At 68.3% G+C, this 111,378-nt stretch carries 104 protein-coding genes (1 of these 104 only partly in view); 47 read left to right on the forward strand and 57 right to left on the reverse strand.

Features of this window, described 5'->3' with window-relative positions; translation table 11 throughout:
• Positions 1 to 1,954: acetate--CoA ligase (acs, locus tag ACTJI6_RS05810; RefSeq protein ID WP_440798663.1), on the reverse strand; the 1,954-nt coding region annotated here is incomplete at its 3' end.
• Positions 1,955 to 2,241: 287 nt separating this feature from the next.
• On the opposite strand from acs, the gene ACTJI6_RS05815 reads away from it, so the two are divergent.
• From ACTJI6_RS05815 to ACTJI6_RS05830, 4 genes are all read left to right on the forward strand, one after another.
• Positions 2,242 to 3,285, forward strand: a complete 1,044-nt coding sequence (locus ACTJI6_RS05815; protein ID WP_440798665.1) for an AraC family transcriptional regulator — start codon at positions 2,242 to 2,244, stop codon at positions 3,283 to 3,285.
• A gap of 105 nt (positions 3,286 to 3,390) precedes the next feature.
• On the forward strand, positions 3,391 to 4,581 hold the full coding sequence (locus ACTJI6_RS05820; RefSeq protein ID WP_440798667.1) for a serine hydrolase domain-containing protein: 1,191 nt from the start codon (positions 3,391 to 3,393) through the stop codon (positions 4,579 to 4,581).
• A gap of 57 nt (positions 4,582 to 4,638) precedes the next feature.
• Positions 4,639 to 4,917 carry a hypothetical protein gene (locus ACTJI6_RS05825; RefSeq protein WP_440798669.1) on the forward strand — a complete coding sequence of 93 codons (279 nt, stop codon included), beginning with the start codon at positions 4,639 to 4,641 and terminating at the stop codon, positions 4,915 to 4,917.
• 15 nt (positions 4,918 to 4,932) lie between these two features.
• Positions 4,933 to 5,523 (forward strand): helix-turn-helix domain-containing protein, encoded by a 591-nt coding sequence (locus tag ACTJI6_RS05830; protein WP_440798671.1) that lies wholly within the window; start codon positions 4,933 to 4,935, stop codon positions 5,521 to 5,523.
• Positions 5,524 to 5,561: 38 nt separating this feature from the next.
• Here ACTJI6_RS05830 and ACTJI6_RS05835 read toward each other — a convergent pair whose 3' ends face one another.
• The 11 genes from ACTJI6_RS05835 to pxpA form a co-directional block, all read right to left on the reverse strand.
• Positions 5,562 to 7,211, reverse strand: coding sequence for a flavin-containing monooxygenase (locus tag ACTJI6_RS05835; RefSeq protein ID WP_440798673.1), 1,650 nt, complete (start codon positions 7,209 to 7,211; stop codon positions 5,562 to 5,564).
• Positions 7,212 to 7,412: 201 nt separating this feature from the next.
• Positions 7,413 to 8,762: an acetyl-CoA carboxylase biotin carboxylase subunit gene (locus ACTJI6_RS05840; RefSeq protein ID WP_440798675.1), complete on the reverse strand. Its 1,350-nt coding sequence runs from the start codon at positions 8,760 to 8,762 to the stop codon at positions 7,413 to 7,415.
• Between the two features lie 6 nt (positions 8,763 to 8,768).
• Positions 8,769 to 9,002, reverse strand: coding sequence for an acetyl-CoA carboxylase (locus ACTJI6_RS05845; protein ID WP_440798677.1), 234 nt, complete (start codon positions 9,000 to 9,002; stop codon positions 8,769 to 8,771).
• Positions 9,003 to 9,036: 34 nt separating this feature from the next.
• On the reverse strand, positions 9,037 to 10,011 hold the full coding sequence (locus ACTJI6_RS05850; protein ID WP_440798679.1) for a biotin-dependent carboxyltransferase family protein: 975 nt from the start codon (positions 10,009 to 10,011) through the stop codon (positions 9,037 to 9,039).
• A complete protein-coding gene (locus ACTJI6_RS05855) occupies positions 10,008 to 10,877 on the reverse strand; it encodes a 5-oxoprolinase subunit B family protein (protein WP_440798681.1) in 870 nt (289 codons plus the stop codon). The genes ACTJI6_RS05850 and ACTJI6_RS05855 overlap by 4 nt, the downstream gene beginning before the upstream one ends.
• Positions 10,874 to 12,268 carry an aspartate aminotransferase family protein gene (locus ACTJI6_RS05860; protein WP_440798683.1) on the reverse strand — a complete coding sequence of 465 codons (1,395 nt, stop codon included), beginning with the start codon at positions 12,266 to 12,268 and terminating at the stop codon, positions 10,874 to 10,876. Before ACTJI6_RS05860 ends, ACTJI6_RS05855 begins: the two co-directional genes overlap by 4 nt.
• 8 nt (positions 12,269 to 12,276) lie before the next feature.
• Positions 12,277 to 13,713 (reverse strand): NAD-dependent succinate-semialdehyde dehydrogenase, encoded by a 1,437-nt coding sequence (locus ACTJI6_RS05865; protein WP_440798685.1) that lies wholly within the window; start codon positions 13,711 to 13,713, stop codon positions 12,277 to 12,279.
• 61 nt (positions 13,714 to 13,774) lie between these two features.
• Positions 13,775 to 14,800: an ABC transporter permease gene (locus ACTJI6_RS05870; RefSeq protein WP_126155378.1), complete on the reverse strand. Its 1,026-nt coding sequence runs from the start codon at positions 14,798 to 14,800 to the stop codon at positions 13,775 to 13,777.
• Entirely contained in the window at positions 14,797 to 16,332 is a 1,536-nt protein-coding gene (locus ACTJI6_RS05875; RefSeq protein ID WP_440798686.1) for a sugar ABC transporter ATP-binding protein, read from the reverse strand. The genes ACTJI6_RS05870 and ACTJI6_RS05875 overlap by 4 nt, the downstream gene beginning before the upstream one ends.
• Positions 16,329 to 17,402, reverse strand: coding sequence for a TMAO reductase system periplasmic protein TorT (torT, locus tag ACTJI6_RS05880; protein ID WP_440798688.1), 1,074 nt, complete (start codon positions 17,400 to 17,402; stop codon positions 16,329 to 16,331). The genes ACTJI6_RS05875 and torT overlap by 4 nt, the downstream gene beginning before the upstream one ends.
• Before the next feature lie 78 nt (positions 17,403 to 17,480).
• Positions 17,481 to 18,200 (reverse strand): 5-oxoprolinase subunit PxpA, encoded by a 720-nt coding sequence (pxpA, locus tag ACTJI6_RS05885; RefSeq protein WP_126155381.1) that lies wholly within the window; start codon positions 18,198 to 18,200, stop codon positions 17,481 to 17,483.
• 121 nt (positions 18,201 to 18,321) lie between these two features.
• On the opposite strand from pxpA, the gene ACTJI6_RS05890 reads away from it, so the two are divergent.
• On the forward strand, positions 18,322 to 18,996 hold the full coding sequence (locus ACTJI6_RS05890; protein WP_440798690.1) for a GntR family transcriptional regulator: 675 nt from the start codon (positions 18,322 to 18,324) through the stop codon (positions 18,994 to 18,996).
• 158 nt (positions 18,997 to 19,154) lie between these two features.
• Positions 19,155 to 19,853, forward strand: a complete 699-nt coding sequence (locus ACTJI6_RS05895; RefSeq protein ID WP_028719806.1) for a VIT1/CCC1 transporter family protein — start codon at positions 19,155 to 19,157, stop codon at positions 19,851 to 19,853.
• A 15-nt stretch (positions 19,854 to 19,868) separates the two neighbouring features.
• On the opposite strand, the gene ACTJI6_RS05900 is transcribed toward ACTJI6_RS05895, so the two are convergent.
• From ACTJI6_RS05900 to ACTJI6_RS05915, 4 genes are all read right to left on the reverse strand, one after another.
• Positions 19,869 to 20,426 carry a cytochrome b/b6 domain-containing protein gene (locus tag ACTJI6_RS05900; protein ID WP_440798693.1) on the reverse strand — a complete coding sequence of 186 codons (558 nt, stop codon included), beginning with the start codon at positions 20,424 to 20,426 and terminating at the stop codon, positions 19,869 to 19,871.
• Positions 20,419 to 20,676: a PepSY domain-containing protein gene (locus ACTJI6_RS05905; protein WP_440798695.1), complete on the reverse strand. Its 258-nt coding sequence runs from the start codon at positions 20,674 to 20,676 to the stop codon at positions 20,419 to 20,421. The genes ACTJI6_RS05900 and ACTJI6_RS05905 overlap by 8 nt, the downstream gene beginning before the upstream one ends.
• A 69-nt stretch (positions 20,677 to 20,745) precedes the next feature.
• Positions 20,746 to 22,065, reverse strand: a complete 1,320-nt coding sequence (locus ACTJI6_RS05910) for a sensor histidine kinase (protein WP_440798697.1) — start codon at positions 22,063 to 22,065, stop codon at positions 20,746 to 20,748.
• Positions 22,065 to 22,724: a response regulator gene (locus ACTJI6_RS05915; RefSeq protein ID WP_440798698.1), complete on the reverse strand. Its 660-nt coding sequence runs from the start codon at positions 22,722 to 22,724 to the stop codon at positions 22,065 to 22,067. Before ACTJI6_RS05915 ends, ACTJI6_RS05910 begins: the two co-directional genes overlap by 1 nt.
• A 151-nt stretch (positions 22,725 to 22,875) precedes the next feature.
• Between ACTJI6_RS05915 and ACTJI6_RS05920 the strand changes: the two genes are divergently transcribed.
• Positions 22,876 to 23,499, forward strand: a complete 624-nt coding sequence (locus tag ACTJI6_RS05920) for a methyltransferase family protein (protein WP_423208039.1) — start codon at positions 22,876 to 22,878, stop codon at positions 23,497 to 23,499.
• Between the two features lie 10 nt (positions 23,500 to 23,509).
• Here the strand turns inward: ACTJI6_RS05920 and ACTJI6_RS05925 are convergent, their stop codons facing one another.
• From ACTJI6_RS05925 to ACTJI6_RS05940, 4 genes are all read right to left on the reverse strand, one after another.
• A complete protein-coding gene (locus tag ACTJI6_RS05925; protein ID WP_440798701.1) occupies positions 23,510 to 25,453 on the reverse strand; it encodes a heavy metal translocating P-type ATPase in 1,944 nt (647 codons plus the stop codon).
• A 118-nt stretch (positions 25,454 to 25,571) separates the two neighbouring features.
• Complete coding sequence (locus tag ACTJI6_RS05930; RefSeq protein WP_440798703.1) at positions 25,572 to 25,874, reverse strand: DUF6522 family protein; 303 nt, start codon at positions 25,872 to 25,874, stop codon at positions 25,572 to 25,574.
• A 16-nt stretch (positions 25,875 to 25,890) separates the two neighbouring features.
• Complete coding sequence (hmpA, locus tag ACTJI6_RS05935) at positions 25,891 to 27,081, reverse strand: NO-inducible flavohemoprotein (protein ID WP_440798705.1); 1,191 nt, start codon at positions 27,079 to 27,081, stop codon at positions 25,891 to 25,893.
• Positions 27,082 to 27,174: 93 nt separating this feature from the next.
• Positions 27,175 to 27,615 (reverse strand): Rrf2 family transcriptional regulator, encoded by a 441-nt coding sequence (locus ACTJI6_RS05940; protein ID WP_440798707.1) that lies wholly within the window; start codon positions 27,613 to 27,615, stop codon positions 27,175 to 27,177.
• Between the two features lie 381 nt (positions 27,616 to 27,996).
• Here ACTJI6_RS05940 and ACTJI6_RS05945 point away from each other — a divergent pair, with 381 nt between their 5' ends.
• From ACTJI6_RS05945 to ACTJI6_RS05965, 5 genes are all read left to right on the forward strand, one after another.
• Positions 27,997 to 28,617: an SRPBCC family protein gene (locus ACTJI6_RS05945; protein WP_440798709.1), complete on the forward strand. Its 621-nt coding sequence runs from the start codon at positions 27,997 to 27,999 to the stop codon at positions 28,615 to 28,617.
• Complete coding sequence (locus ACTJI6_RS05950; RefSeq protein WP_440798711.1) at positions 28,617 to 29,825, forward strand: zinc-dependent alcohol dehydrogenase; 1,209 nt, start codon at positions 28,617 to 28,619, stop codon at positions 29,823 to 29,825. Before ACTJI6_RS05945 ends, ACTJI6_RS05950 begins: the two co-directional genes overlap by 1 nt.
• Positions 29,818 to 30,015 (forward strand): hypothetical protein, encoded by a 198-nt coding sequence (locus ACTJI6_RS05955; RefSeq protein WP_440798713.1) that lies wholly within the window; start codon positions 29,818 to 29,820, stop codon positions 30,013 to 30,015. The genes ACTJI6_RS05950 and ACTJI6_RS05955 overlap by 8 nt, the downstream gene beginning before the upstream one ends.
• Before the next feature lie 101 nt (positions 30,016 to 30,116).
• A complete protein-coding gene (locus tag ACTJI6_RS05960; RefSeq protein ID WP_440798715.1) occupies positions 30,117 to 30,632 on the forward strand; it encodes a hypothetical protein in 516 nt (171 codons plus the stop codon).
• Between the two features lie 11 nt (positions 30,633 to 30,643).
• Positions 30,644 to 31,090, forward strand: a complete 447-nt coding sequence (locus ACTJI6_RS05965) for a DUF421 domain-containing protein (RefSeq protein ID WP_440798717.1) — start codon at positions 30,644 to 30,646, stop codon at positions 31,088 to 31,090.
• 9 nt (positions 31,091 to 31,099) lie between these two features.
• Here ACTJI6_RS05965 and ACTJI6_RS05970 read toward each other — a convergent pair whose 3' ends face one another.
• A complete protein-coding gene (locus tag ACTJI6_RS05970) occupies positions 31,100 to 31,279 on the reverse strand; it encodes a DUF3606 domain-containing protein (RefSeq protein ID WP_440798718.1) in 180 nt (59 codons plus the stop codon).
• Between the two features lie 178 nt (positions 31,280 to 31,457).
• Between ACTJI6_RS05970 and ACTJI6_RS05975 the strand changes: the two genes are divergently transcribed.
• Genes ACTJI6_RS05975 through ku (ACTJI6_RS05985) form a run of 3 tightly spaced genes read left to right on the forward strand, consistent with a single transcriptional unit; the run spans position 31,458 to position 33,750 of the window.
• Complete coding sequence (locus ACTJI6_RS05975) at positions 31,458 to 31,967, forward strand: ferritin-like domain-containing protein (RefSeq protein WP_440798720.1); 510 nt, start codon at positions 31,458 to 31,460, stop codon at positions 31,965 to 31,967.
• A gap of 3 nt (positions 31,968 to 31,970) precedes the next feature.
• On the forward strand, positions 31,971 to 32,894 hold the full coding sequence (locus ACTJI6_RS05980; protein ID WP_440798722.1) for an NAD(P)/FAD-dependent oxidoreductase: 924 nt from the start codon (positions 31,971 to 31,973) through the stop codon (positions 32,892 to 32,894).
• A gap of 55 nt (positions 32,895 to 32,949) precedes the next feature.
• Positions 32,950 to 33,750 (forward strand): non-homologous end joining protein Ku, encoded by an 801-nt coding sequence (gene ku, locus ACTJI6_RS05985; RefSeq protein WP_440798724.1) that lies wholly within the window; start codon positions 32,950 to 32,952, stop codon positions 33,748 to 33,750.
• Positions 33,751 to 33,788: 38 nt separating this feature from the next.
• On the opposite strand, the gene ligD is transcribed toward ku (ACTJI6_RS05985), so the two are convergent.
• From ligD to ACTJI6_RS06035, 10 genes are all read right to left on the reverse strand, one after another.
• On the reverse strand, positions 33,789 to 36,290 hold the full coding sequence (ligD, locus tag ACTJI6_RS05990; protein ID WP_440798726.1) for a DNA ligase D: 2,502 nt from the start codon (positions 36,288 to 36,290) through the stop codon (positions 33,789 to 33,791).
• A 3-nt stretch (positions 36,291 to 36,293) separates the two neighbouring features.
• Positions 36,294 to 37,166, reverse strand: coding sequence for a non-homologous end joining protein Ku (gene ku / locus ACTJI6_RS05995; protein WP_440798728.1), 873 nt, complete (start codon positions 37,164 to 37,166; stop codon positions 36,294 to 36,296).
• Positions 37,167 to 37,224: 58 nt separating this feature from the next.
• A complete protein-coding gene (locus tag ACTJI6_RS06000) occupies positions 37,225 to 39,507 on the reverse strand; it encodes a glycosyltransferase (protein WP_440798730.1) in 2,283 nt (760 codons plus the stop codon).
• Positions 39,504 to 40,598 carry a zinc-binding dehydrogenase gene (locus tag ACTJI6_RS06005; RefSeq protein WP_440798732.1) on the reverse strand — a complete coding sequence of 365 codons (1,095 nt, stop codon included), beginning with the start codon at positions 40,596 to 40,598 and terminating at the stop codon, positions 39,504 to 39,506. Before ACTJI6_RS06005 ends, ACTJI6_RS06000 begins: the two co-directional genes overlap by 4 nt.
• Positions 40,588 to 42,681 carry a glycosyltransferase gene (locus ACTJI6_RS06010; RefSeq protein ID WP_440798734.1) on the reverse strand — a complete coding sequence of 698 codons (2,094 nt, stop codon included), beginning with the start codon at positions 42,679 to 42,681 and terminating at the stop codon, positions 40,588 to 40,590. The genes ACTJI6_RS06005 and ACTJI6_RS06010 overlap by 11 nt, the downstream gene beginning before the upstream one ends.
• Positions 42,682 to 42,691: 10 nt before the next feature.
• Positions 42,692 to 45,028, reverse strand: coding sequence for a UDP-galactopyranose mutase (glf, locus tag ACTJI6_RS06015; RefSeq protein WP_440798736.1), 2,337 nt, complete (start codon positions 45,026 to 45,028; stop codon positions 42,692 to 42,694).
• Complete coding sequence (locus ACTJI6_RS06020) at positions 45,025 to 46,191, reverse strand: glycosyltransferase (RefSeq protein WP_440798738.1); 1,167 nt, start codon at positions 46,189 to 46,191, stop codon at positions 45,025 to 45,027. Before ACTJI6_RS06020 ends, glf begins: the two co-directional genes overlap by 4 nt.
• A 98-nt stretch (positions 46,192 to 46,289) precedes the next feature.
• Positions 46,290 to 47,471 carry an acetate/propionate family kinase gene (locus ACTJI6_RS06025; RefSeq protein ID WP_440798740.1) on the reverse strand — a complete coding sequence of 394 codons (1,182 nt, stop codon included), beginning with the start codon at positions 47,469 to 47,471 and terminating at the stop codon, positions 46,290 to 46,292.
• Positions 47,468 to 48,868, reverse strand: coding sequence for a bifunctional enoyl-CoA hydratase/phosphate acetyltransferase (locus tag ACTJI6_RS06030; RefSeq protein ID WP_440798742.1), 1,401 nt, complete (start codon positions 48,866 to 48,868; stop codon positions 47,468 to 47,470). The genes ACTJI6_RS06025 and ACTJI6_RS06030 overlap by 4 nt, the downstream gene beginning before the upstream one ends.
• Before the next feature lie 9 nt (positions 48,869 to 48,877).
• On the reverse strand, positions 48,878 to 50,629 hold the full coding sequence (locus tag ACTJI6_RS06035; RefSeq protein ID WP_440799140.1) for a PHA/PHB synthase family protein: 1,752 nt from the start codon (positions 50,627 to 50,629) through the stop codon (positions 48,878 to 48,880).
• A gap of 176 nt (positions 50,630 to 50,805) precedes the next feature.
• Here ACTJI6_RS06035 and ACTJI6_RS06040 point away from each other — a divergent pair, with 176 nt between their 5' ends.
• Together ACTJI6_RS06040 and ACTJI6_RS06045 are read left to right on the forward strand one after the other, a co-directional pair.
• Positions 50,806 to 51,123, forward strand: a complete 318-nt coding sequence (locus ACTJI6_RS06040) for a hypothetical protein (protein WP_440798744.1) — start codon at positions 50,806 to 50,808, stop codon at positions 51,121 to 51,123.
• Between the two features lie 82 nt (positions 51,124 to 51,205).
• A complete protein-coding gene (locus tag ACTJI6_RS06045) occupies positions 51,206 to 53,869 on the forward strand; it encodes a cation-transporting P-type ATPase (protein WP_440798746.1) in 2,664 nt (887 codons plus the stop codon).
• Positions 53,870 to 53,894: 25 nt separating this feature from the next.
• Here the strand turns inward: ACTJI6_RS06045 and ACTJI6_RS06050 are convergent, their stop codons facing one another.
• From ACTJI6_RS06050 to ACTJI6_RS06075, 6 genes are all read right to left on the reverse strand, one after another.
• Positions 53,895 to 56,153 (reverse strand): FdhF/YdeP family oxidoreductase, encoded by a 2,259-nt coding sequence (locus ACTJI6_RS06050; protein ID WP_440798748.1) that lies wholly within the window; start codon positions 56,151 to 56,153, stop codon positions 53,895 to 53,897.
• Positions 56,150 to 57,238 carry a catalase family protein gene (locus ACTJI6_RS06055; RefSeq protein WP_440798750.1) on the reverse strand — a complete coding sequence of 363 codons (1,089 nt, stop codon included), beginning with the start codon at positions 57,236 to 57,238 and terminating at the stop codon, positions 56,150 to 56,152. The genes ACTJI6_RS06050 and ACTJI6_RS06055 overlap by 4 nt, the downstream gene beginning before the upstream one ends.
• An 87-nt stretch (positions 57,239 to 57,325) precedes the next feature.
• The gene (locus ACTJI6_RS06060) at positions 57,326 to 59,527 is read right to left on the reverse strand and encodes a PAS-domain containing protein (RefSeq protein ID WP_440798752.1); all 2,202 of its coding nucleotides are present in this window, start codon (positions 59,525 to 59,527) and stop codon (positions 57,326 to 57,328) included.
• A complete protein-coding gene (locus ACTJI6_RS06065; RefSeq protein WP_440798754.1) occupies positions 59,527 to 60,714 on the reverse strand; it encodes an FIST N-terminal domain-containing protein in 1,188 nt (395 codons plus the stop codon). Before ACTJI6_RS06065 ends, ACTJI6_RS06060 begins: the two co-directional genes overlap by 1 nt.
• 38 nt (positions 60,715 to 60,752) lie before the next feature.
• A complete protein-coding gene (locus ACTJI6_RS06070; protein ID WP_126155412.1) occupies positions 60,753 to 61,427 on the reverse strand; it encodes a response regulator in 675 nt (224 codons plus the stop codon).
• Positions 61,428 to 61,451: 24 nt separating this feature from the next.
• Positions 61,452 to 62,033, reverse strand: a complete 582-nt coding sequence (locus tag ACTJI6_RS06075) for a rhodanese-like domain-containing protein (protein WP_440798756.1) — start codon at positions 62,031 to 62,033, stop codon at positions 61,452 to 61,454.
• 142 nt (positions 62,034 to 62,175) lie between these two features.
• Here ACTJI6_RS06075 and pedF point away from each other — a divergent pair, with 142 nt between their 5' ends.
• The 8 genes from pedF to ACTJI6_RS06115 all read left to right on the forward strand — a co-directional run bounded on the left by pedF (position 62,176) and on the right by ACTJI6_RS06115 (position 68,450).
• A complete protein-coding gene (gene pedF, locus ACTJI6_RS06080; RefSeq protein WP_126155414.1) occupies positions 62,176 to 62,847 on the forward strand; it encodes a cytochrome c-550 PedF in 672 nt (223 codons plus the stop codon).
• Between the two features lie 14 nt (positions 62,848 to 62,861).
• Positions 62,862 to 63,623, forward strand: a complete 762-nt coding sequence (locus ACTJI6_RS06085; protein WP_440798758.1) for a quinoprotein dehydrogenase-associated SoxYZ-like carrier — start codon at positions 62,862 to 62,864, stop codon at positions 63,621 to 63,623.
• On the forward strand, positions 63,620 to 64,567 hold the full coding sequence (locus ACTJI6_RS06090; protein ID WP_440798760.1) for a quinoprotein relay system zinc metallohydrolase 1: 948 nt from the start codon (positions 63,620 to 63,622) through the stop codon (positions 64,565 to 64,567). The genes ACTJI6_RS06085 and ACTJI6_RS06090 overlap by 4 nt, the downstream gene beginning before the upstream one ends.
• A 40-nt stretch (positions 64,568 to 64,607) precedes the next feature.
• Positions 64,608 to 66,476 (forward strand): PQQ-dependent methanol/ethanol family dehydrogenase, encoded by a 1,869-nt coding sequence (locus ACTJI6_RS06095; RefSeq protein WP_440798762.1) that lies wholly within the window; start codon positions 64,608 to 64,610, stop codon positions 66,474 to 66,476.
• A 50-nt stretch (positions 66,477 to 66,526) separates the two neighbouring features.
• Positions 66,527 to 67,159, forward strand: a complete 633-nt coding sequence (locus tag ACTJI6_RS06100) for a pentapeptide repeat-containing protein (protein ID WP_440798764.1) — start codon at positions 66,527 to 66,529, stop codon at positions 67,157 to 67,159.
• Complete coding sequence (locus ACTJI6_RS06105) at positions 67,141 to 67,536, forward strand: hypothetical protein (RefSeq protein WP_126155417.1); 396 nt, start codon at positions 67,141 to 67,143, stop codon at positions 67,534 to 67,536. The genes ACTJI6_RS06100 and ACTJI6_RS06105 overlap by 19 nt, the downstream gene beginning before the upstream one ends.
• Positions 67,537 to 67,694: 158 nt before the next feature.
• Positions 67,695 to 67,904 carry a DUF2945 domain-containing protein gene (locus tag ACTJI6_RS06110; RefSeq protein WP_440798767.1) on the forward strand — a complete coding sequence of 70 codons (210 nt, stop codon included), beginning with the start codon at positions 67,695 to 67,697 and terminating at the stop codon, positions 67,902 to 67,904.
• 3 nt (positions 67,905 to 67,907) lie between these two features.
• A complete protein-coding gene (locus tag ACTJI6_RS06115; protein ID WP_440798769.1) occupies positions 67,908 to 68,450 on the forward strand; it encodes a DUF488 domain-containing protein in 543 nt (180 codons plus the stop codon).
• Here the strand turns inward: ACTJI6_RS06115 and ACTJI6_RS06120 are convergent.
• Complete coding sequence (locus ACTJI6_RS06120) at positions 68,423 to 69,367, reverse strand: asparaginase domain-containing protein (RefSeq protein ID WP_440798771.1); 945 nt, start codon at positions 69,365 to 69,367, stop codon at positions 68,423 to 68,425. The two genes, ACTJI6_RS06115 and ACTJI6_RS06120, sit on opposite strands and share 28 nt — an antisense overlap.
• Positions 69,364 to 70,365 (reverse strand): bile acid:sodium symporter family protein, encoded by a 1,002-nt coding sequence (locus ACTJI6_RS06125; RefSeq protein ID WP_440798773.1) that lies wholly within the window; start codon positions 70,363 to 70,365, stop codon positions 69,364 to 69,366. Before ACTJI6_RS06125 ends, ACTJI6_RS06120 begins: the two co-directional genes overlap by 4 nt.
• Before the next feature lie 70 nt (positions 70,366 to 70,435).
• Here ACTJI6_RS06125 and ACTJI6_RS06130 point away from each other — a divergent pair, with 70 nt between their 5' ends.
• The 12 genes from ACTJI6_RS06130 to ACTJI6_RS06185 all read left to right on the forward strand — a co-directional run bounded on the left by ACTJI6_RS06130 (position 70,436) and on the right by ACTJI6_RS06185 (position 81,242).
• Positions 70,436 to 70,897 (forward strand): GntR family transcriptional regulator, encoded by a 462-nt coding sequence (locus ACTJI6_RS06130; RefSeq protein ID WP_440798775.1) that lies wholly within the window; start codon positions 70,436 to 70,438, stop codon positions 70,895 to 70,897.
• A 53-nt stretch (positions 70,898 to 70,950) separates the two neighbouring features.
• The gene (locus ACTJI6_RS06135; protein ID WP_440798777.1) at positions 70,951 to 71,784 is read left to right on the forward strand and encodes a PaaX family transcriptional regulator C-terminal domain-containing protein; all 834 of its coding nucleotides are present in this window, start codon (positions 70,951 to 70,953) and stop codon (positions 71,782 to 71,784) included.
• Between the two features lie 121 nt (positions 71,785 to 71,905).
• The gene (gene pcaF / locus ACTJI6_RS06140) at positions 71,906 to 73,111 is read left to right on the forward strand and encodes a 3-oxoadipyl-CoA thiolase (protein WP_440798779.1); all 1,206 of its coding nucleotides are present in this window, start codon (positions 71,906 to 71,908) and stop codon (positions 73,109 to 73,111) included.
• A gap of 14 nt (positions 73,112 to 73,125) precedes the next feature.
• Positions 73,126 to 74,124, forward strand: a complete 999-nt coding sequence (gene paaA, locus ACTJI6_RS06145; RefSeq protein ID WP_126154229.1) for a 1,2-phenylacetyl-CoA epoxidase subunit PaaA — start codon at positions 73,126 to 73,128, stop codon at positions 74,122 to 74,124.
• Between the two features lie 38 nt (positions 74,125 to 74,162).
• Complete coding sequence (gene paaB / locus ACTJI6_RS06150; protein ID WP_440798781.1) at positions 74,163 to 74,447, forward strand: 1,2-phenylacetyl-CoA epoxidase subunit PaaB; 285 nt, start codon at positions 74,163 to 74,165, stop codon at positions 74,445 to 74,447.
• Positions 74,447 to 75,298: a 1,2-phenylacetyl-CoA epoxidase subunit PaaC gene (gene paaC, locus ACTJI6_RS06155; RefSeq protein ID WP_440798783.1), complete on the forward strand. Its 852-nt coding sequence runs from the start codon at positions 74,447 to 74,449 to the stop codon at positions 75,296 to 75,298. Before paaB ends, paaC begins: the two co-directional genes overlap by 1 nt.
• Positions 75,299 to 75,302: 4 nt before the next feature.
• Positions 75,303 to 75,824, forward strand: a complete 522-nt coding sequence (gene paaD, locus ACTJI6_RS06160) for a 1,2-phenylacetyl-CoA epoxidase subunit PaaD (RefSeq protein WP_440798785.1) — start codon at positions 75,303 to 75,305, stop codon at positions 75,822 to 75,824.
• 24 nt (positions 75,825 to 75,848) lie between these two features.
• Positions 75,849 to 76,922: a 1,2-phenylacetyl-CoA epoxidase subunit PaaE gene (gene paaE, locus ACTJI6_RS06165; RefSeq protein WP_440798787.1), complete on the forward strand. Its 1,074-nt coding sequence runs from the start codon at positions 75,849 to 75,851 to the stop codon at positions 76,920 to 76,922.
• Positions 76,923 to 76,929: 7 nt separating this feature from the next.
• Entirely contained in the window at positions 76,930 to 77,682 is a 753-nt protein-coding gene (locus ACTJI6_RS06170; RefSeq protein WP_440798789.1) for a Phenylacetic acid catabolic protein, read from the forward strand.
• A 31-nt stretch (positions 77,683 to 77,713) separates the two neighbouring features.
• Entirely contained in the window at positions 77,714 to 79,774 is a 2,061-nt protein-coding gene (paaZ, locus tag ACTJI6_RS06175; protein ID WP_440798791.1) for a phenylacetic acid degradation bifunctional protein PaaZ, read from the forward strand.
• Positions 79,774 to 80,385, forward strand: a complete 612-nt coding sequence (locus ACTJI6_RS06180; protein WP_440798793.1) for an acyltransferase — start codon at positions 79,774 to 79,776, stop codon at positions 80,383 to 80,385. Before paaZ ends, ACTJI6_RS06180 begins: the two co-directional genes overlap by 1 nt.
• Before the next feature lie 119 nt (positions 80,386 to 80,504).
• Positions 80,505 to 81,242 carry a hypothetical protein gene (locus ACTJI6_RS06185; protein WP_440798795.1) on the forward strand — a complete coding sequence of 246 codons (738 nt, stop codon included), beginning with the start codon at positions 80,505 to 80,507 and terminating at the stop codon, positions 81,240 to 81,242.
• Positions 81,243 to 81,288: 46 nt separating this feature from the next.
• Here the strand turns inward: ACTJI6_RS06185 and ACTJI6_RS06190 are convergent, their stop codons facing one another.
• From ACTJI6_RS06190 to paaG, 4 genes are all read right to left on the reverse strand, one after another.
• Complete coding sequence (locus ACTJI6_RS06190; RefSeq protein WP_126154240.1) at positions 81,289 to 81,888, reverse strand: TetR/AcrR family transcriptional regulator; 600 nt, start codon at positions 81,886 to 81,888, stop codon at positions 81,289 to 81,291.
• 81 nt (positions 81,889 to 81,969) lie between these two features.
• The gene (gene paaK / locus ACTJI6_RS06195) at positions 81,970 to 83,280 is read right to left on the reverse strand and encodes a phenylacetate--CoA ligase PaaK (RefSeq protein ID WP_440798798.1); all 1,311 of its coding nucleotides are present in this window, start codon (positions 83,278 to 83,280) and stop codon (positions 81,970 to 81,972) included.
• 22 nt (positions 83,281 to 83,302) lie between these two features.
• Entirely contained in the window at positions 83,303 to 83,728 is a 426-nt protein-coding gene (gene paaI / locus ACTJI6_RS06200) for a hydroxyphenylacetyl-CoA thioesterase PaaI (protein ID WP_206436903.1), read from the reverse strand.
• Between the two features lie 14 nt (positions 83,729 to 83,742).
• Complete coding sequence (paaG, locus tag ACTJI6_RS06205; protein WP_126154243.1) at positions 83,743 to 84,537, reverse strand: 2-(1,2-epoxy-1,2-dihydrophenyl)acetyl-CoA isomerase PaaG; 795 nt, start codon at positions 84,535 to 84,537, stop codon at positions 83,743 to 83,745.
• Positions 84,538 to 84,651: 114 nt separating this feature from the next.
• Here paaG and paaN point away from each other — a divergent pair, with 114 nt between their 5' ends.
• From paaN to ACTJI6_RS06240, 7 genes are all read left to right on the forward strand, one after another.
• Entirely contained in the window at positions 84,652 to 86,280 is a 1,629-nt protein-coding gene (gene paaN, locus ACTJI6_RS06210) for a phenylacetic acid degradation protein PaaN (protein WP_126154244.1), read from the forward strand.
• 23 nt (positions 86,281 to 86,303) lie between these two features.
• A complete protein-coding gene (locus tag ACTJI6_RS06215; protein WP_440798801.1) occupies positions 86,304 to 87,446 on the forward strand; it encodes an ABC transporter substrate-binding protein in 1,143 nt (380 codons plus the stop codon).
• 69 nt (positions 87,447 to 87,515) lie between these two features.
• Positions 87,516 to 88,388, forward strand: coding sequence for a branched-chain amino acid ABC transporter permease (locus tag ACTJI6_RS06220; RefSeq protein ID WP_126154246.1), 873 nt, complete (start codon positions 87,516 to 87,518; stop codon positions 88,386 to 88,388).
• Position 88,389: 1 nt separating this feature from the next.
• A complete protein-coding gene (locus ACTJI6_RS06225; RefSeq protein WP_440798803.1) occupies positions 88,390 to 89,346 on the forward strand; it encodes a branched-chain amino acid ABC transporter permease in 957 nt (318 codons plus the stop codon).
• Positions 89,343 to 90,134 carry an ABC transporter ATP-binding protein gene (locus tag ACTJI6_RS06230; RefSeq protein WP_440798805.1) on the forward strand — a complete coding sequence of 264 codons (792 nt, stop codon included), beginning with the start codon at positions 89,343 to 89,345 and terminating at the stop codon, positions 90,132 to 90,134. The genes ACTJI6_RS06225 and ACTJI6_RS06230 overlap by 4 nt, the downstream gene beginning before the upstream one ends.
• Positions 90,121 to 90,822, forward strand: coding sequence for an ABC transporter ATP-binding protein (locus ACTJI6_RS06235; RefSeq protein WP_126154249.1), 702 nt, complete (start codon positions 90,121 to 90,123; stop codon positions 90,820 to 90,822). Before ACTJI6_RS06230 ends, ACTJI6_RS06235 begins: the two co-directional genes overlap by 14 nt.
• Before the next feature lies 1 nt (position 90,823).
• Positions 90,824 to 92,767 (forward strand): 3-hydroxyacyl-CoA dehydrogenase NAD-binding domain-containing protein, encoded by a 1,944-nt coding sequence (locus ACTJI6_RS06240; protein WP_440798807.1) that lies wholly within the window; start codon positions 90,824 to 90,826, stop codon positions 92,765 to 92,767.
• Positions 92,768 to 92,776: 9 nt separating this feature from the next.
• On the opposite strand, the gene ACTJI6_RS06245 is transcribed toward ACTJI6_RS06240, so the two are convergent.
• The 6 genes from ACTJI6_RS06245 to msuE are packed head-to-tail and all read right to left on the reverse strand — an operon-like array spanning position 92,777 to position 98,200.
• Positions 92,777 to 93,541, reverse strand: coding sequence for an ABC transporter ATP-binding protein (locus ACTJI6_RS06245; protein ID WP_440798809.1), 765 nt, complete (start codon positions 93,539 to 93,541; stop codon positions 92,777 to 92,779).
• Positions 93,538 to 94,506 (reverse strand): ABC transporter substrate-binding protein, encoded by a 969-nt coding sequence (locus tag ACTJI6_RS06250; protein WP_440798811.1) that lies wholly within the window; start codon positions 94,504 to 94,506, stop codon positions 93,538 to 93,540. Before ACTJI6_RS06250 ends, ACTJI6_RS06245 begins: the two co-directional genes overlap by 4 nt.
• Before the next feature lie 28 nt (positions 94,507 to 94,534).
• Complete coding sequence (locus ACTJI6_RS06255) at positions 94,535 to 95,353, reverse strand: ABC transporter permease (RefSeq protein ID WP_440798813.1); 819 nt, start codon at positions 95,351 to 95,353, stop codon at positions 94,535 to 94,537.
• Positions 95,354 to 95,357: 4 nt separating this feature from the next.
• Entirely contained in the window at positions 95,358 to 96,710 is a 1,353-nt protein-coding gene (locus ACTJI6_RS06260) for an LLM class flavin-dependent oxidoreductase (protein WP_440798815.1), read from the reverse strand.
• A gap of 11 nt (positions 96,711 to 96,721) precedes the next feature.
• Positions 96,722 to 97,627, reverse strand: a complete 906-nt coding sequence (locus tag ACTJI6_RS06265; protein ID WP_440798817.1) for a TauD/TfdA dioxygenase family protein — start codon at positions 97,625 to 97,627, stop codon at positions 96,722 to 96,724.
• A gap of 15 nt (positions 97,628 to 97,642) precedes the next feature.
• Positions 97,643 to 98,200 carry an FMN reductase gene (gene msuE / locus ACTJI6_RS06270; protein ID WP_440798819.1) on the reverse strand — a complete coding sequence of 186 codons (558 nt, stop codon included), beginning with the start codon at positions 98,198 to 98,200 and terminating at the stop codon, positions 97,643 to 97,645.
• 365 nt (positions 98,201 to 98,565) lie between these two features.
• On the opposite strand from msuE, the gene ACTJI6_RS06275 reads away from it, so the two are divergent.
• Positions 98,566 to 100,065 carry an FAD/NAD(P)-binding protein gene (locus tag ACTJI6_RS06275; protein ID WP_440798821.1) on the forward strand — a complete coding sequence of 500 codons (1,500 nt, stop codon included), beginning with the start codon at positions 98,566 to 98,568 and terminating at the stop codon, positions 100,063 to 100,065.
• Here ACTJI6_RS06275 and acnA read toward each other — a convergent pair.
• From acnA to ACTJI6_RS06300, 5 genes are read right to left on the reverse strand one after another with little or no spacing between them, the layout of a single operon-like run.
• Positions 100,060 to 102,633, reverse strand: coding sequence for an aconitate hydratase AcnA (gene acnA, locus ACTJI6_RS06280; RefSeq protein WP_440798823.1), 2,574 nt, complete (start codon positions 102,631 to 102,633; stop codon positions 100,060 to 100,062). The genes ACTJI6_RS06275 and acnA overlap by 6 nt on opposite strands.
• 51 nt (positions 102,634 to 102,684) lie before the next feature.
• Positions 102,685 to 103,557 (reverse strand): GntR family transcriptional regulator, encoded by an 873-nt coding sequence (locus tag ACTJI6_RS06285; RefSeq protein WP_440798824.1) that lies wholly within the window; start codon positions 103,555 to 103,557, stop codon positions 102,685 to 102,687.
• Positions 103,558 to 103,614: 57 nt separating this feature from the next.
• Entirely contained in the window at positions 103,615 to 105,114 is a 1,500-nt protein-coding gene (locus ACTJI6_RS06290) for a tripartite tricarboxylate transporter permease (RefSeq protein WP_440798826.1), read from the reverse strand.
• Between the two features lie 12 nt (positions 105,115 to 105,126).
• Complete coding sequence (locus tag ACTJI6_RS06295) at positions 105,127 to 105,597, reverse strand: tripartite tricarboxylate transporter TctB family protein (RefSeq protein ID WP_440798827.1); 471 nt, start codon at positions 105,595 to 105,597, stop codon at positions 105,127 to 105,129.
• Positions 105,598 to 105,652: 55 nt separating this feature from the next.
• Positions 105,653 to 106,621: a Bug family tripartite tricarboxylate transporter substrate binding protein gene (locus ACTJI6_RS06300; RefSeq protein ID WP_440798829.1), complete on the reverse strand. Its 969-nt coding sequence runs from the start codon at positions 106,619 to 106,621 to the stop codon at positions 105,653 to 105,655.
• A gap of 213 nt (positions 106,622 to 106,834) precedes the next feature.
• Between ACTJI6_RS06300 and ACTJI6_RS06305 the strand changes: the two genes are divergently transcribed.
• A complete protein-coding gene (locus tag ACTJI6_RS06305) occupies positions 106,835 to 107,935 on the forward strand; it encodes a transglutaminase-like domain-containing protein (protein WP_440798831.1) in 1,101 nt (366 codons plus the stop codon).
• Positions 107,936 to 107,976: 41 nt separating this feature from the next.
• Here ACTJI6_RS06305 and pcaF (ACTJI6_RS06310) read toward each other — a convergent pair whose 3' ends face one another.
• The 3 genes from pcaF (ACTJI6_RS06310) to ACTJI6_RS06320 are packed head-to-tail and all read right to left on the reverse strand — an operon-like array spanning position 107,977 to position 110,583.
• The gene (gene pcaF, locus ACTJI6_RS06310) at positions 107,977 to 109,179 is read right to left on the reverse strand and encodes a 3-oxoadipyl-CoA thiolase (RefSeq protein ID WP_440798833.1); all 1,203 of its coding nucleotides are present in this window, start codon (positions 109,177 to 109,179) and stop codon (positions 107,977 to 107,979) included.
• Position 109,180: 1 nt separating this feature from the next.
• A complete protein-coding gene (locus ACTJI6_RS06315) occupies positions 109,181 to 109,852 on the reverse strand; it encodes a 3-oxoacid CoA-transferase subunit B (protein ID WP_440798835.1) in 672 nt (223 codons plus the stop codon).
• On the reverse strand, positions 109,849 to 110,583 hold the full coding sequence (locus ACTJI6_RS06320; protein WP_440798837.1) for a 3-oxoacid CoA-transferase subunit A: 735 nt from the start codon (positions 110,581 to 110,583) through the stop codon (positions 109,849 to 109,851). The genes ACTJI6_RS06315 and ACTJI6_RS06320 overlap by 4 nt, the downstream gene beginning before the upstream one ends.
• Positions 110,584 to 110,688: 105 nt before the next feature.
• On the opposite strand from ACTJI6_RS06320, the gene ACTJI6_RS06325 reads away from it, so the two are divergent.
• Positions 110,689 to 111,378, forward strand: partial view of an IclR family transcriptional regulator domain-containing protein gene (locus tag ACTJI6_RS06325; protein ID WP_440798839.1) — the 5' portion only. It continues 66 nt past the right edge of the window; the window shows 690 of its 756 coding nt (coding positions 1-690); the start codon lies at positions 110,689 to 110,691; its stop codon lies off the right edge, out of view.

The raw sequence follows: 111,378 nt of genomic DNA on the forward strand, positions 1-111,378 counted from the left end.
ACCCTTTGTTCATTCTGTTTTTGATGAGGTCGTCGACGACCTCTGGTTCGGCGAGGGTGGAGATGTCGCCGAGGGTGGCGTAGTCGTTTTCGGCGATCTTGCGCAGGATCCGGCGCATGATCTTGCCCGAGCGGGTCTTGGGCATCCCAGGCGCCCATTGGATCAGGTCCGGCTTGGCGATCGGGCCGATCTCGGTGCGGACCCATTTCTCCAGCTCGGCCCGCAGCGCGTCCGAGGGCTCGACCCCGTTCATCAGCGTCACATAGGCATAGATGCCCTGCCCCTTCAGCGGATGCGGATAGCCCACCACGGCGGCCTCGGCGACCTTCTCGTGGGCGACCAGGGCCGATTCGACCTCGGCCGTGCCCATCCGGTGGCCCGACACGTTGATCACGTCGTCCACCCGGCCGGTGATCCAGTAATAGCCATCCTCGTCGCGCCGGCAGCCGTCGCCGGTGAAGTAGTAACCCGGATATTGCTGGAAATAGGCCTCTTCGAACCGCTGGTGGTCGCCCCACAGCGTGCGCATCTGGCCGGGCCAGCTGTCGGCGATGCACAAGACCCCCTCGGCCGGGTTGCCCTCTTGCACGGCGCCGGTCTGGGCGTCCAGCACCGCGGGCCTGATGCCGAAGAAGGGCAGCGTGGCGGAGCCGGGCTTGGTCGGGATGGCGCCGGGCAGCGGCGTGATCAGATGCCCGCCGGTCTCGGTCTGCCACCAGGTGTCGACGATCGGGCAGCGGCCCTTGCCGATGTTGTCGTTGTACCAGTGCCAGGCCTCGGGGTTGATCGGTTCGCCCACGGTGCCCAGGATGCGCAGGGACGACAGGTCGTGGCCCTGGATCGGATCGGTGCCCTTGGCCATCAGCGACCGGATCGCGGTCGGCGCGGTATAGAACTGCGTCACCCGGTGCTTGGCGCAGACCTCCCAGAAGCGGCCGGCGTCGGGATAGGTGGGCACCCCCTCGAACATCACCGTGGTGGCGCCGTTGGCCAGCGGGCCATAGACGATATAGCTGTGGCCCGTCACCCAGCCCACGTCGGCCGTGCACCAGAACACGTCGCCGTCCTTGTAGTCGAAGACGTATTGATGCGTCATCGCCGCATAGACCAGATAGCCGCCGGTCGTGTGCACCACCCCCTTGGGCTTGCCGGTCGACCCCGAGGTGTACAGGATGAACAGCGGATCCTCGGCCCCCATCGGCCGGGGCGGGCAGTCCGGGCTGGCCGCCTCCATCAGCGCCTTCACGTCCACGTCGCGGCCCTGGATCCAGGTGGTCTGGTCGCCGGTATGCTTGACGACCAGGCAGCGCACCCGGTCCGAGCAGTGCAGCAGCGCCGCGTCGGTGTTCGACTTCAGGTTGGTGCGCCGCCCGCCGCGCGGCGCGGTGTCGGCGGTGATGACCAGCTTGGCGCCGCAGTCGTTGATGCGGTTGGCCAGCGCATCCGGGGAAAAGCCCGCGAAGACGATCGAATGGATCGCCCCGATCCGCGCGCAGGCCAGCATCGCATAGGCGGCTTCCGGGATCATCGGCAGATAGATCACCACCCGGTCGCCGCGCATGATGCCCTGGGACAGCAGCACGTTGGCGAAGCGGTTCACCTTTTCCGACAACTGGGCATAGGTGATGTGCTGGGCGGGGGTGGCGGGATCGTCGGGCTCGAAGATGATCGCGGTCTGGTTCGCGCGGGCGGGCAGGTGGCGGTCGATGCAGTTGACCGAGGCGTTCAGCACCCCGTCCTCGAACCACCTGATCGAGACCCGGCCCAGCGTGAAGTCGGTGTTCTTGACGGTGCCGTAGGGCTGGATCCAGTCCAGCCGCAGCCCCTCGCGCCGCCAGAACGATTCGGGGTCCGCGATCGATTCGGCGTAAAGCCGCGCATAATCCCCAGCCCCCACATGCGCATCCCCGAAACCCGCCGGAACAGGATGCTTTTCAATCGCTTCAATCGTCATCAGCTTGCCTCCTCCTCGATGGCGCACCGGATCCCCTGCCGCGATGTGCCGCCTGACCCAGGCTGCAAAACGAATGAAAGGACGGTGTTAATCCATGAACTTAATATCAGTTAACTTGTTATTTTGGAAGAAAAATATTGTGAATTAATTAACGCAAGAAAAGCAGTTTCAGTAAACGATTTACCTTCTGCCCCCTGCCCTTCCCGCGCGCCGACAGCCCCTGGGGATGCGGGATGTGGGACCAAAGGACTGCTGCGTTCGGCCCCCGAAGCTGCCATCATCGGATCATGGCGCTGGGGGGGGAGGACGCCACGATACTTGACGGGGCATTGCTGACCGACATGCAGGGGCGGCCGATCCGGCAGACCGGCCCCACCTCGTCCCGCGACTGGGACGAGGTTCAGGCCTTCTGCCGCAAGGTCTACATGCCCTATCGCGTCCGTCCGGCGGCGCCCCGGCTGCTGCCCGCCGCGACCATGCGCATGGCCCAGGTCGGACGCGTCACGCTGACGCGGTTCGCCTATGGCGTGCCGATCCACCTGGACCGCTTCGACCCCGAGGCCGGGAATATCCTGGTGCTGAACACGCTGACGGGCGCGCTGCGGCACAAGCAGGACGCCGAGCGCACGGCGACCACCCGCGCGGGCGACAGCTTCGTGGTCGATTGTTCGCGCACCGATTACTGGCTGGACGGCGACGGCGACCACCTGCAACTGAACCTGACCATCCCCCATGACGCCATGGCCGAGATCGCGATGCGCTGGCTGGGCTTCGCGCCCGACGACCGGCTGTGGACGCGCAGGCTGGCCTTTGGCGGCAACGGTTCCCGTTGGCAGGCGCTGCTGGCCTATGTGGTGCAGTCGCTGGAGGCCAGCGGCCAGGTCCGGGGGGCGCCCCCAATGGCGCGGCACCTGGAGGAGCTGATCTGCATGGACCTGTTGCAGATCTGGGCCGAGGGCGCCGGGATCAGCCTGCGCGACGGCGCCCGCATGGCAGCCCCCCGCCATGTCCGCGCGGCCGAGGAGATCATGGCCAGCGAGGCGCGCGATCCGCCCAGCATGGCGCAGGTCGCCGACCGGGTCGGCGTCTCGGTCCGCACCCTGTCCGAGGGGTTTCGCCGCTTTCGCGGCATGACGCCGCGCGATTTCCTGCGCGCCCGGCGGCTTGAGGGGCTGCGCGCGGCCTTGCGGGCGGCGGGGCCGGGCGACAGCGTGACCTCGGTCGCCGCCGACTGGGGTTACGTCAACCTGGGCGCCCTGGCGCAGGTCTATCGCGCCCGCTTCGGCGAGACGCCGGGACAGACCCTGGCCGCCGCCCGCGCGCGGGGATGACGCACGTTCCCTGCCGAACGCGAACGCGCCCTGCCGATTCCGAATGGCGCGGGGGACGGACGCGGCGCATCATTTCCGCTGTCGTCTGACCAAGGGAGGAACGTCATGACCGACTTGAAAGCCACTCTGGACCGGGTTCTGGACGGGGTCGTCTCGGGCGATCCGCGCGTGCCGGGCGTGGTCGCCATGGTGACGGATCGCAGCCGCGACATCTATTCCGGCGCGGCGGGCGACCGCGTGCTGGGCAGCGCGCCGATGACCGAGGATACGGTCTTCGCCATCTTCTCGACCACCAAGGCCATCGCCGCGACGGCCGCGCTGCAATGCGTCGAGGAAGGACTGCTGGATCTGGACGCCCCGGCCCGCGACTATGCCCCGGCCATCGGCGCGTTGCAGGTGCTGGACGGCTTCGACGCGGCGGGCGACCCGATCCTGCGCGCGCCGAAATCCGACATCACAACGCGCCAGTTGCTGACCCATACCGCCGGATTCGGCTATGACTTCTTCAACGAGAATTACCGCCGCATGGCCCAGGACCACGGCCAGCTCAGCGTCGTCACCTGCTCGCGCGCCTCGATCCAGACGCCATTGCTGTTCGATCCCGGCACGAAATGGGAATATGGCAGCAATATCGACTGGGTGGGCCAGGTGGTCGAGGGCATCCGGGGCAAGCGCTTGGGCGAGGTTCTGCGCGAGCGCGTCTTCAACCCCTTGGGCATGGTCGATATCGGCTTCACCCGCACCCCGTCGATGCGCGAACGCACCGCCGCGATTCATGCCCGCGGGGCGGATGGCGGCCTGACCGACATGGGCTTCTTCCTGCCCGACGCCCCCGAGATCGACTGCGGTGGCCACGGGCTTTACGCCACCGTGCCGGAATACATGAAGTTCATCCGCATGTGGCTGAACGACGGCGCCGGGCCGCAGGGGCGGGTGCTGAGGCCCGAAACCGTCGCCATGGCGGTGACGAACAAGCTGGAGCCGCATCAGAAGATCGGAATGCTGCCCGGCGTCATTCCCGCCCTGTCCAATGATGCCGAGTTCTTTCCGGGGCTGAGGAAAGGCTGGTCCTACGGCTTCATGACGGTCGAGGAGGACGCCCCCACCGGCCGGCCCGCGGGCGCCCTCGGCTGGGCCGGGCTTGCGAACCTGTTCTACTGGATCGACCGCCGGAACGGCGTCGGCGGCTATTGGGCGACGCAGATTCTGCCCTTCGGCGATCCGGTGTCGTTCACGGGCTATCTGGACTTTGAAAGCGCCGTCTGCCGGGCCATGGCGGGGGCGGCGGCGGCCTGACGCGACACAGCGCGGGCAGGGATCCCCGTCCCCGCCCGCAGCCAACCGGAGGAGACCATGACCACGCTTTGTCCCCCTGAAGACCTGCCCGACTGGGTGCCCGGCCGCGTGCTGCTGGCCAGCGACGGCTTGGGCTGGCGGCATGTGGGCCTGCGGTCCTATCGCTATCGCGGCCAGGACGTGATCGTCCCCGCGATGCGGGATTTCATGCTGGTCAGCTATCAAAGCGGCACCACCCCGATGCGCCGCCGCTTCGACGGCCGCTGGACCCGAGAGCGGATGGCCCCCGGCGCGGCCTCGCTGCTGACGCGGGCGCAGAAGGCGCACTGGACCTAGGCCGAGCCGATCGACGTGACCCATGTCTATCTGTCCGCCGCGCTGATGGCCGAGGTCGCCAGCGAGGTGATGGACTGCCTTGTGACCGAGGTCTGCCTGGCCGACGTGCTACGCACCGACGATCCGGTCCTGACCGCCGCGATGGCCGCGATCAGCCACGAGGCCGCCCAGCAGGCCATGGGCGGTCCGCTTTACGTGGAAACGGTGGCGCGGGGGCTGATCATCCACCTGCTGCGCCGCTATGCCGCGATCATGCAGCGCGGGCCCGCCGCGTCCTCGGGCCTTGGTCCGGCGCAATGCCGGATCATCCGCGACCATATCGACGCCCACCTGGCCGAGCGGCTGGACCTGGCGGGCATGGCGGCGCAGCTGGGCATGACCCCCTGCCTGTTCGCGCGCCAGTTCCGCATCAGCTTCGGCAGCCCGGCCTATGCCTGGGTGACGGCACGGCGGCTGGAACGCGCCCGGCGGATGCTGGCGGAAACCGGCGCCTCGATCAAGCAGATCGCGGCGGAATGCGGCTTTGCCGACCAGGCGCATCTGACCCGGCTGTTCGCCCGCGAACTGGGCGTGACGCCCGCCGCCTATTGCCGCGCGCTGCACTGATCGCCGCAAGGGGCCGCAAGGAACGGCCCCTCTCGGGCTCATGCCATCTGGAAGCCCCGATAGCCGTCATTCGCGGCCTCGTCGCATTTCCGGCGATAGGTGCCGACGCCGCCGGTATAGGACAGCACCCGGCGCGGCTTGCCCGGCACGTTGGCGCCGACATACCAGCTGTTCGTGCGCGAGATCAGGTTCTGGTTCGCGACCTCGTCATGGTGGCGGACCCAGTCCTCCTCGCCCTGGGGCGTGGGTTCGATCACGGATTTTCCGGCCGCGCGCAGATCCCGGATGCAGCGGCTGATCCATTCGGTCTGCTGTTGCAGGCAGGTGGTCATGTTGCACAGGGCCGCCGACGGGGCCAGCGGCGCGCCGGTCATGAACAGGTTCGGAAAGCCCTCTTTCGCCAGGCCGTAGGTGGTGCGGATGTCGCGGCCCCATTCCTGGGCCAGGCTGCGCCCGTCGCGGCCGCGGATGTCGATGCGCGCCAAGGCCCCCGAACCCGCGTCGAAGCCGGTCGCCAGGATGATGATGTCCAGGTCGTGCACCGTGCCGTCGGCCAGCCGGATGCCTTCGGGGACGATCTCTTGAATGGGATTGTCGCGGACGCTGACCGCCGTGACGTTCGGGCGGTGATAGACCTCCAGGTAATTGGTCTCCAGCGGGACACGATGGGTGCCGAAGCCGTAGTCGCCGGACTTCGGCACCAGCAGGTCGATCAGCGCCGGATCCTTCAGCCGGTCGCGCATCTTGCCGCGCACGAATTCAGAGATCTCCTCGCTGACCGCCTCGTCGAAGAACATCTCGGCGAAAGAGGCCAGCCACAGCTTCAGCGACCCGTCGGCATGGGTTTCCTCCAGGATCGCCAGCCGCTGTTCGGGGTTCAGCGCCGCCCATTGGTGCTGGAAGTCGTATTCGAAGCCGGTGAAGGTCTGCGGCAGGTTCGACCTCAGTTCGTCGAAGCGCGCCTTGTAGGCCCTTTCGTCCTCGGGTCCGTATTTCGGGTTCTTCATCGGCAGCACATATTGCGGCGTGCGGATGAAGACCGTCAGTTCGCCCACCCTGTCGGCGATGGTCTGGATGACCTGGATCCCCGTCGCGCCGATGCCGACGACCCCGACCCGCTTGCCCTGCAAGTCCAGCGTCTCGCGCGGCCAGCGGGCGGTGTGGAAGATCGGGCCGCGAAAGCTGGCCTGGCCGGGAAAGCGGTTTTCCAGCGGGGCCGATAACATCCCGGTGCAGCCGATCACGAATTGCGCGTCGAACACGTCGCCCTCTTTCGTGCGCACCATCCACCGGCCGCGCCCCGCATCGTATTCGGCCGAGGCGACGGTGGTCGAGAACAGGATGTCCCGGCGCAGATCTAGCCGGTCGGCGATATAGTGCATCCAGCGCTCGATCTCGGGCTGGGCGGGAAAGCGTTCCGACCAGGTCCAGCCCTTGTACAGCGCCTCGTCGAACAGATACTGATAGATATAGCTTTCGCTGTCGAATTTCGCGCCGGGATAGCGGTTCCAGTACCAGGTTCCGCCGACATCGCCGGCGGTGTCCACCGCCGCGACCGTCAGCCCGTCGCGCCGCAGCTGGTAAAGCTCGTAAAGCCCGGCCACCCCGGCCCCGATGACCAGGGCATCCAGCACCACCGGCTGCCCGCTGCCCCGCTGGCGTTGCGCCCGAACGACTGCCGTTTCCATGGATATTCCTCCCTTGTGGACCTGTCACGGGATCCTCCTTCCCGTGGCGACGGGATCGACCCGAAGCAGGACAAGGGTAGCGGGGGGCGGCTTGGCCGGTCTTGAACGATCCCGACGGCAGGTTTGCACGATGCCGACGGGGTTGCTGGCTTCCTGCCGACCCCCACCCTGGATCCGGCGGGCAGAGGCTGATCGCCCCCCTTACGAGATGGGGTTCGCCTCAAGCCAGTCCTCAAGCCAGCGGGAATGGACATTGCCGCTGCGCACATCGGCGGCGCGCGCCAGCGCGACATGCAGGTCGCGGGTCGTGGCGATCCCGGTGATTTCCAGCCCGTCCAGGGCCTTGGCAAGGGCGCCCAGGGCGGTTTGCCGATCCGCGCCGGTCACGATCAGCTTGCCGATCAGCGAATCGTAAAAGGGCGCGACCGTACAGCCTTCGTAAAGCAGCGTATCGAACCGCACCCCGTCGGGCAGCTTTACCCCGGATACCTTGCCGGGCTGGGGCATGAACTTGCGCGCGGGGTTTTCCGCGTTCAGCCGCACTTCGATCGCGTGACCTCGGGTGCGAATCTCGTCTTGGGTCAGCCACAACGCCTCGCCCCCGGCGATGCGCAGCTGCGCCTGGACCAGATCGATGCCGGTGATTTCTTCGGTGACGGGATGCTCGACCTGGATGCGGGTGTTCATCTCGATGAAGAAGAACTCGCCCGTATCGTCTTCATACAGATATTCCAGCGTGCCCGCCCCACAATAGCCGACGCTTTCCGCCAGAGCGACCGCCGAGGCGCAAAGCCGGGCCCGCACCGCATCGGGCAGCATGACGGCGGGTGCTTCTTCCCAGACCTTCTGGCGCTTGCGTTGCAGCGAACATTCCCGCTCGAACAGATGCAGGCTGCGGGTGCCGTCGCCCAGGATCTGCACCTCGACATGGCGGGCGCGGGGCACATAGCGTTCCAGATAGACCGACCCGTCGCCGAATGCCGCCAGGGCCTCGGCCTGGGCGACGGGCATCTGCGCGGCCAGATCCTCGGCCGAACCGGCTACCCGGATGCCCCGCCCGCCGCCGCCGGCCGCCGCCTTGATCATCAGTGGATAGCCGATTCCGGCGGCGACCGTGATCGCAGAGGCCAGATCCGCGACCGGGCCGTCGGAGCCCGGCACGACAGGCACCCCGGCGGCGATGGCGGTCCGGCGGGCGGCGGCCTTGTCGCCCATGGCGCGGATCGTCTCGGCACGCGGCCCGACGAAGGTCACGCCCATCGTCTCCAGCGCCGTTACGAATTCCTCGTTCTCGGACAGGAACCCATAGCCGGGATGGACCGCATCGGCGCCGCTGGCGAGGATCGCGTCAAGCACGCGCGGGATGTTGAGATAGCTTTCGGACGACCGCGCGGGGCCGATCAGGATCGTCTGGTCCGCCAGCCGCGCGGCCAGGCTGTCCTGGTCGGCTTCAGAGACACCCAGGACGGTGGGAATGCCCAGGCCGCGCGCGGCGCGGATGATCCGCACGGCGATTTCGCCCCGGTTGGCAATGAACAGCTTGGTGATCATCGCGGGTCATTCCGCCTCGGCGACGGGCTGGTCGGCATCCACCGTATCGCCATCGCCAACCAGAAAGCGGGTGATCGTCAGCGGTTCCTCGGTCTCGACCGGGAAGAAGGACTTCATCGCCTCGATCAGGCCGACCGTGGCACCGGCGGCAAGCGGCTGTCCCTCTTCGGCAAATCTGGGTTCCTCGGGCGAAGGGCGGCGGTAGAAGACGCCGGGAAGGGGGGCAAGGATCTGTTTCATGGGTCAATCTTCCTGTTGGATGCGGTTCCGGGTCTCAGGCCCGGACAAGCGCGGCCGGGGTGCAAAGGGCAGTCAGGTCGGCGGCCATCTTCTGCGCGGCCGCGACGCTGACCTGGCGGAAACGCAGGATCTCTCCGGGTTTTGCCTGGGCAAGCTTCCAGAACGCGGCAGAAGGCACGGTATAGGGGTTGATGAAGCCGCCCATCGAGGGGCCGTCGTTCATCAGGATGATCGGAGTCTGGCCGGCGAGGTTGATCGCCCCCATCGGATAGCCGTGGTCGATGATGTTGGCGGGCAGCGAACCGTGTTCCGGCGCCTTGTCATAGGCCTTGGGCGCGAAGCTCCAGTCCGGGCCTTCCAGCCGATAGCCGGTGCGATCCGATTTGGGCGAGAGCTTCCAGTCCGATGACAGAAACCGATCGTGCCCCGCCTGATCGATCCAGTCGTCGTTGGGTCCGGCGCAGACCTCGATCTGCCAGATGCGGTCGGTGGCGAAAGCCGGGCGCGCGGCTTCCGGGACCGTCATTCCGGGCGTGCCCGGCGCATCGGCCACCGGCACGTCCTGCCCGGCCTTCAGCGCATGGCCGTCCAGCCCCCCCACGCCCGCCTTGTGGAAGGTCGCGCGCGAGCCCAGCTTTTCGGGATTGTCGATCCCGCCGGCGACGGCAAGATAGCCGCGGGCCCCGGTGCGGGCGGCGCCCATGACCAGCACCTGCCCCGCCCTGACTGAAAGCGATTGCCAAGGCGCGACAGGCGCGCCGTCCAGCGTGGCCTTCATGTCGGCCCCGGTCAGCGCGATCACCGTGTCGCGGTCGAAGCGCAGGGTCGGCCCCAGGAACTGCGCCTCGATCCCCGCCGCGCCGGGGGCATTGCCGACCAGCACGTTGGCCATCCGAAAGGACCAGCTGTCCATCGGCCCCGAGGGCGGAAAACCCTTGTTCCAATAGCCAAGGCGGCCCGGCCAGTCCTGGATCGAGGTTTCGATACCGGCTTTCAGGACATGGATCATTTCCGGTCTCCCCGCGCAACTTTCTCGACCCAGGCGTTATAGTCGGCGACGCCGAAAGTCTGGTATTCGACCGTGGTGGGCGCATAGCGCCCCTCGGCCACCCGCGCGTCGACCGCGTCGTATTCTTCGCGCGTCACGGGCACGAACCGGATCCGGTCGCCAGGGCGGAACAGGCACAGATCGCCCTCGAAGACCGGGTTTTCGCCGGTCTGGTCCCAGATCGGCACCGGGGTGCGCGCGAAGATCTGATAGCCGCCGGGCGTCGCCACCGGATAGATCGAATTCGCCGCCCCGCCCAAGCCGATCGCGCCCTGCGGCGTGTCGGTGCGCGGCGGGTTGTATTTCGGCGCCGTCAGGCGCGCGCGGGGATCCAGCGGCATCAGGAAGGGCAGGCCCGGCCAGAAGCCAAGCGCGGCCACCCAGTATTCCGACGAGGAATGCAGCCGCACCAGATGCGCGGTATCCTCAAGCCCGTTTTCCTGCACCAGCAGTTCGGGATCGGGCACCTTGTCGGCGATCCGCGCCCGGTAATCCGCCACGCACTCGGCAGTCCAAGGGTCGAGATACAGCGCAGGCAGATAAAACAGCCGGCTTTTCAGCGTGATCTCGTGCGACGGTCCGAGAGAGGCGACAAGCGCCCCGATCTCTCGGCTTGCATCGTCAAAGCCGATCTGGGCAGGTTCGTAATGAACCAGAAGCGAGGCGAAGCAGGGCGCGGTCTCGATCACGCCGCGGATCCCCGCCTCGGCGACCGCCCGCGCAAGTCCCTGGGCCATGAAGTTCAGATCCAGGTTCATCTCATCGCCGAATTCGATCAGCATATAGCGGTCGCCGGCGGGCAGGAATTTCGGGGCGGGATAGATCATGCGGCCTTTTCCTCCGCAAGGCCGCTGGCGGCCACCTCGACGGCGGTGCGCGCGACCACCCGTTCCATGATCGAAACGATCTCGGCCAGATCGGCCTCGGTGGCGATCAGGGGCGGGCACAGGGCCAGCGTATCGCCGATGGCCCGAAAGATCAGCCCTTCCTCGTGCGAGATGCGCGCCGCGATGGCGCCCACCTGGCCCGGCACGGCGAAGGGCCGCTTGCTGGCCTTGTCGGCGACCAGTTCGACCGCGCCCAGCAGACCCATTCCCCGCACCTCGCCCACCAGCGGCAGGTCGGCCAACCGGCGCAACCCAGCCTGGAAGCCGGGTTCAAGGCGCGCGGCGTTGCCGATCAGGTCGCGCTCTTGGATGATGGCCAGGTTCTCGGCCGCCACCGCCGTCGCGACCGGATGGCCCGACCCGGTGAAGCCATGGCCGAAGGTGCCGATCCTGTGGGTGTTGTCGGCCACGGCCTGATAGATCGCGTCCGTGAACATCACCGCGCCCAGCGGCATGTAGCTGGAGGTAATCTGCTTGGAAAGCGTCACGATATCGGGCGTGAAGCCCAGCCGCTGGCTGCCCAGGACTGTTCCAAGCCGCCCGAAGCCGGTGATCACCTCGTCCGACACCAGCAGGATGTCGTATTTCCGGCAGATCGCCTCGACCCCCGGCCAATAGCCCGCCGGAGGGACCATGACCCCGCCCGAAGACATCACGGGTTCGCCGATGAAGGCGGCGATGGTATCGGCGTCTTCGCGCAGGATGGTGTCCTCCAGTTCGGACAGCAGGCGGGCGCAGAACGCCTCTTCGGTCTCGCCCTCGTGCCCGAAGCGATAGAAATGCGGGCAGGTCAGGTGGATGACCGGCACCAGCGGCAGGTCGAAATCGCGATGGTTGTTGGGCAGGCCGGTCAGGCTGCCCGCGCCGATGGTAATGCCGTGATACCCCTTGTGCCGGGCCAGGAACTTCTTCTTCCGCGGCCGGCCGAGCGCGTTGTTCAGATACCAGACCAGCTTGATGACCGTGTCGTTCCCCTCGGATCCCGAATTGGTATAGAACACCCGGCTCAGGTGATCGGGGACCATGCCGACAAGCTTTTCCGACAGCCGGATCGACGGCTCATGCGCCTTGGACGCGAAGATGTGGTAATAGGGCAGCTTTTCCATCTGCCGCATCGCCGCCTCTCGCAGGCGGGGTTCGCTGAACCCTACCGCGACGGACCACAGGCCCGCCAGCCCCTCGATGTATTTCTTGCCGGTGGTGTCATAGACATGGATGCCCTCGCCCCGGTCGATGACCAGCGGACCGGCCTGTTCGAAGGCGCGGGCGTCGGTATAGGGATGCAGGGCGGTCGCCACGTCCGTATGGGCCAGCGAATTGGATAGTGTCATACTTGACCTCATGCGTTCAGGACCGGAGAGATCATGAGATATTTCATCTCCAGATACTCCTCGATGCCGTGATAGGATCCTTCGCGGCCAAGGCCGCTTTCCTTGATGCCGCCGAACGGCGCGACCTCGTTCGAGATCAGCCCCTCGTTCACCCCGACCATCCCGGTTTCCAGCGCCTCGGTGACGCGGAACATGCGGTCGATGTCGCGGGTGAAGATATAGGCGGCAAGTCCGTATTCGGTGGCGTTGGCGGCCCGGATCGCCTCGTCCTCGGTCGAGAATCGGAACAGTGGCGCCACCGGCCCGAAGGTCTCGTCGCGGGCCAGTTCCATCCCCGCATCGGCGCCCGACAGGATCGTGGGCGTGAAGTAGCGCCCGCCAAGGGCATGGCGGCTGCCCCCGGTCACCAGAACCGCGCCCTTGGCCAGGGCGTCCGCGATATGGCGTTCGACCTTGGCCACGGCGGCGTCGTTGATCAGCGGGCCGGTGGTCACGCCGGGTTCGGTGCCGGAGCCGACCTTCAGCGCCTCGACAGCCTCCTTCAGCGCCGCGGAGAAGGCATCATGGATGCCGTCCTGCACGAAGATCCGGTTGGCGCAGACGCAGGTCTGACCGGCATTGCGGAACTTGGAGTTCATGCAGGCCGCGACCGCCGTCTTCAGGTCGGCATCGTCGAAGACGATCAGCGGGGCGTTGCCGCCCAGTTCAAGCGAGACCTTCTTCACCGTCCGCGCCGCCTGTTCCAGCAGCAGCTTGCCGACGCGGGTCGAGCCGGTGAAGCTGATCTTGCGGACCGATTGCGCCTCCATCAGCGCCGCCCCGATCGGGACCGGCATCCCCGTCACGACATTCAGCACACCAGGGGGCAGGCCCGCCATGCGGCCCAGTTCGGCCAGCGCCAGGGCCGAGAACGGCGTGAATTCGGACGGCTTGAGGACGGCGGTGCAGCCTGCCGCCAGCGCGGCTGCGGCCTTGCGATGGAACAGCGCGGACGGGAAATTCCACGGGATGATCAGGCCGCAGACGCCTACCGGCTGTTTTTGCACGATGATGCGCTGCCCGGCCTTCGGGGCCGGGATGGTGTCGCCATAGGTGCGCCGGGCTTCCTCGGCGAACCATTCGACAAAGCTGGCGCCATAGGCGATCTCGCCGCGCGCCTCGGCAAGCGGCTTGCCCTGCTCGCGCGTCAGGATCAGGGCCAGTTCCTCTTGATGCGCCATGATCAGGGCGTGCCAGCGTTTCAGGATCGCCGCGCGCTGCCCGGCCGCCAGCGCGCGCCAGGACGGCAGCGCGGCCTCGGCTGCGGCGATGGCGCGCCGCGTCTCGGCCAGGCCCATGTCGGGCACCTGGCCGATGACCTCGCCCGTCGCGGGGTCGGTCACATCCAGGGTCGCGCCGTCGTCGGCACCGACCCATTCGCCGTTGATGAAGGCAAGCGGTCGCATCAGATCGGCCGCCTGCGCAGTCGGGAGCATATATGTCATTACTTTCGTTTCCGGTGAAAGGTCAGCGCACCGCGCGGGCGGCGCGATAGCGGTCCAGCACGACCGCGCCCACAAGGACCACGCCCAGCGCGATCATCTGATAGTTCGAGCCGATGCGCAGAAGATCCATCCCGTTGGCCAGGACGGTGATGAAGATCACGCCCAGGATGACGCCGGGCACACGCCCTTCGCCGCCCCGCAACGAGCAGCCGCCGATCACAGCCGCCGCGATCGAGTTCAGGGGAAACTCGCCGCCCAGAAGCGGTTCGCCCGACGATACCCGTGCCGTCAGCAGCCAGCCCGAAAAGGCGGTGATCGTGCCGCAGATCACATAGGCGGCCAGCAATTGCCGGTTGACCTGAACCCCGGCCACCACGGCCGATCTGAGATTCGACCCGATCGCATAGAGATAACGTCCCAACCGCATGTGATGCATGGCAAGCCAGACCAGCGCCACTACCGGCAGCGCCATGACCAGCGAGGTCGGCAGGCCCAGGATCCGGCCCGACCCGATCTGATAGACGAAGGTCCGCGGCAGTCCGGGGACTTGCAGCCCCTGCGAGATCACCAGCGTCACTCCCTTGAAGATCGAGGCGGTGGCCAGGGTGACGATGAAGGCGTTGACCTTGAGAACGGCGACCCCGATGCCGTTGATCAGCCCGCAGACAAGGCCCACCGCAAGCGCGGTCCCGAACCCCGCCGCGATCGCCAGCGCGTCGTTTTCGGGAAACAGCGCCATCACGGCGACCATCGCCTTGGCCGATACGACCGATGTCAGCGCGACGACCGCGCCCACGGACAGATCGAACCCGCCCGAAACCAGAACGATCATCTGCCCCAGGGCGATCAGCAGCAGGAACACCATCTGCTGGCTCATGTTGGTCAGGTTCATCGGGCTGAGAAAGCGGTCGTTGCCCAGTTGAAAGACGACAAGGCAGATCGCCAGGATGATCGGCAGGGCGCCGAACCGCATGACGCCGTCCACCAGCGACCCTGCGGCCCCGCGCGAATGGCCCGAATTCATGCGCGAGCTTTTGGCTTCGGTCATTGGGTATTTCCTTGATGGGTTTGGTCGCCGAAGGCATGGGCCACAACGGTTTTTTCGTTGAGCGATGCCTTGGGCAGATCGGCCACCAGGTGGCCCTCATGCATGACATAGGCCCGATGGGCCAGATGGACGAGTTCCTGCAAGTCCGAGGTGATCAGCAGCACCGCCGCGCCTTCGGTCACCAGGCGTTCAAGCTGACGATAGAAGTCCAGCCGGGCGCCGACATCGACCCCGGCTGTCGGCTCGTCGAAGATGAAGACCCTGCGCGCGCGCGACAGGGCGCGGCCCAGCACGACCTTCTGCTGGTTGCCGCCCGACAGCGACCCGACCGCAAGCCCCGGCACGGCCGGCGCGATGCCCAGCCTCTGCATCAACTGCGCCGTCAGATCGCGCAACCGTCCCGCCCGCACGATCCCGACGCGAGTATAGCCGGGATCGGCCAGCACCTCGATCTGCATGTTCTCGGCGATCGAACGGCCAAGCGCCAGCGCCTCGCCGCGCCGGTCCTGGGGCAGATAGACCAGGCCGCGCGACAGAAGCCCGGCGGGCGACGGATCCGCGATCTCTTGTCCGTCCAGGACGATCCGGCCCGATTCTGTCGGCAAAAGCCCGAAGACGGCGCGCGCCACCTCGGCCTTGCCGCATCCCACCAGCCCGCCAAGCCCCACGACCTCGCCCGCGCGGACGCGGATCGACACGCCCTTGACCGGGCCGGCGCGAAGATCCCGCGTTTCCAGCAGGACCGGCCCCGGACGGTGCGGGATCTGGGGATAGAAATGGTCCATCTCGCGCCCGACCATGTCTGCGATCATGCGTTCGTTGGTGACTTCGGACAGGCGGTAATGTCCGGTCTGGCGCCCGTCGCGCAGGATGGTCACGACATCGCCCAACCGGCGGATTTCCTCCATCCGGTGGCTGATATAGAGGATCGCCCAGCCCTCGGCGCGCAGACGGTCCACGATCCGGAACAGCCGTTCGGATTCGTCATGGCTCAGCGCGGCGGTGGGTTCGTCGAGGATCAGGACGCCCGGCACGCCGTCCAAGGCGCGGGCGATTTCCAGCAATTGCTGCTCGGCCCGCGACAAGGTCTCGACACGGGTTTCAGGGTCGAGATGCAGGCCCAGCCGGTCAAGCGCGGCGCGGGTGCGCTTTTGAAGCGCCCCATGGTCAAGCAGCCCGCCGCGCAGCGGCTCGCGCCCCAGCCCGAAATTCTCGGCCACGCTCAGCGCGGGCGCCAGGCTGAAATCCTGGAGCACCGCGTTGATCCCGGCGGCGCGCGCGTCCGAGGGCCTGAGATCGGGCGCGGGCCGGCCGCGCACGAAGCGGTCGCCCCCGTCCAGCCGGTTCACCCCGGTCAGCAGGCTGACCAAGGTGGATTTTCCGGCGCCGTTCTCGCCCAGCAGCATATGGACCTCGCCCCGCCGCAGATCGAGGCTGACATCCTTGAGCGCGGCGAAGCTGCCATAGAACTTGCAGGCGGCGGAAAGCGAAACGACCGCCTCGCTTTCCGCCTGTGGTGCCAAGGCGTTCATTGGCCTTCGGTCAGGCTGAACGTGACGGCAAAGTCCTTCGGCGCGAACATGTCGGTATATTCGAAGCTGTCGATCGTGTCCGAGGTGACCATCTGCGGTTTCGGCCCGGCCCGCTTGGCGGCAAGCGTCTGACCTTCCAGCAGGCGCAGGACCATGTCGACCGCAAGACGCCCCTGGAGGGTCGTGAAATCGGTGGGCGAGGCCTTGGTGTCGCCGGCCTTGATGTTCTCGTAGACGGGCGGAATGATGTCGAACGCCGCCACCTGCACCTTGCCCGCAAGACCCGCGTTGCGCACCGCGACCGCGCCCGCCTCGGCCGCGATGTCCACGCCGACGACCCAGTCGATGTCGTCATAGGTCAGCAGCGCGTTCGAGATGAAATCAAGTTGCACGTTCAGCCCGGTGTCGCCCCGCCGGGTGACAAGCACCTCGACGCTGGACCCGGCGATGGCGTCGTTGAATCCGCGCACCGCGTCGTCGGACCAGCCCGCACCCTGCGGTCCGGGGAAGAAGCCGACTTTCAGCGGCTGGCCGCCCGCCTGTTCAACAAGGTATTTTCCGGTGGTGAAGGCAAGATCGTAGAAGCTGACCAGTGCGTGCCCCGAGACCGAGGGTTCGTTGACGCCGTTCACGAAATCGATGACCGGGATCCCGGCATCGGTCGCCTTCTTGACCAATGCGCCGACGCCATCGGCCGAAATCGCGCCCAGGATGATGCCGTCGAAACCCTGGGCGATGCAGTTGTCCATCTGGCTGAGCTGGGTGGACAGGTTGTTGTAACCCCCGGCTTCGTAAAGCGTCATCGACGCGCCGGTGCGGGCGATCTCGTCGGCGATGCCGTAATTGGCGGCCACCCAATAGCTGTCTTTCAGATGGGGGAAGAGAACGCAGATGTTCCAGGGCTTCGTCAGCTCTTCCTTGGTGATGAGCGGCCAGTCGGCATCCTTCTTGGAGCCGTCCTCCTGGACCAGTTCGACCGGGAACGAACTGCGCTCGGCCAAGGCCAGGCCAGGCGCCGTCGCCAGCGAAAGCCCGGCCAACATCATGAGTTTGGGCGAAAATCTGAACATGGTTTTCCTCTGTTGGAAGCAGTTTCGGCAATCCGGGCGGTTTTTTGTTTTATCTGCCCGGAGGGGGATCGGCCGGGATCAACCGGCCGTATCAATGACCTGCCGCAGCCGTTCGGCCACCGCCCGCGCGTTGGGCGGATCGGAATGGATGCAGATGGTTCCGAATTCGACCCGCAGCGGCGTGCCGTCGGTCGCCTCGACCTCGCCGGTTTTCAGCGCGCGTTCCAGCCGCGCGGCCGCACGGTCCAGGTCGATCGCGGAATGCTTGCGCGGGATGATCAGCGCGCCTTCGGGCGAATAGGTCAGATCGGCGAAGAACTCGCCGATGAAGGGCACGCCGATCTCGGCGGCGGCGGCCTCGTGGCAGGTGCCCGCCATCCCGAAAAGCGGCACACCGAAGGGCGCGACCGCCTTGGCCATCGCCAGGGCGGTCGGCATGTGCCGGGCCGCCATTCCATAGACGATGCCATGCGGCTTGACATGCGAAAGCGCCACCCCTTCGGCCCGCAAGAAGCCGCAAAGCGCCCCGATCTGATAGGTGAAGGCCGCAGTCAGTTCCTCGGGTTGCAGGTGCATCTCGCGGCGGCCGAACCCCTCGCGGTCGGGCAGCGAGGGATGCGCGCCGATCTTCTTGCCCAATCCGACAGCCAGGCGGACGGTGCGCGCCATGGTCAAGGGGTCCGAGGCATGAAAGCCGCAGGCGATATTGGCGCAGTCCACGAAAGGCATGATCCCTTCGTCGTCGCCGAAGCTCCACGGCCCGTAGCTTTCCCCCATGTCGCAATTGAGTGTCGCCATTCCGATGTCCACTGTTATAACAAAATCAAGCTTGGCACAGTCTTTACTCAAGTCAATGATTCGTGTCTACTGTTATAACGATTTTCGTGACGGATGGCCGTCACGCTGAGAGGACCTGGAATTGCAGCAATCGCGCCCAGACGGGGAACCGTCCTATGATGTCGGTCCGATCAATCACCATGTGCTGCACGAACAAATCTATGACGCGCTGAAGCGGCACATGATGATGGGGCGCTTTACCCCCGGCCAGCGCCTGCCACTGCGCAAGCTGGCGCAATCGCTGGGGACCAGCCTGATGCCGGTCCGCGATGCGCTGCAAAGGCTGGAAAGCGTCGGCGTGGTGGTGTCGTCGCCGACACGCACGATGATCGTGCCCGAGCCAACCGCGAAGGAGCAGCGGGATCTGGTACATATCCGCTCGCTGCTGGAAGCGGATGCCGCGGCCAAGGCGGCGCTGAACCGCACCGAGGCCGAACTGGCGCAAATCGCCGGACATTGCGACAGCATCCGAAAATCGGCCGAGACCGACGATCTCGACCTGTTTCTGGAGGCGAACTATAATTTCCACATGGCTATCGCCGTGGCGAGCCGGATCTCGTTCATCACCACGATCCTGGAGCCGTTGTGGCTGAGAATGGGACCGCTGGTACGCAACTACATGCCCAACCACGACCACTTCCTGCGCGCAATCGCCAATCACGAGCGTATCCTGGAAGCGCTTGCGGCGAGAGACCCGGAAAAAGCCGGCAGCGGGATCATTCACGACGTGATCGAGAGCAATCGGTTCGACGCGTAAAGCATTTTCGAAGGCGCCCTTGAAAACAAGGGCCTGTGTCGGAAACTTCGGCGGCCGCGTGCCATCGGAACAGGGTTGATCCTGCGGGATGCTGCGCCGAGGGTAAGGATGGCGTAACCTGACGCTGCTTGAGGCAACTTGGTCGGGGGCAGAGGACAGTGATGCGGGCGATTCATGCGGAAAACCACCGGACCCATCGGATCGGCTGGCTGCGCGCCGCCGTGCTGGGCGCGAATGACGGGGTGGTCTCGACTGCGGCGCTGATTGTGGGCGTCGCCGGGGCGGGGTCGGATCGCGGGACGGTTCTGATCGCCGGGCTGGCGGGGCTGGTCGCGGGGGCAATGTCGATGGCGGCGGGCGAATATGTCTCGGTCAGTTCGCAGGCCGATGCCGAGGCCGCGGATCGCGCCCGCGAGCAGGAGGAGCTTGCGACGATGCCCGAGGCCGAGCTTGCCGAGTTGCGCGACATCTATGTCGAACGCGGCCTGGATGCCGAACTCGCCACCCGCGTGGCCGAACAGCTGATGGCAGGGGACGCGCTGAAGGCCCATCTGCGCGACGAACTGGGGATCACCGAAAGCCTGGCCGCGCGCCCCCTTCAGGCGGCGGCGGTTTCGGCGGCGACCTTTTCGGTCGGGGCCGCCCTGCCGCTGGGCGTCGCGGCGCTGGCGCCGTCGCATGTGGCGCTGTGGGTCTCGGTGGCGACGCTGGCCGTCCTGCTGGTGCTGGGCGGCCTTGGCAGCCATGCAGGCGGCGCGCCCATCCGGCAGGGCGCCATGCGCGTCGCTTTCTGGGGCGCGCTGGCGCTGATCGCGACGCTGGCCGTCGGCATGGTCTTCGGCGTGGCGGCAGGCTGATCCCCCGCCGGTCCTTCATTCGCCGCCTGGCCCGGCGCCCAGCGGCCGCTTGCGGCCCGTGATCATCGACCGGGTCAGGTTCTCGTGATGGCGCAGGCTTTCCAGGGCCACGCCGCCGACGTGGAAACCGACCAGGACCAGGATCAGCGTGGCCAAGCTTTCGTGGATATCCTCCATCGTCTCGGAGCCGAAAAAGGCGTCGGTCGTCTGCAACCAGCCGGTCAGGGCCGTCGCCGCGATCACCGCCAGCAGCGCCACGATCATCGCGCCGCCCGCCGGATTGTGGCCCAGATAGCGCCGCTCGCGCCCGTGGAGCAGATCGCCCAGATAGCGCAGCACCGCGCGCGGCCCGCGCACGAAATCGGCGAACCGCGCGTGGCGCGGCCCCACGATCCCCCACAGAAGGCGCAGCGCGACCAGCGCCATGACCGCATAGCCGATGCGTTCGTGCAGCCATTTCCATTCGTCGGCCGTGATCCAGGCCGCCGCGATCAGCGCGGCCTGGGACCAGTGATACAGGCGCACGAACGGGTCCCAGACCTTCACCGGAACCGCGTCCGGGGCGTCAGTCATCCGACCCGACCGCCTCGAACGTGGCGGGATCGAAGAAGATCTCGACCCGCTTGCCCGTGTCGTCCTTGCCATAGACCTCGTAGCAGCCGTCCTCGGTCTTGACGTTTGCGATCTGCCAGCCCTTGGCGGTCAGTTCGGCCTTCAACTCGTCCACGGAACGCCATTTTTCCTTGGGAACGTCGCAGCGGTCGGCGGCAAGGGCGGGCAGCGCGGCGCCGGCCATCACAAGGGCAACAAGAAGGGTGCGCACGGGAAACCTCCATCATCAGGGGTGCGATGGGGGCGGTGTGGCAGGCGATCCTTACGCCAGGCTTACTGGTCAGGGCAGATGCAGCCGCGCCTCGAACCCGTCAGCGCGGCCCGGCGCCGGAGAGTGCAGCTCCAGCCGCCCGCCCGCCTGCTGCGCGATCTGCCGGGCGATATGCAGGCCAAGGCCGAAGCCGCCGCTGCGGCGGCTGGCGAACCGATCGGTGATCCGCGCCAGATCCGCCGCCGCGACGGGCGTCCCGCCGTTGCGCACGACTAGCACCCCCGCATCGTCCAGGACGATATCCACCGGCGTTCCCTCGGGCGCGTGTTGCAGGGCGTTGTCGATCAGGTTGCCCACCACGATGGCCAGCGCATCCGCGTCCATCTGCGACGGAACCGGACCCTCCGGCAGCACCACCCGCAGCCGCGATCCGGCGCCATGCGCGTCGCGCAGGACATGCGGCAGCAGCCGCGCGACATCGACCGGCGCCGCCCCCCGGCCGATGCCGGATTCGGCCCGCGCCAGTTGCAGCAGCCGCGTGACCAGCCGCGACATCCGGTCCAGCGCCCGCGCGACGGCGGCCAGCCGGTCGCGCTGCACCTCGTCGGCGGTCTCGTGCTGCATCCGCTGCACCTGCGCCAGCGCGATGGCCACCGGCGTGCGCAATTCATGCGCGGCGTTCGAGGCGAAGGCGCGTTCCCCCTCCAGCGCCTGCGCCAGCCGCGCCATGAAGCCGTTCAGCGTGGCGATGACCGCCGAAAGCTCGGCCGGATGGGCCTCGGCATCCATCGGCGACAACATCTGGCTGTCGCGCCGTTCCACCTCGGCCCGCATACGGTCGAGCGGTCGCAAAGCCTGCGCGGTGATCCAGCGCACCAGCATATAGCCCAGGGGCAGGATCGCCAGCATCGGCAGCAGAAACGCCAGATAGCTGTCGCGCCATGCCTCGGCCCGTTCCGCCAGCGGATCGGCGAATTCCAGCGCGAATCCCGCCGCGTCATATCCGGTCGCATAGACCATATGCGTCGCCGTGCTGGTGTGGCGAAGCGGGGCGATCGGGTCGGGGAACATCGCCGCCACCGCCGCCGGGGCGCTGGCCACCACCCGCCCGCTGCGGTCGATCAGCCGCCACAACAGCGCCTCGTCCAGGTCGACCGCCTGCGCGGGATCGCCCCCGCCGTCCGGCGGCAGCAGCCCCGCCCGCCATGCGTGGCTGAGAACGGGCAGCAGCGTTTCGGCCGAAACCTTCAACTGCTGGTCGTAAAGCTCGTCCTGTTCATGGCGCAGCACCATCGCCATGGTCAGCAGCGCCACCACCCAGACCGCGCCCAGCCCCAGGCTGACCAGCAACGCCAGGCGGCGCGCCAGCGTGGGGCGGCGCGCGGCCATCACACGGACCCCATGCGATAGCCGAAGCCGCGCACCGTTTCGACCGCGCTGCGGCCCAGCTTGGCGCGCAGGCGGCTGACATGCGCCTCGATGGCATTGCTTTCGACCTCGGCGTCGAAGGCGTAAAGCGCCTCCTCAAGCTGGTCGCGGGTCACGATCATGCCGGGGCGGCGGCTGATGCGTTCGATCACCGCCCATTCCTTGCGCGTCAGGTGAACGGGGGCATCGTCCAGCAGCGCCGCCTGCCGTTCGGGCAGCAGAGCCAGCCGGCCAAAGCGCCGCTCGGGCTCGGCCCGGCCGTCGATGCGGCGGCGGATGGCGGCGATCCGGGCCAGCATCTCGTCCAGGTCATAGGGCTTGACCAGGTAATCGTCGGCGCCCGCGTCCAGCCCCTCGATCCGTTCGGTGATCCGGTCGCGCGCGGTGCCGATCAGCACCGGCACCCGGACCCCGCGCCGCCGCAGCCCCCGCAGGAAGGCGATGCCATCGCCGTCGGGCAGGTGCAGGTCCAGCAGCAGCAGATCGTAATCCACCCCCGCCAGCGCATCGGCGGCGGTGGCCAGATCACCCGCCAGATCGACGGCATGGCCCTGCGCCGCCAGATGATCGGCCAGCGCCGATGCCAGATCGCCTTCGTCCTCGACCACCAGCAGCCGCATGGCACGCCCTTTCCCGACCTGCCCGTCAGCCAACCGTAAGGTCCGCGCGCGACAGGGCAGCACCGAAACTAGCGGAACGGACCATGCGCGAACAGATCCCGGCACCCGTGCCCGCGCAGGCGCATCCCGGCCCGCAACCACAGGTTCTGACATGATGTCCAAACCGGCCCTTGCCGTTCGTCCCGCCAACCAGCGGCTGCGCATCGCCACCTTGCGCCTTTTCTTCGCCGCGGCCCTGATCCCGATCCTGTGGGGCGTTCCCGTCTGGCAGGCCGTTCCGGTCCGGGCGCTGATGCGCACGGCGGGCAGCCTGTGCATCGTCGCGGCCGTGCTGGGGCGGTTCTGGGCGATCCTCTATATCGGCGGGCGCAAGAATGCGCAGGTGATGCAGGACGGTCCCTATTCCATCTGCCGCCACCCGCTGTATTTCTTTTCCACCATCGGCGCCACGGGGTTCGGCCTGCTGCTGGGCAGCCTGCTGGGGGCCGCGCTGTTCGGGCTGGGCGCCTTTACGATCCTGTCCGCCACCGCCCGGCGCGAGGAGGACTATCTTCGTGCCACGTTCGGACCTGCCTATCGCGATTATGCCGGCCGCGTGCCGCGCATCCTGCCCCGGCCGTCGCTGTTCCGGGCGGGACCGGGGATGATGCTGAACCTGAACGCCCTGCGCACGAACCTGGCCGACGCCCTGGTCTTTGTCGCGGCCTTCCCCGTGGCCGAGGCGATCGGCGCCCTTCACGACGCGGGGCTGGCGCGCGGGTTCTGGATCTTCTGACACCTGCAACTCAGGCACGGGCGGGCTTCGGCTGCGCCGCCCCGGACTGCCGCGCCGACTGCCTTTGGCCCCGGTCGCTGCGGATCGGATCGGCCAGCAGGCGCAGCCCGTTCAGCACCACCAGCACCGTGCCCCCTTCGTGCCCGATCACGGCCAGCGGCAGGGGCAGGGAAAGGAACAGGCTGGAGGCGACCAGCAGCGCCATCATGCCCATGGCGAAGATCAGGTTCTGCCGGATCACCCGCCGCGTCCGGCGCGCCAGCCGGTGCGCCGCCGCCAGCCTGCCCATGTCGTCCGACAGCAGCGCCACATCCGCCGCTTGCAGCGCGACCTCGCTGCCCGCCGCGCCCATGGCGATGCCGACATCGGCCCGCGCCAGGGCGGCGGCGTCGTTCACCCCGTCGCCCACAAAGGCCACCTTGCCGCGCCCGGCCAGTTCGCCCACCAGCCGGACCTTGTCCTGGGGCAGCAGGTCGGCCATCACCTCGTCGGGCGCAAAGCCCAGTTCGGCCCCGATGCGAAGCCCGACGGCGCGCCGGTCGCCGGTCATGATCCTGATCGTGCCGACCCCCTCGCCGCGCAGCGCCGCCAGCCCCGCGGCCGAGCTTTCGCGCGGGCGGTCGGCCACGGTGACGGCGCCCAGCAGGCGGTCGCCCCGGCCAAGCCATGTGACCGTCTGCGCCGTGTCGCGCAGCGCGGCGAACTCCGGCCCGTCGACCTGGGCCCCCATCCGCGCCGCCAGCCGGCGGTTTCCGGCCCAGACTGTGACGCCCGCATCCGTGCCGGTGATCCCTTCGCTGGGGATCGCCTGCACGTCATGGACGGGCGCGGGGGCGATGCCGCGTTCGGCCGCGTGGCGGCGGATCGCCTCGGCGATGGGATGTTCGGACTGCGCCTCGATCCCGGACAGCAGAGCCAGGAACGCCGCCTCGTCCCCAAGGGCGATCAGCCCCGTCACCTCGGCCTTGCCGGTGGTCAGGGTGCCGGTCTTGTCGAAGGCGAAGCTGTGGACCTCGGCCAGCGTCTCCAGCGCGGCGCCGCCCTTGAACAGCACGCCGCCCCGCGCCGCCGCCGCCAGCGCCGACAGGATCGCGGCGGGGACCGAGATCACGATGGCGCAGGGGCTGGCCGCGACCAGCAGCGTGGCCGCGCGGTACAGCGCGTCGTCCCACGACCAGCCCAGGGCCAGCAGGACGCAAAGCGCCAGGCCCGATCCCGCCAGCACCGCCACGGTATAGCGCTGCCCGAACCATTCGCTGAAGCGTTCCGAAGGCGCGCGGGCGGCCTGCGCCTCGGTCACCAGCGCGATCATCCGCGCCACCGTGCTGTCGGCCACGGCCCGCGTGACCTGTACCCGAAGCACGGCGTTCAGGTTCACCGTCGCCTCGAACACCTTGGCGCCGGGGGCCTTGTGGACGGGCATGGATTCGCCGGTGATGGTCGCTTCGTCCAGCGCGCCGTCGCCGTCCAGGATCACCCCGTCCACCGGCACGCGGGCGCCGGGGCGCAACACCACCACATCGCCGGGCATCAGGTCGGCCACCGGCACCTCGCTGACCCTGCCGTCCGGCGCCTGCCGCAGCGCCGTATCGGGGCGCAGCGCCATCAACGCCTCGACCGCGCGGCGGGCGCGGCCCATGGCGCGATGCTCCAGCGTGGTCGAGATGCTGAACAGCGTCAGCAGCACCGCGCCTTCCAGCGGCGCGCCGACGCCCGCCGCCGCCAGGGCCGCGACCACCATCAGCAGGTCGATGTCCAGCACCCGGTCCCGCCACAGCACCGACAGCGCCCGCAGCCCCGTCGGCACCCCGCCCGCCAGATAGACCAGCAAAAGCCCCGCAGGCCCCCAGAGGCCGGGAACGACAAAGGCGCCGAAAGCGGCAAGCCCCATGCCGAATACGGTGGCAAGGGTCAACGCCATCATCAGGCGGTCGGAAGAAAGATCGAAGGTCATGTCCTGTCCTGGCTGTGCCGCAGGGTGCGGCAGTGGCTGGGCCGAAATCCAAGACTATCCTGACCCTTTCCTGACGGACAGGCCATCGCAGAGTGGTGCGCGGGGCTTGGGTCCGGGTTTACGCCGGCGACGGCCCCGCATCGCGGCCGGGCGCGCCCATCTGCGCGCGCGTCAGCGTCAGCACGGTGCCGTCACCCGCGCAGGTCAGCCGGACCCGCCAGTCGGATGTCTGGAAGGTCAGGCGCAGCTTGCCCGCGTCGTCGGCCTCGCCCCGTTCGATCATGGTCCTGATCCGCCCCGACCGCATCCGGTCCTGAAAGGTCGGGACATCAAGACCCAGCAGCGGCGCGATGGCGGCCGCGTCGACGACCGGCTGATCGCCGTCGAAGCCGACCTTCATGCGCGGGACGGATGCCGTCATGACCGCCGCCCCCCGCCTAGGCAGCCAGCTGTTCGTCGGAGGGGCCGAAGAACTCGTAATGGATGCGGTCCGCCGGGACGCCCGCCGCGCGCAGGCCGGTGACGAAATGACGCAGGAAGGGCCGGGGACCGCACAGATAGATGTCTGCCTCGGCCAGGGGGGTGTTCGCCCGCAGCCAGTTCAGGGTGATCCGGCCGGGATTGGCCCTGTCCTCGGCGCCGGTCTCGTAGAAGGTCTCGACCAGCACATTGCCGTGGCGCGCGGCGGCCTTGCGCACCTGCGCGTCCAGGGCGTGATGGGCGGGGCTGCTGGTCCCGTGGACGTAATAGACCGGCAGGTCGCGGTGGCGGTCGGCCACCACCTCCATCATGCTGACGAAGGGGGTCAGCCCGACCCCGCCCGACAGCAGCAGCAACGGCCGTTCGGGACTGTAGGCCAGGCTGAAATCGCCTGCGGGCGGCGTGGCCTCGATCACGGTGCCGACCTGGATCCGATCATGCAGAAAGCGCGAGGCCTCACCCTGGGGTTCGCGCTTGACGGTGATCCGATAGCCTTCCGCATTCGGCGCGTCCGAAATGGAATAGTTGCGCTTTACCCCCGCAAGCCCCGCCGCGTCGAAGCGCAGGGTCAGATACTGGCCGGGACGGTGCGGCACGACCGGGCCGCCATCCTGGGGGCGCAGCAGGAAGGATGCGATCCCCTCGGCCTCGACCTGCCGGTCGGCGATCACGAAGCGGCGCCAGTCGGTCCAGCCGCCGGGCTGCGCGATGATGCCGTCGCGGATCGCGGCCTCGCGGTCGATCAGCAGGTCGGCCAGGAACCAGAAGGCCTCGCCCCAGGCTTGCAGGATCTCGGGGGTCGCGGCTTCGCCCAGGACTTCGCCGATGGCGCCCAGCAGGGCCTCGGCGACAAAGGGGTAATGTTCGGGCAGGATGGCATAGCCGACATGCTTCTGGGCGATCCGTTCGACCGCCGCGCCCAGGGCGGGCAGGTTGTCGACATTGCGCGCATAGGCCAGCACCGCCTGAGCCAGCGCCAGCCGCTGGGTGCCGCTTTGCTGGTTGGCATGGTTGAACAGGGCGGCGATGTGGCCGTTGCGGAACAGGCGGCGATACATCACCTCGGTGATCGCGGGTCCATGCCGTTCCAGCGCGGGCACCGTCGCTTTCACAAGGGCAATGGTCTGGTCCGACAGGGCGCGGGGCATGGGAATCTCCTGAAGATGTATCCTGAGGAATGTATATCCCTGAAAAGATGTATTGAAAAAGCATGTTATCCAGCCTGCGGGAATATGTCGCGGTCAGGCCAAGCCTACCGCGTCCGGAAGATCCTGGAACAGGCCGCGAAAAACCTCGGGCCGGGCGACGACATCGCTGAGCCGATAGCGGTCCAGCACCGCCAGGAAGGCCAGGCTCGCCTCGGCCAGGACCGGGGGCAGGCCGCAGGCCACGGCGATCCGGCAGGTGCTGCAATCGACCAGATCGCCCAGATCCTCGGTATGGCGCACCACGTCGCCGATCACGATGGCCGAGGCCGGGCGGGCCAGCCGCAGCCCGCCACCGCGCCCGCGCACGGTTTCCACGAAACCGGCATGGCCCAGATCCTGGACGATCTTCATCAGGTGGTTGTGCGAGATCGCATAGGCCTGCGCGATCTGCCGGATCGAGGCCAACCCCTGATCCCGGCTTGCCAGATAGATCAGCACGCGCAGGGCATAGTCGGTATAGCGGGACAGTTTCATGCCGGCCAGAATAGAAGCAGCCGCCCGGCATGTATACGGCGCAATGCGGCCGGGCGCCGAGGCGCGCAGGAATCAGTCCCGGCCGGTCCCGTGCAGCCGGTTGATGACCTAGGATATGGCATCGTCCCGGTCGCGGTTTGACCACCGATTAACCTTTGTTCCGACGCCCGAGGGGAACGTAACGCCCCCGGTGGGGTTTCCCTGTCGCATCCCTGGTCCCGGAAACGGTCGTGTTCCTGCGTGTGGACATGCCGCACCCTGCCGGGCGGCGGGATCCATGACCTGACCGGCGTCTCTGCGGCCCATGGGTGCCCCGACACGCCGCGCCCACCATCCCTGCGGCCGCCGGAACAGGCGCCCGCATATTGCAGGAGGCCCCGAATGCCCCGTCGCTCTTCCGACCTGCCCGTTGCGGCCACCGTCCTTGCGCTGTCGATCGGTGCGGGACTGGCTGTCGGCGCCGCGATGAAATCCGCGCCCCGGCGCCCGCCCGACAGCGCCCCTGGCCGCACCGCGCGGCGGTCCCATTTCGGCGGCTATCAGGTCGCCGGGCGCACCGTCACGATCAACGCGCCGCGCAGCCGCATCTTCCAGATGTGGCGCGACCCGAACCGCCTGACCGACTTCATGGAGGGGCTGGCGGCGGTCCAGGTCAGCGGCGACAGCGTGACCTGGGTCATCCAGTCCCCCGACGGCCGCTTCCCGGTCGAGACCCGCCTGGTCGAGGAACGTCCCGACGAGTCTCTGGCCTGGCGATCCGCAGAGGGCGCCGACATCCAGATCGAGGCCAAGGTGCAGTTGCGCGTCGCCCCCGCCGGGCGCGGGACCGAGGTCGAGGCGCATGTCGCCTGGCGCCCGCAGGGCGGCATCGTCGGGCATTGGGCGGCGATGCTGCGCGGCACCGATCCGGCGATTCGCGGCAAGCAGGATCTGAAAAGGCTGAAGATGCTTCTGGAAACCGGCGAGATCGCCACCTCGGCCAATCGCAAGGGGGACGACTGATGCGCGCACTGACCTGGCACGGCAAGCATGACGTTCGCGTCGACACGGTTCCCGACCCGCAGATCGTCAATCCCCGCGATGCGATCATCGAGGTGACGGCCACGGCGATCTGCGGATCGGACCTGCATCTCTACGATGCGGTGATCCCCGGCCTGCAACCCGGCGACATCCTGGGGCACGAATTCATGGGCCGGGTCGTGGAAACCGGCCCGAAATCCACGCTGAAGAAGGGCGACCGGGTGGTGGTGCCCTTCACCATCTCCTGCGGGGCCTGCTTCTTCTGCGGGCAGGGCCAGTTTTCCGCCTGCGACAACTCGAACCCGGTCGAAAAGCAAGAGGCGTCGGAACTGCTGTACGGCCATGCCGTCAGCGGGCTGTTCGGCTATTCCCACATGACCGGCGGCTATCCGGGCGGTCAGGCCGAATATGTCCGGGTGCCGTTTTCCGATGTCGGTCCCATCGTGATCCCGGACGGCATCCCCGACGAACAGGTGCTGTTTCTGTCCGACATCATGCCCACCGGCTGGATGGCGGCCGAGAACTGCGACATCCAGCCCGGCGATACCGTGGCCGTCTGGGGCTGCGGGCCGGTCGGGCTGTTCGCGATCCAGTCGGCGCTGCTGATGGGCGCGCATCAGGTGATCGCCATCGACCATTATCCCGGACGGCTGGATCTGGCGCGCGGCCTGGGCGCGAAGGTCATCGACTATACCCAGACCCACGTGCTCGAGGCGCTGATGGAGATGACCGGCGGCATCGGCCCGGACGCGGTGATCGACGCGGTGGGAATGGAAAGCCACGGCTTCGCCCCCGACAGGATCATGGACGCCGTGAAGCAGAAGATCGGCGTCGGCGCCGACAACATCCACGCGCTGCGGATGGCGCTGATGGCGGTCAGAAAGGGCGGGCGCGTCTCGATCCCCGGCGTCTATGGCGGCATGGCCGACAAGTTCCCGATGGGCGCGCTGATGGAAAAGGGCCTGCAAGTCCGCACTGGCCAGACCCATGTGCAGAAATACACCCGCGAGTTGCTGCACCGCATCCTGGAAGGCGAAATCGACACCACCTTCCTGATCTCTCACCGGCTGTCGCTGGAGGATGCGCCGACGGGATACCGGAATTTCCACGGCAAGCAGAACGAATGGACCAAGGTGGTGATGACGCCGGGCGCCGCGTCCAGCCCCGCGCAAGGAGGGGACCATGGCTGAGAAAGACGGCGACAAGACGACCGAGGCCGGACCCGTGGACAGATCCGCCGGGGCCGCGGGCGAGCCGGCCGATACCGATTACTATCGCGCCACCGAACCCGTCCGCAGCAGGCTGGCCTGGCAGGTGCTGATCTGGCCGTTGGCCCTGGTGCTGCTGATCATCCTGGGTGCGGTCTGGGCCTTGTCGTGACGGACAGGGCGCCCCGGCGCGCCCGTTCCTGACCACGCGGGAACCGGAACCCCCTCTGCCGCCTTTTGCTTTCATAAGCAAGCGGTTGGAGGGGCCTTGCCATGGATCAGGACACAGGGTTGGCGATACCTTCGGTGCGCCCGGACGGATTGCAGCTTGACGAACATCGCGCCCGTCAGCGGCGTTACTGGCGGATGCAGCGCATTGCCTGGTGGGGGTTCGGCGCCGTCATGCTGGTGGCGGTCCTGGGGCTGACCGGCAGCGGCGGGGTGTTCCACAAGCAGACCATCGCCTTTGCGGATGCCACGGTCGAAATCCCCCGCGTGTCGCGATGGGAGGGATCGGACGACCTGTCCATCACCTTCCACGGACCGGGCGACAGCCACGAGGTCATCATCACCCAGCCCTTCTTCGACCGCTTCGCCATCGAGCGTATCCAGCCCGAGCCGGACCAGAACCCCTTGCTGCCCGGCGCGCAGGCGATGCGCTTTGCCGCCACGGATGCCCCGCCCCATCAGGTCAAGGTCGATGTCCGCGCGATGCATTTCGGCTGGACCCGCTTCGACATCGCCGTCGGCGGGGAAACGCGCCCGGTCTCTCTTCTTGTCCTGCCGTAACGGAGCACATCATGGATTCGGTCATTCGCGGCGTCTCCATCTATATCGTCCTGCTGATCGCGACCCGGCTGTCGGGCCGCCGCACCATGGCGCAGATGACGCCCTTCGATTTCGTTCTGCTTCTGATCATCGCCGAGACGACGCAACAGGCGCTGCTGGGCGACGATTTCTCGATCAGCAACGCGGTGGTGCTGATCCTGACGCTGTTCGCAACGGACGTGGTGCTGGCCTGGCTGAAGGGGCGGTCTCCGCGCGTGGAATCCCTGCTGGACGGCAGCCCCACGGTGCTGATCAGCCAAGGCGAGATCGACCGGGAAGCGATGCGCCGCGCCCGCGTCAGCATCGAGGACGTGCTGGAATCGGCCCGTGAACAGCACGGGCTGAAGTCGCTGGCCGATATCGACGCCGCCGTGCTGGAGGTCAGCGGCGGCATCAGCATCATTCCCAGGGATCCGTGATGCCGGACCCTAATCCTTCAGCTTGCGTTCGACTTGGGCGCGGCTGTTGCCTTCGGACTTGACCGCCTCGCGCACCTTGTCCTTGGACACGTCCATCTTGTCGGCTTCATAGCGGACCTCGTGGTCCTGCCCGCCCGCGACCTTGCGGCGATCCTGGGCGCGACCCTGATCCTTGCGTTCGGTGGCCATCGCTTCCTCCTACCCTGCTTTGTGTAACAGGGCCAACGCCGGGACCGGCGTTCCGTTTCAGCCGCCTTGGGGGAATTAGCCTTTATTCATGCCCTGTCCTGGAACGGATGCGGCGGGGACGGGTTCTTCTGGCTTACGGGGCTGCCCAGCCAGCCGCATTCACGAAGGAACCAAGACCATGACAGACGCTGCCCATGAAGTATTCATCGACGGCCTGCGCAACGCGCATGCCATGGAAAAACAGGCCCTTTCGATCATGCAGCCGCAACTGAACCGGCTGGAACATTATCCGCAGGTTTCCGCGCTGCTGGAACGTCATATCCGCGAAACCGAGGGGCAGATCCAGCGCTTGGACCAGATCTTCGAAAACCTGGACGAATCCTCGTCAGGGTTGAAGGACACGATGCTGTCGCTGGGCGGGTCGATGGCGGCCCTGACCCACAGCATGGCCAGCGACGAGATCCTGAAGAACTCACTGGCGAATTTCGCCTTCGAGAACTTCGAGATTGCGGCCTATACCGCGCTGATCACCGCCGCCGAACAGGCGAACCTGTCCCACGCCGTTCCCCTGTTGAAACAGAACCTGGACGAGGAAGTGGCGATGGCCTCGCAGATCCACGACGGGCTGCCCGAGGTGGTGCGCCAGTATATCGTCCTGTCGGCCAGCGATCAGCGCGCCGATATCTGAGCCATGTCGGCGGATGCCTTTGACTGTGCCATCGTCGGCGGAGGCCCGGCGGGGCTGACGGCGGCGATCTATCTGGCCCGGTTCCGCCGCCGGGCCATCCTGATCGACGAGGGGGACAGCCGCGCATCGCTGATCCCCCGGTCGCACAACCATCCGGGCTTTCCCGACGGCATCCACGGCGACGACCTGCTGGCCCGGATGCGCGAACAGTTGAACAATTTCACTGCGGCCACCCTGGCGGCAAGGGTTACGGGGATCGCCCGCAGCGGCAACGGGTTCCGCATCGCGGCGGGCCGGGACATAGCCGCCTCGCACCTGATCCTGGCGACCGGCATCCGGGACCGGCTGCCGCCCATCGCGCAGGCCCGCGATCATGTCCGCGACGGGCTGATCCGGCAATGCCCGGTCTGCGACGCCTATGAACTGACCGGCCAGCCGGTCGCCGTGATCGGCACCGCGCATTGCGCGGCGGGCGAGGCGCTGTTTCTGCGCCAATACACCGCCGACATCAGCCTGCTGACCTTGGGCGCGGATCTGGATCTGTCCGGCAGGATCATGGGCAAGCTGGCCGATGCCGGGGTGCGGATCGTCCGCGATCCGGTCGAGGATTGGGATTTCGGCCGCGACGGCGTGGGTGTCCGCTTCCGGGGCGCGGCGCCGCGCCGGTTCGCCGCGCTGTATTCGGGCCTGGGAAACGATCCACGCAACGATCTGGCCGCCGCCCTGGGCGTGGATCTGGCCGAGGACGGCCGCATCCTGACCGACATGAACCAGGAAACCTCGGTGCCCGCCGTCTTCGCGGCGGGGGATGTCGTGACCGGGCTGAACCAGATCGCGGTGGCGATGGCGCAGGGGGAAATCGCCGCCACCCGCATCCACAGCCTGTTGCGGCTGGCGGAAAACCGTTGCGTTCCCGACAGCCTCTGACGCGGGAACAAAGCCCCGCCCCTGCCGTTTGGTCCCGTGGCAAGGAGTTTCCATCATGGCACCGCGCACCTTCTGGAAGGGCTATCTGAAGCTGTCGCTGGTCACGTGCCCCGTGACCCTGCTGCCCGCCACGACCGAGGGCGAGAAGGTCCGCTTCCACACCCTGAACGCCGATACCGGCAACCGCGTCGTCAGCCAGTATCGGGATTCCGTCACCGAAAAGCCGGTCCGCGAACAGGACGAGGTCAAGGGCTATCAGCGGGGCGAGGACGATTACGTCATGCTGGAGGATGCCGAGATCGACGCGGTGGCCCTGGACAGCACCCGCACCATCGACATCGACATGTTCGTGCCCGACCATTCGATCGGCTGGGTCTGGTACGACCGCCCGCATTTCCTGCTGCCGGGCGACGAGGTGGGGCAAGAGGCCTTCGCGGTGATCCGCGACGCGATGCAGGCGACCGGCACGGTGGGCATCTCTCGGGTGGTGATGTATCGGCGCGAACGCGCGGTGATGCTGAAGCCGCGCGGCAGGGGGATCGTTCTGTGGACCCTGCGTTATGGCGATGAGGTGCGCGACGAGGGCGAGTATTTCGACGGCCTGCCCGGCGGCAAGCCAGAAGCCAAGCTGCTGACCTTGGTGCGCAAGCTGATCGACGAACGCACGACCTCTTGGGATCCCGGGATGGTGAACGACCCGGTGCAGGACCGTCTTCTGGACATCATCGCCGCCAAGAAAAAGGGCCGCAAGCGCGCGTCAAAGCCCAAGGCCGCCAAGCCCGAGGTGCAGGACAATGTCATCGACATCATGGCCGCCCTGAAGAAAAGCATCCAGGCCGAAGGGCGCGGGCGCTGAGGAAGCCGGGCCGCGACAAAGCCAGCAAAGAAGAACAGTCACCGCTTGCGGCCCTTGGCGGCGGGCTTTGCCTGCAAGGGTGTGGCGGCGGGGCGGAAATCCTCCCACGGGTCGCGGGTCAGGGCATCCAGCCGGGCCGGGGTGTTGATCACGGTGAAATAGTCCGGCGCGATCTGGTCCAGTTCCTCCCACGCGACGGGCATGGACACGGCGGCACCGGGGCGGGCGCGGGTGGAATAGGCCGCCACAGCCGTCATGCCGCGCTGATTGCGCAGATAGTCGATCAGGATCCGTCCCTTGCGCTTGGCCTTGGCGATGGTCGAGACATAGGCGCCGGGCGCATCCGCCGCCATCGCGTCGGCCAGCCCCTTGGCGAAGGTCTTGACGGCGGGCCAGTCGGCCTTGGGCACCAGGGGCGCGACCACATGCAGACCCTTGCCGCCCGATGTCTTGACGAAGGCCGCCAGCCCCGCGTCGGTCAGGCGCTGCCGCACCTCTTGCGCGCCGGCGATCACGGCGTCCCAGGCCACGCCTTCGCCCGGATCCAGGTCCATGGTGATCGTGTCGGGACGGTCCCAGTCGGCGACGGTGCTGCCCCAAGGGTGGATTTCCAGCACCGCCGACTGGACAAGGGCCATCAGCCCGTCCAGGTCGTTGATGGCCACCATCGGTTCTTCCCCCTTGGCCTTGGGGTCCTTGACCAGGGCGATATGCTTGCTGATCCCCTTCCAGGCATGTTTCTGAAAGAACTTCTGCCCGTCGATGCCGCTGGGGCAGCGCAGCAGGGCCAGCGGCCGCCCGACGATGAAGGGCGCGATCCGGGGCCAGACCTGGGCATAGTAGTCGGCCAGCCCTTCCTTGGTGATGCCGTCGTCCGGCCAATAGATCCGGTCGGGATGGGTCAGCGTCACCCGGCGCCTGGGTGCCTGGGGCGCGGGCTTGGCGGGGCCGTCTTCGCGCACGACCTCGGCGGCGGGCTTGTCCTCGCGCAGCCCCCGGAACGAGGCATGGCGCAGCATTCCGTCGGCGGTCCAGGCGCGGAATTCGACCTCGGCCACCAGTTCGGGGCGCACGAAGCGGACCCCCCGCGCGGCATCCGCCGCCAGCTTGTCCGCGAAGGGGCTGTCGTCGATGCGCATCCCGTCCAGCCGGTCGCGCAGATCCCGCGCCACGGCGGCGGAAAATCCGGTGCCGACCCTGCCCACATAGTCCAGCCTGCCGTCGTCGAAAACGCCCAGGGCCAGCGATCCGACCAGCTTGTCCGAGGTCGTGGACGGCACATAGCCCGCCACCACGAATTCCTGCCGCGCCGAACATTTCGACTTGATCCAGGTCTTGCCGCGCCCCGACCGATAGGGGGCGTCGGCTTCCTTGGAAATGATCCCCTCCAAGCTGAGACGGCAGGCATGGCGCAGAACCATGGCCCCGGCCTCGCCGAAATGGCCGCTGTATCGCACCCGGCCCGGCCGAGACCCGACAAGATCCTCCAACGCCTGCTTGCGGGCAAGCAACGGGGCCGCGCGCAAGTCCTGGCCGTTCAGATACAGCAGGTCGAAGGCATAGAAGACGAACCGATCGTTGCGCCCTTCCGACAGATCCGCCTGCAAGGCCGAAAAATCCGAGGCCCCTGCCCCCGCCTCGACCACCAGTTCACCGTCGATGATGAAGGTTTCGGCGGGCAAGGCGCGCAGGGCATCCGTGACCTCGGCCCCGAAGCGATCGGTCCAGTCCAGCCCGCTGCGCGTCAGCAGGCGCACCTGCTGGCCTTCCAGCCGCGCTTGCAGGCGATAGCCGTCGAATTTCACCTCGTGCAGCCATTTCGCCCCGGTGGGCGGCGCGGGCCGCAGGGCGGCAAGCGCGGGTTCGACGAAATCGGGCATCGGCGCCTTTTTCGCGCGGGGGATGGCGGCGTCCTTGCGGACGCGGGACGCCGCCTTGGGCCTGGCAGGCTTCGGCGTTTCGTCGGCGCCTGCCGCGACCTCTTCGACCGTGCGGCCGGTCTTCAGCGATTCCGGGCGTTCAGTCAGGATGTCGGGCGCGTCGGCGGGTCGGGCGGCGTCGTCGTCGGCTTTGATCAGCAGCCAGTTCTCGCGCGTCTCGCCGCGCTTGCCGCGCATTCGGACCAGATGCCAGCGGCCCGACAGCTTCTGGCCCCGCAACTCGAACTCCAGCTTGCCCTTGGCGTAATCGCCGTCCACGGGAACCCATGTGCCGCGATCCCAGACGATCACCGCGCCCGCGCCGTAATTGCCCTTGGGGATGGTGCCTTCGAAGGTGCCGTAATCCAGCGGATGATCCTCGACATGCACGGCCAGGCGTTTTTCGCCCGCGACCAGGCTTGGCCCCTTGGTCACGGCCCAGCTTTTCAGCACCCCGTCCAATTCAAGCCGCAGATCGTAATGAAGCCGGGTCGCGGCGTGCTTCTGGATCACGAAGGAATGGCCCGCCTTCTTCGCCTTGCGCCCGCGCGGCTCGGCCGTCTTGGTGAAGTCGCGCTTGTCGTTATAGGTCGCCAGCCCGGCCCCCGATGTGCCCGCCATCGCCTAGCCCGCCTTCTTGCTGCCCGAGCCGCGCGCCGGGGTCTTGCGGCCGCCCCCGCGCGGCTTGGCCGAGGCCGAGGACCGGCGCGCGGGCTTTCGCGTGGCCATGCCCGCGCTTTCGCGCAGCGCGGCCATCAGATCGCCCGCGGCCTCGGGCTTGGCTTCGCGGCGGGGCTGGATCGTCCTGCCTTCCATCTTGGCCTTGACCAGATCGGCCAGGGCGGCTTCGTAGCGGTCGTCGAAATCCTTGGGGTCGAAGGTGCCGCGCTTGGTCTTGATGATGTGCTGGGCCAGATCCAGCATCTCGCCCTTGATGCGCAGGTCGGGAATATCCGCGAAAACCTCATCGGGGTCGCGGACCTCATAGTCGAAGTTCAGCGTGGTGGCGATCAGCCCGGCGTCATGGGCGCGGATCAGCACCGTGCGGACGCGGCGGAACAGCACCGTCTGGGCCAGGGCCGCGACCTTCTTGCCGCGCATCCCCTCGCGGATCAGGGCGAAGGCTTCGGCCGCGCCCTTGCCGGAAGGCAGCAGGTAATAGGGCTTGTCGAAATACAGGTCGTCGATGTCGTCGCAGCCGATGAAGGCGCTGACGGACAGGGTCTTGTCGCTGTCGGGAACCGCCGCCGCGACCTCATCGGGATCCAGCACGACGTAATCGCCCGATGCGATTTCGTATCCTTTCACCTGATCGTCGCGGTCCACCGGCTTGCCGGTGTCGCCGTCCACGAAGACGCGGCGCAGCCGGTGGCCGGTCTTGCGGTTCAGCGTGTGGAACGCGATCCGGTCCGATGTGGAGGCCGCCGTGTAAAGCGCCACCTGGCAGCCGACCTCTCCGACCTTGAGGAAGCCCTTCCAGTTCGCCCTGGCCGCCATGGTCCGTCCCCGCTCTGATGATCAGAAGGGGAAACGGCCACCCTTGCGCCGGGGTTCCCTAGCCCAGCCCGACATGGCGCAGGGCAAGTTCCAGCGCCAGGCCCGGTTCGACCCTGCGCGGGCCGCGTCGGGGATCGTGGCCCAGAAGGCCGTTCGGGCACAGCCGGTCGTCGTCCCAGCCGGGATGGTCGGCGATGGGATAGAGGCAAATCCCCTCGACCCGCGCGCCGCGCCTGCGCGCCCGCGCCACCTGATCGCGGACATAGGCGAACCAGGAGGGACGACGCGCGCCCTCGGTTCCGGTTTCCGCGATCATCAGGGGCCGGTCATAGCGGGCCGCGACCTCGACCAGCAGGTCGGACAGCGGGCGATACCAGGGATGGTCCATGTCGATGGGCGGGCCTCCGTGGATCCACTGGTTGTTCCAGTAGTAATTGACGCCGACGATATCCAGGAAGGACGGATCGCCGCCAAGCTGCGGCCACATCCGGCCCGAGATCAGCTCGAACGCCTGGAACTGCGCGTCGTGATAGCCCTGCGCCTCCCACAGGGGGCGGCCGTTATGGGGATCGTGATGGATCGCCAGCAGGGGTTCGGCATGGACGAAGCGGGCGCGCGGATCGACGGCGCGCAACTCCGCCATGGCGGCGATCGAGGCGCGGGCAAGCTGGCATTTCAGCTCGTATCCCCGGCCTGCGGCAAAGGGGTTCAGGTATTGCGCGTCGCCCCCCGCCCAGGCAAAGAAGCTGATCTCGTTCACCGGGCACCAGAAGGGCACGGCATCGGTCAGGTCGCGGTGATGGATGGCCACCGCGCGGGCAAAGCGCGCGAAGCGGTCCACGAAGGCGGGGGTCCAGATGTCCAGGTCGTCGGGCCAGCCGTAATGCAGCAGATCCCAGACGACCTGCGTGCCGGTGTCGCGGGCGGCCTGCATCATCGGGGTCAGGCTAGCGAAATCGTAGCGGCCGGGCGCGGTCTCGATCAGGTGCCAGCGGGCGCCGTCGCGGCAGGCGCGGATGCCCAGGCTCGCCAATTGCCGGTAATCCTGCGCGGCATGGCTGTCATGCCCGACCGAGGCGATCACGTCCAGCCGCCGCCCCGACCGCAGCCGGTGGGTCGATGCCTCCCACCCGCCCAGGACGAAGCTGTCAAAGGTTTCGGGCGGCGGCGCGGCGGGGCGTTCGGCCAGCACCGCGTCGAAAAGCGCGCGCCATTGCGGCACCACCACGGCGGCGGAATAGGTGGCGTGGACATGCGCCCGCAGCGCCGCCCCCAGCCGCCCGCGCAGGGGCGCGTCGTCCAGCAGGCGCAGCATGGCATCGGCCACGGCGGCGGGATCCTCATGCGGGACGAACAGCCCGCTGGACCCGTCAGCGATCTGCTGCAAGGCGCCGTTGTCCGGGGTGGCGATGACCGGCAGGCCCGCCGCGCCGGCCTCGGCGATGACATGAGGCATACCTTCGCCGCGCGACAGCCAGCAGAAGATGTCCATGGCCGCCAGCAGGTCCGGCACGTCCTTGCGGTTGCCGGTGAAGACGATGCGCTGGCCCAGCGGTTCGGCCATGCGGCGCAGGTCGTCGGCATAGTCGGGCATAAAGGCGTCGGGCCCGCCCACCACGACGAAACGCGCCCGAGGCGCCAGCGAGGCCACGCGCAGGGCGGCCGCGATGAAATCCTCGACATGCTTCTTGCGGTCCAGGCGGCCGACCCAGCCGATCAGGATCTCGTCCGGCGCCACGCCAAGCGCCGCGCGCATCGGGGCGCGGACATCGGTGCGGAACTCGTCCAAATCCACCATCGAGGGGATTTCCAGCGCATCCCCCGTCCGATCGGGCATCTTCGATGCCGCCGCCGCGCGGATGCTGTCGCAGACGCCGACATAGCGGGCGGTGAAATGCTTCGGCCCGGCCAGGGCCTCGGAGACCAGCCCGCCATGTTCGATCAGCGGCGGGCGCAGCGCCATGCGTTCCAGTGCCGGATAGATGTCGGCGACGTTCTGGCAGGACACCACCACATCCGCCCCCGCCAGCCTGCGGCGCAGATAGTCCACGGTCTCCTCGAACCCCAGGCCATAGGGGGTGGTATCGACCTGCACGCCCAGTTCGGCAAGCTGGTCATGGGTCTGGTGCGGCATCCCCTCTTTCCGGAAGCAGGGAATGACGGTGATGCGATATCGGTCGCGCGGCAGGTTGCGGGCCAGCAGGCGGATCTCGGTTTCTTCGCCGCCGACGACCAGCCAGGCCATCACGAAGGTGATGCGGATCAGGTCGTGGCCGTCATGCGGCTGCGGAAAGACCTCGGGCGGGATGACGCCCCAGGCGAGGGTGTCGTCCGCGCTCATGTCTGGAACACGACTTGCAGGAAATCGGGACGCTCGGTGACCAGGCGGCGCAGGAAATCCGGGGCCTGGTCATAGGGCACCACATGGGTGATCATGTGCTGCCGGATCAGATCGCCCTCGGCCCCCAGCAGGCGCAGGGTTTCCTGCGCCAGCCGCCGCTGGTCCCAGGCATGGGCCACCGGGCGCGGCATCCGGTTGATCTGCGCGCAGCGGATCGACAACCCGTTGTGGTGGAACTCCTCTCCCAGACGCGCGCCGTCCAGGCCGCCCTGATAGAAGGCCAGGTCGATCACCGTGCCCTGCGGGCGAAGGGCTTGCAGGCAGCGGTGCAGGCTGTCGGACCGGGCGCGGGTCTGGAAGACGTATTCCGCGCCCCGACCGCCGACCTTGTGGTGCCAGGTCTTCGCGTGGCGCACCGCGTCGTCCTCGGCCAGGGCGGTGAAGCCCATGCGGCGGGCGATGTCCTGCCGGAAGGGCGAGGGGTCCACGACGACGATTTCCGAAGCCCCCGCCTGCCGGGCGAACAGCGCGCAGAACAGCCCCACGGTGCCGCCGCCCCAGACCAGCACCGGACGGCCCTGCACCCCCGCGCCCAGAAACGGGACCGCCGCGCCGAACTGGTCGGCATCGGCGTGCAGCAGGCCGTTGGCCGCGATCGGTCCCATCTGCGCCACGAAAATGCCCAGGATCGGATCCATGCCGTCGGGCAGCGTCAGCAGCAGATCATGGGCCGGATCGGCCGTGTGGCCGGTCTTGTGGCCGAAGGTGGTGGCGACCACGTCGCCGGGCGCGAATCCCGGCGCGCGGGCGTCGGTGACGCGGGCGGCTTCCATGTAACCCAGGAAATTGACGGGGAAATGCGCGGACGGCTCTCCGGGGATGAACAGCCCCCGACCGTCGTCCCAGCGGCTGTGCAGATAGGGGTTGGTGCCCTTCAGGAAGGTCAGCTCGGTCCCCGCCGACAGGCCGGTATACAGCAGCTCCAGTCGCACCTGCCCGTCGCCCGCCGGCCCTTCGTCATAGCCGAAGAAATAAGGCTCATGAGGACGTTCGATGCCCAGGGACCGGATATGGCGATGCTCATGCGGCATGGTCGGGGCTTTGCGCAGAGGTTTGACGAAAGATCGGCTGCGGGTCAGCCCGCAGCCCCTCCATCTTCACAAGGGCGCCGTCGCGGGCGGATTGCGCGACCGCAAGCGCCACGCGGTGGGTGATCAAGGCTTCGCCGTAAGGGCAGCGGATGCGGTTCTCGCGGCCCTGCACGGCCTCGATGAAATCGCGGTCCTCGCGCCAGACGGGATCGCCCTGGGCATGGCGCAGGGGGCGGCCCTGGCCCACATCGACCATCAGGTCGTGGTCGCTGATTTCCAGGGCCATGCCGTCGGCGAAGACATGCAGGCCGACGCGGTGGTTCCAGCGCAGCAGGCAGGTGGCCGACAGGTTGGCGATAGCCCCGCTGGCGAAACGCAGCGTGGCGGCGGTGGCGGTGGGCACGGTCAGCCCGGCGAAATCGTCGCGGTCGCGGCGGGCGGACATGGCGAAGACCTCGGTCACGTCGCCCGCCAGAAAGCGCGCGGCGTCGATCACATGGGTGGCCTGTTCGACCACCTGCCCGCCGCTTTTGTCGTCATGCCACCACCATTGCGGAGGCGGCGTCTGGTCCAGCCAGAAGCCCTGGATCAGATGCGGCGCGTTCCGGGCCAGGTGGCCGCGCGCCTCGTCCATGGTGTCCAGATAGCGCCAGTGGTATCCGACGGCGGTGATCAGGCCCGCGGCCTCGACCTGGGCGGCGATGTCCTGGGCCAGCGCCACGTCCAGAGAGATCGGCTTTTCCACGAAGAACGGCAGGCCCTTGTCGATGCAGGCCCGTTCCGGCGCGCCATGGGCGAAGGGCGGCACGCAGATGAACACGGCGTCCAGATCCTCGGCCGCCAGCATCGCGTCGTGATCGGCATAGGCCACCGCGCCGGTATCGCGCGCCGCCTGGGCCGCGCGGTCCCGGTCGGGGTCGCACAGGGCGACGATATGCACGTCCTCCATGGTTCGCAGGACGCCGAAATGGCGATGGGCAATGCCGCCCGCGCCGATGAAGCCCAGTCTTGTCTTGGTCATTCCGTCCTCGTTTCGCTGCCGCAGCACGCGGCGGTAAACCTGCATCGTATCGGCCGCCATGCGGGCGGCGGTGAAATGCCGGGTCCAGCGGTCGCGCCCGCCCCGCGCCACCGCCTCGCGGCCCGGCCGGTCGGTCAGCGCCTGCGCCACCGCATCGGCCAGCGGCCGCGACCGGCGCGGCGGAACCAGCCAGGGATGATCTGGACCCAGGGCCTCGGCCGATCCGGGGACATCGGTGGCGACCACCGGCAGGCCGATGGACATGGCCTCCAGCAGGACCAGCGGCAGCCCCTCGAAGCCCGAGGGCAGGACCAGCAGATCGGACGCCGCCATCAGCGCGGCCACGTCGTCGCGCCGTCCCAGGATAGCCAGACTGTCGCCCAGGCCCAGGCGCGCGGCCCAGCGGGTCAGGCAGGGATCGCCCGGTTCGGGACCGGCCAGATCCAACCGCGCGGGAATGCCCCGCCGATGCAGCCGGGCCAGGGCGATCAGCAGGGTGCGGTGCAGCTTTTGCGGGGCGAAGCGGCCCACGCATAACAGCCGCATCCCGTCGCCGCCCTGGTAAGGGACGGGGGGCGGGGCGGTTCCGTTCGGCACGGCATGGACCGGCAGGTCGGCCCGCGCCATCCCGTCAAGCGCCGCCCGCCAGCCCCGGCCCGCCGCCTGGGACACGGCGATGACCGCATCCAGGTCGCGGCTGGCCTGGGCATAGGCGTCGATCTGGCCGCCATCGGTCAGAAGCCAGGGCAGATGTTCGGTGCGGATCACCGCCCTGCCCGCCTGAGCGGCGGCGGCGACAAGGTCGTGGCCTTCCCAGCCGATGCCCGCATGGATATGCACGATCCGGGCCGGTGATGCCGCGATCATCGGCCCGGCATCCCGCGGATCGAAGACCTGCGCCGGAACGCCGCGATCCGCCGCCCGCGCTGCAAGGGCGCGGCCCGCCGGATGGTCGGGAAACCCCAGGAAGGCCATGCCGGGCGGCAGGTTCGCGGCCAGGGTCAGCATGTGTTCGCCAAGGCCCGAAGGTTCAGGACTGTCGGTCAGCAGCAGGCAGCGCATCAGGCGGCGGTCATGCCAGGGGCGCCATCGCGGCAGTCCCGGCCTGCCGTGTGGTCAGCCGCCGGTGGATCGCCAAAGCCTGCCCGACCACCTGGTCCATGTTGTAATAGCGATAGCTGCCCAGCCGCCCTGCGAAGATCACGTTCGGCTCGGCCGCCGCCAGGGCGTCATAGCGGCGGAACAGTTCGTGGTTCTCGGGCCGGGGGATGGGATAATAGGGATCGCCCTCGGCCGACGGGTATTCGTAGCTGATCGAGGTCTTGGCGTGGCGTTGGCCGGTCAGGTGCTTGTATTCGGTGATCCGGGTATAAGGCACGTCCTCGGACGGGAAGTTCACGACGCCGACCGGCTGGAACCGGGCCTGGTCCAGCGTCTCATGCACGAATTGCAGGCTGCGATAGGGCAGCGTGCCGAAGCGGTGCCCGAAATAGGCGTCGATCGGCCCGGTATAGACGGTCAGCGCGCCGCGGTCGGACGGTTCCAGGTCGTGAAAATCGGTGCCTAGGGCCAGATCGATTCCCGGATGGTCCAGCATCCGTTCGAACATCCGGGTATAGCCTTCCCTGGGCATGGCCTGGTGCTTGTCGGTGAAATAGCGGTCGTCGGTATTGGTCCGCGTCGGCACCCGCGCCGTCACCGACTTGTCCAGTTGCGACGGATCAAGCCCCCATTGCTTGCGCGTATAGCCTTGGAAAAAGGTTTCATACAAATCCGTGCCGATGGCGTTCACCACCACGTCGCGCGAGGTGCGGATCTTGTCCATCGGCTGCGCCTGCCGGGCCAGGAAAGCCTGCGCCTCGGCCTCGGACCGCATGTCCAGGTCATAAAGCGCGTTCAGCGTGTCGCGGTTGATCGGCATCGGCACCGACTTGTCGCCCACCCGCGCCAGCACGCGGTGTTCATAGGGGCGCCATTCGGTGAACCGGCCCAGCCAGTCGAACACGTCGTCGCTGTTGGTATGGAAGATATGCGGGCCATAGCGGTGGATCAGGATCCCGGCCGCGTCCAGGCAGTCGAAGGCATTGCCCGCCACATGATCGCGCCGGTCGGCCAGCAGCACGCGCTTGCCCGACACTTCGGCGAATTGCCGCGCCAGGACCGATCCGGCGAAACCCGCGCCGCAGATGGTCACGTCGTATTTGCGGACGCCGCGCCGGATCCGGGGGGCGGACAGGCTGATGACGACCTGCGGGCCATGCCGCCTGCGCGCGGCCGCCGCGTCCAGAAGCGTCCGCATCTGCCGGAAGGTATTGTCCCAGCTGAGATCGGCCAGCAGCCGGTCGGCCTGGTCGCGCCATCCGGGGCGGCCCTTGGCGGCCAGGGCTTCCTCGCAGGCGCGCACGAAGCCCTCGGCATCCGCCGCGATACGGACTGACGCCAGATCGCCGTAATGGCGCACCACGTCCCGCACCGGGGTCGACACGACCTGCACGCCCCCCGCCAGATATTCCGGCGTCTTGGTGGGGGAAATGAAGCGCGTCGCCTGGTTCATGGCAAAGGGCATCAGCGCCACGTCCCAGCCCGACAGATAGGCGGGCAACTGGTCGTAACCGCGCTGCCCCAGCCAGTGGAGGTTGGGCGCGCGGGGCAGATCCTCGGGTCCGATCTTGGCCAGGGGTCCGATCATCACCACCGACCAGTCGGGATGGGCCGCAGCCAGGGCCGCGACCAGCGACAGATCCAGCCGTTCGTCGATCACCCCGTAATAGCCCAGTCGCGGGCCGGGCAGCCCCGCCTGATCCGCAGGTTCCTGCCCGGCGCTGCGCGCGCGGGCGAAATGGGTGGTGTCCACCGACGACGGAAAGGGATGGATGTTGGCATGCCGCCCGGCCTTGGCCTCATAGATGGAATGGCCGCCCGTGAAGACCACATCCGCCGCCGCCATCAGCGCGGTCTCGTTCGCGGCCAGGTCCGGCGGCGCGAAGCGGAAGGCGGACAGTTCGTCCATGCAGTCATAGACCACCACCGCCGCCTCGACATGGGCGGCGATGGGCCACATCATCGGCGTATAGAACCACAGCACCGGGCGGTGGATCCCGGCCACGCCCATCATCTGGTCCAGCAGCTGCGTCAGCGCGCGGGCCTGATCCTCGGGCGCCCAGGCGGCGGGGACGCGGGGGCGGATCGCCTGGACGGCGGTGCCGGGAAAGGCGTGGAATTCCAGATAGGGCAAGTGATGATCGGTGGGGATCGCCTCTTCCCAGAAGAACAACCGGTGGCTTTCGGCAAAGCGCGACATCAGGTGCTGCGGACGCTGGCAGACGAAATCCCAGCGAAGATGCGAAAAGCAGATCAGCACGGGCCGGGCCGCAAGCGCGAAGGGCGTCAGGGGGTTCGCGTCGTTCATGGCACCGTCCTTGCGTTGCGGATTTCGGTCAGTTTTTCGGAAAGCACCGCCATGCTGGGCTGCCATCCCCATCGGGACAGCGCCACATCGCGGGGGTCGTAACGGGCATGGTCGCGCAGCAGCCTGTCCAGGGCCTCGGCGAAATCGGCGCCCTCATGGGCGGCGATGCCGGTTTCCGGCGTAACGAATTGCAACCCGCAGGACAGCCGCGCATTGGCCAGCACCGGCAGGCCCGCCAGCTGGTATTCGGTCAGGATCGCGGGCGCGCCGTCGTCCACGCCGCAGACGACGCCGACGCGGGCGCGGTTGATCTGGCGGTTCACCTCGGCATGGGGCACGCCGGGGGGACCGACGATCTCCAGATCCAGCCCCTCGCGCGCGGCGCGGTCGCGGAATTCGCCGGTCTGGTGGCCATAGCCCACCACCAGCAGCCCCCGCGTGCCGGGGCGGCGCGCCATGGCGTCGAACAGGATGTCGTGACGCTTGTAGGGCTGGGCGCAGGCCACATAGACCACGTCCCGGTCCTTGTCGGCGCCGGTGGGAAAGAAGGTCTGCCCGGATGCGAAGGCCGGGCCAATGGGCAGGACCAGCGTGCGCGCGCCGGGAATGCGCGCCTGTATGTCGCGCGACTGCCAGTCGGCGCCGGTCAGGAACAGGTCGAAGCGCGCCGCCAGATCGTCGGAAATGCGCAGCGCCGGCGCATCGATCGAGTTATAGATCTTCAGCGACCCCGCGCAGGCCTCCAGCAGGGCCGCATCCACCCCCAGACCCCAGACGCACAGGACATCCGGGGCACCGACCGTGCGGATGAAATCCACCGCATCGGCCGAGGCATGGGGGGCGGGACCGTCGGCGCGAAAGACCCGGCGGGTCAGGGCCGGATTGGCGGGATCGGGCGTGCCATCCGGCAGCCCCCTGTCGCGGTCTGATTCCCCGTCCCGGCCCGCAAAGGACCAGATCTCGGCGTGATCGACCAGACCGCTGGCCACCGCCGAAAGGGGCAGCCGCTCCAGATAACCGCCGCTGACCTCGATTGCTTCCGGGCGAGACCGTCCAGCCGGAGAGCGCGCGGCGGACCAGAAACCGGGATGGGCCGGAACTGCGGGAATGCTGGGCGGAACCTGCGAGCAGTAATCGGAAATCGCAGCGATCCAGCCCGGCATGTTCCACCCCAAAGAAGCTTGGGGTAACAACCCGGCCCGGGGAAGGTTTCATTGATCTTTATTAGCGAACCCCGCGCCCCGGAAGGGGCCGTCGATCCCTAGGACGCGCCCCGCCGGGCCAGCAGGTCCAAGGCCTCCTCGGCGATGACCTGTTCCTCGTCTGGGGGGATGACCAGGGCGGCGATGCGGCTGGCGACGGTGCTGATCCGGCGGGCATTCGCCGCGTTGGCGGCGGGGTCCAGATCCAGGCCGAGCCAGGCCAGCCGTTCGCAGACCGCCGCGCGGATCCGGGGCTGATGCTCGCCGATGCCGGCGGTGAAGACCAGGGCGTCGATGCCGCCCATCGTCGCGGCCAGGCGCGCGGCCTCTCCGGCGATGCGCAGGCAGAACAGGGCGATGGCCTCGGCGGCTTCGGGGCGGTCGCTGTCCAGCAGCTCGCGGCTGTCGGCATCGATGCCCGAGACGCCCAGCAACCCGCTTTCGTGATAGAGGGTGCGCTCGACCCGCTCCAGGCTCCAGCCCATCGGTCCCAGCAGGTGCAGCACAACGCCCGGATCCAGGGCGCCGCAGCGGGTCGCCATGGGGATCCCGTCCAGCGTCGAAAATCCCATCGAACTGTCGCGGCTGACGCCCCCCTGCATCGCGCAGAGGCTGGCGCCGCTGCCCAGATGCGCCGCCACCACGCGGGCGTCGGGCGGCAGGTCGTGCAGCGCCCCGGCGATGTGGCGATAGGACAGGCCGTGGAAGCCATAGCGGCGGATGCCCGCGTCGTGCAGCGCGCGCGGGATCGCAAGGCGGCGGGCCAGCGGATCCTGGCTGGCATGGAAGGCCGTGTCGAAGGACGCGGTCTGCAACAGCCCCGGAAACAGCGTCCGCGCCGCCGCGATCAGGCGCAGGCTTTGCGGCTGGTGCAGGGGGGCCAGCCGCGACAGTTGGCCGATCCGCGCCAGGCTGGCTTCGTCGATGCGCGCGGGTCCGGTGAACAGGTCGCCGCCATGGACCACCCGGTGGCCGATCGCCGCAAGGTCCGACAGGTCGACATGCCCGCCCAGCCAGCCAAGCGCCGCGTCCAGGACCGCCGTCATGTCCCCGGCACCGGCATCGGGCAGGCGCTGCGCCAGGTGCCGCCCGTCCAGGGTCAGCCGCACCTCGAACGGGTCGTCGCGAAAGTCGATCACGGCGCGGGCCAGCGGCCGGGGCCGGTCGTCGGCGACGGCGTAGAAGCCCAGCTTCACCGTCGAGGATCCGGCGTTGAAGGTCAGGATCGACGCGCCGCTCATCCCCGGACCTCGGGGGCGGCGCGGCGCGCGACGATCAGCCGGGCCAGGGCGGCCGAAGCGATGCGGGCCGACAGCGGATCGGCGCGGCTGGTCAGCACGATCGGCACCCGCGCGCCCAGCACCAGCCCTGCGGCGGTGGCACCCGCGAAATAGATCAGCTGCTTGGCCAGCATGTTCCCGGCCTCCAGATCCGGGACCAGCAGGATGTCGGCCTGCCCGGCGACCGAGGATGCGATGCCCTTGGTCCGCGCGGCCTCGGGGCTGATGGCGTTGTCGAAGGCCAGCGGGCCGTCGACCAGCCCGCCGGTGATCTGGCCGCGCGCGGCCATCACCGTCAGGGCGGCGGCGTCCAGCGTCGCGGGCATGGCCGGGTTCACGGTCTCTGCCGCCGCCAGCACCGCGACGCGAGGCTGGTCGGCGCCCAGCAGCCGCATCAGGTCGATGGCGTTCTGGGCGATGTCGCGTTTGTGGTCCAGCGTCGGCGCGATGTTGATCGCCGCATCGGTGACGATCACCGGCTTGCCATAGGCGGGCACGTCCATGACATAGGCATGGCTGATCCGCCGCCCGGTGCGCAGCCCGGATTCGCGCGCCACCACCGCGCCCAGAAGCTCGTCCGAATGCAGGCTGCCCTTGACCAGAACCTCGACCCGGCGGGCCACGGCCAGTTCCACCGCGCGGGCTGCGGCGGCGTGGCTGTGTTCCGTCGGCTCGATGGCCATGCCGTCCAGGGACACCCCCGCATCGGCGGCGGCGGCGCGGATCTTTTCCTCGGGTCCGATCAGCAGCGGCTCCAGAAGACCCTCGTCGCGGACCTCGGCGGCGCCCAGGATGGCGGCGCGGGAACAGGGATGGACAATGGCCGCGCGGATCGGCGGCAGGGCGCGCGCCTCGTCGATGAAGGGGGCATAGCGGCTGGCCGGCAGCAGCACCGCCCGGCGGGCGGGCGCGGCGGGCAGGGTCATGTCGGTCGCCGGGGCGATCACGGTCGCGCTGCCCTCCAGCACCCGCTGGCCGCGTTGGTTGACGCACAGCGTGTCAAGCCGCACGATCCGGTCGGGATCGCGCTTTTCCGCGACGCGGACGGTGGCGGTGATGGTGTCGCCCGGCAGGACCGAGGCCAGGAAGCGGGCGGATTGTTCCAGGTGGATCGTGCCCGGTCCGGGCAGGCGCGTGCCCAGCAGGGCCGAGACCATCGCCGCAGTCCACATGCCATGCGCCGCGCTGTGGCCGCAGGGACCGCCCGCCGCGAAGACCGGATCCAGGTTGGCGGGGTTCACGTCGCCCGACACGGCCGCGAACAGCGAGATGTCGTTGACCCCCACGGTGCGGGTGATGGACGCCTGGTCGCCGATCTTCAGCGCGGCGAAGGTGTGGTTCTTCAGGGCCTCGGACAATGCGCGCTCCTATCGCTGGAAGACATGGGTGCCGGGGGCGTCGCCCAGCGGCGGATAGCCCGCCTTGGGGGCGCCCATCGCGGGCGGCGCGGCGGGATCGCCCGACCGCGCGGCCAGCCAGCCCGCCCAGGCGGGCCACCAGGATCCCGCGTCGGGTTCATGGGCGGCAAGCCAGTCGGCCGCCGATACCAGGGCGCCGTCCTGCGGGCGGGTGCCGATGCGGTAATGGCGGCGCGGATGGCCGGGTTCGCTGACGATCCCGGCATTGTGCCCGCCCGAGGTCAGGGCGAAGGTGATCTCGGTATCGGTGAACTGGTGGATCTTGTAGACGGATTTCCAGGGCGCCACATGGTCGCGTTCGGTGCCCACCGCGAAGATCGGGATACGGATGTTCTGCAGGGCGGCGGGGCGGCCCTCGACCATGAAGCGCCCGGCGGCCAGTTCGTTGTCCAGATACAGCCGTTGCAGGTATTCGGAATGCATCCGCCAGGGCATCCGGGTGCTGTCGGCGTTCCAGGCCATCAGGTCGGTCATCGGGCTGCGCTGGCCCATCAGGTAATCGTGGACCAGCCGCGACCAGACCAGGTCGTTCGACCGCAGCAACTGGAACGCCCCCGCCATCTGGTCGTCGGACAGATAGCCCCGGTTCCACATCATGCTGTCCAGGAAATGCATCTGGCTGGCGTCGATGAACAGCGCCAGTTCCCCCGGCTCGGTGAAATCCACCTGCGCCGCCAGCAGCGTCAGCGAGGCCAGCCGGTCCCCGGCCCGCGCGCCCATCGCCGCCGCCGCGATCGCCAGCAGCGTGCCGCCCAGGCAATAGCCCGCCGCATGGACCCGCGTTCCCGGCACGATGGCTTGCACCGCATCCAGCGCCGCCGTCACGCCTTGGCGGCGGTAATCCTCCATCGTCAGGTCGCGGTCCGTGGCGTCGGGATTGCGCCACGAGATGGCGAAGACCGTGAAGCCCTGTCCGACCAGCCAGCGGATCAGCGAGTTTTCGGGCGACAGATCGAGGATATAGTATTTCATGATCCAGGCGGGCACGATCAGCACCAGCTCGGGTCGGACCTGCCCGGTCGACGGCGCGTACTGGATCAGTTCGATCAGGTGGTTGCGGAAGACCACCTTGCCGGGCGTGACGGCGACGGTTTCGCCGGGGCGGAAGGCCTCGGCCCCGGCGGGCGGCTGGCGGTTCAGCAGCCGCACCGCGTCCTCGAGCCAGTTCTGCCAGCCCCGCCACAGGTTCGTCCCGCCGGTTTCCCAGGTCCGGGCCAGAACCTCGGGATTGGTCAGCGGGTTGTTCGAGGGCGAGAACATGTCCAGCCACTGTTTCGCGGCGAAGGACACCACATCCTCGTGATGCTTCATCACGCCCGGCACCTCGTGCGTGGCGTTGTGCAGCCATTGCTGGCCCAGCAGGAATCCCTGCGCCAGGGCCGAGAACGGCATCCGCCCCCAGCCCTCGTGGCGGAAGCGGTTGTCGCCGGGCAGCGGCTGGATCGCGGGCGGCGCCTTGGGGTCGATGGCCGAGGACATCAGCCAGGTCATCAGCCGCCCGGTCTTGCGCGCGCCCTTCCACAGCAGTTCGGCCCGCTTGCCGGGGGCCTGCGCCAGGTGAAAGCCCCAGTCGAAGCCCGCAAGCGCCAGCGATCCGGGCGAGACGCCGCCGGTCAGTTGTCCGCCAAGCGCCTCTCGCATCCGGTCCATGGCCTGGAAGGCGGCAAGGCCCAGGGTGGCATCCTGATCGGCGGCCGGCATCTGCGCGGGGCGCGCGGGGGGGATTGTCTGGTCGGTCATCGCGGTCCTTGGGTGGTTGCGGGTCGCGGAATGGTTTATCCTCTAGCGTAAGGACTGCCAGCCGGTATTGACATGGGTCAAGGTTCCCGGCCGGGCGTGTCCCTATGGTTCAGGCGCTTTCAGACAGGATCATGGATATGAAACACGACAAGACCGCGACGCCGAAGACGGCCGCTTTGCCGGATGTCCCCTGGATGACCAACCTGCCCCAGGTGCTGGCCTGGCCCTTGCGGGTCCAGGACATGCTGTGGCGCGAGACGCTGCTGTCCATCGCCCGGATGGCGGAATTGCGCGCCGATTGCCTGCGGAACCTGGCCCGCGCAGGCACGCCGATGGACGCCGCCGCGATCCAGGGCGAATACGCGCGCAAGTTGCTGGACTTGGCGCAGCAGGACGGCGACCGCCTTGCCCGCGCGGTCAGGGACGCGGCCCCGGCCGCCCGCGAAGCCGCCTGATCCGCGATTCGATGACCTTCCCGGCGCGCCATCGGCGCGCATCGCCGGTCTGAACCCCCTTTTCCAGAACGACGGTGACCCGATGACCGACCCGCGCGCGCCCGAAAACGCCCATGCCCGCCCCGCGGCCGAGATCCTGGCGGCGCTCGACGCCTCGCCCTCGGGCCTGACCGGGGCCGAGGCCGCCGCCCGTCTGGCACGGCACGGCCCGAACAGCCTGCCGGGCGCGCGGCCGCGTCCGGCCATCCTGCGGTTCCTGGCCCAGTTCAACAACGCGCTGATCTATTTCATGCTGGCGGGCGCGGCCGCCGCGCTTGCCCTGTCCCATTACGTCGATGCGGGCGTGATCCTGGCGGTGGTGATCGTCAACGCGGTCGTGGGATTCTTGCAGGAGGGCAAGGCGGAAAGCGCGCTGAACGCCATTCGCGGCATGATCGCCCCGCGCGCCAGCGTGCTGCGCGACGGCCGCCGCGTCAGCGTGGCCGTGGCCGATCTGGTGCCGGGCGACCTGGTGCTGATCGAGGCGGGGGACCGGGTGCCCGCCGACCTGCGCCTGATCGCCGCCCGCAGCCTGCTGATCGACGAGGCGGTGCTGACCGGGGAATCCGTCGCCACGTCGAAATCCACCGATCCGGTGGCCCAAGGCGCGCCGCTGGGCGACCGCCGGTCGATGGCCTTTTCCGGCACCCTGGTCGCCGCCGGACAGGGCAGCGGCGTCGTGACCGCCACCGGCCGGGCCACGGAAATCGGCCATATCAGCGCCCTGCTGGGCCAGGTCGAGACGCTGACCACGCCGCTGCTGCGCCAGATCAACGCCTTCGCGCGGCGCTTCACCATCCTCGCCTTCGTCGGCGCGGCGGCGGTCTTTGCCTTCGCCGTGGCCCTGCGCGGCTATGCCTGGGACGACGCGCTGATGGCGGTGGTGGCCCTGGCCGTGGGCCTGGTCCCCGAGGGGCTGCCCGCCGTCATCACCATCACCCTGGCCATCGGCGTGCAGCGCATGGCCGCCCGCCGCGCCGTGATCCGCCGCCTGCCCGCGGTCGAGACGCTGGGCGCGACCTCGATCATCTGCTCGGACAAGACCGGCACCCTGACCCGCAACGAGATGACCGTGCGCCGGGTGGTCACCGCCGATGGCGTCACGCTGGTCGAGGGCGCGGGCTATGACCCGACCGGCCATGGCTTCGCCCCGGATCCGCTGGCGCGCGATCTGCTGCGGGCGGGGCTTCTGTGCAACGACGCCGAACTGCATCCCGGCGGCTGGACGGTCGAGGGCGACCCGATGGAGGGCGCGCTGATCGCCGCCGCGATCAAGGCCGGGCTGGACCCCGCCGCCGAACGCGCGGGCGGGCGGCTGGACGCCATCCCCTTCGATGCCGAACACCGTTTCATGGCGACCCTGCACGACACGGGCGGCGGCCGCATCCTGCTGGTCAAGGGCGCGCCCGAACGGATCCTGGCGATGTGCGCCGACCAAGCCGCCCCCGCAGGCCCGCAGCCGCTGGACGCCGCCCTGTGGACCGACCGCATCGCCCAGACCGCGCGCGAGGGCGAGCGTGTGCTGGGCTATGCCATGAAGCCGATGCCCGCCGGCACCGCCCGGATCGGATTTCCAGACGTGCAGGACGGGCTGACCTTCCTGGGCATCACCGGCTTCATCGACCCGCCGCGCCCCGAAGCCATCGAGGCCATCGCCGAATGCCGCCGCGCCGGGATCGAGGTGCGGATGATCACCGGCGACCACGCGGAAACCGCAGCCGCCATCGCCCGCCAGCTGGGCTTGGCAAGCGACCCGCAGGTGCTGACCGGCCAGGATCTGGACCGGATCCCTGACGCCGACTTCGCCGCGGCCGTGGCCCGGACCCAGGTCTTTGCCCGCACCAGCCCCGAACACAAGCTGCGCATCGTCCGCGCCCTGCAATCGCGCGGCAATGTCGTCGCCATGACCGGCGACGGGGTGAACGACGCGCCGTCCCTGAAACAGGCCGATGTCGGCATCGCCATGGGCATCAAGGGCACAGAAGCCGCCAAGGAAGCGGCCGAGATCGTTCTGATGGACGACAATTTCGCCTCGATCGTCGCCGCCGTGCGCGAGGGCCGGACCGTCCACGACAATATCCGCAAGGTGATCGCCTGGACCCTGCCCACCAATGGCGGCGAGGCGCTGACGGTCATCACCGCGATCCTGCTGAACTTCGCGCTGCCCATGACGCCCGTGCAGATCCTGTGGGTCAACCTGATCCTAGCCGCGACGCTGGGCCTGGTCTTGGCCTTCGAGCCGACCGAGCCGGGCGTCATGGCCCGCCCGCCGCGCAAGGCCCAAGCCGGGCTGCTGACGCCCTTCATGGTCTGGCGCATCGGCTTCGTGTCGGTGATGTTCATGGCCATCTCGCTGGCGGTGTTCTTCTGGGCCCTGAGCCAGGGCCGCGACATCAAAACCGCGCGAACAATGGTCGTCAACACGCTGGTGGTGCTTGAGATATTCTATCTGTTCAACGTCCGTTACCTGCACATGACCTCGTTCACGCTGACAGGGGTCAAGGGCACCGGCCCGGTGCTGGCGACCATCGCCGTGGTGGCCGCCGGGCAACTGGCCTTCACCTACCTGCCGGTCATGCACCGCATTTTCGAGTCGCGCCCGCTGGGGCTGGCGGACGGCATCGCCATCATCGCCATCGGCGCGCTGTCGCTGGTCGTGCTGGAGATCGAAAAGCACCTGCTGCGCGACAGGTTCGGCGGCGAATGACCCGTCCCGGACAGTCCAGAACGCCCTATGCCTCGATCCGCACCGGGACGCCCTTGTAGGCCGGGGTCTTGGACGCCTGGTCATGCAGGGACAGGGGCACCAGGGGATTGGCCTCGGGGTAATAGGCGGCGATGCAGCCGCGCGGCAGGTCATAGGGTGTGACGCTCAGCCCCTCGACCCGGCGGGTGATCTGGTCGTCGACGGCCGTCACCAGGGCCACCCGCTGACCTTCGGCCAGACCGGCGCGCTCCATGTCGGCGCGCGACACCAGGACGATCATCCGGTCGCCTTTCAGCCCCCGCAGCCGGTCGGAAAAGCCATAGATCGTGGTGTTGAACTGGTCGTTCGACCGCAGCGTGATCAGCGTGAAGGCGCCCTCGGCCGGATCGCCGCCAAGCGCGGACAGATCGGCCGGAAGGGTGAATTCCGCCTTGCCGCTGTCGGTTTCCCAATCGCGTTCGCGGGCCGAATTGCCGCGATAGAAGCCGCCGGGTTCGTTCATCCGCGCGTTGAAGTCGGCGAACTGATCGGGATAGGTCTCCTCGATCAGGTCGCGGATGCGGGCATAGTCGGCCACCCAGTCGTCCCATGCGACGCGCGGATTGGGCGGCAGCGTCGCCTTGGCGATGCCCGCGACGATGGCGGTTTCCGACAGCAGATGCCGCGAGGCCGGGGGTCGCCTGCCGATGGAACCGTGGATGTGGCTGAGGCTGTCCTCCATCGTCACGGTCTGCGGGCCGGATTTCTGCCGGTCGCGTTCCGCCCGGACCAGGCAGGGCAGCAGCCAGGCCCCCGGTCCCGCCAGCACATGCGTCCGGTTCAGCCGGGTGGCGATCTGCACGTTCAGGTCCAGCGTGGCCCAGGCAGGCTCGGTGCGGGTCAGGTCGGGGCTTGCCCGGCCGAAATTTCCTCCCAGGCTGACAAAGCCCCGGACGGTGCCGTCGATCAGGCCCTGGGCCACCTCGACCGTGGTCATGCCGGTGTCGCGGGGCGGGTCGAAGTCGAACATCCGCGCCAGCCTGTCCAGCGGCACCAGTTCCGGCTTTTCCGAGATGCCGACCGTCCGCTGGCCCTGGACGTTGGAATGGCCGCGCACCGGACAGATGCCCGCGCCCTGGCGGCCGATATGGCCGCCCATCAGCAGCAGGTTGACCAGCATCCCGACGCTGTCGCCGCCATGGACATGCTGGGTCAGGCCCATGCCATAGATGCCGATCACCCGCTTGGAGCGCGCGAACAGTTCCGCCACCTCGACCAGATCGGTCCGAGACAGGCCCGAGGTCGCCTGGATCCGGTCCCAGGACAGGCCGCGGATCCAGGCCTCGAACGGATCGAAATCGTGGCAATGCCGGGCGATGAAGTCGCGGTCCAGGGCGCCGATGTCGAACAGGTGCTTGCAGATGCCGGCGATGGCCGCGATGTCGCCGCCGGGGCGCAGTTGCAGATACAGATCTGACACCGGCGTGGCACGCCCGGTCAGCATCTGTGCCGGATCCTGGGGGTTCATGAATTCGACCAGCCCGCGTTCGCGCACCGGGTTGAAGGTGACGATCTTGCAACCCCGCCGGATGGCCTGCTGGATCGGGTGCAGAAAGCGCGGGCTGTTCGATCCAGTGTTCTGGCCGAAGAACAGCATCAGGTCGCAATGGTCGAAATCGTCCAGCACGCAGGTTCCGACCGGCGCGCCGATGGCGCGCTTCAACGCGACGCTCGTCGTCTCGTGGCACATGTTGGAACTGTCGGGCAGGTTGTTGTGCCCATAGAGCCGCCCGAACAGCGCATAGAGATAGGACGCTTCCAGGCTGGCCTTGCCCGAGGCATAGAAGACCGTCGATTTCGGATCCAGCCCCTGCAACGCCTGGCCGATGGCCGCGAAGGCCTGGTCCCAGGTGGTGCGGACGTAACGGTCGCTGGCGGGGTCGTAGCGCATCGGATGGGTCAGGCGGCCAGCGGCCTCCAGGTCGTGGTCGGACCAGCCCCGCAGCTCGGTCAGGGTATGGCGGGCGAAGAAATCCGGCCCGCAGCGTTTCGGCGTCAGATCCCAGATGGTCGCCTTGGCGCCGTTCTCGCAGAACTCGGCCAGATGCGGGGACGGCGGCTTGGCCCATGCGCAGGACGAACACATGTATCCGCCCGGCTTGTTCTGGCGGCGCAGCGTGTCCAGGACGCCCAGCCGGATGCGGTTCTGGCTGGCATGGCCCAGCACGCTGCGCAGCGACCCCCAGCCCCCGGTCGGATGGTCATAGAAGACGGTCGTCGGATCCTGGTCGCGTTCCTCGGTCATGGCGCGGTCTTTCCTGCGGGGGCGGGTTCGTGGATCGGGCAGCCGTTGAAATCGGCGCGGAAGGCCGAGGACATGCGATAGGGTTCGCGCCGCGCCCGGTTGATCGCGCCCAGCGGGCGATGCGCCTGGATGCCGGTCCAGACGGAAAACCGCATGTGTTCGTCGACCAGATCGGCGGCGTCTTGGGACCAGCCGGTCTGGGCCAGGGCGTGCAGCCGGGCCGCCGTGACAAAGGGCGACAGCGTTTCGTCCCACAGGACCGAGGGATCCTCGACCGGCATCCTGTCCAGGTCGCGGCACAGTTGCACCCGCAGGTTCCAGAGCGCATCGCCTGTCTGCATGTCCGCAGCGACCGTCTCGCGGATGGCGTCGGGGCGGCCCTTGGTGTCGATGATCTGGCCGGTATGGCGGGTCAGGCTGTCGGAGGCCGGTTCCAGCGACAGCTTGGCGATATGGTCGCCGAACCGGAAGGCGGTCTGGGTGAAGTAGGTTTCCCCCAGCGGATGCACGTTCGGCGCCCCGCCCAAGGCCTGCAAGGTAGCGCTTTCGCCGCCCACCGCCTCCAGCGCCTTTTCCGCACCCCGCAACACCGCCGACAGCCCGCGCTTGGCCCATTCCGCGCGATCGGTCGTCCGGGCCAGCAGCTTGAGGTTCTTGAGGAAAGTCGCCGGATCGGGGGCCGAAAAGGCCGGGCCGTTGACGAAGATGAAATCCTGATTCCGGCCTTCGGCGCCGTCCAGGCGTTCCCCCTGGACACCGATGACCTTCAGCGCCAGCCCCCGTGGGACCGAGACGGAATCGGGCAGCAGATCGCTGGGATTGGTGGAAATGCGGATGATCGCCTGATGCCGCCCCGGCCGGGCAAAGATCCCCTGGGCCAGTTCCGGCGGCAGGCCCGGCAGGATCTCCAGCTCGGCCCGGATGATGCCGTGGCTTTTGGCGTGGACGGCGCGGACCGCATGGCCGTAATCCCCTGAGGTGACTTCCAGGATGTCGCGCAGGGTGTCGGACAAATCGCCGATCACCTGCGCCTCGTCTGGGGCGACGGTTTCGACATCGGCGGAATAGCGGACGGCTGGCTGCATGATCGACCCTCTGCGGCTGGCGTGGCACAGGGACAACGGCAGGGCGGGCCAAGCGTTCCGGGCGCCGCGGCCGGGCGGGATCACAAGTCAGGCAATGGCCGGGTTCACGTTGGACAGGAAATGATACAGCGCCTCGGTATCCAGGGGCTTGGGCATCGGGAACAGCCCCATCCGCGCGCAGCGTTCGCGCAAGGCGGGCGAGCGGTCGGCCGAGATGATTCGCGCGGGCCGCCAGCCGAACCGCTTGCGCAGCATCGCCGCCAGATCCAGCCCGTCCACGTCGTCGTTCAACTGATAGTCGATCAACATCGCGTCGGGCACGAAGTCCATCTCGTCGATCAGGGCGATGGCGTCGTCGGGGCCTTCGGCATCCAGCACGGTGATCCCCCAGCCTTCCAGCAGCGCGACCATCGCGCGGCGCAGCTCATGGTCGTTGTCGACCAGCAGGACCAGCAGCCCCGCCCCGGCCAGGGACGGCAGGTGGCGCGGATCGCCGTCGTCCTGGCGCGGCCCCGGATCGGTGGCGGCCAGCGGCACCGTCACGCGAAAGACGCTGCCCCGCCCCGGACGCGACACCAGATCCAGCCCGTGCCCCAGCCGGGCGCAGGCGCGTTCGACGATGGCCAGGCCCAGCCCCATCCCCTCGCTGGCCGAGGCGCGGCGGTGCAGACGGCGGAATTCCTGGAAGATCACCGCGCGGTCCTCGTCGCGGATGCCCGGCCCGCTGTCGCGGATTTCGATGCTGACCCGGTCGGCCCGGCGGCGGGCGCCCACGAAGACCCCGCCCCGGTCGGTATAGCGGATCGCGTTCGAGATCAGGTTCTGCACGATCCGTTGCAGATACAGCCCGTCGCTGATGACATGCGCGCCGGTCGGCCGCACCCGGAAGCGCAGCCCCTTGGCCGCCGCCACCGGCGCAAAGCTGGACGCCAGCGAGGCAAGGATGTCGTTCAGCGCCAGATCGCCCTGCTGGATCTGCTCCTCCTCGGTGTCCAGGCGGGAGATGTCCAGCAGCGCCTCGATGATGCGCTCGACATTGGTCAGCGCCTCGCCCGCCTTCTGGACATTGGCGTTGGTCCCGGCGGCATCGGCGGCCGACAGATACAGCTTGGCCGCCGACAGGGGTTGCAGCAGGTCGTGGCTGGCCGCCGCCACGAAGCGCGATTTCGACGCGTTCGACCGTTCCGCCCGCGCCAGAGCGTCGCGCAGTTCATCGGTGCGTGCGGCGACGCGGGCCTCCAGCTCCTCGTTCGCGCGGGCCAGGCGGCGCAGGGCGTCGCGTTCGGCGGTCACGTCGGTCAGCGACACGACGAAGCCGTCGTCCGGCAGGCGTTGGGCAAAGCCGTCCAGCGTCAGCGTGCCACCCTGCTGGACCAGTTCGAAGAACAGCGCCTCGGGCGCCGCGCGGTCCTGCATCCAGCCCGCGATCCGCGCGGCGGATTCGCCGTCCGCCAGCCGGAAGGATTGCAGCAGCAGGTCGGTGACGCGCTGGAACCGCGTGCCCAGCGTGAAGGTCTGCGGCGGCAGCGCGGTCAGGATGCGGAACCGCCGGTTCCAGCCCGCCAGCAGCCCCTGCGCGTCGAAGATCGCCACCCCCTGGGCCAGATGATCCAGCGTGGCGCGGATGATGCGGCCCTGGTTGTCCAGCAGCCGCTCGCGCTGTTCGCGTTCGGCGCGCATCAGGTCGGACACGTCGGTCTGGACGATGGCGGTGCCGGAATTGGCGGTGCGGTGTTCCGAGACCTGCATCCAGCGGTCGTCGGTCAGCGCCAGGTTGAAGATCACATGATCGCGCCGGTGCCGCCGCATCCGTGTCGCGGCCCAGTCCTCGGGCGTGTGGCCCGAGGGCAGGCGCAGCATGGGCGACCGGCTGACGACGCGGATATAGTCGGCAAAGCGCATCCCCGGATGCAGCGCGGCGCGCACATCGGGCATCTGCCAGCAGAACCGGCCGTTGAACAGCAGCAGCACGTCGTCGACGCCGAACAGGGCAAAGCCTTCCTGGACGGCCTCGATGGCGCTGGCCAGATCGCGGCGCGCGGATTCGATCTGGGCATTCGCGGCCGACAGCTTGGCGTTGGATTCGTTCAGCAGCCGCAGCGCGCGTTCCAGTTCGCCGGTCCGGCGGCGGACCTGATCCTCCAGCACCACGGCGCGTTCGAACTGCGAATAGGCGGCGCCGTCCCGGTCGGTCTGGGTTTCCACCCGCCGCATCAGCACCGCGCTGATCTTTTTCAGCCGGGCGATCTGGACATCCAGCGGCTCGGCCGGATCGACAAGGTTGTCCATCAGCGGTCCCCTTCGGGCGCATAGATGGCGACGCCGGTCATGGTCAGGTTCACATGCATCGCCCCGAACTGTTCGCCATAGGTCGAAAAGCCGGTGACGTTGTGGCGCGCCAGAACCTGCGACACCTCGCGGGTCTGCTGTTTCTGCTGCGCCTCGATCCGGCGCAGGATGCAGTCGCAGGCCAGGATGCTGTCCACCGGCCCGGCGTCGGCCAGCCGCGCCAGGTTCGATTCCAGCGACCGGGCGATGTCGCGGGGCGTGGCCAGCGTCAGCACCACGCCTTCGTCTATGGCGGAAAAGAACACCAGGTCGGTGCCGTTCTCGACCCGCTGGATGGACCGGACGTGATAGCGCCCGCCGACCCGCACGACCAGCGGATGGGCGGCGAAGGTGAAGGGATCCAGCTGCCCGGCGGGCTTGCCCAGCAGGCGCGCGTATTCGACGGCGGCGGGGGCGGCGTTGATCTCGCACACGCGGCGCTGCGCGGGATCGGCGCCGGTCACGACCATCTGGCCCGCCCCCGCGTCCAGGTGATCGAAGCTGAAGACCCGGATCGGGCAGCGGGTGCGCAGGAAGGTCAGCAGCGCCGCATTGGTGCGGACCCGCGCGCCCTGGGCCAGGTAGCTTTGCCCGAAGCGCGTCCCGTCCCCCGCCGATCCGCCGAACAGGGGCACCGGGCCAAGCCCATGTCCCACCACCGCCATCAGCGCGTCCTCGCGCAGCGTGCTGCCGTCGACCATCAGATAGGCGAATTCGTGCACAAATCCCGGATGGCTTGCGCCCAGCCGCTGGCGGGCGCGGATCATCGCGTCGATCAGGGCGGCAGGCTCGATCCGGTCCAGATCCGGGACGGCGATGGTCTCGGCCGCGAAGTCGCCGGCGGGAAAGCCCACCGCGATGATCCGGTCCTCGACATAGCCGCCGGCGATCTCTCCCGCCGTGGTGCAGCCCAGGACGGGCGTGGCGCCGAAGGCCCGGGCGGCGGCGGCCATGGTCGCCGCGAAATCCGCCGTGGGCGACACGAACAGCAGCGCCAGCGCCAGATCCGGTCCCAGGTCGGACGCCAGGCGCGCCGCCGCGCCGGGATCAGCCGCAGGAGCCTGCGCCCGGCGCAGGATGGCCCCCGCGCGTCCCGTCCTGTCCGCTGCCGCCCGCGCCGGGTCGGCGGCCGGATCCCCTCCATCCATGTCTTTGCCCGTCCGCCCCTATCCAGGCGGAAAGGATGTCACCGCGCGGCAAGGCTGTCAAACCGTGCCGCCTGCGCGGCCAGCACCGCCTGGGTGCGGGTCTGCACGCCCAGCTTGCGCATGATGACGGTGACATGCGCCTTGACCGTCGATTCCGCGATGTCCAGGTCATGGGCGATCTGCTTGTTCAGCTTGCCTTCGGAAATCAGCGACAGGATCCGCGACTGCTGGGCGGTCAGGCTGTCCAGCCGGTCGCGGGTCAGGGCCAGCGGCCGGGCGGCGGCGGGATCGGCGGGGGCAAAGCCCTCGGGCAGATAGATCCCGCCCTGGGCGATGCGGGACAGCGCGTCCTGGAACACCTGCCGCTGGCTGTGCTTGGGCACATAGCCCGAGGCGCCGAATTCGATCGCCGCATTGACGATGGCCGGGCTGGTCAGCGACGACACGATCAGCAGCGCCGCATCGGGCGCGGCCTTGCGCACCTTCAGCAGCCCGTCCAGCCCATCGGCGTCGGGCAGGTTCAGATCCAGGAACACCGCGTCGGGCTGCGGCCCCGCCGCCAGCTGGCGCAGGCAATCGGCGATGGAACTGGTGGTGCGCACGCTGCTGATGCCGCCGACGATCTGAAGCGTGATCGACAGGGCGTCGCAGAACAGCGGGTGATCCTCGACGATCAGGACCGAGGCGATGGGGCGGGGCGGGATCTGGGTCATGGCGGGTGCCCTTGGCGGTTTCGGTCAGTCTAGGACAGCGGGGGCCGCCCCGTCCACGGCGCAAAGGCTGGCGCCCAGCGGCAGCGGTTCGACACGCCGCAAGGGGCGGCCGTCCCCGGCCCAGTCGTCGACGCCGCCGGGATACCAGCCGATCTCCTCATGCCCCAAGGCGGCGATGTGCTGGACGGCATTCCAGCTCATCCAGCAGTCGGTCTTGCAGAACAGCACGATGGGCCGCGTCTTGGGACAACCGGCCAGCGAGGCTTGCAGACCGGCGGCGATGCGCGGGTCGGGTCGTCCCCGGCCGATCTCGGGCAGCCACTGCGCGCCGGGGATCGTGTCATGGGGTTCGGCGACGATCCACGCGCCGTCCGGGGCGATGGCATGGCCCGGCGCCGCCATCGCGTCGATCAGCAGCGCGCCCGCCTCTGCCATCGCCGCCACCGTCCCGGTATCCACCACCCGCCCCCCCGGCACCTGGTCGGGGACCGGGGCGCGATAGGCGCCGATCCGCAGCCCGGTGGCCGGGTCGAAGACCTGTTCGGCCCCGGCGGCAAGCGGCATCAGCGCGATCAGCGCGGCCGGGATCAGGCGCGGCATGTTCATCGCTCCAGCTTTCCACAGCCCCCGCCCGGCCACCAATTCGACCTTCGGCCTAAGACCCCCCGCGTCGGGCCGACCATTGGAGAATTGCCGGAATCCGCCCGCGCTTCGATCCTGTGCCGAACGCGACGAATGGGGAGAACTGATGCGCAACGCGACGATCCTGGCCGGGTTCGGCCTTGTCCTGGGCACGGTGGCGGCGCTTGGCCACGGCGATACCGCCCCGCAGGCGGTGGACACCGCGGGCCTGCCCGAGCTGCCCGCCGAGATGGCGGCCGAGAACCCCTGGCGCGAGGCCGCGCCCGAGGTGCTGTTCAAGGCGGTCGAGGTCGGCGCCAAGGGCTATAACAGCAACTGCGCGCGCTGCCACGGGCTGGAGGCGATCTCGGGCGGGCTGGCGCCGGATCTGCGCTATCTGGAGGCCAACGAGTTCGGCGACGAGTGGTTCCTGGACCGCATCCTGCACGGCTATGAACAGAACGGCGCGGTGAAGATGCCGCCCTTCGAAGGCATCCTGAACCAGCAGGCGATCTGGGCGATCCGCACCTATATCGAAACGCGGGCTGACGATGTCGAGATCGCCGAGCAGCAGGGCAAGCTGACCGAGTTGCGCGACAGGCTGGCCGCCGTGGCCGAGGATCATTCGGCCGCCACCGCGCTTGCGACCGAACTGGCGGCGGCGGGCGAGGGCTTCGAGCCGCTGTCGGGCGCGCCCCGCGCGATCACGCCCTTCGACGAGGCCGCCTGGCAGCTGTCGTCCCAGCCGCCGCATGTGAAGGCGGCCATCGAAACCCTGACCGCCGCCGTGCGGAACTGACGGGACGCGGGGCCGTGCCGGCGATCCTCTGCGACAGGCTGCCGGGGGGCGGCGCCGGGCTTGCCGCCTTCGGCGGCGGGCTGACCCGGCCCGAGACGCTGGACAGCGGCATGTGGGACATGCACCGCGCCGACCTGCTGGGCGCGCCGGACACCTGGCGCAGCGATCCCGGCCTGCGCCTGCTGGCCCCGCGTAACGCCGAGGATGCGCGACACGTCCCGATCCTGGCCGATGCGACCGGGCTGGGCGCGGTGGAACGAATGGTCGTGACCATCGACTATAGCCCCTTCCCGCTGGCCCTGGTCTTTCACCCCGGCCGCGCCCTGCCCCTGCTGGGATTCGGCGTGAAATACGAGATCGCGGGACCGATCCGCGCCTCGGCCCTGGCGGGCGGGGACTGGATCATGGGCGGGGCCTTCATCGACGCGATGGGCGGCGGCTGTTCGGCCCCCGCCGTCACCCATGCCCGCCCCGACTGGCAGGACGGTTTCGGAGAGATGCGCGCCCGGCTGTGGCCCGACACGGGCCGGCTGCGCGTCGGCATCCGCCATCCGATGGATACGGGCCTGGCCGACGGCGTGCCCGCCCATCACCTGACCGAACTGACCCTGACCGACATGCGCGGCGACCGGATCGCCCGGCTGGAGATCCACGAGCCGCTGGAAGAAAACCCGGTCCTGACCTTCCTGCTGCCCGCCGATCTGGCGCAAGGCCCCATCGGAATCGCCGCGCGCGACACCAGCGGCTTCCGCTTTTCCGGCGAGGTCGCGGCATGAGGATCGGACGCCGCCAGGCCCTTCTGGGCGCCGCCGCCGCCACGCTGCTGCCGATCCCGGCCCGCGCCGCGCCGGACTATCTGCTGGCGCCCCGGCAGGTGGCGGACGGGCTGTGGCTGTTCGAAGGCGCGCAGGACAGCATCACCCGCGGCAATGGCGGGGCGATCGGCAATGTCGCCATGCTGGAGACGCCGGAAGGCGCCGTGGTCGTCGATACCGGCGGCACCGCCCGGCACGGCGCGGCGCTGCGGGCCTTTGCCGACCAGCGGCTGGGCGGCGTGGCGGCGGTGCTGAACACGCATCACCACCCCGACCACTGGTTCGGCAACCAGGCCTTTGCAGACCGCCCCATCCATGCCCTGCCCGGCACCATCGCCGCGCAGGCCGCCGGGGCGCAGGCCCTGGCGGACGGGCTGTACCGGATCCTCGGCGCCTGGATGCAGGGCACCGCTCCGTTGCCCGCCCAGGTCGCGGCGGGCGACGGCGCGCTGACCCTGGGCGGGCGCGGGCTGAGCCTGATGGCGATGGCGGGCCACAGCCAGGCCGACCTGGCGCTGATTGACCAGACGACCGGCACGCTGATCGCGGGCGACCTGCTGTTCCTGGACCGCGCGCCCAGCTTTCCCGATGCCGATATCGCCACCTGGCGCGGGTCGCTGGGGCGGCTGTCGGCGCTGCAAGTCACCGGCACCATCCCCGGCCACGGCCCTTTCCACCGCGACAGCAGCGCGGCGGCGCAGACCCTGGCCTATCTGGATGCCTTCGCCGCCCGCATGCACGCCGCCGCAGCCCTTGGCCTGTCCCCCGCCGAGGCCCTGGCCACCGGTCCCATGCCCGCCTTCGCGGCCCTGGCCGCCAATCCCGCCGAATACCGCCGCGCCGCCGTCCAGCAGTGGCGCCAGCACGAGATCAACGCCCTGCCCGTCATCGGCGGCAGCGTCTGACAGACGACCCAAGACCAAGATTGCCATCAAGGAGGAGAGAATGCGCAAATCTTTCATCATCCCGTCGGTCAGCGCCCTGGCGCTGCTGGTGGCGGGCGGCCTGGGCGCCGCCATGGCCAAGGATGTCACCTGGGAAGACATCCTGAACGACCACGAGACGACCGGGGACGTGCTGATGTACGGCATGGGCAACAACGCCCAGCGGTATTCGACCCTGACCCAGATCAACGCCGAGACCGTCAGGCACCTGCGTCCCGCCTGGGCGTTCTCGTTCGGGGACGAAAAGCAGCGCGGCCAGGAAACCCAGGCCATCGTCCATGACGGCACCATCTACATCACCGGCAGCTACAGCCGGATGTGGGCGCTCGACGCCAAGACCGGCGAGCGGAAATGGAAGTTCGAGGCCCGCCTGCCCGACGACATCCGCCCCTGCTGCGACGTGATCAACCGCGGCGCCGCGATCTATGGCGACAAGGTGTTCTTCGGCGCCCTGGACGCCAGCATCTATGCGCTGAACAAGGACACCGGCAAGGTCGAGTGGCGCGAGAAATTCGCCGATCACAAGGTTGGCTACACGCTGACGGGCGCGCCCACCATCATCAAGGACGCCGAGACCGGCAAGGTGATGCTGATCCACGGCAGCTCGGGCGACGAATTCGGCGTCATCGGCAGGCTTTACGCCCGCGACCCCGACACCGGCGAGGAATTGTGGATGCGGCCCTTCGTCGAAGGCCACAAGGGCACGCTGGCGGGCGCGGAAAGCACGCCGACCGGCGATCCCTCGGCGGCCAGCTGGCCGGTCAATCCCGACGGCTCGAAGGTCGAGGCTTGGCACCACGGCGGCGGCGCGCCCTGGCAGTCGGCGGCCTTCGATGTCGAGACGAACACCATCGTGGTGGGCACCGGCAACCCGGCGCCCTGGAACACCTGGGCACGGTCGCAGGACGGCAACTTCAAGGATTACGACAGCCTCTATACCTCGGGGCAGGCCTATGTGAATCCGTCCAACGGCGAGGTCGTGGGCTTCTATCAGCATACGCCGAACGACGCCTGGGACTTTTCCGGCAACAACGAGATCATCCTGTTCGACTATACCGACAAGGACGGCAACACGCATCGCGCCGGCGCCCATGCCGACCGCAACGGCTTCTTCTATGTCACCGATACCGACAAGCTGGCGGAACGCGGCACCGACATCAACAAGCCCACCGCGCTGCTGAACGCCTTCCCCTTTGTCGATGAAATCACCTGGGCCAAGGGCATCGACCTGGAAACCGGCCGCCCGATCGAGGTCGAGGGCCAGCGTCCGCCCCTGCCCGAGGAGGGCGAGACGAAGGGCGCCACGATCCAGGTCACGCCGCCGTTCCTGGGCGGCAAGAACTGGAACCCGATGGCCTATTCTCGCGACACCGGCCTGTTCTATGTCCCCGCCAACAACTGGACCGAGGATTACTGGACGGAAAACGTGACCTATCAGGCGGGCGCCGCCTATCTGGGCCAGGGCTTCCGCATCAAGCGGCTGTATGACGACCATATCGGCACGCTGCGCGCCTTCAACCCGGCCACCGGCGAGAAGGTCTGGGAACACAAAGAGGAATTCCCGCTGTGGGCAGGCACCCTGGCAACGGCCGGGAACCTGGTCTTCACCGGCACCTCGGACGGCTATGTCAAGGCCTTCAACGCCCAGACCGGCGAAGAGCTGTGGAAGTTCCAGACCGGGTCGGGGATCGTCAGCAGCCCGATCACCTGGGAACAGGAGGGCAAGCAATACCTGGGCATCGCTTCGGGCTATGGCGGCGCGGTGCCGCTGTGGGGCGGCGACATGGCGCAGCTGACCACCCAAGTCAGCCAGGGCGGATCCTTCTGGGTCTTCGAGATCCCGAACGAACTGCTGGCCTCGGCCGAATAACCAAGCGGCGGGGGCATCGCGCCCCCGCCCGTCTTCACGGGGAAAGACCCATGCATCGCCATTCCATCGCCCTGGCCCTGCTGCTGGCCGCGCCATCCGCCCCTGCGGCGCTGGCCGATCCCATGCAGGTCGCGCCGGACACCAGCTACCCGATCATCGTGGACAGCGACGACCGCCCCGACGGCCCGCAGACCATCAACGGCTGCGAGTTGAAGCCCGGCGCCTTGTGCCCCGGCGCGGATCTGAGCCATCAGGATCTGTCGGGCCTGAACCTCAACGGCGCCGACCTGACCGGCGCGCGGCTGGTGCGGGCGAACCTGCACGGCACGCTGCTGAAGGGCGCGACCCTGACCGGGGCGGACCTGCGCGGCGCCGATCTGTCGGAAAGCTATCTGCAAGGCGCGACGGTGCGTCAGGCCGACCTGACCGGGGCGGACATGGACTATTCGCGGATGGCGGGGATCGACCTCAGCGGATCGAACCTGACCGCCGTGTCGATGGAGGCCGTCTGGGCCAGCAAGGCCCGGCTGGTCGGCACCACGCTGGTTGCCGCGAACCTGTCCGAGGCAAAGTTCTATCATGCCGACCTGGCCAATGCGACGCTAAGCGACAACACCAACCGCTTCACCATCTGGGAAGGCGTCCACATGGAGAACTGCACGGGATGTCCGGTCGACTGGTGATCTGGCTGGCGATCCTGGCAGCCGGAGGGGCAGCGGCTGCCGCCCAGGCTGATCTTGCCGCCTGCCGCGCCCTTCCCGACGATGCGGCGCGGCTGGCTTGTTACGACGCCCTGCCCCTGCCTGGCGCCACGGCCTTCCAGGGCAAGGGCAGCGGCATGGCCGGGCCGTTCACCGTCACAGGGCCGCGGACGCTGGGTTTCGCCAGCGACGACGCGATCCTGGTCGCCTATCTGCTGGACGACGCCACGGGCGCCGTCGTCCAGAACCTGCATCACGGCGGCGCCGGGATGGGCCATTTCCTGATCGAGACGCCCGGCACCTATCGCGTTCAGGTCAACGCCTCGGGCGGCTGGCGGATCGAGCTGTCGGCGCCCTGAGATTACCTTCCCCAGGGAAGGCGGCAGGCGCGGGTGCCGGTTCGCGGTGCAGTTCGCCGTCCGCGGGGCGGCATCGGGGGAAACCCGCGCCGGGATCCGGCCGTTGACCCAAGCGGGCGGGGCATCTCGGGCCCGCAGGAAGCCGCAAGGGAAAAGCCATGCCAGACAGGTTCAAGGTCGGCGATCACGTCCGCTGGAATTCCGAGGCGGGCCATGTCACCGGCCGCATCACCAGGATCCATACACGCGATTTCGACTACAAGGGGCATCGCCGACGCGCGTCCGAGGACGATCCGCAATACGAGATCCAGAGCGACAGGACCGACCACATCGCCGCGCACAAGGGCAGCGCCCTGCAGCGGATCTGACGCGTGCAGCCCGTCTTCACCATCGGCCATTCCGACCGCGACCCGTCCGAGGTGATCGCGATGCTGCGCGACGCTGGCGTGTCGCGGCTGGCCGATGTGCGCGCCTTTCCCATGTCGCGCAGCAATCCGGGCTTCAACGAGGCGGCCCTGGCCCCCCTGCTGGCGGCGCATGGCATCGAATACCGCCATCTGGCCGCGCTTGGCGGGCGGCGGCGGCGGGTCAAGTCGATCCCGCCGCAGGTCAATGCGCTGTGGCGCAACGCCAGCTTTCACAACTATGCCGACCATGCGCTGACCCCGGCCTTCCGCAACGGGCTGGACGCTCTGCTGGACTGGAGCGCCCGGCGGCGCTGCGCCATCATGTGTTCCGAGGCCGTCTGGTGGCGCTGCCACCGCCGCATCGTCGCCGACTGGCTGATCGCCGCCGGGCGCGAGGTCTGGCACATCATGGCCCAGGGGCGGCTGACCGCCGCCACCCCGACCCCCGGCGCGGCAATCGGCCCGGACGGCAGCGTGACCTATCCGGCGCCGCCCGCCGCCGCCTGACCCAGCAGCGCCGCCGCCCGGTCCACCTGCCCCGCAGCGATCAGCGCGGCCAGCAACACCCGCGCCTGGCCGGGCCGCAGCACCGGAGACAGCACCGCCCCCGCGCGCACCAGGTCGTGCCCGCCCCCGCCGCCGCCATAGCTGGCGGCCAGCCGCCCCATCGGCACCCGGCTGGACAGGACCACCGGAACCCCGGCCGCCGCGCAGCGCGCCACGGCATCGGTCACCGCCGCCGTGGCGTTCCCCGATCCGAGCGCGGCCAGCACGATCCCCTGCGCGCCCGCCGCAAGGCTGGCGTCGATATGGGCCGCATCGCATCCCGGATGGATGGCCACCAGATCGACGCGGATTCCGCCGACGGGTGCGGTCAGCGCCGCATCGGGCGCCGCCGCATCGGCCGCCAGGCGAAAGGCGTCGGCGCTGTCGGTGGCGAATTTCACCAGCCCCCAGGCGGGAAGCACCCGCCCGCCGAAGGCCAGCCTTACGCCCCCGCCGTCCAGCACCGCGCGGATCGCCGCCGCCATGTTCGCGGGACCGTCGGCCTGGGGATGATCGTCGGTGAATTGCGCGCCGGTCAGCACCACGGGCGCGCCGGGATGCTGCAAGGCCAGCAGCAGCGCCGTTTCCTCCATCGCGTCGGTGCCGTGCAGAACGACGACGCCCGCCGCCCCGCCGCCCGGTTCGGTGCCCAGTTCGGCGCCCACGGCATCGCTGATCCGCTGCATGTCGGCCAGCGTCAGGGCCGAGGAATCCTTGGCGAACAGATCGACGGGCCGCAGCCTGACCGGCGGCAGATCGCCCAGCCGGTCCAGCAGCGCCTGCCCGTCCAGGCTGGGCGTGCTGGACCCGTCCGGGTTCTTGCGGCTGGCGATGGTGCCGCCGGTGGCGATGACGGCGACAAGGGGCGCGGGGATCATTCGGCGGCCCTCGGTTCCAGCCGCGCCGCCACACGCTGAGAGATCACGGCGCAGACGCCCAGTTGCAGCAGGTGGAACAGCATAAGCGGCAGGATGATCAGAGAGATGTTCTGCCCCGCGAACAGGATCCCCGCCATCGGCAGCCCGGTCGCCAGGCTTTTCGTCGATCCGCAATACAGCACCGCCATCAGGTCGGCATGATCCAGCCCCGCCGCGCGCGCCATCAGCATCGCGGCCCCCATCACCGCCGCCAGCAGCAGGGCGCACAGCCCCAGCAGGATCGCCAGCGATGGGGCCGACATCACCTGCCAGATGCCAGCCACCACCCCTGCCGAAAAGGCCGCATAGACGATCAGCAGGATCGACCCGCGATCCACGATGGTCGTGGCCGTCCGGTGCCGGGCCAGCCATCCCGCCAGCAGCGGGCGGCACAGCTGGCCCAGGGCGAAGGGCAGCAGGATCTGCTGGACGATCTTCCAGATCGCGGACGGCTCGATCCCGTAGCCCGATCCCTGCGGGATCAGCAGCGCGAACAGCAGGGGCGACAGCACCACCCCGATCAGGTTCGACAGCGAGGCCGCGCAGACCGCCCCCGCGACATTGCCGCCCGACACCGCCGTAAAGGCGATCGAGCTTTGCACCGTGGACGGCATGCAGCCGATATACAGGATCCCCGCGCCGATGGCCGTGGGCAGCCAGATCAGCGACAGGGGCTTCAGCGCCAGGGCCAGGATCGGGAACAGCACGAAGGTCAGCGCCAGCACCGACAGTTGCAGCCTCCAGTTCGCCAGCCCCGCCAGGATGGTCGCCGTGGTCAGCTTGGCACCGTACAGGAAGAACAGCAGCGAAATCACCCAATAGGTGACATGCGACAAGAGGACCGCCGCGGCTCCGCGCGCGGGCAGAACGGTCGCCAGCACCACGGTCAGCACCAGCAGCAGCATGTATCGGTCGAAGCCGAAACGGGCCAGCACGGCCTCGGTCCTGCGCAGGGACATGGGAATTCCTAAACCTGTCTGTTTCCCGCGCTTGTATAAGTCCGGCCGATGCAATCCAACAGGGTCCATCATGTCGCCCGACCCTTCCAGAAGCACAGATCCGACCACCCTGCTGGACCAGTTCGAGGCTTTGGGGGAAATCTCGGCGCTGTGCGCCACGCTCGCCGCGCGCCGGGCGCCCCTGGCCGAGATGCAGGCGTTGGAGGATCTGGTCAACCGGATCGAGGAGGCCGATCCTCACGCCTTCCGCCAGGCCAGCCTGGATCTGCACGACCGGATCTGCCGGCTGACGAAGAATGCCGAACTGGGCGGACTGGCCGCCGGCCTGCGGACGCGGCTGGCGCCGCTATGGCCCGTCTGGCCGGTCGGTGACGACCGTCGGCAGCGGGCGATGCACGAATACCGCGCCCTGGCCGAAGCGATCAGCGACCGCGACGAAGACCAGGCCGCCATCGTCATGCGCGGCCATCTGCGCGCCTTGTCGCGCGAGGTTCTGTTCACCGCGGGGCTGTGCCCGACCGACCTGGTTTGACATCGCGCGGCCCTGCCCCTAGGCCCAGGGCGCAACCACGACCGGATCCGCCGATGAGCCAGACCGACCTGATCCAGCGTTTGACGGCCGAACTGCCGGTCACCGCCGGTTCCTTCATCGTCACCGTCTATGGCGACGTGGTGGTGCCGCGCGGCGAAGTCCTGTGGATCGGCAGCCTGATCGAGATCTGCGCCCGCATCGGCATCAGCGAAAACCTGGTGCGCACGGCCGTGTCCCGCCTGGTCGCCGCCGGGCGTCTGCAAGGGGAACGGGTCGGGCGGCGCAGCTTCTATCGCCTGGCCCCCGCCGCGCGGGCGGAATTCGCGGATGCCGCGCGGCTGCTTTACGCGCAGCCCCGGCCCTCGGGCGACTGGCTGGTGATGCTGGCCCCCGACATGGCCGAGGATCTGGCCCGCCGCCACCGCATGGCCCGGATCGGCGGCGATCTGTGGATCTGCCCGGCGCGGGGCGCCCTGCCGGACACCGGCGGGCTGGTGCTACGCGCGTCCCCCGTCGCGGGGCTGGACCGCCTGCCGCAGCTTGCCGGATACTGGGATCTGGCGGCGCTTGCCGACGGCTATCGCACCGTCCTGGACCGTTTTGCCCCGCTGGCCGACGGTTCCGCCCTGTCGCCCGAAGATGCGCTGATCGCGCGGCTGCTGCTGGTGCATCTTTATCGCGGCGTCCTGCTGCGCGATCCCGGCCTGCCCCCCGAAGCCCTGCCCGCCGACTGGCCGGGAACCGGGGCGCAGGCCCTGTTCCGCCGCCTTTACGCCGCCCTGACCCCGCGTGCCGAGGCGCATATCGCCCGCTCGATGGAGGGCGAGGACGGCACCCTGCCGGAAACCACCCCCCGGACCCAGGCGCGGCTGGCGGCGCTGGCTTGAAACATTACAGACAAGACCACATTTTTCTTTGCAGTGTAATGTATCGCCTGCTATAAGCTGACCAATCGGTCGACGAATTGGGAGAATCGTCGGCCTCAGCTTGAAATCTCTGGGGGTCTGCATGTCCGAAGCCTTCATCTGCGATGCCATCCGCACGCCGGTCGGCCGCTATGGCGGGGCGCTTGCCACGGTGCGCGCCGACGATCTGGCGGCGCTGCCGCTGAAGGCGCTGATGGATCGCAATCCGGGCGTGGACTGGTCCGCCGTCGACGACGTGATCCTGGGCTGCGCCAACCAGGCGGGCGAGGATAACCGCAACGTCGCCCGCATGGCGGTGCTGCTGTCCGGGATGCCGATCAATGTGCCGGGCACCACGGTCAATCGCCTGTGCGGTTCGGGGATGGACGCGGTGGGCATGGCCGCGCGCGCCATCAAGGCGGGCGATTGCGACTTCATGATCGCGGGCGGCGTCGAATCGATGACCCGCGCGCCCTTCGTCATGCCCAAGGCGGAAACGGCGTTTTCGCGGTCGAACGCGGTCTATGACACGACCATCGGCTGGCGCTTTCCGAACCCGGCGCTGAAAAAGGCCTTCGGCACTCATTCGATGCCGGAAACCGCCGACAACGTGGCCGCCGATTACGGCATCAGCCGCGCCGACCAGGACGCCTTCGCGGCGCTGTCGCAGGCCCGCTGGCAGGCCGCGCATCAGGCGGGCCTGTTCCGCGACGAGATCGCCCCGGTGACGATCCCGCAGAAGAAGGGCGATCCGATCGTCTTCGACACAGACGAACATCCCCGCCCCGGCACCACGGCCGAGACGCTGGCCAAGCTGCGCGGCGTCAACGGCCCGGATCTGACGGTGACGGCGGGCAACGCCTCGGGCGTCAACGACGGGGCGGCGGCGCTGGCGATCCTGTCGGAACGCGCGGCCGCCGCGCAGGGGCTGGCGCCGCGCGCCCGCATCGTCGCCATGGCGGCGGCGGGGGTCGAGCCGCGCGTCATGGGCATCGGCCCGGTGCCCGCCGCACGCAAGGTTCTGGCCCGCGCGAACCTGTCGCTGGACCAGATGGATGTGATAGAATTGAACGAAGCCTTTGCCGCACAGGGGCTGGCCGTGCTTCGCGACCTGGGTCTTGCCGATGACGATCCGCGCGTGAACCCGAATGGCGGCGCCATCGCCATCGGCCATCCCCTGGGCATGTCCGGCGCCCGGCTGGTCACCACCGCGATGTATCAGCTGCACCGGACTGGCGGACGCCATGCCCTGTGCACCATGTGCATCGGCGTGGGCCAAGGCATCGCCATCATCATCGAACGCGTCTGAGAGGAGAGACTGCCATGTATGCACAGCTGGTCAAATCCGAAGGGTCCAAGACCCGCGAAGAAATGACGCCCGAGGAGATCGCCTTCCAGGACCGGATCGACCGGAACGAGAAGATCGAGCCGAAGGAATGGATGCCCGAAGGCTATCGCAAGACGCTGATCCGCCAGATCGGCCAGCACGCCCATTCCGAAATCGTCGGCCAATTGCCCGAGGGCAACTGGATCACCCGCGCCCCCACGCTGGAACGCAAGGCGATCCTGCTGGCCAAGGTCCAGGACGAGGCGGGGCACGGGCTGTATCTGTATTGCGCCGCCGAAACCCTGGGCGTTTCCCGCGACGAACTGCTGGAGGCGCTGCATTCCGGCAAGATGAAATATTCGTCGATCTTCAACTATCCCACGCTGACCTGGGCCGACATGGGCGCGGTCGGCTGGCTGGTCGACGGCGCGGCGATCATGAACCAGGTGCCGCTGCAACGGACCAGCTATGGCCCCTATTCCCGCGCGATGATCCGCATCTGCAAGGAGGAGTCGTTCCACCAGCGGCAGGGTTACGACATCATGATGAAGATGTGCGCGGGCACCCCGGAACAGAAGGCGATGGCCCAGGATGCGCTGAACCGCTTCTGGTATCCGGCGCTGATGATGTTCGGGCCGTCCGACAAGGATTCGGTCCATTCCGCGCAGTCGATGGCGTGGAAGATCAAGATGAACACGAACGACGAACTGCGCCAGAAATTCGTCGACCAGACCGTGCCGCAGGCCGAATACCTGGGCCTGACCGTCCCCGACCCCGACCTGAAATGGAACGAGGAGAAGGGCGGCTATGACTTCAGCGAACCCGACTGGTCGGAATTCTTCGCCGTGATCGCCGGCAACGGTCCCTGCAACGCCGAACGGCTTGGCGCCCGCGTCAAGGCGTGGGAGGACGGCGCCTGGTTCCGCGACGGGCTGATGGCCCACGCGGCCAAGGCCAGTGAACGCGCCCGCGCCGCCCGCCACGCCGCCGAATAAGCCGCCAGCCACAACCCGCATCATTGGGAGAAGCCATCATGTCCAACGAATGGCCGCTTTGGGAAATCTTCATCCGGGGCCAGCACGGCCTCAATCACCGCCATGTCGGCAGCCTGCACGCCCCCGATGCCGAAATGGCGATCCGCAACGCCCGCGACGTGTACACCCGCCGCAACGAGGGCGTGTCGATCTGGGTGGTGCGGTCGAACGACATCACCGCATCCTCGCCTTCGGAAAAGGGGCCGCTCTACGATCCGTCGAACAGCAAGGTCTATCGCCATCCAACCTTCTACGACATCCCCGATGAAGTGGGGCATATGTGATGCCCTCGCTTCCCGACATGACCACTCCGAACCTGGATGCGCTGGCCGGTCAGGCGCTGGCCCAAGGCGGCCATGCCCAGGCGCCCGCGCCGGATGCGGGGCAGCCCCAGTTCGTGGAATTCCTGCAACGGATGGGCGACAACTGCCTGATCCTGGGTCATCGCGTGTCGGAATGGTGCGGCCATTCCCCGGCGTTGGAAGAGGACATCGCGCTTGCCAACCAGGCGCTGGACCTGATCGGCCAGTGCCAATTGTGGCTGGGCTTGGCGGGCGAAGTGGAAGGCCGCGGCCGCGACGCCGACGCGCTGGCCTATCTGCGCGACGCGGGCGCCTTCCGCAACCTGCTGCTGGTGGAGCTTCCGAACGGCGATTTCGGCGTCACGCTGATGCGCCAGTTCCTGTTCGACGCCTTCCATATCGAGATGCTGCGGGCGCTGAAAACCTCGGCCGATCCCCGCGTGGCCGAGATCGCCGCCAAGGCCGAGAAAGAGGTCGCCTATCATCTGGAACGGTCCGCCGATCTGGTGATCCGGCTGGGCGACGGCACCGACGAAAGCCACCGCCGGATGCAGGCCGCGCTGGCGAAGCTGTGGCCCTATACCGGAGAGATGTTCCTGGACGATGCCGTGGATCAGGCGATGGCCGACGCCGGGGTGGCGCCGCTGCCCTCGGCGCTGAAAGCCGCCTGGGACCGCACCGTCGCGTCGGTGCTGGACGAGGGGACGCTGGCCCTGCCCGCCGATGGCTGGCACCACAAGGGCGGCAAGAACGGCATCCACACGGAACATCTGGGATATATCCTGGCCCAGATGCAGTTCCTGCAACGCGCCTATCCCGGCGCGAAATGGTGACGCCATGTCCGCCACGACGCTGCCCGATACCGGCCAGATCTGGGACTGGTTGTCGCAGGTGCCGGACCCGGAAATCCCGGTCATCAGTCTGACGGACCTGGGCATCATCCGCGATGTGGCCTGGCAAGGCGACACGCTGGTGGTGACGGTGACGCCCACCTATTCCGGCTGCCCCGCGACCGGCGTCATCAACCTGGACATCGAATCCGTGCTGCGCGCCCACGGCATTCAGAAGCTGGAACTGAAACGCCAGTTGTCCCCCGCCTGGACGACCGACTGGATCACGCCCGAAGGCCGCGAGAAGCTGCGCGCCTATGGCATCGCCCCGCCCGTCGACGGCACGGCGGCGGATGGCGTTCTGGCGGGTCGGGTGTCGCGGCTGATGGGCAGCAACCTGACCATCCAATGTCCGCGCTGCGGATCGACCCATACGCAAAAGGTCAGCCAGTTCGGATCCACCCCGTGCAAGGCCAGCTGGCGCTGCACCGACTGCCTGGAACCCTTCGACTATTTCAAGTGCATCTGACCGCACCCAAGGAAAGACACCCCGATGGCACGCTTTCTGCCCCTGAAAGTCACCGATGTGCGCCGCGAGACCCGCGATGCGGTCGTCGTGACCCTGGCCCCCCGCGACGAGGATCGCGCCCTGTTCGATTTCACCCAAGGCCAGTACCTGACCTTCCGCCGCGCCTTCGACGGCGAGGAATTGCGCCGGTCCTATTCGATCTGCGCGGGCGTCGATGACGGCTGCCTGCAAGTCGGCATCAAGCGCGTCGATGGCGGGGCCTTTTCCACCTGGGCCAACGAGAACCTGGCGCCCGGCGACGAGATCGAGGCGATGCCGCCGATGGGCAAGTTTTCCATGCCCCTGGACCCGGATGCCGCGCGCCATTACGTGGGCTTCGCCGCCGGATCGGGGATTACGCCGGTCCTGTCCATCGTCAAGACCGTGCTGCGGCGGGAACCGAAATCGCGCTTTACGCTGGTCTATGCCAACCGGCAGATCAGCAGCATCATGTTCCGTGAGGAGCTGGAGGATCTGAAGAACCTCCATCTCGGCCGCTTCTCGGTCCTGCATGTGCTGGAGTCCGAGGCGCAGGAGATCGACCTGTTCACCGGCCGCATCGACGCGGACAAGATGACGGCGCTGTTCGACCGCTGGATCGATCCGAAATCGGTCGATGCCGCCTTCATCTGCGGGCCGGAACCGATGATGCTGACCGTGGCGCAGTCGCTGCGCGACCACGGCCTGCGCGACGACCAGATCCGGTTCGAACTGTTCGCCAGCAGCCAGCCGGGCCGCGCCAAGGCCCGCCCCGTGTCGAAAGCGACCGAGGGGGGCGAGGGCACCCAGGCCACGGTGACGCTGGACGGCGCCACCCGCAGCTTCGCCATGCCGCGCGAGGGCCAGACGATCCTGGACGCCGCCATCGCCAACAACCTGGACGCGCCCTATTCCTGCAAGGCGGGCGTCTGTTCCACCTGCCGCTGCAAGGTGCTGGAAGGCGAGGTCGAGATGGCCGTGAACCACGCGCTGGAAGACTACGAGGTCCGCGCGGGTTACGTCCTGTCCTGCCAGTCCTATCCGCTGACCGACCGCGTGGTCGTCACCTATGACGAATGAGGCCCCCATGCCTGACACCATGAACATCGAGGACTATCTGGCCCAGGGCGGCGTCCTGACCGCGCCCGGCAACGTGCCCGCCCGCTATCGCGGCGAGCTGATGCGGCTGATGTCGTCCTTCGTGGACAGCGAACTGGCGGCCTCGGCCGGGTTTGCGTCGTCCATCAACTTCGCGCCGGGCATCCGGGAACGCATCGCCGCCAGCCGGATCACGCTGGAAAAGGCCGATCACGCGGAACGGGTGCTGGCCGTGATGGGCGATTTCGGCACCGATACGGGTCGTTACCAGACCCAGCATGACTGGGCCGCCCGCGTGGATCGCGACAGCGACCTGGGCGCCGCGCGGCAACAGGGCGACATGCGCCTGTCGGTGTTCCACTATCCGATCACAGGCTGGACCGACGCCGTGGTGATGAACGTTCTGCAAGGCCTGGCCACCGGCGTGCAGATGACGGAACTGACCCGCGTGTCTTATGCGCCCCTGGCCGAGGTGTTCCGCGAGATCGCCCCGCGCGAGGCGCGCCACGCCGAACTGGGGCTGGAGGGGCTGGCCCGCATCGTCGAGACGGACCAGGGCCGGGCCGAGTCGCAGGCAAGCCTTTCCTATTGGCGGCCCCGCGTGGCGGCGGGCTTTGGGGTGGCGAACTCGACCCGTTACGACACGCAGGCGCGGTTCGGCATCCGCCATACCCCGAACGAAACGCTGTTGGCCCGCTGGAATGCACTGGCCGACGAACACCTGGGCAGATTGGGTCTGTGAACCCAGCCCTGTTGACGAAAAAGGAACTGCCATGACCATCACGCTTCGCGCCTCGCGCCGCCTGGAAAGCTATCTCTGCGGGGAATGGGTGCCCGGCGCGAAAGAGGGGCAGACCCTGCTGGACGCCGCCACCGGCGATCCGGTCGCCACCATCGACTCCACGGGCCTGGATTTCGCGGCGGCCCTTGACTACGGCCGCGCCAAGGCGGGGCCAAGGCTGCGGGCCATGACCTTCCACGAGCGCGCCGGAATGCTGAAGGCCCTGGGCCTGGCGCTGATGGAGCGGAAAGAGGAATTCTATACCGAAAGCCTGCATACCGGCGCCACCCGCGCCGATGGCTGGGTCGATATCGAGGGCGGCATCGGCACCATGCTGGCCTTTGCGTCCAAGGGTCGGCGCGAATTGCCGAACGCGCGCGTGCTGACCGACGGCGATGTAGAACTGCTGTCGCGCGACAACAGCTTCAGCGCCCAGCATATCCTGACCCCGCTGCATGGCGTGGCGATCCACATCAACGCCTTCAACTTCCCCGTCTGGGGGATGCTGGAAAAGATCGCGCCGACGCTGCTGGCGGGCGTGCCCTGCCTGGTGAAACCCGCCAGCCAGACCGCCTATCTGACGGAACTGGTGGTGCGCCGGATCGTGGACACCGGCATCCTGCCCGACGGCGCGCTGCAACTGATCTGCGGATCGGTGGGCGACCTCTTGGATCAGGTCACCGAACAGGACGCCGTGACCTTCACCGGATCGGCCCATACCGGCCGCAAGCTGAAGACCCATCCCGCGATCGTGCAGCATTCCGTCCGCTTCACGATGGAAGCCGACAGCCTGAACGCCACCCTCCTCGGCCCCGACGCGGTGGCGGGCACGCCCGAGTTCGACCTGTTCGTGCGTGAAGTCGCGCGCGAGATGACCAGCAAGGCGGGCCAGAAATGCACCGCCATCCGCCGCGTCATCGCCCCGCGCGGACAGGTGGACGCGCTGATCGCCGCCCTTCGCGACCGGCTGGACAAGACCGCCCTGGGCCTGCCGGGCGATGAGAGCACCCGCATGGGACCGCTGGCCAGCCTGGATCAGCGCGACGAGGTGCGGGCGCGGATCCGCGAATTGCAGGCGGTGGCGGAAATCGTCGCCGGCAATCCCGATGACGTGCGCGTCGTCTCGGGCGATGCAGGGAAAGGCGCCTTCCTGAACCCCGTCCTGCTTTACGCCGACAAACCCTTCGAGGCGGCGGCGGTGCATGATTGCGAGGCCTTCGGCCCGGTTTCCACCGTGATGGGCTATGACGACCTGGACGAAGCCGTCGCGCTTGCCGCGCGGGGCCGGGGGTCGCTGGTGTCCTCGGTCTTCACCGACGACAAGGACGTGGCGGAACGGGTGGTCCTGGGGGTCGCGCCCTTCCACGGGCGGGTGCTGATCGGCAACCGCGCCTCGGCCAAGTCGTCCACCGGGCATGGTTCGCCCCTGGCGCCGCTGGTCCATGGCGGGCCGGGCCGCGCGGGCGGCGGCGAGGAGATGGGCGGCATTCGCGGCGTCAAGCATTTCATGCAGCGCACCGCCGTCCAGGGCGCGCCGCGCCTGCTGTCCGCCGTCACGGGCCGGTGGATCGAGGGCGCTGACGTGCAGCAGGGGGAACACCCCTTCCGCAAGTCGCTGGCGGACCTGCGCATCGGCGACCAGCTGGTGACAGCCGCGCGGCAGGTCACGCAGGAGGATGTCGAACATTTCGCGCATTTCACCGGCGACACCTTCTATGCCCATATGGACAGCGATGCCGCGCGCGCGAACCCGTTCTTCGACGACCGCGTGGCGCATGGCTATCTGATCGCCTCTTTCGCCGCCGGGCTTTTCGTGGAGCCGAATCCTGGCCCGGTGCTGGCGAATTACGGCGTCGACAACCTGCGCTTCCTGACGCCGGTCTATTTCGGCGACAGCCTGCAAGTCCGCCTGACCTGCAAGGAGATCAACCCGCGCGAAAACGCCGGCCACGGAGAGGTCCGCTGGGATTGCCGGGTGACCAACCAGAAGGACGAGGTGGTGGCGCAATATGACGTGCTGACCATGGTCGCCAAGCAATGGCCTGCGGCGTGATGGCCAAGGTCTATTCCTGGGACGGCATCGTTCCGGTCATCGACCCTGCGGCCTTCGTCCACCCCGAGGCCGTGGTGATCGGCGATGTGATCGTGGCCGCGGGGGTCTATGTCGGCCCCTGCGCGGTGCTGCGCGGCGATTTCGGACGGATCGTTCTGCATCCCGGATCGAACGTGCAGGAAACCTGCGTGGTCCATAGCTTCCCCGGCAAGGACGTGGTGGTCGAGGAATCCGGTCATATTGGCCACAGCGCCGTCCTGCACGGCTGCCACATCGGCAAAAACGCCATGGTCGGCATGAATGCCGTGGTCATGGACGAGGCGGTGGTGGGCGAAAACTCCATCATCGCGGCCATGGCCTTCGTGAAGGCGGGCGCCCGGATCCCGCCGAATTCGCTGGCGGTCGGATCGCCCGCCAAGGTGGTGCGGGAACTGTCAGCGGACGAGATCGCCTGGAAGCGCCAGGGCACCGGCGTCTATCAGCAGCTTGCGGCCAAGGCGAAGGTGAAGCTGACCCCGGCGGTGGCGCTGACCGAGGTGGAAGTAGACCGGCGGAGGGCTGAAGCGCCGCGTTATGATCCGCTGGTGACGGCGCGAACGGGGTTTGAGTAGGATGCGCGCCTATGCTTCTCCAATTGACAGGGGGCATACTAAAAGCGCATCATTGTTCTATCCTAATTAATCATAATAAATTAGCAATGTCTCCGCTGTTTCATCAATAGGTGTGCAAAATGGCCGAGCATCCAGTCATCACTATAATTGATGATCTTTTACAAAGGGTGGAAGCTTGTGAGCTGTATTGCAACCAACATGGCTTGCAGGATGCGTCTGAACGGGATCACCCTTACCTAGCCAGCCATATGCTGGAACACGGCGAGATGAGCCAACTGGATACCATTGTCAGGCAATTATGTCAGCGTATACGACAAAGCCCACCCGATGACATGGAATGGATGAGCCATTTTTCCCAGCTTATTGATTATAAGGAAAGACGAGGACATTATCCCCGAACAAGCATGGAAGCCTGGTCAAACATGAAGTTCCAACTTCGGAAGACCAAAGCTTTTGTCCGCATTCTTCTTGCCGAACAAGCTTATCAGGTCGAACTGGCAGCGGCCAAGATTCCCGTCAGAAAGGAAGTGAACATGGGACACTTTATTCAAGGAGTTAAGGGACATGTCATCGTTGACTCAACGGTTAACAAATCCACTCTGACCACCACGATACAAGTCCTGGAATCTCGCTTTGATGCGGACGTTGCTGAATTCATAAAATCCCTAGCGGATTTTGTTAGCAAGTCAGGGAACAAGGATGCCGTCGAACTGGTGGACCAACTCAATGAGGAACTCTCCCGCCCAGAACCACGCGCATCACTCATGCGACGGTCTTGGGACAACCTTGTAGCTATCTTACCTGTGGTCAAGGAGATGGCCGGGGCTACTGGAGCTTTAGCAAAGCTGTTTGCCTAAGCTTGTTGACCAAAGGTTGCGAGGCAATTGATTCAGCCTCATACCCTCACCGCACCGCCTTGATCCCCTCCAGGATCAGCGTGGTCGCCACGTCCGCGTAATCCTCGCGGCTGATGCGGCCGCCGTCCTTGAACCACATGTAGACCCAGTTCATCATGCCGAACAGCGACATGGTGACGGGCATCAGCAGCGGGCGTTCGCGGGTGTTGAGATCCGGGTTGATCTGGTCCAGCACGGCGGAAAACCGCTTCACGATGCCGCGTTCGACCGCCATGATCTGCGCCTTCTGGTCGTCGGTCAGAGCGGCGGTCGCGTTCAGCTGGACCTTGTGCTGATTGTCGGCGCCGCGATAGCTTTCCAGCACCGCCCCCACCAGGCTGCGCAGCCGCTGGTTGGGCGGCAGGGCGGGGTCGTCGGCGGCCTCGATGGCGTCCTGCAACTCCTCCAGATGCGTCATGATGATCGCGAAGATAAGCGCGTCCTTGGAGGGATAGTAATGATACAGCAGCGCCTTGCTGACCTGGGCCTGCTGAGCGATCTGGGACATGGACGCCTTGTCCATGCCCTGTTCGGCAAAGACCAGGGCCGCATGGTCCAGGATGCTGCGGCTCTTTTCCTCGAAATCCTGTGCCCGCGTTCGCGCCATGGGATCACTTTCCTGATGGACGGTCGTGTGCCGCTTTAGCGGGCGGGGGCGGCAGAGTCACCACCGCCTCCGCGCGGGCCGTCATTCTTTCGGGCGGTTGTCGATCACCCGCTTGGCCTTGCCTTCGGATCGGGCGATACCGCCGGGATCGCGCACCTCGACCCTGGTGGACACGCCCACCACCGACTTGATGTGATGCGCCAGTTCCCTGGCCGAGGCCGCGCGGGCGTTGCTGTCGGCGTGATCCTCGGCGCATTCGACATGGACGGTCATGTTGTCCATGCGGCCCGACCGCCCCAGCTCGATCTGGAAATGCGGTGCAAGGCCCGCGCATTTCAGGATCTGTTCCTCGATCTGGGTGGGGAAGACGTTGACGCCGCGCAGGATGATCATGTCGTCGCTGCGCCCGGTGATCTTCTCGATCCGGCGCATCGACCGGGCGGTGCCGGGCAGCAGGCGCGTCAGGTCGCGGGTGCGGTAACGCACCATCGGCAGGCCTTCCTTGGTCAGCGTGGTGAAGACCAGCTCGCCCATCTGGCCGTCGGGCAGGACTTCTCCGGTCACGGGATCGATGATCTCGGGATAGAAGTGATCTTCCCAGATGTGCAGCCCGTCCTTGGTTTCCACGCATTCCATGGCGACGCCCGGACCCATCACCTCGGACAGGCCATAGATGTCGACAGCGTGCATGTCGAAGGCCTCCTCGATTTCCTGGCGCATGGCATTGGTCCAGGGCTCGGCGCCGAAGATGCCGACCTGCAAGGACGACTGGCGCGGGTCCAGGCCCTGGCGGCGGAATTCGTCCAGGATCGACAGCATGTAGCTGGGCGTCACCATGATGATGCGCGGCTTGAAGTCGTGAATCAGCGTCACCTGCCGTTCGGTCATGCCGCCCGACATGGGAACGACCGTGCAGCCCAGCCGTTCGGCCCCGTAATGCGCGCCAAGCCCGCCGGTGAACAGGCCATAGCCATAGGCGTTGTGCAGCATGTCGCCGGGACGCCCGCCGCCCGCGCGGATCGACCGGGCGATCAGGTTCGCCCAATGGTCGATATCGGCCTGAGTATAGCCCACGACCGTCGGCTTGCCGGTGGTGCCGGACGATCCGTGGATGCGCACCAGCTTCGATTGCGGCACGGCGAACATGCCGAAAGGATAGCAGTCGCGCAGATCCTGCTTCACGGTGAAGGGGAATTTCGCAATATCCTTCAGCGACTTCAGATCCTCGGGGTGGACATCGGCCTTGATGAACTGGTTGCGGTAGAAGGGCGAGTTTTCGAAGGCGTGTTTCAGCGACCGCTTCATGCGGTGGAATTGCAGCGCCTCGATCTCGTCGCGGGATGCGGTCTCGATCGGGTCCAGATCCTTGGGATTCGGGGTCAGGTCTTCCATGGTTTCCTCCCTGGAAATGCGGTCAGGCGGGCAGGTGCGTGCCCTTGACGGTACGCGAATGGCCGCGGAACTCGGCCACGTGTTCGCCGTCCTGGTTGGTGATGCGGATGTCGTAGATGCCCGACCGCCCCCGGCGCGACGTTTCCGTGGCGGTGGCGGTCAGCCGGTCGCCGATGCGGCCGGGGATCAGGTAGGTGATCGAGCAATGCTGCGCCACGACCATCTGGTTGTAGCTGTTGCAGGCGAACGCGAAGGCGCTGTCGGCCAGCGTGAAGATATAGCCGCCGTGGCAGTTGCCGTGGCCGTTCGACATCGCCTCGGTGACGGTCATGGACAGCGTGGCCTGGCCGGGGGCGATATGGTCCAGGGTCATGCCAAGCCGCTGGCTGGCCGAATCGTTGTTCCACATGGCGCGCGCCGAGGCTTCGGCGATTTCCTGCGGGGTCATGTCGCAGACGGGTTTCATCGGCCGGTGAACCGTGCGGGACGCTTTTCCAGGAAGGCGGTGACGCCTTCGGCATAATCGGCGCTGCGGCCCGCCTGCTGTTGGGCGTCGCGTTCGGCGTCAAGCTGCTGGTCCAGGCTGCGGGTCGCGGCATCCTGGATCAGCCGCTTGGTCAGACCCAGGCCCAGGGTCGGCCCGGCGGCAAGGCTGACGGCAAGCGCCTGCGCCTGATCCATCAGGTCGGCGTCGTCCACGGCCTTCCAGATCAGCCCCCAGTCGGCGGCTTTCTCGGCGGGCAGCGGTTCGGCCGTCAGCGCCAGGGCCTTGGCGCGGGGTTCGCCCAGGATGCGCGACAGGCTCCAGGTGCCGCCCGCGTCAGGGATCAGCCCGATCTTGGCAAAGGCCTGGATGAACTTCGCCGATTTCGCGGCCAGGACGATGTCGCAGGCGAAGGCGATATTGGCCCCCGCCCCTGCCGCCACGCCGTTGACCGCGCAGACGACCGGCTTTTCCAAGGCGCGGATCAGCCGCAGCGTCGGGTTGTAGAAGCTGTCCAGCGTCGCCCCCAGATCCGGCGCAGGTCCGCCCTTGCGCGGGTCGCGGTCGCCCAGATCCTGGCCCGCGCAGAAGCCCCGCCCCGCCCCGGTCAGCAGCACCGCGCGCACGTCCGAATCGTCATGCGCCCGCTGGACGCCCTCGCGCAGCGCCAGGTGCATCTCTTCGTTGAAGGAATTCAGCTTGTCGGGGCGGTTCAGCGTCAGCGTCAGAACGCCGTCGGCAAGCGCCGACAGCACCGTCCGGGATGCGGTCATGGTCTTCTCCCTTGCGCGTCGATTTCTCGAAGCTCCTCGCAGAAAGCTGTTGCATAAACCGACCGGCCGGTCAATGATATTCGCAAGCCGGAGGAGGAACCGGCGGAGGAGCCGATGACAGACCTGTTTGCCCGACATCGCCGGATGCTGGAGGATGCCGTCCAGGCCCTTCACGCGCGCCGTTTCTGGACCCCCTTCCCCGAGGTGCCCAGCGGCAAGATCTATGGCGAAACCGCAAAGCTGGACGGCGACGCCGCCTATGCCGCGCTGCTGGGGCGCGGTTTCGTCCTGCCCGGCCATCCCGAACAACGCCGCCTGGGCACCGAGGTCTCGCCCTGGGGCGAGGCGCTGCGAATCACCTATCCGGCGGCGGATGCGCCCGCGCTGATCGCGGCGGCGCAGGGGGCGGCGGACGCCCTGGCATCGGCCGGCGTGGAAACCCGCGTCGGCGCCTGCCTTGAGATTCTGGTCCGGCTGAACCGCATCAGCTTCCTGCTGGGTCATGCGACCATGCACACCACCGGGCAGGCCTTCGCCATGGCCTTCCAGGCGGGCGGTCCCCACGCGCAGGATCGCGGGCTGGAAGCGGTCGCCGTCGCCTGGGCCGAAATGACCCGATACGCCGACGCCGCCCGCTGGGAAAAACCGCAGGGCAAGGCTGCGGCCCTGGTCATCGACAAGCACTGGACGCTGGTGCCTGCGGGCATTTCGCTGGCCATCGGCTGCAACACCTTCCCGACCTGGAACAGCTATCCCGGCATCTTCGCCAGCCTCGCCACGGGCAACCCGGTGATAGTGAAGCCTCACCCTGCCGCGATCCTGCCGCTGGCCCTGACCGTGCAAGTCGCGCGCGGGGTGCTGGCGGAGGCGGGCCTGCCCGCCGATGCGATCCTGCTGGCGGTGGACGAACCAGGGGCCGAGATCACCAAGCCCTTGGCCAGCGACCCCGCGGTGCGGCTGATCGACTATACCGGATCGTCCGCCTTCGGCGCCTGGCTGCGGGAAAACGCCCGGCAGGCGCAGATCTTCACCGAGGAGACCGGCGTCAACAGCGTCGTCATCGCCGCCGCCGACGATTTCGACGGCATGTGCGCGAACCTGGCGTTTTCGCTGTCGCTCTATTCCGGGCAGATGTGCACCTCGCCGCAGAACCTTTACGTTCCGGCGCAGGGCATAGACACCGATCAGGGGCACAAGTCCTTCGATCAGGTCGCAGCGGGCCTGGCCCAGGCCATCGACACGCTGCTGGCGGATCCGAAGCAGGCGGCGGGCATCTGCGGCGCCATCGCCAACCCGGCGACGCGGGACCGCGTGGCCCGCGCCCGTGACCAGGGCCGCGTGGTCCGTGACGGCACGCCGCTGCTGCTGGCGGTCGAGGCCGACGCCCCCGTGGCGCAGGACGAATGCTTCGGCCCCGTCGCCTTCCTGATCCCCTGCGCGGATGCCGACGACGGCATCGCCCGCGCCGCCGACCTGGCCGCGGCCAGGGGCGCCATCACCGCCGCGCTCTATGACACCGACGACGCCCGCATCCGCCGGGCCGTCGCCGCCTTCGCCCGCGCGGGCGTGAACCTGTCGGTCAACCTGACCGGCAACATCTTCGTCAACCAGTCGGCGGCCTTCAGCGATTTCCACGTCACCGGCGCGAACCCGGCCGGAAACGCCAGCCTGACCGACACCGCCTTCGTGGCGACCCGCTTTCGCCGCGTGATGTGGCGCAGGCCGGCCGCCGCCCCCGCTTGACTAGTTCTCTGGGAGGAGACGACATGCAGAAGACCCTGACCACCACCGCCCTTGCCACCGCTCTGGCGCTTGGCGCCACCGCAGCATCCGCCGAAATCCGCATCGGCGCATCGGTCTCGGCCACCGGCCCGGCCGCCTTCCTGGGCGACCCCGAGGCCAAGACCCTGGAAATGCTGGTCGAACAGATCAACGAACAGGGCGGCATCGATGGCGAGGAGATCGCCCTGACGCTGTATGACGACGGCGGCGATCCGAACAAGGCGCGCACTTTCGCCACCCGCCTGATCGAGGATGACGAGGTGGTGGCCATCATCGGCGGATCGACCACCGGCACCAGCATGTCGATCCTGTCGGTGGCCGAGGACAACGAGGTTCCCTTCATCTCGCTGGCGGGCGCGATCGAGATCATCGACCCGGTGAAGCCCTTCACCTTCAAGACCCCGCATACCGACCGCATGGCCTGCCAGAAGATCTTCGAGGATATGCAAAAGCAGGGGATCACCACCATCGGCATGATCTCGGGCACCGACGGCTTCGGCGCGTCCATGCAGGCGCAGTGCAAGGACGTGGTGGGCGAATACGGCATCACCGTCGCGGCGGACGAGACCTATAACCCGACCGACGCCGACATGACCACGCAACTGACCAAGATCCGCAACACCCAGGGCGTGCAGGCGGTGCTGAACCCCGGTTTCGGCCAGGGGCCGTCCATCGTGACGCGCAACTATCGCCAGTTGGCCATCGACCTGCCGCTGTATCAGTCGCATGGCGTGGCGTCCGACGGCTTCATTGAACTGGCGGGGGCGGAAGCCGCCGAGGGCGTGCGCCTGCCCGGCACCGCGCTGCTGATCGCCGACCAGCTTGGCGCGGACGATCCGCAGAAGCCGGTAGTGGACGCCTACAAGACCGCGTTCGAGGAGAAGACCGGCACCCCGGTCGGCACCTTCGGCGGCTATGCCAACGATGCCTTCCTGATCCTGACCGACGCCATCAAACGCGCCGGCAGCGCCGAACCCCAGGCCATCCGCGACGCCATCGAGGCGACCAGCGGCCTGGCGGGAACGACCGGCATCTATACCATGTCGCCGGAAAACCACCTTGGCCTGGATCTGTCCGCCTTCCGCATGTTGCAGATCAAGGGCGGCGAATGGACCGTGGTGGAATGATCCGCCGACCGCCGCGCCCCTGATTGTTAGGACAGTCAGGGCGCGGCATCCCTGCCAGAGAGGGTCATCATGCCGGAACTTCTGCAATTCCTGTTTTCGGGCGTGACGGTGGGCGCGGTCTATGCGCTTGTCGCGCTTGGCTTCACGATCATCTACAACGCATCCGACGTGGTGAACTTCGCCCAGGGCGAATTCGTCATGCTGGGCGGGATGCTGACCTTCGTCTGCCATGCGGCGGGGCTGCCCCTGCCGCTGGCCGCGCTGATCGCCATCGCCGCGACCTCGGCCATCGGCGTGGCGATGAACAAGCTGGCGATCGAACCCGCGCGCGGCGCGCCGGTCGTGTCGCTGATCATCATCACCATCGGCGCATCCATCTTCATCCGGGGGGGCGCGCAACTGCTGTTCGGCAAGCAGATCCACAGCTTCCCGGCCTTTTCCGGCGACACGCCGCTGCGCATCGGCGGCGCCACGATCCTGCCGCAGAGCTTGTGGGTGATCGGCGGCGCGGTGGTGGTCTTCATCGGGCTGTGGCTGTTCTTCACCCGCACCCTGACGGGGCGGGCGGTGCTGGCCACGTCGAACAACCGGCTGGCCGCGCAACTGGTGGGCATCAACACCAATTTCGTGATGACGCTGTCCTTCGCGCTGTCGGCGGGCATCGGCGCGCTTGCGGGGGTGCTGGCGACGCCGATCACGCTGACATCCTATGACGTGGGCCTGGCCTTCGCGCTGAAAGGCTTTGCCGCCGCGATGCTGGGCGGCATGGGCAACCCCAAGGGCGCGCTTGCGGGCGGCTTTCTGCTGGGCCTGCTGGAGGCGCTGACGGCGGGATACCTGTCGTCGCAATACAAGGACGCGGCGGCCTTCGTGGTGATCCTGCTGGTGCTGTTCTTCATGCCGCAGGGCCTGTTCGGCCGCAAATCCGTGGATCGGGTGTGACATGAAGCTGACCCCCAAAACCGCCACGCTGCTGGTCCTGGTCCTGCTGGTCGCGCTGTCGCCGGTGCTGTTCCCCTCGGGCTATTACTACCGCGTCGGCGCGCTGATCTTCGTCAACGCCATCGCCGTCACGGGCATCGTCATCCTGACGGGCTATGCGGGCCAGATCAGCCTGGGCCATGCCGGTTTCGCCGGGATCGGCGCCTATGCCTGTGCGCTTGCGCCCGTGCATCTGGGCCTGCATCCGTCGCTGGCCCTGGTCCTGGGCGCCGCGATCTCGGGTGTGCTGGCCTTCCTGGTCGGCCGTCCGATCCTGCGGCTCAAGGGCTATTATCTGGGTGTGGCGACCCTGGGCTTCGGCATCCTGGTGTCCATGGTGCTGAACAACGAACGGCAACTGACCGGCGGTCCCGACGGGATGGAGGTGCCGGATCTGGGCCTGCGCGGACTGCTGAAGGATGCGGGCCTTGACCTGACCAACGGCCAGTTCTGGTATTTCCTGTGCGGCATCGTGCTGATCCTGGGCGCATGGCTGGCGCTGAACCTGTTCAACAGCCCCACCGGCCGCGCCCTGCGCGCCCTGCACGGATCCGAGGTCGCCGCCCGCACCGTCGGCGTCGACGTGGCGCGGCTGAAGTTGCAGGCCTTCGTGATTTCCGCGGTCTATGCGTCCGTGTCGGGATCGCTGCTGGCGTTGCAGAACAAGTTCATCACCCCGGACGTGGCGGGCTTCATGCATTCGATCGAGATGGTGACGATGGCCGTCCTGGGCGGCGTCGGCTCGGTCCTGGGCGCGATCTTCGGCGCGGCGGTGCTGACGCTTCTGCCGCAGGTGCTGACGGTGTTCGCCGAATACGAACAGCTGGTGCTGGGCCTGGTGATGATGCTGGTGATGATCTTCCTGCCGCAGGGCCTGCTGCCGTCGATCCTGCGCAAGATCCGGGGGAGGGACGAATGAGCGTGCTTCTGTCAGTCGAGGGGCTGGGCATCAGCTTCGGCGGCCTCAGGGCCGTGAACGAGGTCAGCTTCACCGTCCGGCCGGGCGAAATCACATCGGTCATCGGGCCGAACGGCGCGGGCAAGACGACGCTGTTCAACATGATCTCGGGCGTCTATCGGCCGGGATCGGGGCGCGTGGTTCTGGACGGGCAGGACGTGACCGGCATGGCCCCGCATCTGCTGGCCCGGCGCGGCATGTCGCGGACCTTCCAGAACCTGCAAATCTTCCAGTCGATGACCGTGCTGGAAAACGCCATCGCGGGCTATCATCTGCAGGAACGGGGGCCGGTGCTGGCGGATCTGCTGGGCCTGCCCTCGTCCCGCCGCCGCGCGACCCAGGCGCGGGACGGCGCGCGCAAGCTTCTGGCCCGCGTGGGGTTGGACCGCGCCGCTGAACGCGAGGCCGGGAACCTGTCCTATGGCGCGCTGAAACGGCTGGAGATCGCCCGCGCCCTGGCGCTGTCGCCCAAGATCCTGCTGCTGGACGAACCCGCCGCAGGCTGCAACGCCGTCGAGACCGAGGAGATCGATCACCTGATCGCCGAGGTCGCCCGATCCGGCGTGGCGATCCTGTTGGTCGAACACGACATGAAGATGGTGATGCGGATTTCGAACCACATCGTCGTGCTGGATCATGGCGAAAAGATCGCCGAGGGCGACCCCGCCAGCGTCAGCCGCAACCCGGCGGTGATCGCCGCCTATCTTGGAACGGATGCAGAAACGGGGGCCGCCCATGCTGACGGTTGAGGGGCTGCGGTCGCGCTATGGCCGGATCGAGGTGCTGCACGGCATCGACCTGACCGTCGAATCGGGCGAGATCGTGACGGTGGTCGGCGCCAATGGCGCGGGCAAGACGACGCTGCTGAAATGCCTGTCGGGCACGCAGCCCGCATCCGGCGGCACGATCACCTTTCGCGGCGAAAGCCTGACCGGCGTTCCCGCCCATCGCCGCCCCGCGCGCGGCCTGACCCAATCGCCCGAGGGGCGGCAGATCTTCACCAACCTGACGGTCGAGGAGAACCTGCGCCTGGGGGCCTATCTGTTCACCGACGACCGCGTGGAAAAGGACATGGAGGACGCCTTCCAGATGTTCCCGATCCTGCGCCAGAAACGCAACCTTGCGGCGGGCGGGCTGTCGGGCGGACAGCAGCAGATGCTGGCCATGGCCCGCGCGCTGATGGGGCGGCCGTCCTGCCTGTTGCTGGACGAGCCTTCGATGGGTCTGGCGCCGATCATCGTCCAGCAGATCTTCGATGTGGTCAGCGGGCTGAAGGCCCTGGGCGTGACCGTCCTGCTGGTCGAACAGAACGCCTTCGGCGCGCTGAAGATTGCGGATCGCGGCTATGTCATGGAAACCGGCCGCATCACCATGTCCGGCGCGGCGGCGGATCTGATCGCCGACCCGCGCATCCGCGAAGCCTATCTGGGGATCTAGCATGTCCGTTCTGACCATCGCCCGCGACGGCGCCATCGCCACCGTCACCGTGGACAACCCGCCCGTCAACGCGCTGTCGCAGGCGCTGCGCGAGGGGCTGTGGGATGCGGTCGGAACGCTGGATGCCGACCCTGAAATCCGCGCCGTGGTGCTGATCTGCGCGGGCCGCACCTTCATCGCCGGGGCCGACGTGACCGAATTCGGCAAGCCCCCGCAGGAACCCCACCTGCCGGATCTGGTGGACCGGATCGAGGACGCGCAAAAGCCCTGGATCGCCGCCATCCACGGATCCGCACTGGGCGGCGGGTTCGAGGTGGCGATGGGCTGCCGTTTCCGCGTGGCGCTTGACAGCGCGTCCGTGGGCCTGCCCGAAGTCACCCTGGGCATCGTGCCCGGCGCCTCCGGCACCGTGCGCACCCCCCGTCTGGCGGGGGTCGAGGCCGCCGTGGATCTGGTCACATCGGGCAAGCCGGTGCGCGCCGCCAAGGCGCTGTCGCTGGGCCTGATCGATGCCGTTTTCGCGGACGACCTGCACACGAACGCGCTTGCCTTCGCGCGCGAGGCGCTGACCCGCGGCCTGCCGCCGCCGGTGTCCCTGCGCCCGATCAGTTCCCCGAATGCCGCCTTCTGGGAAGACCGCCGCAAGACCGTGACAAAGGCCGCCAAAGGGGCCGAGGCGCCGCTGCGGGCGCTCGACTGCCTGCGCAAGGCGGCCGAGGCGCCCTTTGCGGAAGCCATGGCTTACGAACGCCAGACCTTCCTGGACCTGCGCGGATCGGACCAGGCGGCGGCGCTGCGGCATGTGTTCTTTGCCGAACGCGCCGCGCCCCGCCCCGCGCATCTGCGCGATGTGGACCCCCTGCCCCTGCGCCGCGCGGGCGTGATCGGCGGCGGCACCATGGGCGCGGGCATCGCCGCCGCGCTGCGCGATGCGGGCATTCCCGTCACCCTGATCGAACGCGACGACGACGCCCTGGCGCGCGGCACCGCCACCCTGCGCGCCATTTTCGACGGCGCGGTGAAGCGCGGCAAGCTGACGGATGCGCAAGCCGACGGCCGCATGGCCGGTGTCGCCGCCACCACCGATTACGCCGCGCTGTCCGACGCGGATCTGGTGATCGAGGCCGTGTTCGAAGACATCGCTGTCAAGCGCGCCGTCTTCGACCAACTCGCCGCCGTGTGCCGCCCTGATGCGGTGCTGGCGACCAATACATCCTATCTGGACCCCCGGCTGATCGCCGAGGGGCTGCCCAACCCCGGCCGCTTCATCGGGCTGCATTTCTTCAGCCCCGCCAATGTCATGCGCCTGCTGGAGATCGTGCCGGTCCCCGAGACCGCGCCGCAGACGCTGGCCACCGGCTTTGCCCTGGCGCGGATGCTGAACAAGATCCCCGTCCAGTCCGGCATCTGCGAGGGCTTCATCGGCAACCGCATCCTGAAACAATACCGCGCCGGAGCGGAAGCCCTGCTCCGCCAGGGCGTCCCCGTTGCGGACATCGACGCGGCCATGCGCGGCTATGGCTTTGCCATGGGCCCGTTCGAGGCTCAGGATCTGGGCGGGCTGGACATTGCTTTCCTGCAACGCGAGGGCGCACGGGCGGCAGGGCGGGACGTGCCGGAAACGCTGGGCGACATCTTGGTCCGCGCGGGCCGCAAGGGGCAGAAGACCGGCGGCGGCTGGTACGACTATGCGCCGGGCGACCGCAGGCCGCAGCCGTCCACCGCCGTTTCGGACCTGCTGGCCGGGCGGATCACCGGCGCCGTGCAGATGGACCACGACGCCATCGCCCGGCATCTGGTGGCCGAGATGGCCGCCGAGGGCCGGGCGATCCTGGACGAAGGCATCGCCGCGCGGGCGTCCGACATCGACCTGGTGGAAATCCACGGCTATGGTTTCCCCCACTGGCGCGGCGGGCCGATGTTCGCCACCGGCCGGCAGGGATAGCGGCGGCGCCTAGTGCAGGCCGAATTCGGCCATCAGCAGGCGGCGCATTTCGACGAAGCCCGCTTCGCTGCGGTCTCGGGGGCGGGGCAGGTCCACCTCGATCAGGCGCGGAACCGTGCCGGGATCGCGCGACAGGACCAGCACACGATCCGCCAGGAAGATCGCTTCCTCAAGATCATGCGTGACCAGGATCATGGTGACGTTTTCCTCGCGCCAGATGCGTTCCAGTTCCTCTTGCATGGTCAGCTTGGTCATCGCGTCAAGCGCGCCCAGCGGTTCGTCCAGCAGCAGGATTTCCGGCTGCACGGTCAGCGCGCGGGCGATGCCGACGCGCTGCGCCATGCCGCCCGACAACTGCCGGGGCCAGGCGCCCTCGAAATCCGACAGGCCGACCAGCCGGATATAGCGGCGGGCGCGGTCGCGGGCGAGGCTGCGCGGCACGCCCCGGACCTCCAGCCCGAAGGCCACGTTTTCCAGCACCGTCAGCCAGGGCAGCAGGCGCGGTTCCTGATAGATCACCGCGCGTTCGGTGCCGACGCCCTGGACCGGGCGGCCGTCGATCAGCACCTGCCCGCCATCGGCCCGTTCCAGCCCGGCCAGCAGGCGCAGCAGCGTGGTCTTGCCGCAGCCCGAAGGCCCGACGATGGCCAGGCTTTCGCCGCCGCGAATGTCCAGCGACAGGTTGCGCAGCACCGGCAGGGGCTGGCCGTTCAGGGTGAAGGTCTTGGAGATGTGGCGCAGCGCCACCTCTCCGCGCAGGGCGGTGGCGGTCATCTGGCGGCCACCTCCTCGCCCGTGGTCAGCAGCACGTCGCTGGCCTTCAACTGGCCCTCGGGCAGCTTGCCCTCGCGCACCAGAACGTCGATCCAGAACTGGATGTCGCGTTCGGTGGGCAGCCCGCCCGGACGCACGCCATAGCCCGCGAAATACTGCGCGACCTCGGGGTTCTCGCCGCGTTCCTTCAGGACGCGGGCCAGGATCTCGCGGGTTTCCTCGGGGTTTTCACGGGCATAGTCCAGGGCGCGGGCCGACTGCTTGACGAAGTGCTGGGCGGCCTCGGGGTGATCGGCGACCCAATCCTTGCGCAGCACGGTGAAGCCACCCGCGATGTCGCCCAGGATCTGGTTGTCGTCGAACACTTCGCGCAGCCCGCCCGTCTTGCGGGCCGCGCCCTCGAAGGTGGTCTGCCAATAGCCGAAGGCCGCGACATCCACCTGGCCCGACCGCAGCACCTGTTCAAGCTGCGGCCCCGGCACCGTCACCAGATTGGCGGCATTTTCCGGCAGGCCCTTTTGGTGCAGCGCCTCGCGCACGGTGTAATCCAGATGGGCGCCCAGCGTGTTGACGGCGACGGTCTTGCCCTGGATATCCTCGACCGTCCTGATCGGGCTGTCCTCCAGCACGTAGAAGATCGACTTCACGTCCTTGTTGATGCCGTTGGTCGGATAGGCCGCGACGAATTCATTGCCGCCGATGATCGAGTTCAGCACCGCAGCCGTCGCCGCGCTGCCGATATCGACCGATCCGCCCGCCAGGGCCATCAGCGATTCCGGCCCGCCCGAGGCATAGCCCACGGTTTCCACGGTGACGCCGGTGCCGTCGAAATAGCCCAGTTCCTGCGCCAGTTCATGGGCCGCGATGCCGCCATGGCTGGCCAGATAGCGCAGGGTCACATCCTCGGCCCAGGCCGGGGCGGTCAGCGCGGTCGAGAGCGTCAGAGAGATCAGAACGTGTTTCATGATGGTGGTATCCTTGGGAATGGGGGGATCAGCGGTCGGTCACGGACCAGCGGCACAGGCGGCGTTGCAGCGCGACCAGCACGGCGTTGGCGGCCAGCCCCAGGAAGGCCAGCAGGAAGATCGCGGCGAACATCAGCGGGATCTGGAAGTTGTATTGCGCGTTCATCACCTGGAAGCCGACGCCCTTGTTCGCGCCGATCATCTCGGCCGCGATCAGCAGCAGCAGGGCGGTGGTGGCCGAGAGGCGCAGCCCGACGAAGATCGCGGGGACCGAGGCGGGCAGGATCACCCGGCGGAACACCTGAAGATGCGTCGCGCCATAACTGCGCGCCATCTCGATCAGCTTGCGGTCGACCTCTTTCACGCCGCCGATGGTCGCCAGCAGGATCGGAAACAGCGTGGCCCAGAAGATCACGAAGACCTTCGATGTCTCGCCCAGGCCCAGCAGCAGGATGAACACCGGATAAAGCGCCAGCGCCGAGGTCTGGCGGAACAGCTGCAACAGCGGATCGAGCGCGCGTTCGATGGCGGGAAGCTGGCCCATCAGCAGGCCCAGCGGAATGCCCAGCACCACGGCGGCGACGAAGGCCGTGCCCGCGCGTTGCAGGCTGATGGCGATGTCGTCCAGCAGGGCGCCGCTGGCGATGCCGTCCCACAGCGCCACCGCGATCCTGTCCAGCGGCGGAAAGACGGCGGGGCTGACCCAGCCCAGCGTGCTGGCCACCTGCCACAGGACCACGAAGCCGATCACCAGCCCCCAGCGGGACAGGAACCGCCCGGCGCCGTCGCGCAGCGCGCGGGTCGGGTCGGGTCGGGTGCGGGGGGTGTCGAGTGTCTGGATGGCCATAGGATCACTCCGCTGCCTGGGCGGCCGCGCGGGCGGCGGCATGGCGGTTGATCGGGAAGGGCAGGCCCAGGTTCTCGCGCAGGGTGCGGCCTTCGTATGCGGTGCGGAACAGCCCGCGCCGTTGCAGTTCGGGGATCACCAGGTCGATGAAATCGGTCAGGCCGGTGGGCAGCCAGGGCGGCAGGATGTTGAAGCCGTCGGCGCCCTCGTTCTCGAACCAATCCTGGAGCACGTCGGCGATCTGGGTGGCACTGCCGACCACCGTGAAATGGCCGCGCGCCGAGGCGACCCATTGGTAAAGCTGGCGGATCGTGAAGTTGTTGTCGTCGGCGATCTGGCGGATCAGCGCCTGGCGCGACTTCATCCCCTCGGTCGGCGGTGCGGGCGGCAGAGGGCCATCCAGGTCATAGCCTTTCAGGTCCAGCGTGCCGCCGGTCAGCCCGTTCAGCAGCGCCACCCCGTCCTCGGGGCGGATGAGGCTGGTCAGGCGGTCGTATTTCTCGCGCGCCTCGTCCTCGGTCCGGCCCACGAAGGGCGAGACACCGGGCATGATCAGGACATGCGACGGATCGCGGCCCAGCCCCAGGGCGCGGGACTTGATGTCGCGATAGAATTCCTGCGCCGTGTCCAGCCGCTGATGGGCGGTGAAGATCACTTCCGCCGTCGCGGCGGCCAGGGCGCGGCCGTCGTCGGACTGGCCCGCCTGCACGATCACCGGATGGCCCTGCGGAGACCGAGGCACGTTCAGCGGCCCCTCGACCTTGAAATGCTCGCCTTTATGATGGGCGCGGCGCAGCTTGTCCCGGTCGTAGAAGGTGCCGCTGTCCTTGTCGCGGATGAAGATGTCGTCCTCGAAACTGTCCCACAGCTTCTTCACCACATCGACATGTTCCGCCGCCCGCCGATAGCGGAAGGCGTGCGGATGCTGCTGGTCCAGATTGAAGTTCCGCGCCGCCGCCTCGGTCGCGGTGGTGACGACGTTCCAGCCCGCGCGCCCGCCCGAAATCAGGTCCAGCGAGGCAAATTTGCGCGCGGTGTTGAACGGTTCTTCGTATGTGGTTGAGGCGGTGGCGATGAAGCCCAGATGCGAGGTCTGCGTGGCAAGCGCCGCGAACAGCGTCACGGGCTCGAACCCGGCGATCCGGGCCGGACCGCCCTCGGACAGGCCGCCGGTCGACGTGGCAAGCCCGTCGGCCAGGAAATAGGCGTCGAACAGGCCGCGCTCGGCCTCTTGCGCAAGCTGGACGTGGAAGTCGAAATTGACGGCGCCGTCGGCCGGCTGGTCGGGATGGCGCCAGCTGGCGATATGCTGGCCGCCGCCGGGAAGAAAGGCGCCAAGGCGGATCTTGCGGGTCATCGGATGCTCCTTCAGGCGGGGATCAGGGGGGTGCTGGCACGGCCGTCGACGCCCACCGGCACGTCGCCGTCCAGGGTGATGCGGTGCACGACGCGATGGGCGTCGCCGTAATCGTTCACGGCGATATGCTGGGTGGCGCGGTTGTCCCAGATCACCACGTCGCCCGCCTGCCACCGCCAGCGCACGGTGTTTTCGGGCGCGGTCACATAGGCTTGCAGGATGTCGTAGAGGCGCAGCGATTCTTCGCGCGAGAGGCCTGTGATGCGTTGCAGGAAGCTGCCCAGCACCAGAACCCGCTCGCCCGTTTCGGGATGGACGCGGACCACCGGATGCTCGGTCTCGAACACCTCGCGGCGGAAGACCTGTTCGTAATGCTGGCGGTCCTTGTCGTTGGCCCTGGGGCGCTGCGCGGCATAGTCATAGGCGTTCGAATGGACCGCCCGCAGCCCGTCCGCCAGATGCCGCAGCGGTTCCGGCAGGTCTTCATAGGCGGTGGCGGTATTGGCCCAGATCGTGTCGCCGCCGACCGGCGGGATCACCACGCCGCGCAGCACGGACGCCTTGGGATAGGCCGGCACGAAGGTCACGTCGGTATGCCAGCGATCCGCCCGCCCGCCGCCCTTGCTGCTGTCCAGTTCCAGGATCGAGGCGGTGCCCGCCACCACCGCCTGCGTGGGATGCGGCGCCAGATCGCCCAGGCGGCGCGCGAACGCCTCTTGCGACTGGTCGTCCAGATGGTGCTGGCCCCGGAAGAACAGCACCTTGTGGCGCAGCAGCAGCGATTCGAGGGCGGCCAGGGTGGCATCCGGCAGGTCGGCCGACAGGACGATGTCGCGGATCTCGGCCCCGATGCGGGGGGTGACAGGCAGCACGGTGTCGGCGGGGATCGTGGCGTCGAAGGTTTCGTGGCGGGTCATGGCGGTCTCCTTCGGTCAGGCGGCGGTGGACAGCGCCGCGTGGCGGCGTTCGACGAAGGGGGCGAATTGCGTGACGGCGCGGTCCAGCCGGTCCAGCAGCGCGGGTGCGGCGGGCTGGCCGTCGCGGAAATCCGCGCCACCCGCATAGACGCCGGTCGGCAGAACGGCGGCCTCGAAGAACGCGAACAGCGGGCGCAGCTGGTGCTCGATCACCAGGGCGTGCTTGTCGCCGCCGCCGGTCGCGGTCAGCAGCACCGGCTTGCCCGCCAGGGTGGCCGGGTCGATCAGGTCGAACAGGTGCTTGAACAGCCCCGCATAGCTGCCCTTGTAGACCGGGCTGCCGACGATCAGCGCATCCGCCGACAGGATGTCGCCGACGATGCCGCGCGCCGTGGGATCCATGTCGTCCAGCGTCGCCGCCCGCCCCAGCGACGGTTGCAGATCGGTCAGGTCATAGGTGACGGCGGTGCCGCCGAACCGCAGGGCGGTGCGGCCCGCCGCCTGTTCGACCAGGGCGCGGGTCCGCGACGGGCTGCTGAGGCTGCCTGCGAAGGCGGCGATGCGGAGGGTCATGGGCTGCTCCTGAAAAGACGATTTCTCTTGTCGTGAATATTGCGTGAAGCCGGTCTTGCAGCCATTCCAAAGGTCGCGCCGGTTTTGGGGCATGGCTGTCGGCAAGCCCCGCCCAAAGAGGAAATCCTTCTGTCGCGGCAACGGTGCCTCGGCCGCGCCGCGGGAAGGAATTCAGGGTCAACCGCGCGGCGGCGAACAGGATCGTTGTCGCCGGGGGCTTTCGGGAAAGGATTTTCCCTCTCGCGCGCCAAGATTGGAACGCCGAAAGACGACCGATGCGCTAGATTAAACGGATCAAGGAGAATCCCGATGCCCCGGAATCCGTTTGTCGCCCAGCCCCTGCCCCGATGTCCGAGGATCCGGCCATGACCCAGGCCCTGCGCGCGTCGCCCCTGCGCCCGGCGTCACCTGCGCCGCATGTCGTCATCATCGGCGGCGGCGCCAGCGGCGTCCTCATGGCCACGCACCTGCTGTCGCGGCCTGGCGCGCGCCTGCGCGTCACCCTGGTCGAGGGGCGGAACATGCTGGGTTGCGGCATCGCCTATTCCACCGACGATCCGCAGCATCTGCTGAATACCCGCGTCCAGAACATGAGCGCCTTCCCGGACGATCCCGACCATTTCCGCCGCTGGCTGGAATCGCATCGCACAGCGGCCGGGGACGCGGTGGACGGAGATGGTGCGGCGACGGCGGCGTCCTTTGTCAGCCGCCCGACCTATGGCGCCTATCTGGCAAGCCTGCTGGCGCCCTGGCTGTCCGGGGCGGGTGCGGGGGCGTCGCGGCTGTCCTGCATCCGCCAGACCTGCCTGCGGATCGGCGGCGGCGGGGCGCTTCTGACGGTGCATCTGGACAACGGGCGCAGGCTGCTGGCCGACCAGGTGGTCCTTGCGACGGGCCATGTCCTGCCCGAACCCGATCCGGCAGGCATCCTGTCGGGCGCGTGGCAGCCGCTGGGAGACCTGGATCCCGACGGCCGGGTCATCATCATCGGCACCGGCCTGTCGATGGTCGACCAGGTGCTGTCGCTGATGAACCGCAACCATCGTGGAGAGATCCTGGCCCTGTCCCGACGCGGGTTGATCCCGCGCCGCCACGCCGCCGCCATCCCCCTGCCGATCGCGGCCGAGGACGTGCCCCTGGGGGCCAGGGCCAGCGTCCTGTTCCGCTGGGCGCGTGGCTTGGCCCGGCAGGCGGCGCGGGACGGCGGCGGCTGGCGCGATGCCGTCGACGGCATCCGCCCCCATGTGCGCCGCTTGTGGGCCTCGCTGCCCTTGGCGGAACGGGCACGCTTCCTGCGCCATGCCGCGCCCTGGTGGGACATCCATCGCCACCGGATGCCGCCGCAATCGGCGGATCGGATCGCGGACGCCCTGGCCTCGGGGCAGTTGCGGCTGATCCGGGGCCGCTTCGCGGGCGCGGACCGTGACCCGGACGGCGGGCTTGTGGCGCGGATCGCACAGCCCGGCGGCGCGGCGCGCGAAGTCCGGGCCTGCCGGATCATCGATTGCCGGGGGATCCTGCGCGATCCCCGGCAACATGCCTCGCCCCTGGTCGCGGACCTGATCGCCAGCGGCCGCGCCCGGATCGACCCGATGGGAATCGGGCTGGACGTGTCGCCCGATTGCGCGGTGATCGACGCCGCCGGGATCCCCTCGGCCCGGCTGCACGCCATCGGCCCGGCGTCCCGCGCGGCCTTCTGGGAAATCACCGCCATCCCCGACATCCGCGAACAGACCACGGCCCTGGCCCGGCGGATCGAGGCCTTGGCCTCCCTGACGCCCCGGCCGGGTTACGGCGCGGACACGGACTGGGCAATGGCTACATGCAGGGCGAGCGTCCCTTCATGTCCAGAATGCAGGTCATGATTTCCCGCCAGACACGTCCGCGCCTTGCGTGACCCGATCCAGGATCAGCGGCATCAGCCCGCCCTGGGCCAGGGTCTCGACCTCCAGGCTGGTCTCGATCGCGGCGGCGGCGTCCATCGTCTGGACCGCGCCCGAGGCCCGGCGCAGCGTCACGCGCACAGGCGCGCGCGGCGACAGCCGGGCGGGATCCAGGTCCAGCTCGATCCGGTCCCGCGCTGTCAGGGCCAGCGATTGCGGGGTGACGCCATCGGGCAGGCGCAGCGGCAGGATGCCCATGCCGATCAGGTTCGACCGATGGATCCGCTCGAACCCCACGGCAAGCACCGCGCGGGTGCACAGCAGCGCCGCGCCCTTGGCGGCCCAGTCGCGCGACGACCCCATGCCATAGCGTTCGCCCGCGACGATCACCACCGGGACGCCCTGGGCGCGATACAGGTCCGCCGCCTGCCACAAGGGCAGGACCGCGCCGTCGGGCAGGACGGTGCTGCCGGGCGGGATCTCCGGGGCCAGCAGGTTCCGAACCGACCTGTTGGTGAACAGCCCGCGCAGCATGGCCTCCCAGTTCCCGCGCCGGGACGAGAACACGTTCAGGTCGTTCTCCGGGTCGCCCCGTTCGATCAGATAGCGCCCGGCCTCGCCCCCTTTGGGAATGGCCCCTGCGGGAGAGATGTGGTCGGTGGTGATGTCGTCGCCCAGGACGAGGATCGGGGCGGCGCTGATCCGGGTGTCTCGCGGCGCGGGAAAGGCCGCGAAAGGCGGGCGGCGGATATAGGTCGATGCCGGATCCCAGGGGAACAGCGGCGTGGCGGGCGCGTCAAGGTCGCGCCACAGCCGGCTGGCCTCGGCCTGGTCATAGGCGGCGGCGTAATCCGCGCTGTCCTGCGCCAGGGCCAGGGCCGCGTCGATGTCCGCCCCCGTGGGCCACAGGTCGGACAGCCGGACGCCGGGCGCGATGTCGTCATGCAGGATGTCGCGTTCCACGTCCCCCGCCAGGGCGAAGGCCACCACCAGGGGGGGCGAGGCCAGGAACCCGGCCTCAAGCTGCGGATGGACCCGGCCCGGAAAGTTGCGGTTGCCCGACAGGACGGCGACCTGCAACCGGCCGTCCGCCTGCGCCCGGACCGCACTGTCGGGCAGCGGGCCGGAATTGCCGATGCAGGTGGTGCAGCCATAGCCGACGATGCCGAATCCCACCGCCTCCAGATCCTCAAGCAGCCCGGCACGGCGCAGATACCGTTCGGCGGTGGGCGATCCCGGCGCCAGCGAGGTCTTGACATGCGCGGGCGGCCGCAGCCCCAGGGCGCGGGCCTTGCGCGCCACTAGCCCGGCGGCGACCAGCAGGCGCGGATCGCTGGTATTGGTGCAGCTGGTGATCGCGGCGATGGCGACGGCGCCGTCCGGGGCCTCGCCCCGCGGCGCGGGCCGGGGCGCGCCGCGCAGCACATGGGTGGCCTGGGCGGTGGCCGAGGCCGCGATGCGGTCCTGGGGACGGCGGGGACCGGCGACGCTGACCTGGACCTGGGCCAGATCCAGGGCCAGCGTGTCGGTGAACACCGGGGTTTCGTCAGGGTCGAACCACAGCCCCTGGCGGCGGCAATACCCCTCGACCAGGGCGCAATGATCGGCGCTGCGCCCGGTCTGGCGCAGATAGGCTATGGTCGCGCCGTCGACGGGAAAGAACCCGGAATTGGCCCCGAATTCGGGCGTCATGTTGGCGATCACCGCCCGGTCGCCCGCCGACAGCGTGGCAACCCCCGGCCCGAAGAATTCCACGAAGCGGTCGGCCAGATCCACGCGCCGCAGCCGCTCGGTCACGGTCAGCGCCAGGTCGGTGGCCGTCACGCCGTCCGGCAGGCGTCCGGTCAGCCGCACGCCCACCACATCCGGGACGCGCAGCATCACCGGCATCCCGAAGAAGACGCTTTCCGCCTCGATCCCGCCGACGCCCCAGGCCAGGACGCCGATGCCGTTGATCATCGGCGTGTGGCTGTCGGTGCCGATCAGCGTGTCAGGCATCATCCAGCCGTCGCGGGTGGTCACGACGGTGGCCAGCCGTTCCAGGTTCAGCGTGTGCATGATGCCGGTGCCGGGCGGATGGACGCGGAAATTCGACAGCGCGTTCGTGGCCCATTTCATGAAGCGATACCGCTCGGCGTTGCGGCGGTATTCGTTTTCGATGTTGCGGGCCATCGCGCCGGGGGCGGCCCAGGTGTCGACCGCCAGCGAATGGTCGGTCGAGACATCGACCGGCAGCACCGGGTTCAGCAGCGCAGGGTCGCGGCCCGCCTCGGCCAGGGCCGACCGCATGGCGGCAATGTCCACCAGGGCGGGGCCGCAGGTGGTGTCGTGCATCAGCACGCGGCCCGGCAGAAAGGCGATCTCGGCCGTGCTGCGCCCGTGGTCCAGCCAGGACAGGATCGCGGCCCGCCCGCCCTTGGCGTCGCCGCCGCTGCGCAGCACGTTTTCCAGCAGCAGGCGATGGATATGCGGCAGGCGCGGCAACGCGGGACCGGCGGCCGCCGGCAGGTCGATGATCCTGTATCCGTCATGGGTCGCGGCAAATTGCATGATGATCCCCCCGCTGGCAGCAGGATAGCATTATTTCGTCATGAAATGCAATCAAGCAAACATCGCGGTCTTGATCGCCGCCGCTTCGCGGATATGGCGGTACAGGAACGTGGCGGCGGCCTGCATGTCGCGTTCCTCGATCAGGTCCAGGATGCGCAGATGCTCGCGGCATTGCTGCGGCATCCGGCTGCGGTCGTGGGTGATGCTGTATTCCATCAGCCGCCGCACCCGGTTCACGCGGCGCACGGCGTCCAGGAAGAAATCGTTGTTGGCGCAGGTCATCAGCATTTCGTGGAATTCGACGTTGGTGCCGAAGACCTTCTGGGGCCTGTCGCGGCCATAGCTTTCCAGCAGCGCCTGCTGATGGCGGCGGGCGGCGGCGAAGGCATCCCGGTCGATGCGGAAGCTGGGCAGCAGCAGGGCCTGCATCTCGGTCGCGGCGCGGAACTGGTAGGCGTCGGCATAGGCCTTGCGCGAGGTCAGGATTTCCCGGAACTCCCAGCCGTTGCCCGGCAGCCGTTCGATCCAGCCTTCGTCCGCGATCCGCCGCAGCACCCGCAGCAGGCGGCCGCGGGTGACGCCGTAAAGCCGGATCAGCTCGTTCTCGCTTTGCCGGTCGGGGAGCGCGCCCGCCAGCCGGTCGGCGGCGATGCGGTCATACAGAACGTCGTCGCCCTCGGCGTCGGTGTCCAGCCGGGGGATCCGGTCGGCGTCGCAGGCCAGGAAGAAGCCGCGATTGGGTGTCGCCTCGACGATGCCCATGTCTTGCAGCTTCTTCAGCGCGCTGACGATGGGCTGACGAGAGACCTTGAAGCTGTCGGCCAGGGCCTGGGCGGGCAGGTGCTGGCCCGCCTTCATGCCCAACTGCCGGGCGTGGTCGACGATTCGGGCCATGATCTGGGGGGAAAGGCTGGCACGTGCCATGGATCCTCCGGCGGGCAGGGCGGGCGGCGCGGCCCTGGGACCGCGCCGCCCGGAACGTCAGTCCTCGTCCTGGCGGAACCGGGCCAGGCTCTTGAACAGGAACGGCGCCACCAAGGCCAGGACGGCGATGGCGATCATCGTGGCGGACCCCGGATGCTGCAACAGGATCATCGGGTCGCCCAGGCTCATCTGCAAGGACCGGCGCAGGGCGCTGTCGGCCATCGGACCCAGGATCAGGCCGACGACCACCGGGGCGATGCGATAATCGTATCGCCGCATCACGAAGCCCAGGATGCCGAAGGCCACCAGCATCACCAGTTCCACCACCGAGGGGTTGGCGGCGATGGTGCCCATGCAGGCAAAGACCAGGATGCCCGCGTAAAGCCAGGGCAGCGGGATCTTCAACAGCCGCACCCACAGCCCCACCAGGGGCAGGTTCAGGATCAGCAGCATCACGTTGGCGATGAACAGCGATGCGACCAGGCCCCAGACCAGGGCCGGGTGCTGCACGAACAGCAGCGGGCCGGGTTGCAGGTTGTATTGCTGGAACCCCGCCAGCATCACCGCCGCCGTGGCGGACGTGGGCAGCCCCAGCGTCAGCAGCGGCACAAGAGTGCCCGCGGCGGATGCGTTGTTCGCGGCCTCGGGCCCGGCCACCCCCTCGATGGCGCCCTGGCCGAATTCCTCGGGCTTCTGGGCCAGCTTGCGTTCCATCGTATAGGACAGGAAGGTCGGGATCTCGGCCCCGCCGGCGGGCAGCGCGCCGATGGGAAAGCCCACCGCCGTGCCGCGCAGCCAGGGCTTCCAGGACCGCTTCCAATCCTCGCGCGACATCCAGATGGAGCCCCTGATCGCCATCGGCTTTTCGTCGTTGAACAGGTGGCGCGACGCGACATGCAGCGCCTCGCCCAGGGCGAACAGGCCGACGGCCAGGGTCGTCACCTCGACCCCGTCCAGCAGGTTGGGGACGCCGAAGGCCAGCCGGGCCTGGCCGGTCAGCTGGTCGATGCCGATCAGGCCCAGCCACAGGCCGAGCGCAAGGCTGGTCAATCCGCGCAGAGGCGAGGATCCGAAGGTCGCCGACACCGTGACGAAGGCGATCAGCATCAGGCCGAAGTAATCCCACGGCCCGAACTGGATCGCGACCTTGACCAGCATCGGCGCGAAGAAGGCCAGCCCCATCGTGGCGATCAGGGTGGCCACGAACGACCCGAGGGCGGCGGTGGCCAGCGCCGGGCCGCCCCGCCCGCGCCGGGCCATCTGGTTCCCCTCAAGCGCGGTGACGACCGACGCGCTTTCGCCCGGCGTGTTCAGCAGGATCGCGGTGGTCGATCCGCCATACATGCCGCCGTAATAGATGCCCGCGAACATGATCAGCGATCCGCCGGGATCCAGCTTGAAGGTGATCGGCAACAGCAGCGCCACCGTCAGCGCGGGCCCGATGCCCGGCAGCACGCCCACTGCGGTGCCCAGCAGCACGCCGATGGCCGCGAAGGCCAGGTTCATGGGGTCCAGCGCGGTGCCGAAGCCCTGCATCAGGAAGGTCAACGATTCCATAGCCGCCCCCGGTCAGAACAGCCGCTCGACCGGGCCCATCGGCAGGGACAGGGTCAGCAGCTTGTTGAACAGCAGGAAAATCCCGGTCGCCAGGATAAGCCCTAGGACGAAATCGGCCGCCCAGGCCCGGCGCCCGAAGGCCCGCGCGGTGAAGGCGAACAGCAGCGTCGATCCGGCGATGAAGCCCGCCCCCAGCCAGATCGCGGCGATCAGGCTGCCCAGCCCCAGGGCCACCCAGCCCACCGCCGCCCAGTCGGTCGGGCCGGGATCGTCCTGCCAGCGGAAGGCGGCGATCAGGTGCCCCGCCCCCATGACCGCCAGGAACAGCGCCACGAAATAGGATGCCGCATCCGCGCCCATCCCGTAGGTGGCGCGGATCTGCATGGCGCTGGCGTCGCGCCAGGTGATGAAGGCCATGGCAAACAAGGCGATGCCGATGGCAAGCGTGGGTCTGTGCAGACCCCGTGCGGTCGATGTGGTCACGGACGTTCCCCCGATGGGTCAAGGACGCGGGGACCGGCAAGGCCCCCGCCTCGGGTCACTCAACCAGGCCGATCGAGGTCAGGATGGCCCTGACCCGCTCGGTTTCGGCTGCCAGGAAGGCGGCGAACTCGTCCGAGGGCGCGTAATAGTTCGACCACCCGCGCGCCTTCAGCAAGTCCTGCCATTCGGGCGATTCCACCGTCTTGGCGATGGCCGCTTCCAGGGCGGCCTTGTCGGCGTCGCTGATGCCCGGCCCGGCGAAGATGCCGCGCCAGTTCACCAGTTCGATGTCGATGCCCTGGGCCTTCAGCGGCTGGGCGGCGATGCCCTCGATCGGTTCGGGATAGGAGATCGCGAGGGCGCGCAGGTCGCCCGATTCGATCTGTCCCTGCCATTCGCCATAGCCGGAAACGCCCGCCGTGACCTGCCCGCCCAGCATCGCCGCCAGGGCCTCGCCGCCGGAATAGGCGACATAGTTCACCTTGGCCGGATCCTGCCCCGCCGCCTGCGTGACCAGGGCCGACAGCATGTGGTCGGCGCCGCCCGCCGATCCGCCCGCCCAGATGGTGTGTTCGACATCGCCCTTGATGCCCTCCATCAGGTCCGCCATCGTCTGATAGGGCGATGCCTTGGGCACCACGATCACCAGCGGATCGCCGGTCAGCCGGGCAAGGGGGGTGACGGCGGTCAGGTCATAGGGCGCCTTGTTGGTCAGGATCGCGCCGACCAGGGTGATGCCGCCGACCAGAAGCTGGTTGGGGCTGCCTTCCGCCCCCTGGACGAATTGCGCCAGGCCCACCGTGCCGCCCGCGCCGGGGACGTTGATCACCTGGACGCTGCGCGCGTTGCCGGTTTCCATCATCACCTGTTGCAGGGACCGGGCGGCGGCGTCCCAACCGCCGCCCGCGCCCGCCGGGGCTGTGATGGTCAGTTCCAGATCCTGCGCCATGGACGCGGGGGCCGACAAGGCGGCGCCGGCCGCGACCAGCCATCCGGCCGCCAGCCGGGAACGAAAGAATGTCATTGTATCCTCCCTGATGTCGCTTTTGCGATCCGGGAAATGATGCACAACATCGCAATAAAATGCAATTCAATTTTCAGGGGGCATCGGTCGTGGGGGGTGTTCCCCGCAGGATAGCATTCGCCGGGTCGCTTTCCATCACAAAGCGTCCCGGCCCTTTCGGATCGGCAGGAAATGCCGCATGATGGCGCAAACGTCGCTGCAAGAGGTGTCTCCATGTCCCGCCCCACCCGCCGATCCCTGCTGAAGCTGTCGCTGGCGGCAGGGCTGTTGCCCGTCATCCCCTCCGCCCTGCGTCCGGCCTTCGCCGGTCCCGCCTATGCCCCGCAGGCGGGCGGCTGGCAGGGCTTCGAGCTGCGCACTACCGTGACCCTGGCCCAGGGCGGGCCTGCGCAGGTTTGGCTGCCGGTGCCCTCGGTCCAGACGGACTGGCAGCGGTCGGTCGGCGACACCTTCACCGGCAACGCCGCACAGGCCGAGATCGTCACCGATCCCGCGACCGGCACCCGGATGCTGCACGCCCGATTCGACGCAGGCACCGCGCAACCCACCCTGGAACTGGTCAGCCGGGTCGAGACGCGCGGCCGCACGGTCGACTGGTCCCAGACCGCCGAAGTCCACGAGGATCCGGCGGTCCTGCAAGCCGCGCTGCAGGGCTCCAGCCTGAAGCCGCTGGACGGGGTGGTGGCCGAACGCGCGGCCCAGATTACCCAGGGCGCGATCACCGACCGGCAGAAGGTGGCGGCGATCTATGCCTGGATCGTCAGCAACTGCCACCGCGACATGGAGGTGGCGGGCTGCGGGTCGGGCGATATCCAGGCCACGCTGACCACGGCGAATTTCGGCGGCAAATGCGCCGACCTGAACGGCCTGTTCGTTGGCCTGGTCCGCGCGGCGGGCGTGCCTGCGCGCGACATCTATGGCGTGCGCGTGGCGCCCTCGGCCTTCGGCTACAAGCAGTTGGGCGCGAACAGCCCGTCCGTGACCGGCGCCCAGCACTGCCGGGCCGAGGTCTGGTTGTCCGGCCTGGGCTGGGTGGCCATGGACCCGGCCGACGTGCTGAAGGTGATGCGCGCGGAAACCGACACCTGGATCAAGGATCCCGCCGACCCGCTGGTGGCGCCGGTCAATGCCGCCCTGCAAGGCAATTGGGAAGGCAACTGGGTGGCCTTCAACACCGCCAGCGACCTATCCCTGCCCGGAGCCGAGGGCGCCCTGCCCTTCCTGATGTATCCGCAGGGCCTGACCGGCCAAGGCCGTCTGGACGAGCTGGATTCCAAGACCTTCGCCTATGAGATGACCGCGGCGGCGGTCTGATCCGATCCGGCGGGCGGTTCGCGCCGCCCGCCGGTCGTGCCTTAGACGCGCTCCAACGCGACCGCGATGCCTTGGCCGACGCCGATGCACATGGTCGACAGCGACCGCTTGCCGCCGGTGCGCGCCAGTTCCAGGGCGGCGGTGCCGGTGATGCGCGCGCCCGACATGCCCAGGGGGTGCCCAAGCGCGATGGCCCCGCCATTGGGGTTCACGCGCGGATCGTCGTCGGCGATGCCCAGATCGCGCAACGTGGCAAGACCCTGGCTGGCGAAAGCCTCGTTCAACTCGATCACGTCGAAATCGGCTTGGCTCAGCCCCAGCCGCGCCATCAGCTTTTTCGAGGCCGGCGCCGGGCCGAAGCCCATGATGCGCGGCGCCACCCCCGCCACGGCCCCGCCCAGCACGCGGGCGATGGGCGTCAGGCCGTGCCGCCGCGCCGCCGCCTCGGATGCGATGATCAGCGCCGCCGCCCCGTCGTTCACGCCCGAGGCATTGCCCGCCGTCACCGACCCGCCCTTGCGAAACGGCGCCTTCAGCGCGGCCAGGGCCTCCAGCGTCGTTTCGCGCGGGTGTTCGTCGCGGTCCACGACCCTGGGATCGCCCTTGCGCTGCGGGATCTCGACCGGCGCGATTTCCTGCGCCAGACGGCCGTTCGCCTGCGCTGCCGCCGCCTTCTGCTGGGACCGCAGCGCGAAGGCGTCCTGGTCGGCGCGGCTGATGGAAAAATCTTCCGCGACGTTTTCGGCGGTCTCGGGCATCGAATCGACGCCGTATTGCGCTTCCATGGCCGGATTGACGAAGCGCCAGCCGATGGTGGTGTCGTAAACGGCATTGCTGCGGCTGAAGGCGCTTTCGGCCTTGGGCATGACGAAGGGTGCGCGGGACATGGATTCGACCCCGCCCGCGATCATCAGGTCCGCCTCGCCCGCCTTGATGGCGCGGGCGGCGGCGATCACCGCGTCCATTCCCGACCCGCACAGCCGGTTGATGGTAGTGCCCGGAACCTCGACCGGCAGGCCCGCCAGCAACAGCGACATGCGCGCGACGTTGCGGTTGTCCTCGCCCGCCTGGTTGGCGCAGCCCAGGATCACGTCATCGACGGCGGCCCAGTCCACGCCCGCGTTGCGCGCCATCAGCGCCCGCAGCGGGATCGCGCCCAGGTCGTCGGCGCGGACCGATGACAGCGCGCCCCCGAACCGGCCGATGGGCGTGCGGATATAGTCGCAGAGATAAGCGTCGGTCATGTCACACCTCGGGGCAGGTCAGGTCGGCCACGCCGCCATCCAGATGCAGCGACGCGCCGGTCAGGGATTGCAACTCGTCGAAGGACAGCGAGGGCAGCTTTTCGCGCAGCACGAAACGACCGTCCACGATGTCCACCACCGCAAGCGAAGTATAGACCCGCGTCACGCAGGCGACCCCGGTCAGCGGCAGGGTGCAGCGATCCAGAAGCTTCGGCTTGCCGTCCTTGGTGACGTGATCGGTGATGACGGCCACGCGTTTCGCGCCATGGACCAGATCCATCGCGCCGCCCACCGCGGGCACGCCCTTCGGCCCGGTGGACCAGTTCGCCAGATCGCCGGTCTGCGCGACCTGATAGGCGCCCAGGATCGCCACGTCCAGATGCCCGCCGCGCACCATCGCGAAGCTGTCGGCATGGTGGAAAAAGGCGGTGCCGGGCTTCAGCGTCACCGCCTTCTTGCCCGCATTGATCAGATCCCAGTCCTCCTGGCCCGGCGCGGGGGCCTCGCCGAAGCCGAGGATGCCGTTTTCCGTGTGAAAGATCGCCTGCCGTCCCTTTGGCTGGAAGCGGGCGACCATCTCGGGGAAGCCGATGCCCAGATTCACATAGGCGCCGTCATGGATGTCCTGCGCCGCGCGCCAGGCGATCTGGGCGTTGGTCAGCTTGCCGGTCATGCCGCCACCTCCGGGTGATGGGCGTTCGCGCGGTTCAGGTCTTCTTCCTGCGCGGGGTTGGGGACTTCGACGATGGCATCGACGAAGATGCCGGGCGTGACGACCGCCTCCGGGTCGATGCCGCCCGGCGCGACCGCATGGCTGACCTGGACGATGGTGCGCGCCGCCGCCATCGCCATGATCGGCGCGAAGTTCCGCGCGGCCATGCGATAGGTCAGGTTGCCGAGGGTGTCGCCGGTTTCCGCCTTGATGAGCGCGAAGTCGGCCTTCAGCCAGCGTTCCTGCACATAGCTGCGCCCGTCGAATTCCGCGACCGGCTTGCCCTTTGCAAGGTCGGTGCCGAAGCTGGTCGGCGTATAGAAGGCCGGAATCCCCGCCCCGCCCGCGCGGATGCGTTCGGCCAGCGTGCCCTGCGGAACCAGTTCCAGTTCGATCTCTCCGGCCAGGTATTTCTCGGTGAAGACGCGCGGATCGGCGGATCGGGGGAAGGAACAGACCATCTTCGCGACCATGCCCTGTTCGATCATCGCCGCGATGCCGACATGGCCGTTGCCGGCGTTGTTGTTGATGACCGTCAGGGTCCTGGGGCTGCCGGTCGCCAGATAGCGGTCGATCAGGGCGTGGATCAGTTCGATCGGCGCGCCCGACCCACCGAAGCCGCCGATCATCACCGTGGCGCCGTCGGGAATGTCGGCCACCGCCTGCGCCAGGTTTTCAATGCGTTTGTTCATCGGATCCTCCTGCTTTCAGGCCCGGCATAGGACCGGCCGCGTCGTCGGACCAGCCGCTTCGTGCGCATCTTGACCTTTGTCCGCATTCTGCGCGATCCTGTGCGCATGACGAACAAGAACACCATCGGATCGCTTGCCAAGGGCCTGCGCGTGATCGAGGCGTTCACCGCCGACCACCCGCGCATGTCGATCTCGGACATCTCGGCGGCGACGGGCCTGGACCGCGCCACCGCCCGGCGCTGCTTGCTGACGCTGCACGACCTGGGCTATGCCGATTACGACGGCAAGTTCTTCACCCTGACCGCCCGCGTCCTGCGGCTGGGCATGGGCGCACTTGCCGCGATGCCGCTGGCGCAGATGGTCCAGCCCTGGCTGGACCAGTTGTCCGAACGGATCGGCCAGTCCACATCCGTCTCGATCCTGGACGGGACCGAGATCGTCTATCTGGCCCGCGCGGCGCAGCGGCGGGTGATGTCCATCGGGTTGATGCCCGGATCGCGGCTGCCCGCGCATTGCACGTCGATGGGCCGGGTGCTGCTGGCCGCCCTGCCCGCCGACCGGGCGCGCGGCGTGGTCGAGGCGTCGGACCTGACGCCCCGCACCCCGCACAGCCTGACCGACCCGGCCGAGATCATGGCCCGCGTCGACGCCGCCCGCCGCGACGGCTATGCGGTGATCGACCAGGAGGTCGAGCTGGGCCTGCGCTCCATCGCGGTGCCGCTGTTTTCCGCGCAAGGCCGGGTGGTGGCGGCGATCAATACCGGGGTGGCGGCGGTCCAGGCCGCGGCGGCGGAT

It is taken from the genome of Paracoccus sp. 22332 (assembly GCF_052045125.1).
In the GTDB taxonomy this organism is placed as follows: domain Bacteria; phylum Pseudomonadota; class Alphaproteobacteria; order Rhodobacterales; family Rhodobacteraceae; genus Paracoccus; species Paracoccus haematequi_A.

What these genes read in the sequence shown, in the direction of transcription:
- ACTJI6_RS05815 (WP_440798665.1), top strand. Translation starts at nt 2,242, where the DNA reads ATGGCGCTGGGGGGGGAGGACGCCACGATACTTGACGGGGCATTGCTG.
- ACTJI6_RS05820 (WP_440798667.1), top strand. Translation starts at nt 3,391, where the DNA reads ATGACCGACTTGAAAGCCACTCTGGACCGGGTTCTGGACGGGGTCGTC.
- ACTJI6_RS05825 (WP_440798669.1), top strand. Translation starts at nt 4,639, where the DNA reads ATGACCACGCTTTGTCCCCCTGAAGACCTGCCCGACTGGGTGCCCGGC.
- ACTJI6_RS05835 (WP_440798673.1), bottom strand. Translation starts at nt 7,211, where the DNA reads ATGGAAACGGCAGTCGTTCGGGCGCAACGCCAGCGGGGCAGCGGGCAG.
- ACTJI6_RS05840 (WP_440798675.1), bottom strand. Translation starts at nt 8,762, where the DNA reads ATGATCACCAAGCTGTTCATTGCCAACCGGGGCGAAATCGCCGTGCGG.
- ACTJI6_RS05845 (WP_440798677.1), bottom strand. Translation starts at nt 9,002, where the DNA reads ATGAAACAGATCCTTGCCCCCCTTCCCGGCGTCTTCTACCGCCGCCCT.
- ACTJI6_RS05850 (WP_440798679.1), bottom strand. Translation starts at nt 10,011, where the DNA reads ATGATCCATGTCCTGAAAGCCGGTATCGAAACCTCGATCCAGGACTGG.
- ACTJI6_RS05855 (WP_440798681.1), bottom strand. Translation starts at nt 10,877, where the DNA reads ATGATCTATCCCGCCCCGAAATTCCTGCCCGCCGGCGACCGCTATATG.
- ACTJI6_RS05860 (WP_440798683.1), bottom strand. Translation starts at nt 12,268, where the DNA reads ATGACACTATCCAATTCGCTGGCCCATACGGACGTGGCGACCGCCCTG.
- ACTJI6_RS05865 (WP_440798685.1), bottom strand. Translation starts at nt 13,713, where the DNA reads ATGCGACCGCTTGCCTTCATCAACGGCGAATGGGTCGGTGCCGACGAC.
- ACTJI6_RS05870 (WP_126155378.1), bottom strand. Translation starts at nt 14,800, where the DNA reads ATGACCGAAGCCAAAAGCTCGCGCATGAATTCGGGCCATTCGCGCGGG.
- ACTJI6_RS05875 (WP_440798686.1), bottom strand. Translation starts at nt 16,332, where the DNA reads ATGAACGCCTTGGCACCACAGGCGGAAAGCGAGGCGGTCGTTTCGCTT.
- torT (WP_440798688.1), bottom strand. Translation starts at nt 17,402, where the DNA reads ATGTTCAGATTTTCGCCCAAACTCATGATGTTGGCCGGGCTTTCGCTG.
- pxpA (WP_126155381.1), bottom strand. Translation starts at nt 18,200, where the DNA reads ATGGCGACACTCAATTGCGACATGGGGGAAAGCTACGGGCCGTGGAGC.
- ACTJI6_RS05900 (WP_440798693.1), bottom strand. Translation starts at nt 20,426, where the DNA reads ATGACTGACGCCCCGGACGCGGTTCCGGTGAAGGTCTGGGACCCGTTC.
- ACTJI6_RS05910 (WP_440798697.1), bottom strand. Translation starts at nt 22,065, where the DNA reads ATGGCCGCGCGCCGCCCCACGCTGGCGCGCCGCCTGGCGTTGCTGGTC.
- ACTJI6_RS05915 (WP_440798698.1), bottom strand. Translation starts at nt 22,724, where the DNA reads ATGCGGCTGCTGGTGGTCGAGGACGAAGGCGATCTGGCATCGGCGCTG.
- ACTJI6_RS05920 (WP_423208039.1), top strand. Translation starts at nt 22,876, where the DNA reads ATGATGTCCAAACCGGCCCTTGCCGTTCGTCCCGCCAACCAGCGGCTG.
- ACTJI6_RS05925 (WP_440798701.1), bottom strand. Translation starts at nt 25,453, where the DNA reads ATGACCTTCGATCTTTCTTCCGACCGCCTGATGATGGCGTTGACCCTT.
- ACTJI6_RS05930 (WP_440798703.1), bottom strand. Translation starts at nt 25,874, where the DNA reads ATGACGGCATCCGTCCCGCGCATGAAGGTCGGCTTCGACGGCGATCAG.
- hmpA (WP_440798705.1), bottom strand. Translation starts at nt 27,081, where the DNA reads ATGCCCCGCGCCCTGTCGGACCAGACCATTGCCCTTGTGAAAGCGACG.
- ACTJI6_RS05940 (WP_440798707.1), bottom strand. Translation starts at nt 27,615, where the DNA reads ATGAAACTGTCCCGCTATACCGACTATGCCCTGCGCGTGCTGATCTAT.
- ACTJI6_RS05945 (WP_440798709.1), top strand. Translation starts at nt 27,997, where the DNA reads ATGCCCCGTCGCTCTTCCGACCTGCCCGTTGCGGCCACCGTCCTTGCG.
- ACTJI6_RS05950 (WP_440798711.1), top strand. Translation starts at nt 28,617, where the DNA reads ATGCGCGCACTGACCTGGCACGGCAAGCATGACGTTCGCGTCGACACG.
- ACTJI6_RS05955 (WP_440798713.1), top strand. Translation starts at nt 29,818, where the DNA reads ATGGCTGAGAAAGACGGCGACAAGACGACCGAGGCCGGACCCGTGGAC.
- ACTJI6_RS05960 (WP_440798715.1), top strand. Translation starts at nt 30,117, where the DNA reads ATGGATCAGGACACAGGGTTGGCGATACCTTCGGTGCGCCCGGACGGA.
- ACTJI6_RS05965 (WP_440798717.1), top strand. Translation starts at nt 30,644, where the DNA reads ATGGATTCGGTCATTCGCGGCGTCTCCATCTATATCGTCCTGCTGATC.
- ACTJI6_RS05970 (WP_440798718.1), bottom strand. Translation starts at nt 31,279, where the DNA reads ATGGCCACCGAACGCAAGGATCAGGGTCGCGCCCAGGATCGCCGCAAG.
- ACTJI6_RS05975 (WP_440798720.1), top strand. Translation starts at nt 31,458, where the DNA reads ATGACAGACGCTGCCCATGAAGTATTCATCGACGGCCTGCGCAACGCG.
- ACTJI6_RS05980 (WP_440798722.1), top strand. Translation starts at nt 31,971, where the DNA reads ATGTCGGCGGATGCCTTTGACTGTGCCATCGTCGGCGGAGGCCCGGCG.
- ku (WP_440798724.1), top strand. Translation starts at nt 32,950, where the DNA reads ATGGCACCGCGCACCTTCTGGAAGGGCTATCTGAAGCTGTCGCTGGTC.
- ligD (WP_440798726.1), bottom strand. Translation starts at nt 36,290, where the DNA reads ATGGCGGGCACATCGGGGGCCGGGCTGGCGACCTATAACGACAAGCGC.
- ku (WP_440798728.1), bottom strand. Translation starts at nt 37,166, where the DNA reads ATGGCGGCCAGGGCGAACTGGAAGGGCTTCCTCAAGGTCGGAGAGGTC.
- ACTJI6_RS06000 (WP_440798730.1), bottom strand. Translation starts at nt 39,507, where the DNA reads ATGAGCGCGGACGACACCCTCGCCTGGGGCGTCATCCCGCCCGAGGTC.
- ACTJI6_RS06005 (WP_440798732.1), bottom strand. Translation starts at nt 40,598, where the DNA reads ATGCCGCATGAGCATCGCCATATCCGGTCCCTGGGCATCGAACGTCCT.
- ACTJI6_RS06010 (WP_440798734.1), bottom strand. Translation starts at nt 42,681, where the DNA reads ATGCGCTGCCTGCTGCTGACCGACAGTCCTGAACCTTCGGGCCTTGGC.
- glf (WP_440798736.1), bottom strand. Translation starts at nt 45,028, where the DNA reads ATGAACGACGCGAACCCCCTGACGCCCTTCGCGCTTGCGGCCCGGCCC.
- ACTJI6_RS06020 (WP_440798738.1), bottom strand. Translation starts at nt 46,191, where the DNA reads ATGCCGGGCTGGATCGCTGCGATTTCCGATTACTGCTCGCAGGTTCCG.
- ACTJI6_RS06025 (WP_440798740.1), bottom strand. Translation starts at nt 47,471, where the DNA reads ATGAGCGGCGCGTCGATCCTGACCTTCAACGCCGGATCCTCGACGGTG.
- ACTJI6_RS06035 (WP_440799140.1), bottom strand. Translation starts at nt 50,629, where the DNA reads ATGCCGGCCGCCGATCAGGATGCCACCCTGGGCCTTGCCGCCTTCCAG.
- ACTJI6_RS06040 (WP_440798744.1), top strand. Translation starts at nt 50,806, where the DNA reads ATGAAACACGACAAGACCGCGACGCCGAAGACGGCCGCTTTGCCGGAT.
- ACTJI6_RS06045 (WP_440798746.1), top strand. Translation starts at nt 51,206, where the DNA reads ATGACCGACCCGCGCGCGCCCGAAAACGCCCATGCCCGCCCCGCGGCC.
- ACTJI6_RS06050 (WP_440798748.1), bottom strand. Translation starts at nt 56,153, where the DNA reads ATGACCGAGGAACGCGACCAGGATCCGACGACCGTCTTCTATGACCAT.
- ACTJI6_RS06055 (WP_440798750.1), bottom strand. Translation starts at nt 57,238, where the DNA reads ATGCAGCCAGCCGTCCGCTATTCCGCCGATGTCGAAACCGTCGCCCCA.
- ACTJI6_RS06060 (WP_440798752.1), bottom strand. Translation starts at nt 59,527, where the DNA reads ATGGACAACCTTGTCGATCCGGCCGAGCCGCTGGATGTCCAGATCGCC.
- ACTJI6_RS06065 (WP_440798754.1), bottom strand. Translation starts at nt 60,714, where the DNA reads ATGGATGGAGGGGATCCGGCCGCCGACCCGGCGCGGGCGGCAGCGGAC.
- ACTJI6_RS06070 (WP_126155412.1), bottom strand. Translation starts at nt 61,427, where the DNA reads ATGACCCAGATCCCGCCCCGCCCCATCGCCTCGGTCCTGATCGTCGAG.
- ACTJI6_RS06075 (WP_440798756.1), bottom strand. Translation starts at nt 62,033, where the DNA reads ATGAACATGCCGCGCCTGATCCCGGCCGCGCTGATCGCGCTGATGCCG.
- pedF (WP_126155414.1), top strand. Translation starts at nt 62,176, where the DNA reads ATGCGCAACGCGACGATCCTGGCCGGGTTCGGCCTTGTCCTGGGCACG.
- ACTJI6_RS06090 (WP_440798760.1), top strand. Translation starts at nt 63,620, where the DNA reads ATGAGGATCGGACGCCGCCAGGCCCTTCTGGGCGCCGCCGCCGCCACG.
- ACTJI6_RS06095 (WP_440798762.1), top strand. Translation starts at nt 64,608, where the DNA reads ATGCGCAAATCTTTCATCATCCCGTCGGTCAGCGCCCTGGCGCTGCTG.
- ACTJI6_RS06100 (WP_440798764.1), top strand. Translation starts at nt 66,527, where the DNA reads ATGCATCGCCATTCCATCGCCCTGGCCCTGCTGCTGGCCGCGCCATCC.
- ACTJI6_RS06105 (WP_126155417.1), top strand. Translation starts at nt 67,141, where the DNA reads ATGTCCGGTCGACTGGTGATCTGGCTGGCGATCCTGGCAGCCGGAGGG.
- ACTJI6_RS06110 (WP_440798767.1), top strand. Translation starts at nt 67,695, where the DNA reads ATGCCAGACAGGTTCAAGGTCGGCGATCACGTCCGCTGGAATTCCGAG.
- ACTJI6_RS06120 (WP_440798771.1), bottom strand. Translation starts at nt 69,367, where the DNA reads ATGATCCCCGCGCCCCTTGTCGCCGTCATCGCCACCGGCGGCACCATC.
- ACTJI6_RS06125 (WP_440798773.1), bottom strand. Translation starts at nt 70,365, where the DNA reads ATGTCCCTGCGCAGGACCGAGGCCGTGCTGGCCCGTTTCGGCTTCGAC.
- ACTJI6_RS06130 (WP_440798775.1), top strand. Translation starts at nt 70,436, where the DNA reads ATGTCGCCCGACCCTTCCAGAAGCACAGATCCGACCACCCTGCTGGAC.
- ACTJI6_RS06135 (WP_440798777.1), top strand. Translation starts at nt 70,951, where the DNA reads ATGAGCCAGACCGACCTGATCCAGCGTTTGACGGCCGAACTGCCGGTC.
- pcaF (WP_440798779.1), top strand. Translation starts at nt 71,906, where the DNA reads ATGTCCGAAGCCTTCATCTGCGATGCCATCCGCACGCCGGTCGGCCGC.
- paaA (WP_126154229.1), top strand. Translation starts at nt 73,126, where the DNA reads ATGTATGCACAGCTGGTCAAATCCGAAGGGTCCAAGACCCGCGAAGAA.
- paaB (WP_440798781.1), top strand. Translation starts at nt 74,163, where the DNA reads ATGTCCAACGAATGGCCGCTTTGGGAAATCTTCATCCGGGGCCAGCAC.
- paaC (WP_440798783.1), top strand. Translation starts at nt 74,447, where the DNA reads ATGCCCTCGCTTCCCGACATGACCACTCCGAACCTGGATGCGCTGGCC.
- paaD (WP_440798785.1), top strand. Translation starts at nt 75,303, where the DNA reads ATGTCCGCCACGACGCTGCCCGATACCGGCCAGATCTGGGACTGGTTG.
- paaE (WP_440798787.1), top strand. Translation starts at nt 75,849, where the DNA reads ATGGCACGCTTTCTGCCCCTGAAAGTCACCGATGTGCGCCGCGAGACC.
- ACTJI6_RS06170 (WP_440798789.1), top strand. Translation starts at nt 76,930, where the DNA reads ATGCCTGACACCATGAACATCGAGGACTATCTGGCCCAGGGCGGCGTC.
- paaZ (WP_440798791.1), top strand. Translation starts at nt 77,714, where the DNA reads ATGACCATCACGCTTCGCGCCTCGCGCCGCCTGGAAAGCTATCTCTGC.
- ACTJI6_RS06180 (WP_440798793.1), top strand. Translation starts at nt 79,774, where the DNA reads ATGGCCAAGGTCTATTCCTGGGACGGCATCGTTCCGGTCATCGACCCT.
- ACTJI6_RS06185 (WP_440798795.1), top strand. Translation starts at nt 80,505, where the DNA reads ATGGCCGAGCATCCAGTCATCACTATAATTGATGATCTTTTACAAAGG.
- ACTJI6_RS06190 (WP_126154240.1), bottom strand. Translation starts at nt 81,888, where the DNA reads ATGGCGCGAACGCGGGCACAGGATTTCGAGGAAAAGAGCCGCAGCATC.
- paaK (WP_440798798.1), bottom strand. Translation starts at nt 83,280, where the DNA reads ATGGAAGACCTGACCCCGAATCCCAAGGATCTGGACCCGATCGAGACC.
- paaI (WP_206436903.1), bottom strand. Translation starts at nt 83,728, where the DNA reads ATGACCCCGCAGGAAATCGCCGAAGCCTCGGCGCGCGCCATGTGGAAC.
- paaG (WP_126154243.1), bottom strand. Translation starts at nt 84,537, where the DNA reads ATGACCGCATCCCGGACGGTGCTGTCGGCGCTTGCCGACGGCGTTCTG.
- paaN (WP_126154244.1), top strand. Translation starts at nt 84,652, where the DNA reads ATGACAGACCTGTTTGCCCGACATCGCCGGATGCTGGAGGATGCCGTC.
- ACTJI6_RS06215 (WP_440798801.1), top strand. Translation starts at nt 86,304, where the DNA reads ATGCAGAAGACCCTGACCACCACCGCCCTTGCCACCGCTCTGGCGCTT.
- ACTJI6_RS06220 (WP_126154246.1), top strand. Translation starts at nt 87,516, where the DNA reads ATGCCGGAACTTCTGCAATTCCTGTTTTCGGGCGTGACGGTGGGCGCG.
- ACTJI6_RS06225 (WP_440798803.1), top strand. Translation starts at nt 88,390, where the DNA reads ATGAAGCTGACCCCCAAAACCGCCACGCTGCTGGTCCTGGTCCTGCTG.
- ACTJI6_RS06230 (WP_440798805.1), top strand. Translation starts at nt 89,343, where the DNA reads ATGAGCGTGCTTCTGTCAGTCGAGGGGCTGGGCATCAGCTTCGGCGGC.
- ACTJI6_RS06235 (WP_126154249.1), top strand. Translation starts at nt 90,121, where the DNA reads ATGCTGACGGTTGAGGGGCTGCGGTCGCGCTATGGCCGGATCGAGGTG.
- ACTJI6_RS06240 (WP_440798807.1), top strand. Translation starts at nt 90,824, where the DNA reads ATGTCCGTTCTGACCATCGCCCGCGACGGCGCCATCGCCACCGTCACC.
- ACTJI6_RS06245 (WP_440798809.1), bottom strand. Translation starts at nt 93,541, where the DNA reads ATGACCGCCACCGCCCTGCGCGGAGAGGTGGCGCTGCGCCACATCTCC.
- ACTJI6_RS06250 (WP_440798811.1), bottom strand. Translation starts at nt 94,506, where the DNA reads ATGAAACACGTTCTGATCTCTCTGACGCTCTCGACCGCGCTGACCGCC.
- ACTJI6_RS06255 (WP_440798813.1), bottom strand. Translation starts at nt 95,353, where the DNA reads ATGGCCATCCAGACACTCGACACCCCCCGCACCCGACCCGACCCGACC.
- ACTJI6_RS06260 (WP_440798815.1), bottom strand. Translation starts at nt 96,710, where the DNA reads ATGACCCGCAAGATCCGCCTTGGCGCCTTTCTTCCCGGCGGCGGCCAG.
- ACTJI6_RS06265 (WP_440798817.1), bottom strand. Translation starts at nt 97,627, where the DNA reads ATGACCCGCCACGAAACCTTCGACGCCACGATCCCCGCCGACACCGTG.
- msuE (WP_440798819.1), bottom strand. Translation starts at nt 98,200, where the DNA reads ATGACCCTCCGCATCGCCGCCTTCGCAGGCAGCCTCAGCAGCCCGTCG.
- ACTJI6_RS06275 (WP_440798821.1), top strand. Translation starts at nt 98,566, where the DNA reads ATGACCCAGGCCCTGCGCGCGTCGCCCCTGCGCCCGGCGTCACCTGCG.
- acnA (WP_440798823.1), bottom strand. Translation starts at nt 102,633, where the DNA reads ATGCAATTTGCCGCGACCCATGACGGATACAGGATCATCGACCTGCCG.
- ACTJI6_RS06285 (WP_440798824.1), bottom strand. Translation starts at nt 103,557, where the DNA reads ATGGCACGTGCCAGCCTTTCCCCCCAGATCATGGCCCGAATCGTCGAC.
- ACTJI6_RS06290 (WP_440798826.1), bottom strand. Translation starts at nt 105,114, where the DNA reads ATGGAATCGTTGACCTTCCTGATGCAGGGCTTCGGCACCGCGCTGGAC.
- ACTJI6_RS06300 (WP_440798829.1), bottom strand. Translation starts at nt 106,621, where the DNA reads ATGACATTCTTTCGTTCCCGGCTGGCGGCCGGATGGCTGGTCGCGGCC.
- ACTJI6_RS06305 (WP_440798831.1), top strand. Translation starts at nt 106,835, where the DNA reads ATGTCCCGCCCCACCCGCCGATCCCTGCTGAAGCTGTCGCTGGCGGCA.
- pcaF (WP_440798833.1), bottom strand. Translation starts at nt 109,179, where the DNA reads ATGACCGACGCTTATCTCTGCGACTATATCCGCACGCCCATCGGCCGG.
- ACTJI6_RS06315 (WP_440798835.1), bottom strand. Translation starts at nt 109,852, where the DNA reads ATGACCGGCAAGCTGACCAACGCCCAGATCGCCTGGCGCGCGGCGCAG.
- ACTJI6_RS06320 (WP_440798837.1), bottom strand. Translation starts at nt 110,583, where the DNA reads ATGAACAAACGCATTGAAAACCTGGCGCAGGCGGTGGCCGACATTCCC.